Source organism: Rhizobium sp. 268 (genome assembly GCF_036571585.1).
Lineage (GTDB): Bacteria > Pseudomonadota > Alphaproteobacteria > Rhizobiales > Rhizobiaceae > Rhizobium > Rhizobium redzepovicii.
The window spans coordinates 1-113,777 of the sequence record NZ_JAPPSO010000004.1 but is presented as its reverse complement, the minus strand read 5'-3'; the positions used below and the strand labels follow the sequence as shown (position 1 = coordinate 113,777).

Here is a 113,777-nt window from a genome sequence, read left to right as displayed (position 1 = left end):
CGTGGACGACCAATCCGGTGGTTCGGGGCAGCATGTGCGTCTCAAGGGCAACTGGCGCAGCGCCTATGTGCATTTCGTGCTGCGCGACTTCGAGAAGCTGCTGCATCAGAAGGCCGGGGACCTGACGGTCGATCTCTCCGACATCACCGATATCGATACGGCTGGGATCTGGCTGCTGTGCCGGCTGAAGAAGGAAGAGGAGGCTGCCGGCCGAACCGTCCGCTTCGAAGGCACCAATCCGCATATCGATGAAATGCTGGAGATGTTTTCCGAGGAGCCGGCCAAACCGGAGCCGGAGCAGAAAGAGAAGGTCTCGCTTGCCGCGCGCGTCCTCGCGCCGATCGGCAGGATGACCTACGACATCTGGGACAATTTTGCCGCCGCCATGTATATCCTCGGTTCGGCAGTGCGCGGCGCGCAGATGAAGTTCGGCCGCGGCAGCGGCGTTTCCCCGGCCTCGATCGTCAACCAGATCGACCACATGGGTGTTCGCGCCGTTCCGATCATTCTTCTGATGTCATTTCTGATCGGGGCGATCATTGCCCAGCAGGGCGCCTTCCAACTGCGCTACTTCGGTGCTGAAGTCTTCGTCGTCGATCTCGTCGGCATCCTGCAATTGCGCGAAATCGGCGTGCTGTTGACCTCGATCATGATCGCCGGCCGTTCGGGCAGCGCGATCACCGCCGAAATCGGCTCAATGAAGATGCGCGAGGAGATCGACGCGCTGAAGGTGATGGGACTGAACCCGATCGGCGTGCTGATCTTCCCGCGGCTGGTGGCGCTGACCATCGCGCTGCCGCTTTTGACGGTGCTGGCGAATTTCGCCTCGCTCGCCGGCGCGGCCGCCGTCGCCTGGGGCTATTCCGGCATCACCTTCGCCAACTTCCTGTCGCGCCTGCACGAGGCGGTCACGCTGTCGACGGTGCTCTCCGGCATGATCAAGGCGCCGTTCATGGCGCTGGTCATCGGCATCGTCGCCGCCGTCGAAGGGCTCAAGGTCGGCGGCAGCGCGGAATCGCTCGGCCAGCATGTGACGGCTGCGGTGGTGAAGGCGATTTTCGTGGTCATCCTGATGGACGGGCTTTTTGCGATGTTCTATGCAGCGATCGACTTCTAGCATGGCGAATCGCGTGGAAAAACCGATCGATACGGAAGACAGGGACGACAAGAACGAGAGGGACATCGTGCTCTCGGCGCGCGACGTCACCGTTGCCTTCGGCTCCAAAGTGGTGCTCGACAATCTCAACCTGAATATCTATCGCGGCGAGATCCTCGGCTTCGTCGGCGCGTCGGGCACCGGCAAATCGGTGCTGATGCGCACTGTGCTCCGGCTGCTGCCGCGGCGTTCCGGCACGATCAAGATCCTCGGCCAGGATTTCGACGAACTCGATGAGCCGCAGCGCAACGCGCTCGACATGCGGCTCGGCGTGCTGTTTCAGCAGGGGGCGCTGTTCTCGTCGCTGACGGTCAAGGAAAACATCCAGGTGCCGATGCGCGAATATCTCGACCTGCCGCGCTCGCTGATGGACGAACTGGCGCATCTGAAGATCCGCATGGTCGGGCTCGCGGCCGATGCCGCCGACAAATATCCGTCCGAACTGTCCGGCGGCATGATCAAGCGCGCCGCCCTTGCCCGGGCGCTGGCACTCGATCCCGAACTCGTCTTCCTGGATGAGCCGACCTCGGGTCTCGACCCGATCGGCGCTGCCGAATTCGACGAGCTGATCGCCAACCTGCGCGATAGTCTGGGACTGACCGTGTATATGGTGACGCATGACCTCGACAGCCTATTTTCGGTCTGCGACCGTATTGCCGTGCTCGGAAAGAAACGGGTAATGGTGGAAGGCACGATCGACGACATGCTGGCCTATGACGATCCCTGGGTGCAGGCCTATTTCAAGGGTAAACGGGCACGGGCGATCGTGCCGCAGGATGATGGCGCGCGGCACGGCAGCAGCGGGAAGTGATCGGATAAATGGAAACCAAAGCCAATTACACGATTGTCGGTTTTTTCACGGTGTTGGTGATCGCGGCTGCCTTCGGCTTCGTCTACTGGATGGCCGAATATGGCCGTGGCGGCCCGATGACCGAGCTGATCGTGCGTATTCCGGGTTCGGCCAACGGCCTCAGCGTCGGCTCGCCGGTGCGCTTCAACGGCATTCAGATCGGCTCGGTGCAGACCCTGTCGATCGATGCCGACGATCCGCAATATTCACTGGCGTTCACCCAGGTGCGCACCGATGCGCCGATCTATCCGTCGACCAAGGCTGCTCTTGAAATTCAGGGCCTGACCGGGGCTGCCTATATCGAACTGTCGGGCGGCCGCAAGGGCGAGGAAAGCATCCTCCAGCATGCGATCGACAACGGCAAACGCGCCGTCATCGTCGCCGATCAGTCGAGCGTCACCAATCTACTGGCGACCGCTGACAAGATCCTCGATCGCGCCAATGACGCGGTCGGCGAACTTCAGGGATTCATCGAAGATTCACGCGCGCCCCTCACTCAGACGTTCAAGAATGCCGAGACCTTCTCGGATGCGCTTGCCAAGAATTCCGGCAATATCGACGCCTTCCTACAGAGCGTCGGCGAGCTGTCGAATACGGTGAAGGCGGTCTCCGGCCGTGTCGATTCGACGCTTCAAGCGGTGGAATCGCTGGTCAAGGCGGTCGACGCCCAGAAAATCGACAATATCGTTTCCAACGCCGAAAAGATCACTGCCAATGTCGCCGATGCCTCTGGAGATCTGAAGGGGGCGATCCAGAAGTTCGACCAGACGGCCACCACCTTCAACGATTTCGGCAAGCAGGCCCAGGCGACGCTCGACCGCGTCGACACGCTCGTCGCCCAGATCGACCCCGCCAAGGTGAAGGGCTCTGTCGACGACATCGCGCAGGCGACCAAGGATGCGCGTGCAGCCGTTGCCTCGATCCGGGATGTCGCAAACACGGTTTCGTCGCGCCAGAAAGATATCGACCAGACGATCCAGGACGTCTCGCAGCTTGCCAACAAGCTGAATTCGGCCTCGACCCGCATCGACGGCATTCTCATCAAAGTCGATGCGCTGCTCGGCACCGACAATACACAATCGATGTTCGCACAAGCGCGCGATACGCTGGAATCCTTCAAGAAGGTCGCCGACAATCTGAATGCACGCATCGGGCCGATCGCCGACAATCTGCAGAAATTCTCCAGCGGCGGCTTGCGCGACGTGCAGACTCTCGTCAACGACATGCGCGGAACCGTCAACAATCTCAACGACACGATCACCAACTTCGACCGCAATCCGCAACGCCTGATCTTCGGCGGGGACACGGTCAAGCAATATGACGGCCGGACGCGGCGTTAACTGGGAAGTCAGGGGTAGCCTAATATGGTCGCATCGCATCTCTTGTCGCGCCGTTCATGGATCAGGGGAACGGTGATCGCGCTGCCGCTGACGGCGCTGATCCTTTCGGGGTGCGGCACCGCGGCCAAGAACGATACCTATGACCTATCCGCCGCCGCTGACGGTGACGGACCCGCGGCCAAATCTCGCCAGATCCTGATCGCTTCGCCAACGGCGCTGAGTGCGATCGGCAGCGAGCAGATCGTCATCCGCGTTTCGCCTTCGGAAATTCAGTATCTCTCGCGGGCGCAATGGGGCGACAAGCTGCCGCGCATGGTGCAGTCGAAACTGGTGGAAGCCTTCGAGAACTCCGGCAAACTCGGTGGCGTCGGCATACCGGGGCAGGGACTGGCGATCGACTATCAGGTCGTCACCGATATTCGCTCCTTCGAGATCGACGCTTCCAACGGCAATCAGGCGGTGGTCGAAATCTCCGCCAAGATCCTCAACGACCGCAACGGCTCGGTGCGCGCACAAAAGGTGTTCCGCGCCATGGCGCCGGCCGGCGGCGACAATGCCGGCTTCGTCAAGGGCCTAGACCGCGCCTTCTCCACGGTTGTCTCCGAGATCGTCAACTGGACGCTGCGTTCAATCTGAGATGGCGTTTGGCGACCGCTGCGTCGACATCAAGGGTTGCCGATTCTGAAAAATATGCGGCTCCATGAAGTCGGGGCTGTCATCGTATTCAAATTCTTCACGAATTTGTGGAACGCATCATGTTATCGCTGTCAGGAGGCATGCTGCATGGTGGTCGTAAGAGTATTCGGAAAGTCGTCGTCGGAGGCGATCCAGCGCGATAACGACCGCCTGGCTGCGCTGCAGCAGCTCGATCTTCTCGACACGCCGCGGGACGAAGGTTTTGAGCGGATCGTCCGCCTGATAAAGCAAATCTTTTCCATCGACATCGGCATCGTTTCCCTGATCGATGCGCACCGGCAATGGTACAAGGCCTGTTCCGGCCTCTCCGCCGACGAAGTGTCGCTCGACGACACATTCTGCCGCTGCGTGGTGGACTGCGACGAACCCGTTATCGTGCAGGATGCGACCAAGGACGCGCGCTTTTCAAAACATTCTGCGGTGACCGGCGAAGACCATATCCGCTTTTATGCCGGCGTGCCGTTGAGAACGAAGGCCGGGCATTTGATCGGAACGGTCTGCGCGATCGACCGCCGGCCGAGATCGTTCGGCAGCAGAGATCTCGACATTCTCCAGGAACTGGCGGGGGCGGCGATGGACCGCATCGAGCTCGTACAGTCGGCCGCCACCGACAGTTTGACCGAGGCGATGACACGGCGCGCTTTCAAGCAGGAAGCCGATCAGCTGATTTCGCTCGCTTTGCGGCACCAGCATGACCTGTCCTGCATCGCCTTCGATATCGACCATTTCAAGAAGGTGAACGATACCTATGGGCATGCCGCGGGAGATGCGGTTCTCAAGGCGGTTGCCTCGATTTGCAAGGCGACCCTTCGCGCCGGCGATCTGTTCGGGCGTATCGGAGGCGAGGAATTTGCCGTCGTCCTGCCGCATGTCGACCGGGAAGGGGCTTTCGCCGTCGCCGAAAAGCTCAGAGCCGCCATCGCCGCGCAGCCCATTCGCGGTGATCACGGTTCTTTGAATGTCACGGCGAGCTTCGGAACGTCGGCGCTTTCGATCGTCAGCAAGGAGATCGAGACGCTGTTGGCTCAGGCGGATGCCGCGATGTATCAGGCCAAACATGCGGGACGAAATCGTTGCGTGTCATGGAGTTCCATCCACGCCGATCACGCAATTGGTGCGCGGCGGCGGGTGCTGAAGGCAGGTTCGATCCTGTTCAACGATCGACGCTCGACCATCGACTGCACCGTCAAATCCATCGGCTCGGAAAGCGCCGGCATTTCGGTGTCCAGTTCGGCCGGCATTCCTTCCGAGTTCATTCTTGCCATCAAGGGAGAAGGATTCGAAACGAATTGCCGGGTGATCGCCCAGGACCGGCAACACCTGGAAGTGGCTTTCAGATAGAATAGCAGCCTATTTTGTCGGCTGCGCATCCGTCATCGTCGCTCCGGGCTGGTTGCTCGGCGTTGTGGAAGCTGTCGCGCTTGATGAGGGAGACAGGGTGCTGTCCAGCAGGCCTGCCATCTTGTCGTCGCGCAGGCTCGCTGTCTTTTCACCCATGACGACGCCGACGACGCGGCGGCCGTCCTTCAGCGCCGATGTCACGACATTATAGCCCGATGCGTCGGTATAACCGGTCTTGATGCCGTCGACGCCGTCATAACGATACATGAGGTTGTTGTGGCCGCGCAGCTTCATGCCGCGGAACTGGAAGCCGCGCATAGAGAAGAGCTTGAACTCCTCGGGAAAGTCCCGCATCAGCGAAATGCCGAGAGTTGCCATATCTCGCGCCGAGGTGACCTGCTCGGGATCGGGAAGGCCCGAGGGATTCCTGAAGACCGTATTCGTCATGCCGAGCTGGCGCGCCTTGTCGGTCATCGCTTTGGCAAAAGCCTGTTCGGAGCCGCCGAGCTGTTCGGCGATCGCCACGGCAGAATCGTTGGCGGACAAGACGACGATGCTTTCGACCGCTTCGCGCAGCGTCACCTGGCGGCCGGCGCCGACGGCGAGCTTGAACGGTTCCTTGCTCTCGGCATTTTCCGACATGGTGAGCTTCTGGTCCCAGGTGAGGCGTCCCTCATGCAGGGCCTCGAAGGCGAGGTAGAGCGTCATCATCTTGGTCAGCGACGCCGGATAGTTCAGGTCGTCCTGATTGGAGGCTTCGAGAACCTGACCGGATTGCGCATCGACGACGAAGCTCGCCTGGCCGGCCTCGGCCAGGGTGAACGCGCCCAGCAGAACGGCGGAAGAGAGCGCGGTGGCAAGGAGCCGGGAGGTCGTCTTGGTCATCGATGTTACTGTCTCTGTCGTTGGAAGGTCGAGCGTTGGAAGGTCGGGTCAGCCGTTAGCTAAACGCAAGCCGATCGAGAAAGTTTGTGACCAAATGAAGGACGGGCGGCAATAAAAAAGCCCATCCACAGCTGATTCATTTTGTCTCAGCGAATTGGGGTTTTGGCAAAGGCACGGGCGGCACGTAGAAAATTCGATCATGACCATGAAGCGCGCCCCTTTCTCTCGCCATTTCAGCACCTGCCTGCAGGTCGCGAGTGTGCGCGCATTTGACGGACGAGGTCTCCGCGTCCCGCTGTGACGTTGGGCGCTCCGGGCGTCCGGCGCGCTGCTGGACGTAAAGCCCCTCACCACGTCAATCAAGGCTGCCAGGGAGACAGGCGCCGTGCTCAATCTTTATCATGTCAATTCGCTCGTCCATTGGGAGGAGCGCGAGATCCATCTGCGCGATCATATGATCGGCTTCTTCTCGCAAGAGGTCGGCCGCTTTCTCAAATCGGTCAATCCGGCCTGGGATGTCAGAAGGGTCGAGGCGCCGGCGCTGATGCCGCTGGAGATGGTTTCCAGCGCCTATTCGAACGTCGATATTTGGGTCCAAGAACAGCTTTCCGCCGGCGATACCGCGCTGGTGCTGAGACCTGAGACCACGCCGTCAACCTATGCCTATATGCAGTATATTCTCGGCAACCACTCGAAGACGCGGCTGCCGCTCTGCGTCTGGCAGGCGGGCCGGTCCTATCGCCGCGAGCAGGAGCAGGCGACCAAACACATCCGGCTGAAGGAGTTCTGGCAGCTGGAATTCCAATGCGCCTTCACGACCGACAGCGGCAACGACTATCACGCCGCCTGCCTCGAACCGGTGCGCCGCATGATCGCCTCGCTGATCCATCTACCGACGCGGATCGTGCCCTCCGACCGGCTGCTGGCCTATTCCGAGGTGACGATGGATATCGAGGTCGACAATGGCGACAAATGGATGGAGGTCTGCTCGATCTCGCGACGCACGGACTTTCCGCAACGCTATCGGTCGCAACCAAAAAAAGGACCTGCTGTCGACCATGGCGTCCTCGTGCTGGAAATCGCCATCGGTCTCGATCGGTGCGTTTACAATTGGGGCATAGCGGCCGATCGGTGAGAAAGGGAACCGGGGTCGCTGCGGCGGTCCCGGCTTTCCATGGCACATGGTGCGGTTGGTAGCGAGCTGTCGTCGTTTGCCGGCGTTGAACGTTCGGGCGTCCCGTTGCTATGAATAGGATCAGCGACAAGGACACGATTGTATATCTCCTCGGGCCTACATGCATTCATCGAACAATGGGATGAGAAGCCATGCTGATTATCTTTGGCGGCTTGCCGGGGAGCGGGAAAACGACTGTTGCCCGCGCGCTCGCGAAACGGCTGGGTGCCTTATACGTCCGGGTGGACACCATCGAGCAGGCGATCAGAGTGTCCGGTGGTGACCCTGCAAGAGACGTCGGTCCGGCAGGGTATGTCGTCGCCTATGGGGTTGCCGAGGACAATCTCACCCTCGGCCGCGTGGTGATTGCCGACTCGGTCAATCCGCTTGACATAACCCGCGACGCTTGGCTGGCGGTCGCGGCGCGGTCCGGCGTGCTCGCGGTCGAAGTGGAAGTGATCTGTTCCGACAAGATCGAGCACCGCCGTCGGGCCGAGACGCGGAAAACGGATGTGGAAGGTCTGGTGAAGCCGACGTGGCAGGAAACCGTCGAGCGAGAATATGACGATTGGGGGCGGAGGCCGATCATTGTCGATACGGCTGCGAGGGATGTGCCGGAGGTCGTCGAGGCGCTGATCGTCAAGTTGAGGACCGATCGCCTGCTTCCGATTTGATGTTGGCTGTTGCTGCCGGAGCCTTATGAAAAATCAATGTTGGCGGTGGGACGGATATCGACGATCGCCCTGCCGGCGTCGAAACCGTCGAGCGTTTCATTGTGGTGGGCGACAATCTCGGAGAAGGTAAGGGTCGCCGTATCGCCGGTGGTGTGGCCATCCGCCACCAGCGTCACGTTATAGCCAAGAGAAACGGCGCGCCTGACCGTCGTGTCGACGCAGAATTGCGACATGCAGCCGCCGATGACGAGGTGAGTGATCGAGCGTTCGTTCAGGCGTTCGGCAAGGTCGGTCTCGAAGAAAGAATCGGCGCTTTTCTTGCGCACGACGACCTCGCCTGGTTCCGGCGCAATCTCCTGGCGCAGCGCCCATCCTTCCGTGCCGACGGCCAAGCGGTGACCACTGTCGCCGTCATGTTGGATCAGCACGACCGGCGCGCCCGCATTCCGAGCTTTCTCCTGAAGCGACGCCAGCCGCGCGACGGTCTCGTCGAGTGCGGCATCAATCTCGGGCTGGCGCTCCGGCAAGGCTTTTCCGGAAAGGATCGCATTCTGCACGTCGATGATCAGAAGGGCCTGGGTCATTCGGGGCGGTTTTCCGTGGCTGGACAAAGGGGGCTCGGTACTCGCCAATGGCTGCAAGAGAGGTTTTAGTCGCACCGGCATCTTACGAGAAAAGCCGCCTGACACATGGTCAAGCGGCTTTCCCTCAACGTCAATTCAAATCGGCAAACTCAGCTGAGCCTGCCTGCGGCATGGGCAAGCATGGTGTAGACCTTGCCCGTATCTGAGGTCAGGTAGGACTGCGAGACGATCTGGTTCGGGTCGGTGCGGGCGACGTCGGCCAGCAGCTTTTCGAAATCACCGATATAGCGATCGACGGCGGTGCGGAATTCCGGTTCGCGGTCATATTTGCGCTTGATCTCGTCAAAGGTCTGCTGGCCCTTCAGCGTGTACAGGCGGCGGGTGAAGACGTCGCGCTCGCCGCGCTGATAGCGGCGCCACAGATCGACCGAGGCGTCGTGATCGATGGCGCGGGCGATATCGACAGAGAGCGAGTTCAGCGATTCGACGACATGGCGCGGATTGCGGATGTCACTGCTGCGTGCGGCCGGTGTGGCGGTTTCCGCCGAGCGAGCCGGGGCACGGGCAGGCGCCTCGTCGGCGGCCTCCTCACGTGATGCGCCGCGCAGCAGATCGCTGATCCAGCCGCCGCTTTCGGCACGAGCCGGTTCCTGGCGGCCTGGTTCCTGACGGGCAGGCGCAGGCTGCGGAGCGGCAGCAGGTGCCGGCGGGGCGATCGTTCCGCGCAGGCCCGTCGCTTCGATCGGCGCGGGCGCTGCCGGCTGTGGCGGCGGGGGCGTCACCGGCTGACTTGCGGTCGGCTGACTTGGGATCGGCTGGGCGGCACGCGGGGCCGGCTGCGTCTGGGCGAGCGTGCGGGCGACGGGCTCAGAGATCTCGAGCTGCTGGCTGGAGCGGCCGACGAGCTGGGAGATATCCTGCAGCGCCTTGATCTGCTCGGCGACGGCCCGGCGCATGGCCGAGGCGCTTTCCTTGGCTTCCTCGGGAAGGTCGAAGGCGCCGCGCTTCAGTTCGGCGCGGGTGGCGTCGAGCTCGTTGCGGATGTCGGCGGCGGAGCGGCGGATATCATCGGTGGCGCCGGAGAAGCGGCCGACGGCATCATCGATCGCTTCGCGCAATGCTTCGCGCATGTGCTGGGCGGCGCCGTCGGAGGCGCGGCCGGCTTCGCCGAGCATGCGCTCGACTTCCGACAGCGACGCCGTCAGGCCACCGCGTATGCGGTTGGAGAGGTCGCCGGAGCGACGCTCGACATTGGCGAAGGTGCCGTCGATCGTCGTATTGGCCTCGTCGCCGGCGCGGGTGATCGCCTCGCGCATCGTCTCGGCGGCTTCCTGGGCGCGTTTCTCGGTTTCGGTAAGAATGCGGCCGATATCGGCGAAGGAGGACTGCACGCCCTGGCGCAGATTGCCGGTGACCTGGCTGGAGCGCTGTTCGGCTCGCTCGAACACGGTCTCGATCATGCCGCCGAGGCCGCGCATGGTCTTCTCGATCTCGTCGGAGCGTTGAACCAGGCTGACGGAGAGCGCTTGCAGCGCGCCTTCGCGCTCTTCGAGCGTCGAGGCAAGGTTGGACTGGGCGGCGCCGAGAAGCTGCGAGGCCTGTGTCAGGACCTTGGAGTGTTCGTCGAACCGGCCGATGATGCCGCCGACCTGTGACAGCGTCTGCCCCGAAATGTCGGAGAGGCGGTCGACCTTGCCTTCGAGAAGCCGGGTCGAGGCGTTGACCATTTCGGCAGCCTTGGTGGTGGAGTCGGCAAAGCGCGTCGTGGTTTCGCCGAGACGGCTGTCGACGCTGGTCAGCTGCTCGACGGCGCGGTTCATCATCATCGCCATCGCCGCGCTGCTTTCCGACATGCGCTCGACGAGGCCGTTGACGTTGCCGACCAGGCTGTTTTCGATGGCGCTGACGGCGTTGGCGACATTCTCGGTGCGGGCGGCAACGGCGCTGGCGAGCGCTTCGTTTTCGGTACGCAGACGGTCGGCGCTGAGGTTGGCTGCTGCGGTGATGCGGGCGGCGGCCTGTTCGCCGGCATCGGTATATCGGTCGATGATCGGACGGGCAGTTTCGTCGAGGATGCGCGTCAATTCGACCGAACGGCCAGCGAGCATCGAGTTGAGGTCGCGGGTGCGCTCGTCGAGTGTCGCGCGGATCGAATTGCCGCGCGCTTCGAGCGCCCGGTCGATGCCGGAAAAGGTCGTATCGATCTCGCGGGCGCGCTCCTCGAGATTGGAGCGGATAGCGTTGCTGCGGGCTTCGAGCGCCCGATCGACATCCGCCATGGTGGCGGAAATCTCGTTGCCGGCTCCCGACAACGTTGAGCGGATGGCATCGCCGCGCGTCTCCAGAGACTGGCCGGCATCCGACAGCGCCTTGGAGATGGCATTGACCTGCGTACCGACGATGGTCTCGGCCTCGGCAACCTTGTTGACGATGGCGTTGCCGGCTTCCGAGAAGGTCTGGGCGACGGCGGCGGCCTGGCTTGCCAGCCGGCTCTGGGCTTCGGCGACGCGGGTGACGATCTGCGACGAGCGCTCATCCATGGTGCGGGTGAATTCGTCGCTTTTCGCATTGAGATCGACGGCGAATTGCTGGCCGGTCTTGCCGAGCAGCTCGGTGGTTCTCGTCGCTTCGCCTTCCATTCCCTGGGCCGCCTCGGCAACCGCGCTGCGCAGCGTCGAGGCGAGGCCGGCGGCCTTGCCTTCGATGGTGCGGTTGACGGCATCGAGGCCGACGGTCAACGCACGATCCATGGTGGACAGACGTTCCTCGATGCGTTCATTGCCGCGGTCGAGGGTTTCGCCAAGGCTGGCGGTGCGGCCGTCGATGGCGCCGGTCAGGGTTGTAGCGCGGCTGTCGAGCGTCTCGGCCAGATTGGCGGCGCGGCTGTCGATCGCCTGGGTGAGGTTTGCGGCGCTGCCTTCGAGCGTCGCGGTGATACGCCGGTTGGCGTCGTCGCTAAGCGCGCTGATACGGGAGATGCCGTCGGCAAGCACGCCGGAGAGCTGGCCGCTGGCGGCTTCGACCCTTTCGGCGACACCGCCGACGCCGTTGCTGATGCGGGTCTCGATCGCCGCTAGACCGGATTCCACCCGCGATCCGGTTTCTTCAAAACGGCCGGTCAGGCTTTCGACAGACTGATCGAGTTGGGCGGAGAAATTCTGCGTGGAGGTGGAAATCGCATTTGCCGCCTCCTGGAAGCGGCCGGCGATCTGGCCGGCGCCGGCATGCATGCGCTCTTCCAACGTCTGGGCGCTGGCATCGATAGCCTGGCGGATCGAGGCTTCACGGTCCTCCAGCGACATTTCGAGCATGCTGACGCTCGTCGCCACCGAGGTGCCGATGCTGGTCGCGTGTTCCGTCAGCGTATCGTTGATAAGCGTATGGGCCTGGTTCAGCGACAGATCGATGGCATTGGCGCGATCTTCAAGCGTCGTGCGGATGCGCTCATGGGCAGAGGTGAGCCCGCCTTCGATACGCGCCGCGGCCTCGTCGGCGAGGCCTCCGAGCCGCGCATGGGCATCGCTCAGACGACCTTCGATGCGGCCGGTCAGGCCGCCGACGAGATCCTCGAAGCGAGCGCCGCCGGCATCGAGAACGCCGGAAAGGGCGGCACTATGCTCGGAAAGCGCATTTTCGAGCCGTTGCTGATTGTCGGTGTAAGCGGCGCGGATAGCATCGGTCTTGTCGGTGAAGGCGCTGGCGACGCGCGACTCGGCGCCGGAGACGGCCTCCATGATGGCGTTGCTGCGCGCTTCGAGCACGCTGTCGAAGCGGCTCTGGTTGTCGTCGAGCGAAATGGCGAGCGCCATGGTCTTTTCGTCGAGCGTGTCGGTCAGCCTGTCGTGCGTTGCCGTTACGGCACCGATGATCGCGGCGGTGCGGTGCACCAGGGCTTCCTCGAGGCGGGCCTGGCCTTCATTCAGCGAGGAGGCGATGGCCGCAGCTTTCCGGTCGAGCACACCGTTCAGGCCGTCATGCGTGCCGGAGACCGCCTGGGTGATGGCATCGGCGCCTGAGGTCAGGGTTTCCTCGAGCCGGCTCTGGCTCTCGTTCAGCGAAATGGCAAGCGCCATTGCCCGGTCGTCGAGTGTCTCGGACAGGCGGTCGTGGGTAGTGGAGACCGCACTGAGGAAGGATTCCGAGCGGCTGTCAAGCGTGTCCTGCAGGCGGCTCTGACCTTCGTTGAGCGAGGCGGCGAGGGCTGCCGACTTTTCATCGAGCGTTTCCGAAAGCCGCTCATGCGTGCCGGACACGGCCTTGAGGAAGGCTTCGGAGCGCGCTTCGAGCGTGTCTTCGATCCGTGACTGGCTCTCATTCAGCGAGATGGCGAGCGTCATCGCCTTTTCATCCAGCGTTTCGGACAGGCGCTCATGGGTGCCGGAGACCGCATTCAAGAGGGCCGCGGAGCGGCTTTCGAGCGTCTCCTCGATGCGAGCCTGGCCTTCGCTGAGCGAGGTGGCAAAAGCTTCCACTTTGCCTTCCAGCGTTTCGGACAGACGATCATGCGTGCCGGAGACAGCGTTCAACAGAGCCGCCGAGCGGGTCTGAAGCGTCTCTTCGATGCGGGCCTGGCTCTCGTTCAAGGAGATGGCGAAGGCCGCCGCCTTTTCGTCGAGGGTCTCGGCAAGTCGGTCGCGCGTGCCGGACACGGTGTTCAGCAATGCCTCGGCACGGGTTCCAAGCGCATTGTCGATGCGGGCATGGCGCTCATCGAGCGAGGTGGTCAGGGCGGCGGCCTTGCTGTCCAGCGTTTCGGACAGGCGGTCATGGGTGCCGGAGACGGCGTTCAGCAGGGCCGTGGAGCGGGTCTCGAGCGTATCTTCAATGCGGGCCTGGTTTTCATTGAGCGAAATGGCGAGCGCCATGGCCTTTTCATCGAGTGTCTCGGAGAGGCGGTCATGCGTGCCCGATACCGCGTTCAGCAGCGCTTCCGAGCGGGTCTCGAGCGTATCCTCGATGCGGGCCTGGCTCTCGTTGAGGGAGATGGCGAGGGCCATCGCCTTTTCGTCGAGCGTCTCGGCCAGACGGTCATGGGTGCCGGAGACGGCATCGATGATGGCATCGGCGCGTGATGTCAGCGCTTCTTCGAAGCGGCCGTGATGGGTGGTAAGCGCATCGACAAGCGCACCGCCGCGCTCGGCCATGACGTTGTCGATGCGGCCGTGGGCCGTGCCGAGCGCCTCGCTGATTTCGGCAGCGCGGGCAGTCAGCATGCCGCTCAGCTCCTCGCCGCGGCCGCCGAAGGCTGCGGTGACCTGCTCGGTGCCGGCGGCAACGGCGGTGGTCAGATCGCTGGTGGTGGTGCGCAGCGTGTCGCGGAATTCGGCCGAGCGGGCCTGAAGATTGTTCTGGAGATCGGAGGTGCCGGATGCAAGCGTCAGCGCGATTTCCGAAGTGGCGCTCTGCAGCGCCGAAGTCAGTTCGCCGGTGCGGTTGGTGAGCGCCGCGGTGATTTCGTCCGCCCGGGTGCCGAGCGCGCTTTCCAGCACTTCGTGGCCGGTGGAAAGCGCAGTGGCGAGTGCCAGCGACTGGTCGGTCATCGAGGAGCTCAGCCGGTCGATGCCGGAACTTAGGATGCCGTCGATCGAATCCGAGCCGCCGGTCAGCGTCTCGTTGATGCGGGCGAGGCTCTCCATCAGCTTGGTGTCGAGCGAGCCGGTGCGCTTGTCGAAGGCGCTAGTGAATTCAGCGACCCGTTCGTCGAAGGCGGTAGACAGCTGGGCGACGGTCGTCTGGAGCCGTTCTTCGAAGAAGCCGGAGCGGACGTCGAGATCCATGACGGCGTCGTCGGCGGTGCTCTGCAGGCTCTGGCGGAAGCTCGCTCCCTTTTCATCGAGGGCGCTGTTCAGCTTCGACAGCACGTCGTCAAGCGTGCCGCCGATGGTGCGTTCACCTGAAGTGAGGCTCTCATTGATCTCGCGGGTGCGGGCGATCAGTATCTCGCTGAGCTGCTGCGTGCGCTCGTGCAGCGCGGCATTCAGTTTCTCGGTGCTGCTGTCCATGGTTGAGGCGCGCGTCTCGAATTGGCTGAGCAGTTTTTCGCCATGGTCATTGAGGTTGACGGAGAGCGCTTCGAGGCGGTTGTCGAATTCGGTGGCGAGCGCGAAACCCGATGCGTTCAGCGTCTGCAGCAGGCTATCGGTCTTGGCGGCGAGCAGGCTGCCGATCGATTGCAGGGCATTGTCCGATTTTTCCAGAATCGTCGCGGCGCGCGTATCGATCAGCGAGGCAAAGGCTTCGCCCGATGTGGAAAGCCGCACGGCGATCTCTTCGGTTGCCAGCGAGAGCTCTTCCTTCAACTGGTCATGGACGCTGCCGATCGAGGTGCGGATGCGATCGGCATGGTTGACGATCGCCTCGCGCTCCGAGCCGAGTTCGTGGACGAGGCCGCGGACGCGCAACTCGTTGTCGGCATAGGAGCGTTCAAGTGCATTAACTTCGGAATGGACAAGCGTTTCGAGTTCGGACGCACGCGCGATGGTGCGTTCGATGCCTTCATTCATGGCCGAGACCTCACGGCGCACGGCCTGGCCGACGGTCATGATGCGCTCGGAGGCGATGGTTTCCGGCTCCGCCAGTCGCAATGCGACCTCCGCCATGGAACGGGCGGCGTTGCGCATGTCCTGGGCGCGGGCGATCATGATGGCGAAAGCATAGAACATCATGACGGGGATAATGATGCCGACGAGGCCGGCGATGACGCCAGGCAGGGCGACGAGATCGGCGAGCGAACGGATCTGCCAGATCTGCGGGGCATAAAGCAGCGACATCAGGCCGAGGCCGCCCATGACCCAAAGCACTGAGAACAGCGTGGCGGTGCGCACCGCCGAGCGGCTGGAGGCGCCGTCGAAGGATTTCAGAATCGAGGCGGGCGTGTTGCGGCTGGCATCGTTGGCGGGCGTGAAAGCCGGCCCCCTGGAAGCCTGCTCGGCCCCGGCGCTGCGGCGGTTGCGGCGCTGCGCTTCTTCCTGGGCCTGCTGGTTACGCGCATTCACTGGATCAGACACATTAGCCTCCGGGGCCTCTGGCGCATCGCCGCGGCGAGACGGCACGTTATCTTTGCCGAAGTCGATCTGGAGCGCCTCGTCCAATGCCTTGAACGCCTTGTCCTCAATCGACTCGTTATATTTGTTGTTCGCCATTGGTTATGCCTCGTTACTGTCGGCCGGTCCGGCAGCGCAATCCCGGGCTTCCGCCTCGCCGGGGAACAACTTTGCCGTTCCAGCCTTCCATCCCAACGACGGACGGATAAGCATGTTATTTCAGAGTAGATAGCCGCTTTTTCAAACGGAAGGTATCAAAACACTACCATTATCCACTCGCTCGGCAAAGGCGCGTACCGTAAACCCGCTCCACCAGTATCGTAGTGACACATCTGGGCTCTTCACACAATTAATGAAGGCTTGAGATTCCAAGCTCGTTAACCCGTTGTTAACATCTTTAAATCTGCGGCACCGCTTAAAAACCAATAATTTAGCGATATTTAACGGATGTTAACCATATGGCGAGATTTCCGCCCTGCATGTGTCGGAATTTAACGCGATGGCCACCCTCCTGTCGCAGAACTGTTGCAACTGCGCACGACACGAGACGGGAGAATTGGCAATGGCAGCTCAGATGGCAGCTTTGAACATCGTATTCGAGGCGCCGGATAATGCAAAGGGACCCTGTCCCTCCAAGGTCCGGCCGATCGATCTCGTCCATCTCGCCAAGCAGACGATGGGCGACAAGTCGCTGGAAATCGAAGTCCTTCAGATGTTTGCGCGCCAGGCTCGCGCATGCCTGCAGGATATTGCGAGCGGCGAAACCATCCGCGTCGGCGCGGCCGCACACCGCCTGAAGGGCGCGGCAAGCTCGGTGGGGGCGTTCCGCGTGTCGCAGACGGCCGAAGCCGTCGAGGAAACCGGCGGTGACGCCGGGGCGACGGCAGCGCTCGGTGCCGCCGTCATCGACGCCGAGAATTTCATCCTCAAGCTCTGCCGCGGCTGAGCCTTGTTTGAGATAGTTTGAATGAGGCCCGTTGTTCCATTGCGGAACCGCGGGTCTTTTTGCGACGTCTTCCATGACGCTTTGAAGACGGCGGGCGGAGGCCCGATCTGCGAGGTTATGGCGACTTTCCCGATGTTGACTGAAGCGTCGAATTGTCGGAAGAAAATCCGCCCATCATTTGAAGACCGGAAATAGTCCTGATGCCAAAACTTACCATCGTCGCCTTCGACGGCACGCGCTTCGACCTCGATGTCGACCAAGGCTCCACCGTCATGGAGAATGCCGTGCGCAATTCGGTGCCCGGCATCGAGGCTGAATGCGGCGGCGCTTGCGCCTGCGCGACCTGTCATGTCTATGTCGATGAGGCATGGACCGAGCAAGTCGGCCAGCCGGAAGCGATGGAAGAGGATATGCTCGACTTCGCCTTCGATGTGCGCCCGACCTCGCGGCTGTCCTGTCAGATCCGCATGAAGGCTGCCTTTGACGGGCTCGTGGTGCACGTGCCGGAACGCCAGGCTTAAGCGCCGAGCTGCACACTTCGCCGGAATGGGATCCACAAAAAAGACGCCTCGCGCGCTGGTGCGAGCGAGGCGAGGCGGGCGCATTACCTACGGATGAGGGAGGAACATCCGCGGCTTCGGAACGCGCCAGGAGAACCCAGCGATGAAAGAGCAGATGCCGTAGCTGCACTTTCGAATGTGTTCATATTAACGCGTCCCGGTTGAGTCTGCCAGGATGAAAAATGACCATTCAATCACTGGGGAGGGTGCAAGTTTCGCACAAGTTTCGTTGTGCAGCTAAGGTTTTCCGCTCGCAACCAGACTGAAAAAGCCTTATTTTGCGCCGGCTCGGCCGTTGATTCGATTGTTCAACAATCTCAGCATGCGCTTCTGGAAATTGACCGCCTCGACCCGGTCGAATCGCGCCTGCTGCCGATCGTGCTCCTCTATACCGCGAGCTGATTCGCCTGAGACGAGTTCCTGCATGGCCTCGCAGCTGCGCTGCTGAGGCAAGGTGCGGATGGCGCGTTCCATGGCGCGGGCCTGATCGCGGGCGATTTCGGCATGGCGCTCCTCGTGGCGCTTGATATCGCTCGACAGGGCGTCCCAGATCATTGACAGCTCCTTGCTGGCGCCCTTGCGGCTGTTCCAGCGCGGCAGGATGATCTGGGTGTGGACCGTGACCTTGACGTTGCCGACACGGCAACGTCCGTTATCCTGGATATAGGTGGCTTCACCGCCGAAGCGGATCTTGGTGGCGCCGGGGTGGCGCGCCGAGGAGCCGCTCGAGGTCGGGCCGCGCCGGCTGAGTTCGCGGTCGAGCTCATCCGCGGTTTTGCCGCGGATGTCGAAATAGGAATAGCTTTTCGATGCGATCACTTCTGCTGCCACTGGGCTGCAGACGGAAAGAGCAATGGAAAAGGCGATAGGAAGGACCATATAACGCACTGCAAGCGGCATTCTGAACGCAACCCGTGTTGAAATCGACCGGAGCTTGGGGCATAGCCACCGCAAGCGCAATATCGGATGGCGCTTTTTTCGCGATCGATAGGATAAGTCTGGTGACAGGGTTCGAAGGCAGTTTATGGCGTGTGGGCCATGGCCGGGAGATCGAACTCGGCCGTCGTTCTCTCATCATGGCGATCATCAATGTGACGCCGGACTCCTTTTCCGACGGCGGACGCTTCGAAACCGTCGATGCTGCTGTCGAGCACGCGCTTCGCGCGGTGAGCGAGGGTGCCGGGATTGTCGACATCGGCGGGGAATCGACCCGCCCGAACGCCGCTGCCGTCAGTCCTTCCGAGGAGCAGGCGCGCGTGCTGCCGGTCATCGAGGCGCTGCGCGGGCGCACCCAGGCGCTGATCTCGATCGATACCTATCGCGCCGAAACGGCGCGGCTGGCGGTCAGTGCCGGCGCCCATATCGTCAACGATGTGTTCGGGCTGCAGAAGGAGCCCGATATCGCCGACATCGCCGCGGCGACCGGGGCCGGGCTCTGCATCATGCATACCGGCCGCGACAGGGCGAAGCTTCCGGACGTGATTGCCGACCAAGTGCATTTTCTCAAGCGGTCGCTTGAGATCGCTCAGGCCGCCGGCGTCAACAGCGACCGCATCGTGCTCGATCCGGGCTTCGGTTTTGCCAAGGAGACGGCGGAGGAGAACCTCGAACTGATGGCGCGATTTTCCGAACTTTCCCGCTTCGGACTGCCGCTGCTTGCCGGGACGTCGCGCAAGCGCTTCCTCGGCGCGGTGACGGGGCGTGAGGCGGCAGACAGGGATGCGGCGACGGCCGTCACCAGCGCCCTGCTCAGGCTTCAAGGGGCTGCTGTTTTCCGGGTGCACAATGTCGCAATCAACAGGGATGCGCTTGATATCGCCGATGCTATGCTGAATGCGCGCCAGGAATTCGAGAGGAAGCGGCCGACATGACCACCTACACGATCACGCTGCAGAACTGCGCCTTCTTTGCGCGCCACGGCGTGCACGACGAGGAGGAATTCCTCGGCCAGCGCTTCTTCGTCGATGCCGAGCTCGATGTCGTTGCCGGCGAGGCGCTGAAAAGCGATTCGATCGACGATACCGTCAATTACGGCATCGCCTTCACGGTGATCGAGGGGATCGTCACCGGCAAACGGCGTTACCTGATCGAGGCCCTGGCGCTCGATATCGCCAAGGGACTCTGCGATACATTCCCGCAGGTCCGGCGCGCAAAGATCACGGTGCGCAAGCCGAATGCGCCGGTGCCCGGCGTGCTCGATTTCGTGCAGGTGAGCGTTGAACACTTTGCCTGAGACTGCATTGCAATCGGCCACACTCGGCCTCGGCGGCAACATCGGCGATCCCGTCAAGGCGATGGCCGTCGCACTGCAGCGGCTGGACGGACGAGATGACTGCCGGGTTACGGCGGTCTCGCGGCTCTACCGCACGCCACCCTGGGGCAAGACCGACCAATCCTTCTTCTTCAACGCCTGCGCTGCCGTCGAAACCCGGCTGGAGCCGGAGACCTTGCTCGATGTCTGTCTGTCGATCGAACGGGAGATGAAACGCGAGCGTATCGAGCGCTGGGGGCCGCGCACACTCGACATCGACGTGCTGACCTATGGCGACGTCATCCAGGAGGCGCCGCGGCTGGAACTGCCGCATCCGCGCATGACCGATCGCGGTTTCGTGCTGATGCCGCTTGCCGATATCGCGCCGGACCTTATCGTCAAGGGCAGGGCGGTCAGCGACTGGCTTGAAGATGCAGAGGTAGCGGGCATCGAAGTCGCCAACAACAGCCGCGACTGGTGGCTCCAAACCTGAGGCAGAGATCCTGAAACGGAAAACGGCGGGAAACCCGCCGCTTTAGGAAAATGCGCTGTAGCTTCAGGAAAATCCGCGGTGCGATTGATCTACTGGATGGACCCGACGGCCATCTCGTCGACCTGGCGGGTCAGCGTCAGGCCGATGACCGGGATCATCTGGCTTTCGACCTTGACCGAAACAGTGACGTTCATCGTCTTGTCATCACGCACGCGGGCGATCATCGCGCCGTTCAGCTTGGCGCGGTTGATGCCGACGACGACGGTATCTTCGCTGACGGCGCCAGAGACGACGTCAAGACCCTTGCCGGCGGCGCCGTCAAGGAACTTGCCCTTGTAGGTCGAGCCCGACTGCGAGATGACGGCTGTCATCGGCTGCTTGAAGACGCCGACGCGGCAGGTGCCGTCGAGCTTGATGCCGGCGCCGCTGTCGCCCGTGGGCTCGCCGATCAGGTTGCAGGTGAATTTCGTCCCCTTGTATTTGCCGGCGACGATTTCGCCCGGGCCCTTCCATGAGCCGGCGACGGAATCGAAGAAGGCCTTGTCACGGGTTGCGGCGGTAGCTGCCGGAGCGACGTCTGCGACGGGAGACAATGCCGCGGCGGCCAGACCGCATATAATGAGAAACTTGCGCGAATACATGGATTTTCCTTGGCAAACACCACTCACGAACTGGCTGCAAGTTTTGCCTGGGAATGGTTAATCCTTCCTTTCAATCGTGCCGAAATGCGCTGGAATACAGGGGTTTCGCGCGGTCCAGATTTTAGCTTGTCGCTATTAGAGCCTTGAATCTGCTGTAATTTCGCCAACATTCCGTTAGGGATGGCAAAGTGTGCGGAATTGCTCCGACTCTCAAGGAGTGTTGCCGCGCGGCGACATGGAGGGCGTGAGGTCGCCGATGAAATCGCCGATTCCCGGCCGCTTCAGGGCATGGAAGGCGAGCGGGCGGCAGAGATCCATTGCCGCGATTCCAATGCGGGCGGTCATCAGGGCGTTGATGACGCCTTCGCCGAGCCGGGCCGAGAGCTTGGAGGCCAGCCCATGGCCGAGCACCTGCTGGACGAGGCTGTCGCCGACGGCGATCGAGCCGGTGACGGCCAGATGCGCCAGCACGTCGCGCAGCAGACGGAACATGCCGAGCGTGCCGGGACGGCCGCCGTAAAGCTCGGCCATGGCGCGGATAAGACGCACGGCCTCATAGAGGACGTAGAGCAGGTCGACCACGGCGCGCGGGCTGACGGCGGTGACGATTGAGACGCGCTTGGAGGCGTTGACGATCAGGGCACGGGCCTTGCGGTCGAGGGGCGTGAGCAATTCCCGTTCGGCGAGCGCAATCAGATGCGGGGGATCGATGACCTCGCTTTCCGTCGCCTTCAGCGTGGCGCGGCCCTTCGATGTCTCGGGATTGGCCGACAGCAGCGTGCTCAGGCGGGCGACGACGGCGCGCGCCCGTGCCGGCCGGGTTTCGACCATCGCGGCTTCCGCTTCGGCCTTGATCGCCTGGACGGCGGCAAGGCGCATCATCCCTAATGTTTCGCGGATGATGAGCGCAAGCACGGCGAGGATGCCGACCGCAAGCACGGCCAGCGCCGCATAGCCCAACCAGTCGGCACGGGTGAAGAGATCGCGGATCAGCCTATCGGTCCAGAGGCCGATGCCAAGCGACAGCAGAATGCCGAAGGCGCCGGCGGCGATCTTGCCGAAGGAGGTTCGGCGTCTCAGCGGCGTTGCCACGGGCACTGCGCTCAGATCCTTGTCGGGATTGAGGAAGGGATCGTCCTCATCCGCCGTCACGACGATGTTTTCGGAGAAGCTTTCCGGCTTGCGCCGCTGCTCTGCCTGGCGGCCGTTGTCAAGGCGCTCGGTGGCCTCGTCCTCGTAGATGAAAGCCGCGGGCGGGCGGCGTGGCGGATCGGAGGGGGGCTGGCTCATGCGAGACGATCTCCGAACAGGAACTGCATGGCGCGGTCGAGGCGGATATGCGGGACCGACAGCTTGATGCCGCCGCCGGTTTCCTCAAGCTGAGGCGGGCGGAACCTGACGACATTGACATCGGGCAGCCGCAAGCCGCTCTCGCCCGCGGCGATGCGGTCGAACAGGCTTTCTGGATCCGCCGGCAGGTCGCCGGGAAAGATCGCGGTCTTTCTCTGGCCGTCGAAACGCTCGCCGGCGATGGTTTCGCCCTCCATCGGCGTGCCGACGATGACAGGCAGGTCATGTCCGTCGCGCTTGACGGATGCCTCTCGGGTGGCGCGCACGGAGGCGAGCGCCATGACGTCGATGCCCGCACCCGCCATGCCGATGCGGTCGATGGCGCGATCGACCAGGCGGCGGGTCAGCGCGTCGAGCCGGTCGTGGCTTTCATGGTGGAGATGATCGGCCTTGGTCGCGGCGACCAGCACGCGGTCGATGCGGCGCCCGAGCAGCGAGGAGAGCAGCGAATTGGTGCCGGGGCGGAAACAGGCGAGCACATCGGTCAGCGCGCGTTCCAGATCCTGGACGGCTTCGGGGCCGCGGTTCATCGCCTGAAGCGCATCGACCAGCACGATCTGGCGGTCGAGCCGGGCGAAATGCTCGCGGAAGAAGGGTTTGACGACGACTGATTTATAGGCCTCGTAGCGCCGCTCCATCATCGTCCAGAGCGAGTTGCGCCCGGGACGGCCGTCCGCCGGCAAGGCCAGCGGTGCGAAGGTCAGCGCCGGCGAGCCGTCGAGATCGCCGGGCAGCAGCAGGCGGCCGGGCGGCAGGGTGGAGAGCGAGCGTTCGTCGGCCTTGCAGGCCTTGAGATAATCGGCAAAGGCGGTGGCGAGGCCGCGGGCGATCATCTCGTCGGCGCCGGCCTGGATATCGGCGGCATGGGTCAGCGCCAGCCATCCGCGCGACAGTTCGGAGCGGACGCCGGTTTTCGCTAGCGCGATCGTTTCCTCGCTAAAGGTGCGGTAATCCTTGCCGAGCAGCGGCAGGTCGAGCAGCCATTCGCCCGGATAGTCGACGATATCGATCGACAAACGGCCGGGCGAAAAAAGCCGGTTCCAGCCGCTGGCGCTCTGATAATCCAGTGTGATGCGCAGCTCAGAGATGGCGCGGGTCGAATCCGGCCAAATACGATCCTTCACCAGCGCGCGGATATGATCCTCGTATTGGAAGCGCGGTACGGCATCGTCGGGCTGCGGCTCCAGCCGCACCGCCGAGACGCGGCCGGACTGCACCGGCTCGAACAGCGGCAGGCGGCCGCCATGCAGAAGATTGTGTACCAGCGAGGAAATGAAGACCGTCTTGCCGGAGCGGGAGAGGCCCGTGACGCCGAGCCGCACGGTCGGATTGACGAGGCCGCTTGCCCGATCGGCGAGATTGTCGAGGGCGATGCGGGCGTCGTCGGTAAAGGATGTGAGGCGTGGCGGCAAGGCGCAATTCCGGTTGGTGACTGCCGGCAATATAGGAAGGACGTGCCGCCTGAAAAAGACGCGGCGCGAAAGCTTTCAGACAACCACGAAATCGATGAGACGCCAACCGCCGGCTGAAGCGTCGTAATCGACGACGGCAAGGCCCGCCGTCGGGAAGCCGCCGGGAAGGGCGCTTGCCATCGCCTCATGGCCGATCAGCGCCTCCAGCGCCTGCTCCATGGTTGGATTGTGGCCGACCAGCATGACGGCCGCCTCTTCCTGCGAATCGACGATTTCCAGGTAGTTATCGACCGTGGCGTTGTAGAGCGCATCGACATAACGGATGTCGAGCGTAAGGCCCATCGCCCGATGGACCGCATCGGCAGTGCCGCGGCAGCGCAGCGCCGTCGAACTGATCAGCAGATCGGGACGGTAGCCCTTGTCGGCGGCTTTGTCGGCAATGATCTCGGCATCGCCGAAGCCCTTTTCGTTGAGCGGCCGGTCGAAATCGCGCTGTCCGGGTTCGGCCCAGGCCGCCTCGGCATGACGCAGGAGATAGATGCGGTTCGGCGGAGGCAGCGGTACGGTCATGGGCAAATCCAGGATCGGGCGGGTCTTTTCAGTAGCGGTTGCGCTTGGCCGCCGTCAATCGCTGGCCATGCTGCGACGGCGCAAAACGTGGCTGACAACACGGCGTTTTGAAGGCGAAGAAGAAAACGGTAGCCGGAATAACCATGACAAAATAGATCGTTAGCCTAAAATTGTAACAGATTTAAAAATCTGTTTACCTGTCGTATTTGGCTTGAATCGCGGCTAGCGCTTGGGATATACACCCGCCCAGATGAGATGTTCTTCAGGAGAATCGCGTTGAGTGAGAAGATCGATCTTAGCAATTACGTTCCCTCGGAAGAGGAAGAGTTCATGAACGTAAACCAGCGTGCCTACTTCAGGACCAAGCTGGTTGCATGGAGAAATGATATCCTTCGAGAAGCGCGCGAAACCCTCGACCACCTGGCCGAGGAAAGCGCAAACCATCCCGACCTCGCCGACCGGGCGTCCTCGGAAACCGACCGGGCGATCGAACTTCGCGCCCGTGATCGGCAGAGAAAGCTGATTTCCAAGATCGACGCGGCACTGCAGCGCATCGAAGACGGTACTTACGGCTATTGCGAGGAAACCGGCGAACCAATCGGCCTCAAGCGTCTCGACGCCCGCCCGATCGCGACGCTGTCGATCGAGGCGCAGGAGCGCCACGAACGCCGCGAAAAAGTCTATCGCGACGAATAATGGTTTTCATGCAGAGGTGAGAGCAAGCGCCGCGATCGGATCGCGGCGCTTGTTCGTTGATCACTGCTCCGCTGCACAAATGCCTATCGCCAGAGCTTTCCACGATTGCTCTCGCTCGGCCTCCATGGAGAGGTCGATCGTCACAAGGGTGCCGTTCCTCAGGCGGTGTCGCAGGATGTCCGCCTTCTCAGGATCCGTCCGAACCATGCCTTCAGTGTGAAGGGCCTGCAGTCTCGAGCGTGAAAGCTTCAGTTCCGAGGCCAGCAGACGGTCGAGGCGGGTGCTTGTTGGGACAGGGACCGTCAGTTCGATTGCCAATGTCGTCCAATTTGCGGTTTCGTGCCGCATCTCCTTGATGATTTCAAATTCGGCAAACTCGTCCATACGCAGCGATTTGCGTCGGAGAGCATCGAGGTTGAAGGTCTCTGCCCGGATCCAGTCCGGATCGTTGGCCTGCAGCGCGTCAAGGACCGCAGGATCGATGTCGCGGACATTGCGGCGCTCGAAGATCGGCCGGTTCCATGTCCTTTCGCAGGTCAGGCATTTGTAGATCAGCCAGGCATCCAGTTTGCGGCCGTTGGCGTTCAGCCGAATCTTGCCGCTGGATTGGAAGGCTCTCATGCCTCCGCATCCGCCGCATGCGATCCAGGGCTGGGGAGCTGTCTTGGGAATAATGGTCCATCGGACCTGAAGCGTCTTGCACATATCGTCTTGGTCTTCCGTTCGGAAGTCCATCGAGATGGTGCAGGAGAAACCCTTGCGGGCGCGGTGTGGCGATGTTGTGGGCGGCTGAAGAGCTGAGACAGCGGAACTGCACATGGCACATTGGAACAATGCCAAACCGGTCTCTCGCCACCACCCGATGAACATGGTCGCATGCCGCCAGCATGTCGCTAGACGGCAGTACGGGTGAAACTGGAGTGAGACCGGTGTTTACTTAGGCAAAATGCAACCTCGGATGCGCCAACGCTCTTCACCCCGATCGATAGCAAATGATCGGCATGATGGGGAGGCCAAAGACATTCGGACACTGAAAAAGCCGCGGTATGCGGCTTTTGTGCAACTTCATGGTGAAGGAGAGGGCGCGGCAACCCGGCGTGACGCGGGGGCCTTTGCCCTCATTTGTCGCGATTGACGCTCATTTCGCCGAAGATGCGGGCGACTTCTTTCTGCAGTTCCGTATCGGCGCCGGTGATTGGGGCGAGGTCGGGATCGCGGCGCGGCAGGTTGCTCGGCTGCGGCTGCGGTATGGCTTGGCGGGGGGCCTGGTTTGCCGGCGCCGGCACGATGCGTTCGGCCGTCAGATTGTTCGACATCTCCTCTTCCAGCACCCGCTGGAAATCATGGCGGGTCGCCGCTGCCGATTGCGCAGCCGCATCGTCTTCGGCTGGGCCGGGGGCGGCGGGCGGCATGTGCTGGACAGGCGGTGCGGAGATCTCGGGTTCAATGCGCTGCTGCGGCAGCACGCGCTGACGGGCGGCATCGAGGATCTCGGCCGCACTTGCGGTATCGTGGAACACTGCGGGCGCGACCGGGGGAGCAACAGGACGCTCCGGCGGGCGCGGCTGGGGTGGGGCAGGTGGAGGAATGTCGCGTTCGGCCGACAGGGGCGCTATCACCCGGTTTGCCGGAAGAGGGCTGGTCGCCACCGGCGGTGCTGCGGCCTGCTGGGCCTGCGGTTCGGGGCGCGGGCGCGGCTCGGGCGAAACCGGTGCGGAGAAGGAAGGCTCGGCGGCCGGCTCGACGCGGGCTGCGGCAGGCGGTGAGGCCGGAGCTGCAATTGCAGCGCGGGGCGGAGAAACGGGGGACGGTTCCGGCTGCGCCGGGGGTGATACTGGACGCTGTTCGACAGGTTGTGGAAGGCCGGCGATTTCCGGCTGTTCGGCCGCTGCGGGCAGGATACGGCTTTCGATGACTATATCGCTCGGGCCGCCGATCATGATCAGATGCTCGACGTCGTCGCGGCGCACCAGCACCAGCCGGCGACGGGCATCGACAGCGGCGGCATCCAGGACCTGCAGACGCGGCTGGCGGTTGCGGCCGCCGCGCACGAAGGGCGAGGGCGCCCGGCTGCGGATCACCCAGAGCACGAGGATGAGCAGGAGAAGCGCCAGACCGACGCCACCGGCGGCAAGCAGAAAACGGCTGCCATAAGCTCCGACAACATCATCCAACATAGTCACTCACTCCATTTCATATTCGGCACATATTGACGACTTTTCCGTTCCTTAGGCAAGGGCCGCCGGTGCTGTCCAGTCACGGGAGAACGCGTTTTCGTGTTCCGCGGATTGGGCGCTCGCCGATGTTGCGCACGGTCGGCCGCGTCAGGGTTCAGGGGCAGATGGCGCTGTTGCCTGTGAATTCAAGCAGTCTTGCCGACCACCGGTGTTTTTGCCAACGCGGCAAATTGCTAAGAAGGAAAGAGTGCCTGATTCCCGCTTCGTGTTCGTGCTACGAAGCTGGAGGGACTTATGTGAGGAATACATGACGAAACCGCGTCAGGCCGACGATTATAACGCACCGCTTGTGGATCGTGGGGGGCGTTCTGGCACGGTTTTGCGCATTCTTCTGCTGGCCCTTGTGCTGATTGCAGCCGCCGGCGGCTTCGTCGTCTTCAAGAGATCGCTCGACAATGAGATCGTGCTCGGCGGTCTCGGCGTGCTTGCCATGGTCGGCATCTTCTTCCTGGTATCCTCGGTCATCGGCTTCATCGAGGTGATGCCGCAGCGTCAGTCCGACAGCCTGGCGCGCGCCTTCCTCAACAGCCATCCCGACGGCACGCTGATCACCGACGAAAAGGGCCGGATCATATATGCCAACGCCGCCTATGGTGCGCTGACCGGCGCGCGCAAGGCGACCGAGGTGCAGACGCTGGAAAGCCTGCTGTCGCGCCACCGCGAATCGAATGAGGCGCTCTATCGGCTGGTCAACGGCCTGCGCGAGGGCAAGGAAGGCCGGGAGGAATTCCGCCTGCTGCGCGCCGTCGGCCCCGGCAGCAACAGCTCAGGCGCCCATTGGTATCGGCTGAAGGCGCGGCTGCTGCAGCCGGAGGAAAACGGCGGCAAGCCGCTGCAGATCTGGCAGATTACCGATATCACCACGGAGCGGGACGACCAGGAGCGCTTCTTCAAGGAATTGCAGAACGCGATCGACTATCTCGACCATGCGCCGGCCGGTTTCTTCTCAGCCGGCAGGAAGGGCGAGATCTTCTATCTGAACGCCACGCTTGCCGAGTGGCTAGGCCTCGATCTCACCAAATTCGTGCCGGGCTCGATGACCATCGGCGACGTGGTGGCGGGCGAGGGGCTGGCGCTCATCCAGTCGGTGCAGGCCGAACCCGGCCTGAAGAAGACGGTGACGCTCGATCTCGACCTGCGCAAGACCAACGGCCAGAGCCTGCCGGTGCAGATCATCCACAGCGTCACCTCGATGCGCGACGGCGCACCCGGCGAAAGCCGGACGATCGTGCTGGGGCGTGAAAAGAGCGAGGCGGGCGGCCAGTCCGCTTCGGCCGCCGCCATGCGGTTCACCCGCTTCTTCAACAATACGCCGATGGCGATCGCCTCGGTGGACGGGGACGGGCGCATCCTGCGGACCAACGCACCGTTCCTGAAGATGTTCTCCGGCGTCGTCTCGCGCGACGATCTCGAAAAGGCGCCGCATCTCGAAACCATCGTGCAGGAAAGCGACCGGCCGCAGCTCGCCGAGGCGCTGGCAGCGGCCAAGGACCGGCAGGGCGACATTGCGCCCCTCGATACCCGCACGCCGACCGACGAAGCGCGCTATTTCCGTTTCTACGTCAACGCCGTCATCGACCAGAGCGACGAGGCGCCCGAGGAGGCGGCGATCGTCTACGCCGTCGAGGTGACCGAGCAGAAGGCGCTGGAAGCGCAGATGGCGCAGACGCAGAAGATGAATGCCGTCGGAACGCTCGCCGGCGGCATCGCGCATGATTTCAACAATGTGCTGACGGCGATCCTGCTTTCCTCCGACCATCTGCTGCTGCAGGCACGGCCGGCCGATGCGAGCTTTGCCGACCTGATGGAAATCAAGCGCAACGCCAACCGCGCCGCGGTGCTGGTGCGCCAGTTGCTCGCCTTCTCGCGCAAGCAGACGATGCGGCCCTCGGTGCTCAACCTCACCGATGTCGTCGGCGACCTGCGCATGCTGGTCGACCGGCTGCTCTCCGGCACCAATGTCAAGCTCGACGTGCAATATGGCCGCGACCTCTGGCCCGTCAAAACCGACCTTTCGCAATTCGAACAGGTGCTGATCAATCTCTGCGTCAATGCGCGCGACGCCATGCCCGAGGGTGGCACACTGACGCTGCGCACCCGAAACCTGACTGCTTCCGAGGTCTCCGCCTTCAACTATTCCTACATGCCGGCTGAGGACATGGTGCTGATCGAAGTCGCCGACAACGGCACCGGTATCGCGCCCGAAATCATGGACAAGATCTTCGAGCCCTTCTTCACCACCAAGGATGTCGGCAAGGGCACCGGGCTTGGTCTCGCCATGGTCTATGGCATCGTCAAGCAATCGGGCGGCTATATCCAGCCGGAATCCGAAGTCGGCAAGGGCACGACCTTCCGGGTCTTCCTGCCGCGCCACATCCCGGAGCCGGCGGTGGCCGCGGAAGCGGGTGCGATCGACAGCGCCGTCGCCGAGATCGGCATTCGGCCGGAGGCGCCAACGGCGCAACAGCCGGAGGACCTGACGGGATCGGCGGTCATCCTTCTCGTCGAAGACGAGGAGGCGGTGCGCCGCGGCGGCAAGCGCATGCTGGAAACGCGCGGTTATACCGTGCACGAAGCCGGCTCGGGCGTCGAGGCGCTCGCCATCTTGGAAGAGCTGGAAGGCAAGGTCGACATCGTCGTGTCCGACGTCGTCATGCCCGAGATGGACGGCCCGACGCTGCTGCGCGAGTTGCGCAAGACCTATCCCGACATGAAATTCATCTTCGTCTCGGGTTACGCCGAAGATGCCTTTGCCCGGAACCTGCCGCCGGACGCGAAATTCGGGTTTTTGCCGAAGCCGTTTTCGCTGAAGCAATTAGCTGTGGTGGTGAAGGAGACGCTGGACGGGTGAGGGCAGCCGGCATCGCCTTAGTAGACAGGGCGTGCCGCGGCCGCCCCCTCTGCCCTGCCGGGCATCTCCCCCACCTGTGGGGAGATCACAAGCGGCGGAACCTTCTCGCCACATCAACGTTTCGGCGAGCTGCGACGCCAATTGTTGGGGGAAGCCATTGCGTCTAGCCAATCTCCCCACCTGTGGGGGAGATGCCCGGTAGGGCAGAGGGGGCTGGAACGGCAGCAGCTGTCTGGCAAGGCGATTCCGGCCTGCCCCGTAGGCCTCACTCACCCAACGCCACGGCAATCTCAGCCGCCAGCCGCGCATTGTTCTCGACCAGCGCAATATTCGTCTTCAGGCTCTGGCCGTCCGTCAGATCGAAGATGGTCGAGAGCAGATAAGGCGTCACCGCCTTGCCCGTGATCTCGTCGCGCTCGGCGCTGTCGAGTGCCCGCTCAATGTAGATCTCCATCTCTTCGCGGGCGATCTCGTCGGCTTCCGGCACCGGATTGGCGATGAGCATGCCGCCGTCGATGCCGAGCTGTTCGCGCACCGTCTGGAAATTGGCGATGGCGGCCGGGCTGTTCAGCGACAGTGGGCTGCGGATGCCCGAGGCGCGTGACCAGAAGGCGGGGAATTCTTCGCTCTCATAGGTGACGACGGGAACGCCGCGGGTTTCCAGCACTTCCAGCGTCTTCGGAATGTCGAGGATCGCCTTGGCGCCGGCGCAGACGACGATGACGCCGGTGCGGGCGAGTTCCTCGAGATCGGCCGATATATCGAAGCTTTCCTCGGCGCCTCGGTGCACGCCTCCGATGCCGCCTGTGGCAAAGACGCGGATGCCGGCGCGGGCGGCGGCAATCATCGTCGCGGCCACCGTGGTGGCGCCGGTGCGGCGCTCGGCGATCGCGAAGGCGAGATCGGCGCGCGATACCTTCATCACTTCGGTCGCCTTGGCAAGCTGCTCCAGTTCGCCGGCTTCAAGGCCGATATGCAGCGTGCCATGAATGACGGCGATGGTTGCCGGCACCGCGCCCTGTTCGCGAATGATCGTCTCGACGCTGCGGGCCATCTCGATATTGCCGGGATAGGGCATGCCATGGGTGATGATGGTCGATTCTAGCGCCACCAGCGGCGCGCCGCGCTGCTTGGCGCTGGCAACCTCTTTCGAATAGGCAATCGGCAGAAGGGGCGAAATGGGCTTGGTCATGATGTTGTCCTGTCGTCGATGAGCATGATGCCGAAGCGTGTCAGCGGTTTTCGCACCTCATGCTCGACTATTTAATATAGCGGCTTCAATGCAGAATTCTGACCTCGGGAACAAGGGCAAGCGCCGCATTCAAGAGATCCGGCGTCAGATTTTCGTTGACGGCGTGCCGCGACTGCACGGTGAGCGTTGCGGCAGCCGTGCCGTGGCGAACGGCCTCTTCGAGCGGCAGACCGAGCATCAGGGCGGCAAGCGTGCCGGCCGCAAGAGAATCGCCGGCTCCGGTGACGTCGGCGACCGTGTCGGCGATCGGCGGCTGCAGCGTCACGGCGCGGCCCTTGCAAAGTGCCACGAGCTCGCGGCGGCCGCGGGTGACGACGGCGTTCCTGATGCCGATCTGGTTCAGAAGCGGCGGCCAGCCGGCAGCGTCTTCCGGCTGTTTACCGGCAAGGGCAGCGGCCTCGGCTTCATTCAGGAACAGGTAGTCGATATCCGCGATGCACTGTTTCAGCCTGACGACCTTGGCCGGCGAGATGGCAATCGCCGCGACCGGCTTCGCCAGGGAATGCGCCTTGGCAACGATCGCTGCGATCGTCTCCTCCGGCAGGTTGGCGTCGAAAAGAATGAGATCATGGGCGGCGAAAGCTTCGCGCACCCAGCGGATGGAGAGACGCCGCGGCACGAAGAATCGGTAGAGATCCATGTCGGCAAGGGCGATCACCAGATTGCCGTCCTTCTCGATGATCGCCGTATAGCTCGGGGTCTTGCGGTCGAGGAACACGAAAGGCCGGTCGTCGATGCCGGCGAAATCGGCGGCTTCGCCGACCATCTCGCCGATGGAGTCGCCGCCGCGTGGCGAAATCATCGTCACCTGAAAACCGAGCCTTGCCAGGTTGCGGGCCGCATTGAAGCCGCCGCCGCCCGGCTCCTCGAACCAGGTGCCGGGATTGCTGGCGCCCGGCGCCGTTTCGCCGGAGATCCGGCCGCGCCGGTCGATATGGGCGCCGCCGAGAACAAGAATCTTTTTCTTCACTTCAACCGCCTTCCGATGCCCGAAGCGCGAATCGAGACGGTGCTAGCAGCCGCGGCAAAGCCGGTGCATAAGGCCTAAGCCGTTGCTTTGCATCGATAAAACAAATATAGAACACAGGCTGTTTTACCTTTTTCTTTCAATCGTTTGATCGCCTATTGCGGAAATAGAACAAATGGGGTACAAACTCGACATTGCTTGGGCGGCTTCAATAACCTAAAGGTGGATCGGATGTCTCAGAATTCATTGCGGCTGGTAGAGGACAAATCGGTGGACAAAAGCAAAGCGCTTGAAGCGGCACTCTCACAGATAGAGCGGTCGTTCGGCAAGGGCTCGATCATGAAACTCGGCTCCAACGAGAATGTTGTCGAGATCGAGACGATCTCGACCGGCTCGCTTGGCCTCGATATCGCACTTGGCGTTGGTGGTCTGCCGAGGGGCCGTATCATCGAAATTTACGGGCCGGAAAGCTCGGGTAAGACGACGCTTGCGCTGCAGACCATTGCGGAAGCGCAGAAGAAGGGCGGCATTTGCGCCTTCGTTGATGCCGAACATGCGCTCGATCCCGTCTATGCCCGCAAGCTTGGCGTCGATCTGCAGAACCTTTTGATCTCGCAGCCCGATACCGGCGAGCAGGCGCTCGAAATCACCGATACGCTCGTGCGCTCTGGCGCCGTCGACGTTCTCGTCGTCGACTCGGTCGCCGCACTGACGCCGCGCGCCGAAATCGAAGGCGAGATGGGCGACAGTCTTCCCGGCTTGCAGGCGCGCCTGATGAGCCAGGCGCTGCGCAAGCTCACGGCTTCGATTTCCAAGTCGAACACCATGGTGATCTTCATCAACCAGATCCGCATGAAGATCGGCGTCATGTTCGGTTCGCCTGAGACGACAACCGGCGGCAATGCGCTGAAGTTCTACGCCTCCGTGCGCCTCGACATCCGCCGCATCGGCGCGGTCAAGGAGCGCGAAGAGGTGATCGGCAACCAGACCCGCGTCAAGGTCGTCAAGAACAAGATGGCGCCGCCCTTCAAGCAGGTCGAATTCGACATCATGTATGGCGAGGGCGTTTCCAAGACCGGCGAACTGGTCGATCTCGGCGTCAAGGCCGGCATCGTCGAGAAATCCGGTGCCTGGTTCTCCTATAACAGCCAGCGTCTCGGCCAAGGCCGCGAAAACGCCAAGACCTTCCTGCGCGACAATCCGGATCTCGCCCGTGAGATCGAGCTGTCGCTGCGCCAGAATGCCGGCCTGATCGCCGACCGCTTCCTGCAGAACGGCGGACCGGATCCCGATGATGGTGACGCTGCCGCGGAAATGTAATTTTCGCGATCGGTTTTCCGCCAGTCCCTTTGAAAATCCAAGCCGGCTGCATTCCCTGATCAGAATGCGGCCGGTTTTGTTTGTCTGCTGGACAGTGGCGGAGGTGAACGTTAAAAGCCGATGGATTTAGATTTACCTGCCTCCGGCAGCATTGAAGGGCATAGCATGAGCGGTGTGAACGATATCCGGTCGACATTCCTCGACTATTTCAAGAAGAACGGTCATGAGATCGTCTCGTCGAGCCCGCTCGTGCCGCGCAACGACCCGACGCTGATGTTCACCAATGCCGGCATGGTGCAGTTCAAGAACGTCTTCACCGGCCTGGAGAAACGCCCTTATTCCACGGCGACCACCTCGCAGAAATGCGTGCGCGCCGGCGGCAAGCATAACGACCTCGACAATGTCGGCTATACCGCCCGCCACCTGACCTTCTTCGAAATGCTCGGCAACTTTTCGTTTGGCGACTATTTCAAGGAGAATGCGATCGAGCTTGCCTGGAAGCTCGTCACCGAAGGTTTCGATCTGCCGAAACATCGCCTGCTGGTCACCGTCTATTCCGAAGACGAGGAAGCCGCGACGCTGTGGAGGAAGATCGCCGGCTTGTCCGACGACAAGATCATCCGCATCCCGACCTCCGACAATTTCTGGCAGATGGGCGATACCGGCCCCTGCGGCCCATGCTCTGAAATCTTCATAGACCAGGGCGAGAACGTCTGGGGCGGCCCTCCCGGTTCGCCGGAGGAGGATGGCGACCGGTTCCTGGAATTCTGGAACCTCGTCTTCATGCAGTTCGAGCAGATCGAACCCGGCGTGCGCAATCCGCTGCCGCGTCCGTCGATCGATACTGGCATGGGTCTAGAGCGCATGGCCTGCATCCTGCAGGGCGTCCAGAGCGTCTTCGACACCGACCTGTTCCGCACGCTGATCGGCGCCATCGAAGAGACGATGGGCGCCAAGGCTGAGGGCAGCGCCAGCCACCGCGTCATCGCCGACCATCTGCGCTCCTCGGCCTTCCTGATCGCCGACGGCGTGCTGCCGTCGAATGAAGGCCGCGGCTATGTGTTGCGCCGTATCATGCGTCGCGCCATGCGACACGCCCAGCTTCTCGGCGCCAAGGAGCCGCTGATGTACAAGCTGCTGCCGACGCTGGTGCAGGAGATGGGCCGCGCCTATCCGGAACTCGTGCGTGCCGAAGCGTTGATCTCGGAGACGCTGAAACTCGAAGAAGGCCGCTTCCGCAAGACGCTGGAGCGTGGCCTGTCGCTGCTGTCGGATGCGACCACGGATCTCGGCAAGGGCGACATGCTGGACGGCGAGACCGCCTTCAAGCTCTACGACACCTACGGCTTCCCGCTCGACCTGACGCAGGACGCTTTGCGCGCCCGTGAGATCGGCGTCGATATCTCCGGTTTTACCGATGCCATGCAGCGCCAGAAGGCCGAAGCCCGTTCGCACTGGGCCGGTTCCGGCGAGAAGGCAACCGAAACCATCTGGTTCGAGCTTAGGGAAAAGAACGGGGCAACCGAATTCCTGGGTTACGACACCGAAACCGCCGAAGGCGTGGTGCAGGCGATCGTCAAGGACGGGGCTGCTGCTGAAGAAGCCCAGGCCGGCGACAAGGTGCAGATCGTCGTGAACCAGACGCCGTTCTATGGCGAATCCGGCGGTCAGATGGGCGATACCGGCATCATTTCGTCCGACCACGGCAGAATAGAGATATCGGACACGCAGAAGAAGGGCGAAGGCCTCTTCGTGCATTCCGGCGTCGTTGTCGAAGGCGCATTCAAGAGCGGCGATGCGGTTGTTCTCACCGTCGATCACGCCCGCCGTTCGCGGCTGCGCGCCAACCACTCGGCAACACACCTGCTGCACGAGGCGCTGCGCGAAGTGCTCGGCACCCATGTTGCCCAGAAGGGTTCGCTGGTCGCGCCCGAGCGCCTGCGTTTCGACGTGTCGCATCCGAAGCCGATGTCGACCGAGGAGCTGAAGATCGTCGAGGATATGGCCAACGAGATCGTGCTGCAGAATTCTCATGTCACGACCCGGCTGATGAGCGTCGACGACGCCATCGAGGAAGGCGCCATGGCGCTCTTCGGCGAGAAGTACGGCGATGAAGTGCGGGTCGTCTCGATGGGCACAGGCGTTCATGGCGCAAAGAGCAACAAGCCTTACTCGGTCGAGCTTTGTGGCGGCACGCATGTGTCGGCCACCGGTCAGATCGGCCTGATCCGCGTTCTCGGCGAAAGTGCCGTCGGCGCCGGGGTTCGCCGCATCGAAGCGCTGACCGGTGAATCGGCGCGCGAATATCTGGCTGAGCAGGACGATCGCGTGAAGACGCTGGCTGCCTCGCTGAAGGTTCAGCCTTCGGAGGTTCTGTCGCGTGTCGAAGCGTTGATGGACGAGCGCCGCAAGCTCGAAAGGGAACTGGCCGACGCCAAGCGCAAACTTGCCATGGGCGGCGGGCAGGGCGGCTCGGCCGATGCCGTGCGCGAAGTCGCCGGCGTCAAGTTCCTCGGCAAGTCGATATCGGGCGTCGATCCCAAGGACCTCAAAGGGCTTGCCGATGACGGCAAGACCAGCATCGGCTCCGGCGTCGTGACGCTGATCGGCGTCTCCGACGACGGCAAGGCGAGTGCGGTCGTCGCCGTGACGCCGGATCTCGTGGATCGTTTCAGTGCTGTCGATCTGGTGCGCGTCGCCTCGGCCGCCCTCGGCGGCAAGGGCGGCGGCGGCCGCCCCGACATGGCCCAGGCCGGCGGCCCCGACGGCTCGAAGGCCGACGAGGCGATCGAAGCGGTGGCCGTAGCACTCGCGGGCTGAGCTGCCGGGTTACGTCGGCTCTCCTCCCTCATTCCTGTGCTTGTCACACGAATCCAGTGCGCCCAAGTCATTGGGCGCGAAAGATCTTTTTTCTTTCGGTACTGATTCATTCACGGCGCGGACGCGCCGTGAATGGAATCCTGTGACGAGCACAGGAATGAGGGACGTTGGCGTGATGCCGGTGTACCCGCCTCGTCCTTCGAGGCACCTGCTCGGCACGTCAGCAAGGATAAGGCTCTCTTGAACTTTGGCGCTCCGGAGCCGGCAAGTCCGCAGGATTTGTCAAATCGGGCTATGCTTTGTTGCATCCGATCGATTTGCAGGAGGTTTGACATGAACGGGGAAACGGCATGGGCACTTTATGAAACCCGTCTGAGACGGGTATCGGCTTATATTCACGACCACCTCGACGAGGAGCTGGATATGGCGCGCCTGGCCGAGATCGCCTGCATGTCCAGCTATCACTGGCACAGGATCTATCGGGCGATTTACGGCGAGACGCTGGCGGCCACCGTCAAGCGGCTGCGGCTGCATCGCGCGGCGGGCGAAATCGTCCGCACGGAGCTTGCCGTCCGTGAGATTGCGAAGCGATCAGGCTATCCCAATCTCCAATCCTTCAACCGCATTTTCAAGTCGGTCTACGGCATGCCGCCGGCACGCTATCGGAAAGAGGGAAGCCACACAGCCTTCCAACCCTCACCTAACGGAAAGATCAAAGCCATGTTCGACGTTACCATACGTGAGATCGCACCCACCGAACTGATCGGTGTTGCCCATGCCGGCTCCTATATGGAGATCGGCAAAGCCTTCGAAACATTGTTCGGCACGCTTTACGCGCGTGGTCTCGCCAGGCCCGACATGCGGATGATCGGTGTCTATCTCGACGATCCTGATATCGTGCCGGCCGAACAGCTGCGCTCGATCGCCTGCGTCACCGGCGTTTCCGCGGGGTCGGCCGAAGCGCCGTTCGAGCGGCGCACGATCGACGGCGGCGACTACGCCGTGCTGCGCCATAAAGGCCCCTATGCCGACATGCACAAGGCCTACCAGTGGCTCTATGCGGAGTGGCTGCCGAAATCCGGGCGGCAACTGAAGGACAGCGTCATGTTCGAGGAATATCTCAACAACCCGCGCGACGTGCCGCCGACCGAGCTGATGACGGATATCCATATGCCGCTTGCCTGAGGGCTGACATCCCGGCGCGGCGCGGCGATGACGATCAGGCGGCCTGCATCGTCTTGCCGGCCTCATCATCCAGCGCATTGGCGCGCTTATAGGGCTCACGTTCGCTGATGCGGCCGAAGTAATCGACGAAGGCCTGGCGCTTTTCGATGCTGCCGAAGCCGAGACCCCAGCCGATATGCGAGCCGACATAGACGTCGGCGGCGGTGAAGCGCTCGCCGGCGACGTAGGTCGAGCCGGAGACGGCCATTTCGAGTGTGTTCATGACGTCGCCGAAACCGCCGCAGCCGGCCATGCGGAGGCGTTCTGCTGGAATTTCGAAGCCGAGCGCCTTCATCGTCACCGCCGATTCCAGCGGGCCGGCGGCAAAGAACATCCAGCGGTAGTAGCGGGCGCGCTCTTCCTGCTTGGGGGCCAAACCTTTTTCGGGGAAGGTCTCGGCGAGATAGGCACAGATCGCTGCGCATTCAGTGACGACGGTGTTGCCATGGCGGATCGCCGGAACCTTGCCCATCGGGTTGATGCGCAGATATTCCGGCGCCTTCATGCGTTCGCCGAAGGTCAGGAGTTCGGTGCGATAGGGCTGACCGATTTCCTCCAGCATCCAGCGCGCGATGCGGCCGCGTGACATCGGGTTCGTGTAGAATACCAATTCTTCGGTCATGACATCCTCCTCCTGTTGCGTCGCTCGGAATCAATAGCGCGGGGAGGTCTTTGTGCAACCCCCGATCTTCAAAGAGCCTTGCGGTACTGGATGAAGCCTGAGCGCTCGGCGATCTTGTCGTAGAGCCGCCTCGCCGTGGCATTCGTTTCATGCGTCATCCAATAAAGCCTGCCTGCGCCGTTTTGACGGGCAAGATCGGCGACCGCATCGATCAGCGCGGCGCCGGTACCGAGCCCGCGCTGGCTGTTTTCGACATAGAGATCCTGCAGGTAGCACGTCCATTGCGGCAGCCAGCAGGAGCGGTGAAAGATGGCATGGACGATGCCGACGAGGCGGCCGTCTCCATCGAAGGCGCCGAGCGCATGCATCGGTTCGCTGGGATCGTGGAAACGGCCCCAGGTGAGATCGGTGGTTTCGGGTGGGATGACCACTTCGTAGAAGCGCTGATACGCCTCCCACAGGGTTTCCCAAGCGGCGCGGTCGGATGGTTCCAGCGGGCGTACGGTCGCCGTCATCAGCTGTTCTCCCAAAATGAAAACGGCGGGGAAATCCCCGCCGTTCCGATGCTATCCCGAAAGAGGAGGCTTACGCCATCGCCTTCTGCAGGTTCTGGTCGATCTTGTCGAGGAAGGCGGTGGTCGACAGCCACGGCTGGTCGGGGCCGATCAAGAGCGCCAGGTCCTTGGTCATGAAGCCGGATTCGACGGTATCGACGCAGACCTTTTCGAGCGTCGAAGCGAAGCGGCCAAGCTCGGCGTTGTCGTCGAGCTTGGCGCGATGGGCGAGGCCGCGGGTCCAGGCGAAGATCGAGGCGATCGAGTTCGTCGAGGTTTCCTGGCCCTTCTGGTGCTGGCGGTAATGGCGGGTAACCGTGCCGTGGGCGGCTTCGGCTTCCACCGTCTTGCCATCCGGCGTCAGCAGCACCGAGGTCATCAGGCCGAGCGAGCCGAAGCCCTGGGCAACCGTGTCAGACTGGACGTCGCCGTCATAGTTCTTGCAGGCCCAGACATAACCGCCCGACCACTTGAGCGCCGAGGCGACCATGTCGTCGATCAGACGGTGTTCATAGGTGATGCCGGCTTCCTTGAACTGATCCTTGAATTCTGTCTCGTAGACTTCCTCGAAGATGTCCTTGAAGCGGCCGTCATAGGCTTTGAGGATGGTGTTCTTGGTCGACAGGTAGACCGGCCATTTGCGCATCAGGCCGTACATCATCGAGGCGCGGGCGAATTCGCGGATCGATTCATCGAGGTTGTACATGGCCATGGCGACGCCGGCGCCCGGCGCGTTGAAGACTTCCTTCTCGATGACGGTGCCGTCTTCGCCGACGAACTTGATCGTCAGCTTGCCCTTGCCGGGGAACTTGAAGTCGGTGGCGCGGTACTGGTCGCCGAAGGCGTGGCGGCCGACGACGATCGGCTGGGTCCAGCCGGGAACCAGGCGCGGCACGTTCTTGCAGATGATCGGCTCGCGGAAGATGACGCCGCCGAGGATGTTGCGGATCGTGCCGTTCGGGCTCTTCCACATTTCCTTGAGGTTGAATTCCTTGACGCGGGCCTCATCCGGCGTGATCGTCGCGCACTTGATGCCGACGCCGTACTTCTTGATGGCATTGGCGGCGTCGACGGTCACCTGGTCGTTGGTGGCGTCGCGGTTTTCGACGGAGAGGTCGAAATAGTCGATATCGAGGTCGAGATACGGATGGATCAGCTTATCCTTGATGAGCTGCCAGATGATGCGCGTCATTTCATCGCCGTCGAGATCGGCGACGGGATTGGCGACCTTGATCTTGTTCATGTATCTGCCTCGTTCGAGCTTGAAGGGGACAAGCGTCCCGGGTGGGTGACCTGATGAGGAGCGCTATAGCACTGTGAACCGGGAACGCAAAGCTGCAACGGGTTTTACAATGCGTTTTTGCCGGCATTGCCAAGCGCTGAAATCTGGCTAGTGTCCGCGTTGATTTGCCCGCCCCGGAACATTCGATCATGAAGACAATCGCCGTTGTTATCGCAAGCCTTATCGCCTTTTCAGGCGCCGCCCACGCGGCCGATGCCACGGCTCCCGTGAAGGAGATCATGGACGCAACCAGGAGCAACTGGGCCGACAACAATAGCGACTGGACCGACATCTTCGATGCGAGCCGGCTCGACCAACTCTACAGCAAGGACTTCATCGCAAAATATCAGGCGGCCGCGCAATTTCCCGCCGGCGACGACGACGACGGCATATCGCCCTTCGATTACGATGTCATCGTCAACGGCCAGGATGCATGCCCGCTGGAGGATCTGACGATGGCGGCTGCGCCCCCGGTCAACGGGACGACCGAGGTCACGGTGCGCTTCAAGAAATCCGCCTGCGCGGACACTCCTGACGCCAAGGACTACACAACCGTTCGCTTCGAGGTGGTCGAGGAGGCTGGCCAAGCCGTCATCGATGATATCGTCACCGAGAATATCGAAACGCAGGGCCGCGATTCCCTGAAGGCGACGATGGCGCTGATTGCCAAGGGCCAATAGGCGCGCGACAGTCGCGAGCGTCGAGATTCGATCGCGGGCGATTTGCTTCGCCCGGCATGGCATTATCTGTCGATCCTTCCGCGGCATGAGGAGGCCTGCATTTGTTTTCCGGTTTTCAGGCTCGCGACTGGCTGCTTGCCAATGATCCGGCGCTTTCGCGTCTGCGCATGGCCCTGCGGGTGACGCTGACGATCGTTTTCTCCTTTTTGGTCCTTCTTGCCATCCACATGCTCATCCTGTCGTTGCCGACCGCGGCCTTTGGCCTCGGCATTGTGCTGTCGATCGAAGGCGGCGTGGCGGTGCGCGACAAGGGCAATTCCCGCCAGTTGGTGACGCGGCTCTTCGGCTGTGTGGCAAGCCTCGCCGTCGTCGGCATTGCCGCGGGGCTCGAGGATCGCCGCTTTCTCTCCGATCTCGTCTTCCTGGTGGTGATCGCGCTCGCATCGGCGGGACGGGTGTTCGGGCCGCGCGGTTTTGCCATCGGCATGTTCGCCTTCACCTCCTATTTCATGGGCGCCTATTTCCGGCCTCCGCTTGCCGAGCTGCCTGAAGTGGCGATCGGCCCTGTCGTCGCGGTGCTCGTCGGCCATCTGGTCAGGGCGGTTCTGCTGCCCGACGATTGGCGGCGCGATCTGTTGCGTTCGCTCGAAAGCGTCAGGGGTCGGATCAACCAGATCCTCTTCAAGCTCGCCGCCATCGCCGGCGGCGCCGAGATCGGCGAAGCCGACCGGCAGGAACTGCGCCAGCTGGAAGACCGGCTGAAGGAAGTGGTGCTGATGGCGGAGACCTTCATCCCGCGCCCGCCGGCCGGTGTTTTCGACGGCGCCGCCGACCCAGCCGCCGAACTGGCGATCCGGCTTTTCGACGCTCATCTTGCCGCCGAGAGCGCGATCGTGCTGAGCTTCCAGAGCCCGCCGCCTTTTGCGCTCGTCCATGCCGTTATCGAGGCGGATACGGCGGAAGTTGCAAGATTTGAAGGGATGGCCGACGCCATCAGGGATCAGCCGCAGGGAGAAACCCTGCGGGCCCTTCTCTGGCTCGGCGAGGCGCGGCAGCAGTTGACGCAGGCGATCGGCGAGGGGCAGGCCTCCGGTTTCTCCGAGATCGACGCGATCAAGGATACGGCGCAATCCCAGGCGATCGACTTTTCTTTCGCCAATCCTCTGCTGCGTTCGGCACTGCAGATCACCATCGCGTCGGCGATCGCCATGAGCTTCGGCCTGCTCTTGTCACGCGAACGCTGGTTCTGGGCGGTGCTTGCTTCCTTCCTCGTCTTTACCAACACCAATTCGCGCGGCGACACTGCGATGAGGGCGCTGTCGCGCTCGCTCGGCACCGTGTTCGGGATTGCCATCGGCCTTGTGCTGGCAACGCTGATTTCAGGCGAGCCCGATATTGCCATTCCGGTTGCCGCCGTCTGTATCTTCCTCGCCTTCTATTTCCTGCAGGTTTCCTATGCGACGATGACCTTCTTCATCTCGATCGTGCTCTGCCTGGTCTACGGCATGACGGGCGTGCTGACGCTCGATCTGTTGAAGCTGCGCATCGGCGAGACCATGATTGGGGCTGCGGCCGGAACGGCGGTCGCCTTCATCGTCTTTCCGACACGCACGCGTGGCGCGCTCGATTCCGCGCTTGCCCGCTGGTTCCAGGCGCTGCGCGACCTGCTCGGGGCGCTTAGCGAGGGTAAGAGCGGTTTCGAGCTGATGGCGCTGTCACAGAAGATCGATGCCTGCTACCGCGACGTGACGGTGGCGGCGCGGCCGCTCGGCTCGTCGTGGTCGGTGGTGACGCGGCCGGGCCAGATCCGCCAGACGCTGGCGATCTTCCTGTCCTGCACCTATTGGGCGCGTATCCTGGCAAAGAATTATCAAGCGCCGGCCGCCGACACTCTGAAAGGGCTGATTGCGGCGGATCTGGCGCTGATCGACGATGCTGCCCCGCGCGGATCCAGCTGCTTCCTGATCAAGCGCAAGGCATCGCGGACGACAGGACGACACCTGCCGCTGTCGCGCGAGGGCGCCAGGCTCGGGCTCGAAATGATCGGTTCGGCGCTGGAAAGGCTCTATCCGCAGGCCGACGTCTTGCCGTTTGCGACGGGCGAGGCTATTGCGCGCTCGAAACAAGGATAAGACCATGGCAGGCACGAACAGCGAGCGTCAACTTCTGGCCGAGGGGCCGGCCGTCATTCTGGTCGAGCCGCAGATGGGCGAGAATATCGGCATGGTGGCGCGCGCCATGGCGAATTTCGGCTTGGCAGAACTGCGCCTCGTCAATCCGCGTGACGGCTGGCCGAACGAAAAGGCGCTGGCGACCGCCTCCAAGGCCGATCATGTGATCGCGGCAACGAAGGTCTACGACACGCTGGAGCAGGCGGTCGCCGATCTCAACTTCGTCTATGCGACGACGGCACGCGAGCGCGACGGTTATAAGCCGGTGCGCTCCCCGGTCATCGCCGCCGAGATGCTGAGGGCGAAATTCCGTGCGGGCGAGGGCACCGGCATTCTCTTCGGGCGCGAGCGCTGGGGGTTGACCAATGAGGAAGTGGCGCTGGCCGACGAGATCGTCACCTTTCCCGTCAATCCGGCCTTTGCCTCGCTGAATATCGCCCAGGCCGTGCTGCTGATGTCCTATGAATGGATGAAGTCCGGCATGGAGGATATTGGCGCCGTGCCCTTCCAGGCGATCGGGCAGACACCCTCGACCAAGGAGCAGTTGTTCGGCCTGTTCGATCAGCTGGAAGAGGCGCTCGATGCGCGCGGTTATTTCCATCCTGCCGGGAAAAAGCCCAAAATGGTCGACAATCTGCGTGCAGTTCTATCCCGCCGGGCTTTCACGGAGCAGGAAATCAGCGTGTTGCGCGGCGTCATCTCATCTCTCGACCGCTTCTCGCGCAAGAGCCCGCGCGGCGGCAGGTTCCCGACACCGGCCAAGGAAACACCGCCAGATGACAGCGACGACGCGTGAGCTGAAACCTATCCTTCTCTTTGATTCCGGCATCGGCGGGCTGACCGTCTTGCGCGAGGCGCGCGTCTTGATGCCGGAGCGCGGCTTCATCTATGTCGCCGACGATGCTGGTTTTCCCTATGGCGGCTGGGAGGAACAGGCGCTGAAGGAGCGGGTTATCGGGCTCTTCGCCAAGCTGCTGGCGGATTATGACCCTGAAGTGTGCATCATCGCCTGCAATACCGCCTTCACTCTGGTCGGCGCCGACCTGCGCGCCGCCTTTCCCCAGATGACCTTTGTCGGCACCGTGCCGGCGATCAAGCCGGCGGCGGAGCGCACGCGCTCAGGTCTGGTCTCGGTGCTCGCGACGCCCGGCACGGTAAGGCGGGCCTATACGCGCGATCTCATCCAATCCTTCGCGCAGCAATGCCATGTCCGCCTCGTCGGCTCTGAGAACCTCGCGCGCATGGCCGAAGCCTATATCCGCGGCGACGCCGTCTCCGATGACGCCGTGCTTGCCGAAATCGACCAGTGTTTCGTCGAGAGGGACGGCCAGAAGACCGATATCGTCGTGCTGGCCTGCACCCATTATCCCTTCATGGCCAATCTGTTCCGGCGGATTGCCCCGTGGCCGGTCGATTGGCTCGATCCGGCCGAAGCAATCGCACGGCGCGCCCGCACGCTGGTTCCGCTGGTTGCCGATGCCGTGCATCCCGACAATTTCGACTTCGCCGTGTTTACCTCAGGCCAGCAGGATTTCGCGACGCGGCGGCTGATGCAGGGATTCGGCCTGAGGGCTTGAGGGAATTGTCCTGTGGGTTGGCAAAATCCGGCCCTGAACATCAGCAGATTCTTTGATAGACGGGGCGTTGCCGTTTCGGAAGAATGGCGTTTCGTTCATGTGAGTCTCTTCGTCGCGAGGATCGGCATTGCAAGTTGGCATCGATATGGGATTGGCGTCCGGCAGCCCGGCGACGCTCGATATCGAGGAGCTGCTGGCGACCCGTCTGCTCGTGCAGGGTAATTCCGGATCGGGGAAGTCGCATCTCTTGCGCCGTCTGCTCGAGCAATCGGCGCAATGGGTGCAGCAGGTCATCATCGATCCCGAGGGTGATTTCGTCACCCTCAGCGACAGGTTCGGCCATATCGTCGTCGACGGCGAACGCACCGAGGCGGAGTTGGCTGGTATTGCCAACCGCATTCGCCAGCATCGCGTTTCCTGCGTGCTGACGCTGGAAGGACTCGACATCGAGCAGCAGATGCGTGCCGCTGCCGCCTTCCTCAACGGCATGTTCGATGCCGACCGCGAATACTGGTATCCCGTTCTTGTCGTCGTCGATGAAGCGCAGATGTTTGCGCCGTCCGTCGGTGGCGACGTCTCGGAAGATGCGCGCAAGATGTCGCTGGGCGCGATGACCAATCTGATGTGCCGCGGCCGCAAGCGCGGGCTTGCCGGCGTCATTGCCACGCAGCGTCTCGCCAAACTCGCCAAGAACGTCGCGGCCGAGGCCTCGAACTTCCTGATGGGCCGTACCTTCCTCGATATCGACATGGCGCGCGCTGCCGACCTGCTCGGCATGGACCGGCGCCAGGCGGAGATGTTTAGAGACCTGAAGCGCGGCAATTTCGTCGCCCTCGGCCCGGCGCTGTCGCGTCGGCCGCTTCCAATCCAGATCGGCGCGGTGGAAACCTCAGCGCGCTCCTCCAGCCCGAAGCTGATGCCGCTGCCGGATGCGCCGCAGGATGTCGAGGATCTGATCTTCACGCCCGATCCGGAAGAATTCCAGCGTCCGCTCGTGCGCCGCGCGCCGCCGGCGCCGCGGCCGACCACCGATATACTGGCGGAGCTCTCACGCTCGACGCCGGCGGCGTCACCCGCATCTGTCGAGGCGAGGGCGAGCCAGATGGAGGTCTCCGCCGAGGAGCGGGAAGAGCGCCTCGCAGGCGTGCTTGCCGAAATCCTCGACGATCCCACCTCCGCCTTCCGTACCGATTCGGTACTCTACCAGGACTTTCTCGTGCGGCTGCGCATGCGCCGCGTGCCGGGACCGCCGATCGCGCTGCCGGATTTTCGACGGCGTGTGGCGATCTCCCGCTCCGGTGTCGATACCGCGACAGCGGCGACCGACGAGTGGGCGACGGCGCTGTCGCTGTCATCTGGCGTTACCGACGACCTGCAGGGTGTGTTCCTGATGCTCGCCAAGGCTGCCGCCTGCGGTGAGCCGTGCCCGTCGGACGCCCGCATCGCCCGCGCCTATGGCACCCACTCGGCGCGGCGCGCGCGGCGCCTGCTCGGTTATTTCGAGGAGCAGGGGATCGTCGTCGTCCACACGGATTTCTCCGGCAAACGCATCGTGGCATTCCCCGACATGAATTGCCAGACCGCGCCGGGCGACGCGAATGCGCCCGATACGGGTGATCAGCCGCTGGCTGCGGAATAGTGGCGCTTTCGGGCTTTGGCGCAGTTGACATTTTCATGACGGGCCTCTAAAGACCGCGCCAAGCACCGGGCAGCAATGTCCGGTGTTTCATTTGACATGTCCCGTGGATCGTTTCTGTTCGCGTAACCGGAACATCCTGTCAGATCTCGGCAGAGATCAGAGGAGGGCGTGTTTCCTTTGCGCGGTTTGGCAACAAACCGGCATAAACCTTTGAAAGGAAATACGATGAGCAAGCGCGAATCGTCCAAGTACAAAATTGACCGCCGTATGGGCGAAAACATCTGGGGCCGTCCGAAGTCCCCGGTGAACCGCCGCGAATATGGCCCGGGCCAGCACGGCCAGCGCCGCAAGGGCAAGCTTTCGGACTTCGGTGTGCAGCTGCGCGCCAAGCAGAAGCTCAAGGGCTACTACGGCGACCTGCGCGAAAAGCAGTTCCGCGCGATCTTCGCTGAAGCCGACCGCCGCAAGGGCGACACGTCTGAAAACCTGATCGGCCTGCTGGAATCGCGCCTCGACGCGATCGTCTATCGCGCCAAGTTCGTTCCGACGGTCTTTGCTGCCCGTCAGTTCGTCAACCATGGCCACGTCACCGTCAACGGCGTGCGCGTCAACATCGGTTCTTACCGCTGCAAGGCTGGCGACGTTATCGAAGTTCGCGAGAAGTCGAAGCAGCTGGTGACCGTTCTGGAAGCCGTCAGCCTCGCTGAGCGCGACGTTCCTGATTATATCGAAGTCGATCACAACAAGATGGTCGCTACTTTCGGCCGCGTCCCGACGCTCAGCGACGTTCCGTTCCCGGTCGTCATGGAACCGCATCTGGTCGTCGAATTCTATTCGCGTTAATAAGAACCAGGCGTTTTCGCTTATGGAAAAGCCGCTCTTTCGGGCGGCTTTTTTGTTATCCGGAGAGAAGCGATGGCGGATCTGCAGGCAATCCTCGATAGTATCCATACCGATATCCTGCCGCGCATCGGCGAGGGTAAGGTCGCCGACTATATTCCCGAGCTTGCCAAGGTCGATCCACGGCAGTTCGGCATGGCGATCGTCACCGTCGACGGCAAGGTCTACCGTGTCGGCGATGCGGACATTGCCTTCTCGATCCAGAGCATCTCCAAGGTCTTCATGCTGACCTTGGCGCTCGGCAAGGTCGGCGAGGGTCTTTGGAAGCGCGTCGGGCGAGAACCGTCAGGATCGGCGTTCAATTCCATCGTCCAGCTCGAGCATGAGAGCGGCATCCCGCGCAATCCCTTCATCAATGCCGGCGCGATCGCCGTCAGCGATGTCGTCATGGCCGGCCACGCGCCGCGTGAAGCGATCGGCGAATTGTTGCGCTTCGTGCGTTATCTCGCCGATGACGAATCGATCACCATCGACGACAAGGTGGCGCGTTCGGAAACGCAGACGGGATATCGGAATGTCGCGCTTGCCAACTTCATGCGCGCCTACCGCAATCTCGATCACCCGGTCGACCACGTGCTCGGCGTCTATTTTCATCAATGCGCGCTGTCGATGAGCTGCGAACAGCTGGCCCGCGCCGGGCTGTTCCTCGCAGCGCGCGGCAGCAATCCGATGACCGGCCATTCCGTCGTGTCTCCGAAGCGGGCGCGGCGCATCAATGCGCTGATGCTGACCTGCGGCCATTACGACGGCTCAGGCGATTTCGCCTATCATGTCGGCCTGCCCGGCAAGAGCGGTGTGGGCGGCGGCATCTTCGCGGTTGCGCCGGGCATTGCCTCGATCGCTGTCTGGTCGCCGGGCTTGAACAAGGTCGGCAACTCGCAGCTCGGCGCCGTAGCGCTGGAAATGCTGGCGGCGCGTACCGGCTGGTCGGTTTTCGGCGATTGACGCTGTGTTGGCCAACTCGTTTCTGCTAAGGCAGACAGACCTCGATGGGACGACGCAATGAATATCGCAGCCAATATTGCGAATGATCTGGAAAACGGCGAAGCCAACGGCCGCGTCGGCCATGCGCTGTTTGCCGATGCGCCGCACTCGGTCTCCTTCAACAAGCTGCGCAAGCGGCTGCTCAGGCAGGTGCGCCAGGCCTTCGACGATTTCGATATGCTGAAGGGACAGAAGCGCTGGCTGGTCGGCCTTTCCGGCGGCAAGGATTCCTACGGGCTGCTGGCGCTGCTGCTCGACCTGCAATGGCGCGGGCTGCTGCCGGTCGAACTCATTGCCTGCAATCTCGATCAGGGCCAGCCGAACTTTCCCAAACATGTGCTGCCGGATTATCTTACAAGCATCGGCGTGCCGCACCGCATCGAGTATCGGGATACCTATTCGATCGTGAAGGAGAAGGTGCCGGAAGGTGCGACCTATTGCTCGCTCTGTTCGCGGCTGCGGCGCGGCAATCTCTATCGCGTCGCCCGGGAAGAGGGCTGCGATGCGCTGGTGCTTGGCCACCACCGCGAGGACATTCTCGAAACCTTCTTCATGAACTTCTTCCACGGCGGACGGCTAGCCTCCATGCCGGCGAAGCTTTTGAACGATGAGGGCGACCTTATGGTGCTTCGCCCGCTTGCCTATGCTGCCGAGGACGACCTCGCTAAGTTCGCCGTTGCCATGCAGTTTCCGATCATTCCCTGCGATCTCTGCGGCTCGCAGGATGGGCTGCAGCGCAATGCAATGAAGGATATGCTTGCCGATATCGAGCGGCGCATGCCGGGGCGCAAGGACACGATGCTGCGGGCGCTTTCGCATGTGAACCCGTCGCATCTGCTCGATCCGAAACTCTTCGACTTTTCCACCCTTGGTGTCACCGATCCTTCATGAAAGTCCGGCTAAGCAGCTGGCTATTGGATGAAGCGCAGGAATTCGCATGACCATTGCAGATCAGGATATTCTCTTTCTCGGCGATTGCGTGAAGGAGGCGGCGCGCGTGGAAATCTTGCCGCGTTTCCGCAATCTCGGCACTGCCGACGTTTCGGAAAAGACCTCGGCAATCGACGTGGTGACGCAGGCGGATTTGCTCGCCGAACACAGGATTACCGCGGCGCTGAAAGAGCGCTTTCCCGCAGCCCTCGTCGTCGGCGAGGAAGCCTATGACGCCGACCGGTCCGTCGTGCCGGCCCTTGCCGATGCCGAGCTCGCCTTCGTCATCGATCCTGTGGACGGCACCTTCAATTTCGCCGCCGGACTTCCGGTCTTCGGGACGATGCTGGCGGTCACCATCAGGGGCGAGACGGTCGCCGGCATCATACATGATCCCGTCCTTGGCGATACAGTGACGGCGATCAAGGGAGCGGGCGCTTTCCTGACGCGGCAGGACGGGCAATCGAACAGACTGAGGGTGGCGGAGCCCGCCTCCTTGAGCCAGATGGTCGGCGGCATCTCTTGGGGTCATATGGATGACCCGGATCGCTCGCGCATCGCAGCCAACATGGCGAAGATCAAAATGACCTTCGCTTTCAACTGCTCGGCCTATGAATATTGGATGGTCGCCTCCGGCAAGCTGCATTTCATCGGCCATGCGAAGCTGATGCCCTGGGATCACCTGGCTGGCGTGCTCGCACATCAGGAGGCGGGTGGCCATACGGCGAAATTCGACGGCACGCCTTATCGCCCCGGTGAGACGACGGGCGGCATCATCTCCGCACCCGACAGGGAAAGCTGGCAGCTGATCCGCCGCGAGATCATCGGCATCTGATTTAGCTCCTCACTAAGAGGCCGGACCGAAAGGATTTGACATGACTGCGACTGTCGACGTGACCGTTCTTGCCGACCTGTTGCGCCGCGCGGCGAAGACGGAAATCCTGCCGCGCTTCCGCCGGCTCGGCCAGGACGAGGTGCGCGCCAAGAGCGAGGCGACCGATCTCGTCACCGAGGCCGATGAGCAGGCCGAGCGGATGATCAAGGCGGAAGCGGAGCGGCTCTGGCCGCAGGCGCTGTTCCTCGGCGAAGAATCGGTCGCAGCCGAGCCCGCATTGCTCGGCAGGCTCGCAGATGCAGATCTCGCCATCGTCGTCGACCCGGTCGACGGCACGTTCAATTTCGCCGCCGGCATCCCGGCCTTCGGCGTCATGGCCTCAGTCATTTCAGGTGGCGAGACGATTGCCGGCATCATCTACGATCCGATGGGCGATGATTGGGTGATGGCGGAAAAGGGCGCCGGCGCCTGGCTGCGGCGGCCGGATGGCGAAGCACGGCGGCTGCGCGCGGCAGAGCCTGTCGCGCTCGACCAGATGGTCGGCATGGCCTCGACAGGCTACCTGCCGCAGGAGAAGCGTGCCGAGATCCTCGGCAATCTCGCCAAGGTGCGTTTTCTCACCAACTACCGCTGTGCGGCCCATGAATACCGCACCCTTGCGGGCGGCCATGTGCATTACCTCATATACAACAAGTTGATGCCCTGGGATCATCTGGCCGGCACGCTGATCTCGCAGGAGGCCGGCGCCTATGTCGCGCGTTTCGACGGTTCTCCGTACCTGCCGCACCATCTCGATGGCGGGCTGCTGGTTGCGCCCGACAAGGCCTCATGGGAGCTGCTGCGCCGTGAGGTCGTCACGGTCTGAAGGCGTGCAACCGGCCGCAGGACGCTGATTTTGCTGAGGCAGCCTGCGACGGGGACTGCCGGCTTCGTTCGATGACGCGTATCGGTGGCTCACCCTATTCCGCGTAGAGCTTTTCCATAAGGAAATTCTCCAGGCTTTGCCCACGTTTCTCGACGGTTTGCCTGGCTATCACACGGAAACCCTTGCGTTCGAAAAACGGGCGGGCGGTTCTGCTGGCTTCCGTATAAATTCGCTTGAAGCCGAGCTTCAGAGCTTGCTCCTCCACCCTGCTTAAGAGGAGGCTTGCTATTCGGAGTCCCTGGAACTCAGGTGGACGAACATCATGTCCAGACATCCGTCGCCGGTCAGATCGGAAAAGCCCACCGGCACTCCATCGATTTCCGCGACCTAGGCTGGCCTGCTTATCCTTCGCTCCGCCCAAAGACCGCGATCTTCGACCTTTGCCCAAGCTTCGATTTGAGCAGGCGAATAGTCTTTCGACGAGACCTCCCGGATGGCGCGCAGAAAGATCTCAATCGTCGCGTCCGCGTCGCTTGGCGCGTAAGGCCTGATCAGAACCGGGTCGTTCATCGTCATGCCTTTCGCGCACTGCCTAAGATAGTTGTCACCGTCAGAAGTGGGCGGCACCCGGATCCAATTGTGGGCTATCGCCCGGGTGGGTGAAGAGCTTGCCGTTTTCAGCCCAGAGGGTGGCGGCGATCGTCACCACCCCGAACAGCGCAAAGCCGCCGAAGAGGGGCTGGACCGTGCCGTTGAACATCTGGCCGACCAGGCCGCCGAGAATGGCTCCGAATGTTGTTGAGACGAAGCCGGTGACGGCGGTGGCGGTGCCGGCGAGATTGCCCATAGGTTCAAGGCTGATGGCGGTGAAATTGGTGGCGATGACGGCAAACATCATCAGCACGATGGTGAAGATGCTGTAGGCGACGGCGAAGTCCGGTTTGGCGGCCAGCGAAATGAAGAAGCCGACAGCCGACAGCGCCGTGAAGATCAGCAAAGCGGCGTGCGAGATGCGGCGCATGCCGAATTTGCGGACGAAGAAGCCGTTGGCGAAATTGGCAACGGCGATGCCGCCGGCGGTCGCCGCAAAGGCGATCGGCAGCCAGTCGCCGAGGCCATAGACCTCGCCGAAAACCTGCTGCACCGAAATCACATAGGCGCTGATGACGCCGGTGAACATCGTGAGGCCGATCATGTAGCCGCAGGTGATGCGGTTGGTAAGCACGGTCTTGAAGCCGTCGACGACGGAACCGACCGACAGCGGCAGGCGCTCTTCCGGCGGCAGCGATTCCTTCAGCCGCAGAAGGGCCCAGACGAACAGGATGGTGGCGGTGACGCCGAGCAGGATGAAGATCCAGTGCCAGTTGGCATAAAGGATGATGAGCTGGCCGACGGAAGGGGCGACGATCGGCACGATCATGAAGACGATCATGACATAGGACATGACACGGGCCATCTCGCGGCCGCCGAAACAATCGCGGACGATGGCCATCGTGGTGATGCGCACCGCCGCACCACCCACACCCTGAACGAAACGCATGATGAGCAGCATTTCGAAGCTGCCGGTTGCTGCGGCGGCAAACATGCCGATCACGTAGCAAACCAGGCCGCCGAGCAGGATGTTGCGGCGGCCGAACGTATCCGACAGGCTGCCGAAGAATATCTGCGAAACGCCGAAGCCGAGAAAAAACACGCCGATGATCAGCTGCGCGTCATTGGTATTGGTGACGCCGAGGGAATGGCCGATATTGGGCAATGCCGGCAGCATGCTGTCGATGGCCATGGCGATGCTGGCGGTCATGATGGCGATGGTGACGACGAACTCGCCGAAACCCATGCCGATGCGACGGGAGCCCTGGTTTTCCTGGTGCGGCTTATGCGGCGGCGTCATGTGGTGAAATCCTGGATGCGGAGGAGGTCGGCCGTTCAGACGGCAGGATTCTGCTGTTGGAAGAGGCGGCCCTTTTCGGCGATCAGCACGACGATCAGCCCGATGATCGATACGATGAAATAACCGGCGACCATCGGCAGCGCAGTGCCATCGAAAGCCTGGCCGATGCCGGCGCCGATGAGGGCGCCGCCGACCGTGCTCATGAAGCCGAGGACAGAAGAGGCGGTGCCGGCGACGTGGCCGAGCGGCTCCATGGCGAGCGAGTTGAAGTTCGAGCCGATCCAGCCGAACTGGAACATGGCAATGCCGAAGAAGGAGATGAACAGAGCGAAAGGCATCGGCTCGGAACTCGCCATCTGGACGATCAGCCAGATGGTGTTGATGGTGATGAAACCGATGAGCGAGCCGTGCGACAGGCGGCGCATGCCCAGCTTGCCGACGAAGCGTGAGTTGAAAAAGGACGACAGCGACATGAAGATCGCCACGCCGGCAAAGGCGAAGGGGAAATAGACGCCGAGATCGTAGATGCCGACATAGACCTGCTGGGCCGAATTGATGAAGCCGAACAGCGCGCCGAAGATGAAGGTGCTGGCGATGGTGTAGCAAAGCGCGATGCGATTGGTCAGCACCAGCTTGAAAGCGCCGAAGATCGAGCGGGCGGTGAAGGGGCGGACATTGGTGGGATGCAGGGTTTCCGGCAGGCGAAGATAGGCCCAGACGGCGATACCAGTCGCCATGGCGGCGATGAAGAGGAAGATCAGGTGCCAGTTGCCGAAGAACATGACGATCTGGCCGGTGCCTGGTGCAATCACCGGCACGATCATGAAGACCATCATGATCAGCGACATGACTTCGGCCATCTGCCGGCCGCCATAGATGTCGCGGACAATGGAGACGGTGATGACGCGGGTTGCCGCCGAACCGACGCCCTGGACGAAGCGCAGGGCAAGCAAGCCTGCGAAGGAGGGGACGAAAACGATACTGATGGCGGAGAGAATGTAGATGACGAGACCGATCAACAGCGGCGTGCGGCGACCGAAGCGGTCAGACAGCGGGCCGTAGAACAACTGGGCGCAGCCGAAGCCGAGCAGATAGGTTGAGACAACGAACTGGCGATGATTTTCGCTCTCGACGCCGAGGCTCGCACCGATCTGCTGCAGAGCCGGCAGCATGATGTCGATCGCCAGAGAGTTGACGGCCATCAGGAAGGCAGCGAGCGCGATAAATTCTCGCTTGCCCATGGGCAAGCGGCCCGCGGACACGGCTTGTGATGAATCTGTCACAATGAAATTCCCATAAACAGGCTAAGGCGCTGCTAGCCGCAGCGCCTCGGTCTCGAGATTACAGATTTGGAAACCGGGCGGACGCCCGGTGACCGGTCAGGCGGCGCCGCGCACGGTGATGCCGTTTTCCTGGAGATGCTGCTGCAGCTCACCGGCCTGGAACATTTCCCGGACGATATCGCAGCCGCCGACAAACTCACCCTTGATGTAGAGCTGCGGGATCGTCGGCCAGTTGGAATATTCCTTGATCCCTTGGCGGATCTCCGAATCGGCGAGCACGTTGACGCCTTTGTAGTCGACACCGATATAATCGAGAATCTGCACGACCTGTCCGGAGAAACCGCACTGCGGAAACTGCGGCGTGCCCTTCATGAAGAGGACGACGTCGTTGCTCTTGATTTCGTTGTCGATGAATTCGTGAATGCCGCTCATGGGACCTGATCCTTTCAACAGGCGGGTTAAAGGCCCGCCGTTTCAATCGTTGCCTTTAGATAGCATGCGACGGCAGGAATTCCAGCCGCCCCAATCAAAAAAAGACAATTTGGTCAGACCACTCCGGCATTGTTGCCGTCGCGTTACGGTTGCCGGGTGAGATAGGCCTGAATCTGTTCGATTTCGATATCCGTGAAATAGCGGAAATCCCATTGCGAGACCTGCGTCATCACGCCGAGATCGCGTCCTCCGATACCCTTGCCGGTCCGCAGCAGCGTCTTGAAATCCGCAGCCGAATAGGATTGCGCCAAGGGCTTCAGTGCCGGAGCGAGAAAAGCTTCGGACTGCTTTGCCGTATCGAGATTGTGACAATGACTGCAGTCGGTTCTGAAGGCATATTCACCGATATCGGCCGGGCGCGTGGCGGCGGGGGTGAGGTCGGCGGGCACCAGATCGGCCTCGAAGGGAATCTTGTCGAGCGCCAGGCCTACTCGGCCGAGCGGTCCCCATTGCGTTCCTCCCGCCACGGCGTCGGGAAGTTGCTTCAGGCTGCGCAGCCAGGCGATGAGTGCTGCCATGTCGTCGTCGGTGATATTGGCGAAATTGCCAGCCGGCATGATCACGGCGCCGGTGCGGTCCTTCTTGACGCCATGGCGGATGAGGCGCACGAGTTCTGCATCACTGTACATAGGCGCCAGACGGGTCAGGTTCGGCGCGACGATGCGACCGACGCCCGGCTCGTCGAGCAGGATGTAGCCGGCATCGTGATGACAGCCGCCGCACATCAGCGTGCGGGCGCGGCGTTCGGCTTCCTCAGCGGGCAGCGTCGTCTTGACGGTAAAATCCGCGGCCGCCACCTCATAGGTCCTGGAAAGGCGCATCTCCGACAAGGCGTAAATGCCGACAACGGCAATAAGACAGATCGCAACCAGCGCCGCGAGGACGATTTCTAGAATGCGTTTCATCGGTCCGGGCCCCCAAAGACCTTGTGGAGGCAGATGCGCCGCGCTCCATCGTGACAATCCGTTTGACATCGGCACAGGCGCGCCGGCTTTTGTTGCCGCGGCATCGAGCCGGCGCGGGATATGAAAATCTGCAAGGTCGGCGCCGGCAAAGGCACCAACTGCCAGCTAGCTGCGGCGCTGGCGGCTGCGGCCGGCGGCGGTCCGGCGCTTGCTGACCTGTTTGCGGGCGGGCTTGCGTGTCGCCGCAGCCGTCTTGCGGGCGGTCGAGGCTGGTTTGCGCGCTGCAGCCGTCGTCGACGAACTGCGCGTCTTACGCTTCTTGCGCTTCGTCGTGGCGCGACCGGTGGTTTTCTTCAGGATTTCCTTCAGCACGCTGTCGACGACGCCTGATATCAATTCTTTGACTAGATCGGCCACAAAACCCCTCCGTTCGTGGTGGAAATGACATGCCTGCTATTGAATTCCGGAAGAGTTCGGTTAGCAAGACGGCTTCGAGACCAGGACTGCTTTTTTGCCGATATTTGCGGCGGAGCAATCGGATCGCAGCAACATGCCGGCCATTTGGCCGGCTGGAAGGTGGAATGAAACTCATCGAGACGCGGGTCGTCGTGCATTTCCCCGGCTTCGAGCCGCTCGATGGCGCCGCCCACAGGGCGCGCTACGAGCGTTCTGCCAAACAGAGCGCTGCCGTCTGGGGCTATTCGATCGACGTGGGTGCGTCGGCGGGAAACGATCCGCTCTGTTTCGAGGTCACGACGGGCGGTGGCGACGCGGCACCTGAGGCAGCCGGCGGCGCGGCGCCTGAGGCAGGGACCGATTCCCCTGGGTGGCAGACGAAGAGCCGGATCCACATGGTCGATCACGACGTGCTGGTAGGCCGGCTGCGCAGCGGTAATACGCTGAGCCAGATCATCGTGGGGTTCCGCAGTTGCGCCCAGATCGTGCTGGACGGCGGCATGCGCGGATATTTCCGCCACGCCTGGCGCTTCGGACTGTTCTTCCTCTTTCCGTTCCTGCTGACGGCGCTGGCGATCGCGTTAACGGCGCAGATCGCCATCATGCCCTATAGTCTCGGCTTTTCGCCCTGGCACATGCTCTGGAGCGGGCCGCTCGCGCTCTGCTTCTTCATCTTCGCCTTCCTGCCGTTTTCCGAACGCTTTCACACGCTGCATCTTTTTGCCGATTGGAAAATGGCGGTTGCGCTCGGCCGCATGGACCGGGCCGATTTCAACCGCTGGCTGGAAGATCGGGCCGCTGCCGTGCGCAAGGCGCTGGCTGAGGAGGCGGAGGAATATGTGATCTCCTCGCACAGCATGGGATCGAGCGTTGCCGCCCATGTCATCGGTATATTGCTGGAAAGGGAGCCGGAGATCTTCAAGGGCAAGCGCGTGGTGTTCGCCACCCTCGGCAGCGCCATCCTGCAATGTGCGCTGCTGTCGACGGCGACGCTGCTTCGCGCCCGCGTCGGCTTGATCGCCCGCTGTCCGGAGATTTCCTGGCTCGACGTGCAGTGCCTGACGGATTCGATCAATTTCTACAAGGTGCCGGTCGTCGCCGTTGCCGGCCATGCGGATGCACCTTCGGCAAAGATGATCCAGATTCGCGTCAAGCAGATGCTGACGCGCGAGCGCTACCGCAGGATCCGCAAGGACCAGCTGCGCGTCCACCGCCAATATGTGCTGGGCCCCGATCTCAAGGCGCCCTTCGATTTTACGCTGATGACGTCGGGTCCGATGCCCGCCTTGGTGTTTGCCAGCCCAGACGCTGAGAGGATGCCAGGCTGAGGGCTGTGGTATCAGGGTAGCGAGATGCTGGGAGACACGTCGAACCTTTTCAGAAGGTAAGAGCAGTTCTCACGTGAAGTGCTCGACTTAGGGTAGGCCCGCTGCCCTGCACTCCTCATTCCTGTGCTCGTCACAGGAATCGAGTGCGCCCAAGTCCTTAGGCGCGGAAAACTCTTTCCTTCGAAACAGGTGAGTCATTCACAGCGCCGACGCGCGGTTGCTAGATTCCTGTGACGAGCACAGGAATGAGGGAAGTTGAGACAGGGCGCGCCATTAAGTCCACACGCTTTGGTGAGTTGGAATCACCGCGCGTCGGCGAAAAAGCCCGGCAGAAAGTAAGTCTTCCTGCCGGGCCGGTTCATCGCAAACTTTCAACCGACCAACGGCAGCCGGTCAATCCGGCGCCGAGGTCTGCAGCGCCAGCGCGTGCAGGACGCCGCCCATATTGCCCTTCAGCGCCTCGTAGACCATCTGGTGTTGCTGCACGCGGCTCTTGCCGCGGAAGGCTTCGGCGACGACTTCGGCGGCGTAGTGATCGCCGTCGCCCGCCAGATCGCGGATCGTCACCTTTGCACCGGGAATCCCAGCCTTGATCATGTCTTCGATATCGCCGGGTTTCATGGCCATGATCGTTACTCCTTGCGCATCATTCCGCGGCCAGTTCGCCGCGGCCTTCCATGAAATCAGGGAACCACGATTCATGGGCTTCGCGCAATTGCTGAATCGGCAGCGAGATGAGATCGCCGACGGTAAGAGCCGTCCCTCCGACCGTTCCGAGGCGGCGGAACGGAACGCCCGCACCTTCGGCATTGGCGCAGACGAAATCGGCGACATCGGCCGGGATCGTCAGCACGTAGCGCGCCTGATCCTCACCGAAGAGCAGCGCATGCGGCGCACCCTTGCCTTCGCCGAGATCGATCGCCAGACCCTTGTCCGATGCCATGACCATTTCGGCGAGCGCGACCGCAAGGCCGCCCGAGGAAATATCGTGGCAGGCGGTCGCCTGGCCGTTGCGGATGACGGAACGGACGAAATCGCCGTTGCGGCGTTCGGCAAACAGATCCACTTCGGGGGCGGGACCTTCGCGACTGTCGAGCACATCGCGCAGATAGACCGACTGGCCGAGATGGCTGCCGTCGACGCCGATCATGATCACCTTGTCGCCGTCGTTGGCGGCGCCGATACGGGCCATCTTGCGCCAATCCGGCAGCAAGCCGACGCCTGCAATCGTCGGGGTCGGCAGGATGGCGACGCCGTTGGTCTCGTTGTAGAGCGAGACGTTGCCTGAGACGATCGGGAAATCGAGCGCCCGGCAGGCCTCGCCGATACCCTTCACCGCCTGGACGAACTGGCCCATGATCTCGGGCTTTTCGGGATTGCCGAAATTCAGATTGTCGGTGGCGGCAAGCGGCTCGGCGCCGGTTGCGGTGATGTTGCGCCAGCATTCGGCGACCGCCTGCTTGCCGCCCTCGAAAGGATCGGCTTCGACATAACGCGGCGTCACGTCGGAGGAGAAGGCGAGCGCCTTGCTCGGATGGCCGTCGACCCGCACAACGCCGGCATCGCCGCCCGGAAGCTGCAGCGAATTGCCCTGGATCAGCGTGTCATATTGCTCATAGACCCAGCGGCGGCTCGACTGGTTGGCGGAGCCGACGAGTTGCAGCAGCGCCTGGCCGTAATCCTGAGGGGCTGCGATGAGATTTGCGGGCAACGGAGCCTGCTTGCCGGATTCGCGCCAGGGACGATCATATTCCGGCGCCTGGTCGCCGAGATCCTTGATCGGCAGGTTGGCGACTTCCTCGCCCTGATGCATGACGCGGAAGCGCAGATCATCGGTCGTCTTTCCGACGACAGCGAAATCGAGGCCCCATTTCACGAAGATCGCCTTGGCTTCCTGTTCCTTCTCCGGCTGCAGCACCATGAGCATACGCTCCTGGCTTTCCGACAGCATCATCTCATAGGCGGTCATGCGCTCTTCACGCACCGGCACCTTGTCGAGTTCGAGCAAGATGCCGAGATCGCCCTTGGCGCCCATTTCGACGGCCGAGCAGGTGAGCCCGGCCGCACCCATATCCTGGATGGCGATGACGGCGCCGGTCTGCATCAGCTCGAGGCAGGCTTCGAGCAGGCACTTTTCGGTGAAGGGGTCGCCGACCTGCACGGTCGGGCGCTTTTCTTCGATCGATTCGTCGAATTCGGCCGAGGCCATCGTCGCGCCCCCGACGCCGTCGCGGCCGGTCTTGGCGCCGAGATAGACGACCGGAAGGCCGACGCCCTTGGCTTCGGACAGGAAGATGGCGTTGGATTTGGCGATGCCGGCTGCAAAGGCGTTGACAAGGATATTGCCGTTATAGCGGGCATCGAACTCGACCTCGCCGCCGACCGTCGGCACTCCAAAGGAATTGCCGTAGCCGCCGACGCCGGAGACGACACCGGAAACGAGGTGGCGGGTCTTCGGATGATCCGGGTCGCCGAAGCGCAAGGCGTTCATCGCGGCGACCGGGCGCGCGCCCATGGTGAAGACATCGCGCAGGATGCCGCCGACGCCGGTTGCAGCCCCCTGGTATGGCTCGATATAGGAGGGGTGGTTGTGGCTCTCCATCTTGAAGACGACGCAATCGCCGTCATCGATATCGACGACGCCGGCATTTTCGCCCGGGCCCTGGATGACGCGCGGCCCTTTGGTCGGCAGCGTGCGCAGCCATTTCTTCGAGGATTTATAGGAGCAGTGCTCGTTCCACATGGCCGAGAAGATGCCGAGCTCGGTGAAGGTCGGTTCGCGGCCGATCAGATCCAGAATGCGCTGATACTCGTCCGGCTTCAGGCCATGGCCCGCAATGAGTTCCGGCGTGATCGGGATGGTGTTTGGAATGGTCATGAGCGGAAAGTCCCTGGCGCGTTTTGCGCTGTCTTTAGCGTATGTAGCGGCGGCGCGCGACAGAAAAAAGCCCGCTGTCAACACAGTGAACTGACTCCCAAAGTTGGACACCCAACTTCGGCGGTCAGTTCACAGGGCGGGCAGACTGTTTTCACAAAGCGGCAATCGGTCAGAACTTGTAGCCGACCTGCAGTCCGGCGCGTGTCATGCCGTCGTTCGGGCCGTCGCAGAGATTGGCATGCGAGGAGTGGGCAATCTGAGCCATCACGTTCCAATGCGGGGTGAAACGGTAGCCGGCGCCTGCATATTCGTGAAAGAGGACGCGGCAGCCCAGTTCCGGGCCGTCATCATCGCCCTCGAGATCGCCGGTGTGGATGACGCCGCCGAAGCCGGCTTCGGCAAAGAGCTTCTCGTTGAAATTGACCGTCCAAGTGAAGCCTGTGAAGAATTGGCTGGCCTCGCCCGATGTGCCGATCGAGGTGCCGAGATGAACACGGGGGTGCAACAACTGCTGCTGCCAGCCGACTGAAGACTCGTAGCCGAAAGGATCGAAAAGAGCGGTGATCTCGGGAAAGACGCCGTCTTCCCTGGAATGGCCAGATTGCACCGAGGTCGAGAGCCCGAAACGCAGTTCGTCGAATATCTGCTCGCCGGCATTCGCCGAGCCTGCCGCCAAGGTGCCGGCTACCGCTGCCACTGATGCCTTATTCAAAAAACGCAACGCGATTCTTCCGAAGTCGACCCTCATTTGCTGTCCTTTGATTCGCGTCAGGCGGGAATAACAAAGAGGTAGCATGGAGGTTCGGTCGGTAAAGCACCGCGAATAGGCCCCGGCGGTTTTTCTAATTTATGACGTGTATTTGCAACACATCATATTTCACCATCATAGGCGGAGCCGCCGTTTTCCAGCAGCCGGCGCAGGATCATCAGGCCGGAGACCAGTTCCTGTTGCGACTTGGGCGACGAGAAGCCGATGCGAACGCGGTGATAGATTTTCTCGCCGCGCGCCGCCTTGAACTCATCCTCGTCATCGACCAGCACGCCATCGCGGTAAGCGGCATTCTTGAACGTGCCGGACATCCACGGCTCCGGCAGTTTCAGCCAGAGGAAGGGCGCGTGCGGGTGCGATTGGAAATCGAAGCCCTGCAGTTGCTCGCGGGCGAGCCCGACGCGCCGGGAGAGTTCTTCGACGCTCTGCTTGCGGATTTCGTGCGCCGTGCCGCTTTCGACGAGACGTGCGCAGGTTTCCGCCAGGATGAAGGGCAGGCCACCGGTGATCATCCTGTGCGTCACCCTGATGCGCTGGGCAAAATGCGGCGGGCAGGCGACCCAGCCGCCGCGCACGCCGGCGGCGACGGATTTCGACAGGCCGCTGACGAGGAAGGTGCGATCGGGCGCAAGCGAGGCGATGAGCGGTGTGTCATCGTCGGCCATGCCACCGTAGAGATCGTCCTCGATCAGCCAGACGCCGTGCTTCCTGGCGATTGCAGCAATTGCCGCGCGCCGTTCATAGGGCATGATCGTCACGGTGGGATTGTGGATGGTCGGCATGAGGAAGGCGAGCTTCGGATGCTGCTGCTGGCAGAGCCGCTCGAAATCCTCCGGGATCACGCCGTCTTCATCCGAATCGACCGTCAGCGTGCGGCGGCCGAGCAGGCGGGCGCTGCGGCTGACCTGCGTGTAGGTGAGGTCCTCGAAGACGATCTTGTCGCCCGGCGCCGAGACGGCGGCGATGACGGCGACCGCGGCCGCGTGGGCGCCGAGTGTCGGCACGATGTTTTCGGCTTCCGGCGTCCAGCCGCTGCGGGCAAGCCAGCGGCGGCCCGCCTCGAACCAGTTGCCCGGAAAACTCCGGGAATAGGAGGAGATTTCGGCAAGATGCTCCTCGCCGATCTCGGAAAGGATGCCCGCTATGATCTTGCCCTGGCCAAGATCGGGAGCGGCGGTGGTGTCGAAACGGATCTTGTCTGCCGGCGCATCGCGGAGGCGGGTGCTGCCGAGCGAAACCGTCAACGGGTCGGCTTGTTCGCCGGGCGGGGTCTCCGAGCGGTTCAGCACATAGGTGCCGCGCCCGACTTCGCCGGCGACCAGGCCACGCTCATGCACCAGCGCATAGGCGCGGCCGATCGTGCCGATTGTCACCCCGATATCGTAAGCGAGATTGCGCTGCGGCGGCAATTTGCTGCCGGCGGGCAGGGCCCCGCTCGAAATAGCGGATTCAATGCTGTCGGCGAGCCGGAGATAGACCGGCCCGGAGCCGCGGGAAAGATCAGGAAGCCAATTTGTCATGGTGACAATTGCCTATATTGTCACATTGTCTATGTCAAGATTAAGAGTCAATTCCAACGGATAACCGAGAGGATTCCTGGAATGTCTGCCTTGCCTGAGATCAAAATGCCGATTGTACCTATTGTCTCTTACGAGGATAGGAGACAAATCGTCGTTCCCGACGCACCTGCCGAGGCGACGACGCGCTTGGGTCGGGTCTGGGCGGCGGTGCTTCTCTGGCATCAGAAGCGGGAAGGCCGTCGGGCACTCAGAAACCTGACGGCGAGCGAGCTCAAGGATATCGGGGTGTCGCAGTCCGATGCTGCGCGCGAAGTCGGCAAGTCGTTCTTCTGGGACTGACGGTGCGGAAAGCGATTGCCGCGATCAGCTGCAGGCCTTGCTGCCGCCGGACCAGCGATTGACGTCGGCGGCGATGCGGCCGGCGACCGGCTCCGACATCATCGGACCGAAGGCCTGGACATGCGACGGGCTTCCCTCGGCCTGCACGACGAGCAGCGGTCGGCTTTCCGGGCTGCCCTTGTGGACGAGAAGGATGCGCGGGCGGCCGGAGAAGGAATTGAGCTCCGGCGCAAGCTTATAGGCGGCAAAAGCCGGATCGCCCGACTTGAACCAGCAGGCATTGGCGCCGAGCGCCACGCGCTCCATCGTCGGCAGCGCGGCGCGGTTCGGACCCGTTGGCGCCGGCGTCGACTGGCAGGCCGCGACCATGGCTGCGAGAGCGGCAAGCAGGGCGGCATTTGCGACGGAAAGGCGAGGGCGCATCGATCTTGCTCCAGATCCGGATGAGAGGATTTCAGGCGGCAATGACATCGAGCGCCGAGGCGAACAGGCCGCGGCCATCCGAGCCGCCATGGGCGGCTTCGATCAGGTTTTCGGGATGCGGCATCATGCCGAGCACGTTGCCCTTTTCGTTCATGACGGCGGCGATGTCGTTGACCGAACCGTTCGGGTTGGTGCCCTCGGCATAGCGGAACACCACCTGGCCATTGCCTTCGATTGCCGCCAGCGTCGCTTCATCGGCGAAATAATTGCCGTCGTGATGGGCGACCGGGCTGCGGATGATCTGGCCCTGCGCGTAGGCGCGGGTGAAATCCGTCTCGGCATTGACGACTTCGAGCTTGATTTCGCGGCAGACGAATTTCAGCGAGGCATTGCGCATCAGCGCGCCGGGCAGCAGGCCGGCCTCGACGAGGATCTGGAAGCCGTTGCAGACGCCGAGTACCTTCACGCCTTTTTCGGCTTTGTCGATGATCGCCTGCATGACCGGCATACGGGCGGCGATCGCGCCGCAGCGCAGGTAATCGCCATAGGAGAAACCGCCGGGGATGACTATCAGGTCGACATCGGGGATCTCGGTTTCCGTCTGCCAGATCGTCACCGGCGGCTTGCCGGAAATTTTCGTCAGGGCGGCGATCATATCTCGGTCGCGGTTGAGGCCCGGAAGTTGAACGACGGCTGATTTCATGGGGTCCCCGCGTCTGGCGAAAGATATTGATTTGGAACGCTTTCGGCGAGCCATACTCCATTGTCGGAGACAAAGAAAGAATGACCCTCTGAAAACATGCGAGCCGCATCGACACGCAGGATGAGATATTCACCCTTGCGGCGCGTTGCGACGATTTTTGCGGTTTCGATGTCCGCCGACAGATGAACGTGATGACGCTGCATCTTTTTCAAGCCTTCGCGCTCGATCGAATGCCAGTTGGCGGAAGACGTGCCGTGATAGAGAACCGCTGGCGGTTCCACCGGGGTCAATGCGAGATCGACGTCGACGCTATGACCCTGATTGGCGCGAATTCTATTGTCGGCAAGGGTGAAGCGCTTCTTCGGATTGTTTTCGACGACGGCGATAATATCGGCGCGGGAAACGTCGTATTTCGACGTCACCGCCTTTTCGAGTTCATCCAACGATACCCAGCCCTCGGCATCGAGCGTCAAACCTGCGGCCTCAGGCGCATGACGCAAAACATAGCTCATATATTTCGAGACGTCTGTCTCCAGCTTTGCCTGCGTCATGACGCCAAATCCTCAAGGTCCGCCGGACGACGGGTCGGTGATCGTCAGTCGATCGCGATCGCGTAGTTCTCGATGACCGTGTTGGCGAGGAGCTTCTCGCACATGGCTTTTAGGTCGGCTTCGGCCTTGGCCTTGTCGGTGCTTTCCAGTTCCAGGTCGAAGACCTTGCCCTGTCTGATGTGGCCGACGCCCGAGAAGCCGAGGGCGCCGAGCGCGCCTTCGATAGCCTTGCCCTGCGGATCGAGAACGCCGTTTTTCAGCGTGACGGTGACACGAGCCTTGATCACTTTGTCTTTCCTGCCTTACTTGACCAGAACCGGGCCGGTGCCACGCACAGGCTCGTTTTCATTGATGATGCCGAGACGGCGCGCAACTTCGGAATAGGCTTCGAGCAGCCCGCCGAGATCGCGGCGGAAACGATCCTTGTCCATCTTCTCGTGGGTCTCGATATCCCAGAGCCGGCAGCTGTCCGGTGAGATTTCGTCGGCGAGGATGATGCGCATCAGATCGCCTTCGAATAGGCGGCCGCATTCGATCTTGAAGTCGACGAGCTGGATGCCGACGCCGAGGAAGAGGCCGGTCATGAAGTCGTTGACGCGGATGGCAAGCGCCATGATGTCGTCGAGCTCGGCGGGATTGGCCCAGCCGAAGGCAGTGATGTGCTCTTCGGAGACCATCGGATCGTCGAGCGCGTCGGATTTGTAGTAGAATTCGATGATCGAGCGCGGCAGTACCACGCCTTCGTCGATCCCGAGACGCTTGGCGAGCGACCCGGCGGCGACGTTGCGCACGACGATCTCCAGCGGGATCATCTCCACTTCCTTGATCAGCTGCTCGCGCATGTTGAGCCGGCGGATGAAATGCGTGGGGATGCCGATCTTGTTCAGATGGCTGAAGATATATTCGGAAATGCGGTTGTTGAGGACGCCCTTGCCATCGATGACTTCGTGTTTCTTCTTGTTGAAGGCAGTGGCATCGTCCTTGAAGAACTGGATCAAAGTGCCCGGTTCCGGGCCCTCATACAGAATCTTTGCCTTGCCCTCGTAGATACGGCGGCGACGGTTCATCGTGGTCATTCTCTGTTGTTGGCGCTCTTGGGATAGCGCGAGTGGATCGATCTCGTGGCGTCCCCTTAAAGGAAAAGAGTGAGTTTCACAATCCGCCTATCCTTCCTTCCCCGGTTTCCAGATTTTACGGAATACCGCCAAGAGAATCGAATGAATTCGCAAGACGAGTCTAGCGCCTTTTCCGATACGGTGAAATGACGACGAAATGGCGGGCTGCTTGTGCAGGTCTTTATTTGGCGGATCTGCTTCGAAGCTCGCGGCGAAGCTGCGTCTGCAAGGCGCGCGCGGCGACCTGCCCGTGGCGCCAGCTGCCGGCGCGGATGAAGGAGGGGATCTGCATCGCCGGCATCGGCCGGGCGAGCGCGTAGCCCTGCAGCGTGTCGCAGTCGAGTTCTTCGAGAATGCGGATATGATCTGACGTCTCGACACCCTCGGCAATGACAAGGATGTTCAGCGAGCGGCCGATATCGATGATCGAGCCGACGAGTTTGCGCTGCTCAGCCGATTGCGGCAGCAGCCGGATCAGCTCGCGGTCGATCTTCAGCGTCTTCGGGCTCAGGCGCAGCAGGCTGACGATCGATGCATGGCCGGTGCCGAAATCGTCGATCTGAATGTCGATGCCGAGTTTGCGCAGCTTTTTCAGGTTGGCGGCGACCGCCTCATCGCAATCGTCGAGCGAGATCGATTCCAGCAATTCGAAGGCGAAGGTGCCGGGCGCAATCTTCAGGGCGCGGAGCTTCTTGCCGAGATCGGGATCGGCAAGCCGCCGGGCGGAAACGTTGACTGATATCTTCGGAACGGACAGCCCGTCCTTGATCCAGGCGCGGCGATCGGCGATGGCGCGCTCCAGGATCAGAGCGTCGATGGTCGAGACGACGTCGAGATCCTCGGCGATATCGAGGAAACGGTCTGGTGCCAGCAGCCCGTGCACCGGGTGCTGCCAGCGGGCAAGTGTTTCGACGCCGACGACATCAAGGGTGCGGGCATCGAACTGCAGCTGATAGAAGGGCACGAATTCGTTGCGCTCGAGGCCGATCAGGATCTCGTCGGCAAGGTGCTTGGCCGAGATGACGTCGCGGCGGTCGGATGCGGAGAAAAATTCGAAACGGTTGCGGCCCAGGCCCTTGGCGCGATAGAGCGCGATATCGGCATCGAGCAGCATCTGTTTGGCGTCGAGTGTCGGGCCGCTGTCGACGGCAATGCCGATGCTGGCCCCGAAACGGCAGTCGTGCCCCTCATATCTGACCGGTTTGCGCAATTCACGAATGATCCGTTCGGCAAGGCTGGCGATCTTCTTCGAGGCGGGATCGACGGTGCAGAGGATGACGAATTCGTCGCCGCCGATGCGGGCCACGAAATCGGCGGCGCGGACGGAGTTTCTGAGCACGCTTGCTGCATGCTGCAGCATGGCGTCGCCGGCCCGGTGGCCGAGCGTATCGTTGATCTGCTTGAAGCGGTCGAGATCGATATGCAGGATCGCAAGGCCCAAGCCCTTGGCCCGGCATTCAGCCGAGCGCTCGTCCAACATCTTGTCGAGATAGCGGCGGTTCGGCAGGCTGGTGAGATAATCGTGCAGCGCCAGGCGCTCGATGCTCTCCTTGGCGGCTTCGAGTTCGCGGTTATGCGCCTCGGCCTGATCCTTGGCGCGCTGCAGCTCGTTGCGGAGCGCGACCTCCTCGGTGACGTCCCAATTGGCGCCGATCAGCTTGCGGTGGCCGTTGCCGTCGACGAAGAAGGCCGAGCGGGCACGGATGACGCGCTCGGCGCCGTCGCCGCGGATGATGCGGTATTCCTGCTGAAAATCACTGCCGCTTTCGACGCTGCGATCGGACAAGCCGAGCACGCGCTCGCGATCGTCGGGATGCAGGCTTTTTGCCCAGATGTCGCTGGCGATTGGCCGCGAGGCGCCCTTCAGCCCGTAAATGGCGATGAGACGCTCGTCCCATTCGACGGTGTCATTCTCGATATCCGCCTCGAAGACGCCGATGCGGGAAATCTCCAGCGCCAGGTCGAGCCGGCGCGACAGGCGCGACAGCGTATCTTCGGCCTCCTTGCGGGCGGTAATATCCGTATCCGTGCCGACGATGCGCGTCGGCACGCCGCTCTCGTCCCATTCCACGCAGGCGCCGCGGCAGTCGATCCACATCCAGTGGCCGTCCCTGTGGCGCTCGCGATATTCGAAGATCTGGAAATCCGGATCGCCGGCATTTTGCCGGTCGATGGCATGGACGACAAAATCGCGATCATCGGGATGGACGAGGGCCAGCCAGGCATCGTAGTCGCCGGCGGCCTCCTCGTCGGGCGCCATGCCGCGCATGGTCTTCCACGTCTGCGAATAATATTTCCGGTCGAGACGATAGTTGTGATCCCAGACGCCGAGGCCGGAGCCGACGAGCGCATGGTTCCACCGGCTCTCCCGTTCCGCCAGGTCGGAATCGTCATCCGCCACGCTGCCGACGCCTGCCTCAGCCGCCGTGGAATCATCGGCCTCTGGATGGGCTTTCTTCACGGGCATTCTCGCTTATTTCATCTCGGTGCAGTTTGCTGTCATTCCATTAAGAAAGACTTAGAAAGCACTTTCTGAATTATCGAGAAGGGCCGGTTTCCTCTATCAGGCGGAGAGCCGGCTGAGGAACTGAGCGAAGACCATTGTGCCCTCGGGCCAGGGGCCGTGGCCGGAATCGGCATTGATATGTCCTGCCTCGCCGGCATCGACGAGGAAGGAGCCCCAGCTGCTGGCGATATCGTCGGCATGTTCGTAGCTGCCGAACGGATCGTTGCGGCTCGCCACCGTGATCGATGGGAAGGGCAGCGGATCGCGCGGGTAGGGGCCGAAGGTCATCAGGTGCTTCGGGCGGATATCGGGATTGGCGACATCGGGCGGGGCGACGAAGAAGGCGCCGGCCACCGGCTTGCGGAAATGCGGGATGGCGTGGATTGCCGAGGTCACGCCGAGCGAATGGGCGACGAGGATAACCGGGCGGGTCGAGGCGTTCACTTCCTCGGCAATCCGGGCGATCCAGTCCTCGCGGACTGGCTTTGTCCATTCGGCCTGTTCGACGCGCCGCGCCGTACTGAGCTTTGCCTCCCAGCGGCTCTGCCAGTGGCTCGGGCCGGAATTGGTGTAGCCGGGGATAATGAGGATATCTGCGTCTGAGGCTTTCATAGTGCCGCCGATGTGAGAAGGCGCGCCCGAGATGTCAAGAGGGGATGTGAAGGGAGAGAGCGACACGGGCGATTTGGTTTGCTATATTGCTCCAGTGCCGGTTGCGGATTTCGTGTCGGCGTTCCCGCCGATTGCGTGTCCGCAGCCGACAAGGTCTCGGCTGAGGAGGAGAAAGCCATGGCGGCATTTCATGTCATGACGGGTTCTAGCGAAAGCTTCGCACGGCCCGTTGTCAATCGCATCGGTATCGCCGACGTCTTCGACGCGCTGAAGCGCGGTTACGACGATTTCATGGAGAAACCGTCCCACTACGTGTTCCTGTGCCTGATGTACCCGATTGCCGGCGTCTTCCTGACGTTATGGACGTCGGGTGCCAACCTTTTGCCGATGGTCTTTCCGCTAATGGCAGGTTTCGTGCTGATCGGCCCGATCGCGGCGATCGGCCTCTACGAGATCAGCCGCCGGCGCGAAGCCGGCCTCGATAGCTCCTGGACGCATGCGCTCGAGGTACGCCATTCGCCGGCGCTGCCCTCGATCGTCGCAGTCGGGCTGATGCTTTGCGGCATTTTTGTCGTCTGGCTGGTGACGGCGCAGACGCTCTACAGCAATCTGCTCGGCGAAGTGTTTCCGCGCAGCATGGCGGATTTCTTCCGCCAGGTCTTCGGCACGCCCGAGGGCATGCAGCTGATCATCTGGGGCAACCTGATCGGCTTCGTCTTCGCGCTCGTCGTGCTGGCGACGACCGTCATCACCTTTCCGCTGCTGCTCGACCGCGATGTCGGCGCGGTAGCCGCCGTCGTCGCCTCGATCCGCGCGACGATCGCCAATCCGGTGCCGGTGCTGCTGTGGGGCCTGATCGTCGCTGCACTGCTCGTCATCGGCACGATCCCGGTCTTTGCCGGGCTTGCGCTTGTCATTCCCATCCTCGGCCATGCGACCTGGCATCTTTATCGCAAACTGATTGCGCGGGAGCCCGCGTAATCGAAGGTTTCCGGGGATCGCGAACTCTCGCGATCCCCGGAGGTTAAAGCTTCGCCGATTCCCGGAACCTCGGGACCTCTCGCCGCGTTATTCAGCACATGCTTGTGGGAGGATTTCGATGAAGCATCTGTTCGCCCGCTTCGCAACCAAGATATCGGAATGGGCGGGCAAACCCGTCATCTTCATCCTGGCGCTGACCGCCGTCATCATCTGGGCGGCACTCGGCCCCTTCTTCGATTATTCGGAAACCTGGCAGCTGGTCATCAACACCGGCACGACGATTATCACCTTCCTGATGGTCTTCGTGTTGCAGAACGCCCAAACGCGCGACACGCGGGCAATCCAGGCCAAGCTCAATGAAATGATCCTGACGAGCCATGCCGAGAACCGCTTCATCGGCATCGAAAATCTCGACGAGGAGGAACTGAAACACCTCGACCAGCTGGTCGCCAAGGCTGCCAAGGGCAGGGGCGAGACGGAGGCTTGCAGGACGACGGAGGCCGCGGAAGCTGTTGCGCCGAAAAAGACGGAGACGAGGAAGCGCGCTATGGCTGGCAAAGCGCCGAAGCAAAAACAACGGCCGCTTGAAAGGAGATAGAGAAATATTGGCGAGCGCAGGCGCGACAACTGCGATAACAGAATGTAATCAAACATAAAAACGGCGCCGTAAAGGCGCCGCAATATTGTCGATTTGGAGAACTCACGCTTCGCCAAACACCCGCCGGAAAATCGTGTCCACATGCTTCGTGTGGTAGCCAAGGTCGAACTTCTCGCGAATATCTTCTTCAGAAAGCGCAGCACGGACCTCCGCATCCGCCAGCAGCTCCTCCAGAAAATCCTTGCCCTGTTCCCAAACCTTCATGGCATTGCGCTGCACGAGGCGGTAGGCGTCTTCGCGGGAGGTGCCGGCTTGGGTCAGCGCCAACAGCACGCGCTGGGAGTGGACGAGGCCGCGGAATTTGTTGAGGTTCTTCTCCATGTTCTCAGGGTAGACCAGCAGCTTTTCGATGACGCCGGCGAGACGCGAGAGGGCGAAGTCGAGAGTCACGGTGGCGTCGGGGCCGATCACGCGTTCGACCGAGGAGTGGGAGATATCGCGCTCGTGCCAGAGTGCGACGTTTTCCATGGCCGGCAGGGCGTAGGAGCGGACCATGCGGGCGAGGCCGGTGAGGTTTTCAGTCAGCACCGGGTTGCGCTTGTGGGGCATGGCCGAGGAGCCCTTCTGGCCGGGGGAGAAATATTCCTCGGCTTCCAGAACCTCGGTGCGCTGCAGGTGGCGGATCTCGGTCGCCAGGCGCTCGATCGACGAGGCGACGACGCCGAGGGTGGCGAAGTACATGGCGTGGCGGTCGCGCGGGATGACCTGGGTCGAGACCGGCTCGGCTTTCAGGCCGAGCGCCTCGGCGACATGTTCCTCGACGCGCGGGTCGATATTGGCGAAGGTGCCGACGGCGCCCGAGATGGCGCAGGTCGCGACTTCCTCGCGGGCGGCGACGAGACGCTGGCGGCAACGCTCGAATTCGGCATAGGCGAGCGCCAGCTTGACGCCGAAGGTGGTGGGCTCGGCGTGGATGCCGTGCGAACGGCCGATGGTGACGGTGTCCTTATGTTCGAAGGCGCGGGTTTTGAGCGCTGCGAGCAGGCGGTCGATATCGGCGATCAGGATGTCGGTGGCGCGCACCAGCTGGACGTTGAAGCAGGTGTCGAGCACGTCTGACGAGGTCATGCCCTGGTGGACGAAGCGAGCATCCGGGCCGACGATTTCGGCAAGGTGGGTCAGGAAGGCGATGACGTCATGCTTGGTGACGGCCTCGATCTCGTCGATGCGGGCGACGTCGAAGGTGGCCGCACCGCCCTTTTCCCAGATCGTCTTTGCCGCCGATTTAGGGATGACGCCGAGCTCGGCCAGCGCGTCGCAGGCATGCGCCTCGATCTCGAACCAGATGCGGAACTTGGTTTCGGGAGACCAGATAGCGACCATTTCGGGCCGGGAATAACGCGGGATCATGGCGGCTGCCTTCACTTCAAGAGGTTTACTTCGATTTTTCTTTGCGCAAAACTGCTGCGCAGTCTTGCCTGAATTGCTTCAACGCCCCTGTAGCAAAGACGGGCGGCAATCTCAACGCATGCGTTTGGCAAGATGATAGCTGCTGACGACAAGGCAGACGAGACCGAGCGGCAGGAAGAGCCGCAGGCCGATGACCAGGAACTGGTAGACGGCGCTGATGCTGGTGAAGACGAACTGAAAAGCCCAGACGACGCTGCCGAAAGGCGCGTGCCAGCGCGAATAGAAGAGCCGGTATTCCATGGCGAAGAGGAAGGCGGTCATGGCGATCGTCGCTGCCGTCAGCGTCACGAAAAAGGCGGCAAAACGCGCTTCCGGCGGCCTGTCATAGGCAAAGAAGCGGGCAACCGGCAGGGCAAGGGGCCACGCGAACAGTCCGCCGGCGAAATACAGCGCGGCGACTTCGGCAAGCCGGCTCGTCTGCAGGCCGTTGCGCAGGTAAAGGCCGAGCATGGCGGAAGCGAGCATCTGCGCGCCCCAGAACAATGCGCCGGCAATCAGATCGGGGTAGGGCGGCCGCGCGGCTCTCAGACGATCCATTTTCGGGCGATCTGTCTTAGAGCGATCCGTGCTGGGGCGATCCGGGCTCGGGCCATCCATCCCTGGGCGATCCGGGTTCAGGGATGAACCGGAACGGCGATCCAGCGTCCGTTCCTGTCGGCGTCGAAGGCCAGGATCAAGGCGATGTGAACCTGGTCTCCGGCTTCCGGCTGATAGACCACCGCGCCGCCGATCCGGTATTCCACAGAACAGGCGCGCTCGGCCGGAATCGCCGTCGCCTGCCGTGCCGCCTGGCGGTTCGGAGCGCCTTGTTTTTCGATCATCTGCAGGCTGAAACCAAGGACCCGCTTGTCGACTGCTGCGCAATCCTTCGGCGTCGGCACCGGCATCTCACCGAGCGACAGCGTATAGGGCGATTTCGGCGGGCCATCGGTCGCGAGCGTGGTGTAGCGGATGGTCTTTGCGGGAGAACCGAGCTCAGTTGGCGGATTGAAGGCGGCGATGAGGCCCGGATTGGTGAGCAGATCGTATTTGTCCATCTGGCTGCGCGCTGCCGTCAGGTTCTGCCGCCGCGCCTTGGAAAGATTGGCGTCCTTCTCGGTCATCTCGGTGCGGAAGGGGGTGCCCTCGAGATACTGGCCGTTTTCAGTATCGATGAAATAGGTGTTGGAGTAAGGAGCGCCGCCTTCCTCCTTGATGCCGAATTCCTGAAATCCGAACACCTTGCCATCGGCGGAAAAGCCGATCGGCTGGATATTGGCGATGTCGCCGGCCAGTGACAGGCCGGGCAATGCGGCGGCAAGCATGCCGCCGATGAGTAGACGCTTCATCATGATCGTGCCCCTTCGGCTGCCTGACGCAGATCGGCGATGGTCCGGCGATAATCCTCGACCGTCGCGCCCTTGAAAATCGCCGAGCCGGCGACGAGGACGTTGCCGCCGGCGCGGGCGATTGCCGGCGCCGTTTCCACCGTGACGCCGCCGTCGACCTCGAGTTCGATCGGCCTGTCACCGATCAGCGACTTCGCCGCCGCGATCTTGGCTCCCATCGCCGGAATGAACTTCTGGCCGCCGAAGCCGGGATTGACCGACATGATGAGGATGAGGTCGACATCGTCGAGCACGTTCTCGATGGCGCTGAGCGGGGTTGCCGGATTGAGCGTCACGCCGACCTTCTTGCCGAGATTGCGGATGGTCTGCAGCGAGCGATGCAGATGCGGCCCGGCTTCGGCATGGACGGTGATGCGGTCGCAGCCGGCCTTGGCAAAGGCCTCGAGATAGTCGTCGACCGGCGAGATCATCAGGTGGCAGTCGAAGGTCGCCGAGGTATAGGAGCGTAGCGACTTGATGACATCCGGACCGAAGGAGATGTTCGGCACGAAATGCCCGTCCATCACGTCGAGATGGATCCAGTCGGCGCCCGCGGCCGTGACGTTGCGCACCTCCTCGCCGAGCCTGGCGAAATCCGCCGCGAGGATCGAGGGGGCAATGCGAATGGGCAGCGTCATCAAGTTTTACTCCCTGTGGGCCGCCATTTGAGCGCGGTGCCCGATTTCAAGACTGGCGGCCGCCGCTTATTGCGTCGGCGCGCGAGGTGGAAAAAAGCCATTGCCCCGCCATTCGAGCAGGCGGTAGGGGTTTTGGGCAAGTTCGTGCGCGGCAGTGAAAGCGATGGCGCCGACCGGCGTCTGGAATGTCGTGCCGAGGAGCGTCTCCTGCAGCGGCTTGCCCGCGGCGGCCGCAGCTTCCGCCGCCTGGCCGGCGATCAGCGCTGCCGCGAGCGACGGCAGGACATAGCCTTCCGGCTCGATGCCCTTGGCGCTGAGAGCCTCGGCTGTCGCCGCGCCTTCCGGCAGAACGGCATATTCCGGCAGGGCGACGGCGCGCACGCCGGGGTCAAGCGGCAGCGGTTGGTCGGCGGCGCGCATGGCATCGCCGCCGAGGATGGAGAGCGGAATATTTTCTGCCTTGGCGTCGCGCGCGATGACGGCGACATCGTTGCGGTCGCCGCCGATGAAAACCCGGGTGGCGCCGGCGCGCTTCAGACGGCGGACGAGGGCAATCTGCTGCTCCTGTCCCGGCCGGTAAGTATCTGTAAAGATCGGCTTCAGGCCGTTCTGTTCCAGTGCGTTGCGCACCGCTTCGGTCAGTTCGCGGCCATGGATGGTGCCGTCTTCGATCAGGGCGATCGGATCGGCGGCCCAGTCCTTCAGGATCACTTCATTGATCTTTGCCGCTTCGGCGCCGTCGGCGGGCGCCAGACGAAAGAGCGGCCAGCCGTTCTTCAGCGCATCCTCCATCAGGATGCGGGAGCGCGCCGAGATGGTCATGGCGGGAATGCCCGCGTCTTTCAGCTTCGGCAGCGCGCCTTCCAGCGTCTCGCTGCAGAGAAAGCCGACCGCGACCTGCACCTTGGCAGCGACCAGCGCATCGGCAACCGTAGCGCCGCTATTGTCCTCGCAGGTCTCATTGATGGCGACGAGGGTGTTTCCGGATTGCTGGATCCCGAAACCGGCCCCAGTGGCAATCTGGGCGCCAAGCAAGGCGAGCGCGCCGTTCTGAGGGGCGACGACGCCGATCGTCACGCCGGCCGCATGGCCTTGCGCCGCCGCTCCCAGCAGCACCAGACAGGCTGCTATGCCACGCAGGTTGATCATGAAAGGCGGAGATCCCCTAGCCATCGTCCATGCCCTTTTATCCGCAAGGCTGCGATCGTCAAAGAAAAACAAGCGTGAAGCAGTGCTTTTCACTGGTCCTATTGTAGAAAAGGTAACCGATGCTCGCCATATTGGCGCGATAGCAAGTCGAACCATGGATCAAAGCGCGTACGGGAGAAGCAGGTGTTGAACAGGCAGCATATCGACCCCGGCCTTTATCGAGACGCCATGAGCCGTTATGCCGGCCATGTGCAGCTCGTGACGACGGCGATGGGCGAGTTGCGCCGCGGCGTCACCATCACCGCCGCCTGCTCGGTCTCGGACAATCCAGCCTCGGTGCTGATCTGCCTCAACAACAACAATTCGAAGAACGAAATCTTTTTCCGAAGCGGCATCTTCGTTCTGAACACGCTCGGCGCTCATCATCAGGGCGTTGCCGACGCCTTTTCCGGACGGACGGCGCTTGCCGATAGCGAACGTTTTGCCAGCGCCCGTTTCGAGACGCTGGTCACCGGCGCGCCTGTGCTGGCCGATGCGCTGGCTGCCTTCGATTGCCGGGTGACCGACATCAAGGAAATGCCGACGCACAATGTCATCTTCGGCGAGGTCGCGGCTGTGCGCTTCAGCGAAAAGCATCCGGCGCTCATCTATATGAACCGGGATTATCACGCGCTGTGATGGCCGCCACGGCCGGGATTTCGAGGGAATAGCGAATGGACAATGCCGGCATCGAGGAAATGTTTCAAGGTCTCGGCCCGGTCACGGTCAAGCGCATGTTCGGCGGCAAGGGCATTTATCATCTCGGGCGCATCATCGCGCTCGAAGTGCGCGACGAGATGCTGCTGAAGGCCGATGAGACGAGCGCCCCGGAATTTGCCGCCGCCGGCGCCACGCAATGGAGCTACGAGGGCAAGAAGGGCAAGCCGGTAAAGATGCCCTACTGGTCGATTCCCGACGAGGCCTACGACGATCCCGATTTGATGGCGAAATGGGTGCGGCTTGCCTATGAGGCGTCGCTGAGGGCCGATCGCTGACTGGATTCGGCTGGGGCCAGGGCTGCTATCGCCGCCTTGGTGAATGCCGAGAGCGGTTCCGGCAAATCCGTGAGCGGAAACCAGCCGAAATCGGAAAGCTTGTCCGGTTCGGTCAGTTGCGGCTCGCCGTCGACGTCGCGGGCGAGATAGAGAAGTGAAATCCAGTGCTGGCGGTCGGTATCGATGATCTGTTCGGTCACGGCGATCCGCTCGATGCGGCCGATCTTGAGGCCGGTTTCTTCCTCGGCCTCGCGGCGCGCGGCTTGCTCGGCCGGCTCCATATGATCGACCTTGCCGCCGACGATATTCCAGTAGCCGGCATCCGGTGGGCGCACGCGTTTATAAAGAAGAATTTTGGCGTCGCGCAGAATGACCAAGCCAACGCCGAAGCCCGGAAAATCGAGACCGGGCTTACCCATTGGCCGTTCAGACCTTGGCGCTGCCGGCGATCAGCATGAAGGCGGGGATATCGTCGCCGAAGCCGACCGGGGTCGGGCCGTCATCATGGTCGCGATGGCGGCGGCGGTCGCGGCTGTCGTCGTTTGCCGGATAAGGCCGGCTGTTGCGCTCATTGTTTTGCGGCTTCTGCTCTGCTTTGCGCTCGTTCTTCACGATGTCGGCCTTTACTGGTGCTGCCTGGATCACTTGGACGTCATTATCCTGTATGTCGTTATCAGATTTATGACCTGCGGCGCTGCGATTGCCGCGTCCGCGACCACGATCCCTGTCGCCGCGTTCACCCTTTGCGCCACGTTCGCGGCTGTTGCGCCGCGGGCGCTCGCTGTCGGCGCTTTCTTCTGCCGGCGGCAGGGAATTCACATCGCCGCTCAGCCATTCCACTTTCTCGCCGATCAGCTTTTCGATCGCGTCGACGAATTTGCTGTCGCGCTTGGTGACGAGCGTGAAGGAGGCGCCTGAGCGGCCGGCACGGCCGGTGCGGCCGATGCGGTGGACGTAATCCTCGGAATGGATCGGCACGTCGAAATTGAAGACGTGGCTGACATCGGGAATGTCGAGGCCGCGGGCAGCGACGTCTGAGGCAACCAGCAGCTGCAGATTGCCGTCACGGAAGCTCTGCAGCGTCATCGTGCGGGAGCGCTGGTCCATGTCGCCATGTAGCGCGCCGACGGAGAAGCCGTGGCGTTCCAGCGACCGGAAGAGGTCGGCAACATCCTTCTTGCGGTTGCAGAAGATGATGGCGTTCTTGAGTTCCGTCTGGGCGCGGACGAGTTCGCGCAGAACCGCGCGCTTCTCGTAGTCCTTGCTGTGCGAGGCGACGAAGCGCTGCGTCACGGTCTTTGCGGCCGAGGCGGGCTTTGCGACTTCGATGCGTTCCGGATTCTGCAGGAACCGGTCGGCGAGCTTCTGGATCTCCGGCGGCATGGTTGCCGAGAAGAACAGCGTCTGGCGGGTGAACGGGATCATCTTGGCGATGCGCTCGATATCGGGGATGAAGCCCATGTCAAGCATGCGGTCGGCCTCGTCGATAACGAGGATCTCGACGCCGCTCATCAACAGCTTGCCGCGCTCGAAATGGTCGAGCAGGCGGCCGGGCGTGCAGATCAGCACATCGGCGCCGCGCTCGAGCTTGCGGTCCTGGTCCTCGAAGGAAACGCCGCCGATCAGAAGGGCGACGTTGAGACGGTGGTTCTTGCCGTATTTTTCGAAATTCTCGGCAACCTGGGCGGCGAGTTCGCGCGTCGGCTCGAGAATCAGCGTGCGGGGCATGCGGGCGCGGGCCCGGCCCTTTTCCAGAAGCGACAGCATCGGCAGAACGAAGGATGCCGTCTTGCCGGTGCCCGTCTGCGCGATGCCGCAAATATCGCGACGCTCGAGCGCAAACGGAATGGCTCCCGCCTGAATAGGCGTGGGTATCGTGTAGCCCGCGTCGGTAACAGCGGATAGCACTTTTTGGCTCAAGCCAAGGTCAGCGAATGTCGTCAAAGGGAAAACTGTTTCCGTTCCGGTTCGGCCGAGCTCTGAACGAGTCGGCGGGATTGCATGCCGCAATGCAGCGCGACATAGCCCCGAATGGCCGGCAAGTCAAGAAATAGAGAGGCCGCACCCCATACAGAGTGAAGCCATGGTTACCTGACGGCTGTTACTTGATATAGGTGGCGAGTTTAAGGCCCGCATTCATGAAATATACTGGATCGACCGCGTGCCCGTCCTGGCGCACTTCATAGTGCAGATGCGTTCCCGTCGAGCGGCCGGTGCTGCCGGCGAGGCCGATGACGTCACTGCGGCCGACCGTGTCGCCGACCTTGACCAGCACCTGGGACATATGGCCGTAGCGTGTCGAGATGCCGTTGCCGTGGTCGACCTCGACCATGTTGCCGTAACCGCCGGTCCAGCCGGCCGCGATGACCTTGCCCGGCGCCGACGGGCGGATCTTCTCACCCGGCGAAAAGCGGAAATCGATGCCGGAATGCAGCGCGAGGCGGCCGAGGAAAGGGTCGCGGCGATTGCCGAAGGGGCTGGTCACGTCCTTGCCGATGGCGGGATTGCGGAAGGGAAGGGATTCGGCGGTGCTGCGCACGGCCTCCAGCCGGGTCAGCGCGCCGTCGAGTGCTGCCAGTGAATTGTTGAAATCATCGTTGCTTTCAGGCTCGACATAGGGGCCGCCGACGGCATCGTCGCCCTGCCGCCCCGCAGACTCCTCAGGCACCGGAATTTTGAAGCGGGTCAGCACGTTGCCGATGGCATCGGCGGCGTTGCCGGCGTCGCTCGTCAGCTGTTCGACACGGTTGCGCTGGTCCTGTTCGACACCCTTCAGCGACAGCGTTACATTGGAGAAGATGCGGTCGGCGCGGTCGCCGACCGTTTCGGCGGAGGGCACATAGGCAAGCGTCAAATTGTCGGGCGTCGCATCGGCGGGCGCGCCGCTCGCCAGCTGTTTCTCAATCGCCTCGATGCCGCCGCCGGTCAGCGAAGCGCGCTTGTCCTTGATCTCAGGGGCAAAGGACTGAATCGGCGAAGACGGCTCGGGCAGGGCGCCGGACTTTTCCGTCAGGCCGGAGCTTTCGGCCCGGTCGAGCAGATTATCGAGCTTGCCGTGGCGCGACGTCAGCGCCATCTGCTGTTCCATCAACTTGTCGACCTTGTCCTCGACCACCTGCTGGTCGAGAAGCTGGCGGGAGGTGATGCGGTCGACCTGGGCGCGAAGAGCGGCGATGCGGTCCTCATAGTCATGCTGCATCCGGGCTTGCCGCGCCATGGTGGCGCCGATCAGGTCGTCGCGCAGCACGAGATAGGAGGTGGCCAGCAGATAGCCGATCGAGAAGACGCCGATGAAGCAGAAGGCGAGAGCGGCCATCCACGGCCGGACCGTCATGTGGCGGACCTTGTCGCCGCTTGCGAGGATCAGGATGTGCTCCTGCGCCCGCTTGCCGAATACCCGGTGCTGATGTCCGCTGTTCACGCAGGCTCTCCCGACTGATGCACTACGCCTCTTTCGGAAAATTAGACACGTTTATGGTTAACGAATGCTTTCTTTGTCGCTGTCCGTGTAGAAAATACCAGCGATTTCAGGCATGGCTGATCGATGCCAGCGAGCGGTAGAAGGACGGCGTCAGCCCGGCCTCGGCGCGCGCGAGATCGTTGAAGGGCGGTTTCAGCGGCCCGCGGAAATTGGCGCGCACCAGATCCCGAAAGGCCTTTGCCGGATCGCGCTTCTCCCGGGCGCAGAGGAAGCGGAACCATTTGGCGCCGACCGCGACATGACCTTTCTCGTCGTTGTAGATGACGTCGAGAACCGCGGCACTTTCGAGGTCGCCGGTCTGGCGCATTTTCGCCTGCAGCGACGGCGTGACGTCGAGGCCGCGGGCTTCGAGAATCAGCGGCACGACGGCGAGCCTTGCCGTCAGGTCGTTGCGCGTCGAATGGGCCGCCTGCCAGAGCCCGTCATGGGCGGGGAGATCGCCGTAATCGGCGCCGAGATCGTTGAGACGGGCGCGCACCAAGCGAAAATGCTTGGCCTCCTCGAAGGCAACCTGCATCCAGCCGTCGAAAAAGGAATTCGGCACCTGTTCGGTGGCGAATCGCGCAACGATATCTAGCGCCAGATCGACAGCATTGAGCTCGATATGGGCGATGGCATGGAGCAGAGCGATCCGGCCTTTCAGCGTATGCAGTGAGCGCTTTTCCACCTGGGTCGGCGGCGTCAGCAACGGCCGGTCGGGACGACCGGGCCTCTCCGGCATGGCCGCATCGAGCGGCGAGCGCAGCGACACCCGGCGGGCGAACCAGCGGGTGGCGCTTTCCTGCGCAAGCGCCGTCTTGCGGTCGAGATCAGCGGAGCAGATGGCATCGATGGCGCCGCCGCGCAGCGAGGTCATCGCGAGGTCGCCGGTCACGCAGCCAGATTCCGCACGGCCTCAAGCACGGTTTCGGCGTGGCCCTGCACCTTCACCTTCTGCCAGATCGTGGCGATCGTGCCGTCCTGGCGGATCAGGAAGGTGGTGCGCTCGACGCCCATGAAGTTACGGCCGTACATGCTCTTTTCCTTCCAGACACCGTAGGCCTGCAGCGTCGTCTTCTCCTCGTCCGAGGCGAGCGCTACCGAAAGACGGTGCTTCCTGACGAACTTGTCATGGCAGGCGGCCGAATCGGGCGACATGCCGATTACGGCTGCACCCGCGGCTTCGAACTCGCTTGCCAACGCGGTGAAGGCCAATGACTCGGCGGTGCAGCCTGTTGTATCGTCCTTGGGATAGAAGAACAGGACGAGCGGCCGACCCTGGAATTCGGCCAGCGAGATGCGGCCGCCGCCGTCGCGGGGAAGGTTGAAATCAGGAGCCGTGGCGCCGATGCCGGGAACCGCCATTGGGAAAACCTTTCTTTTGCCGGGTTTGTGGATGACACTTTCTCTCCCCGAATTATATAGTGGACGGAAACCCGTCCAGCATGCCGGGTTCAATTCTTCACTTAAAGGGAGAGCCCGAAGGCGCATGTCAGCCATCCGCGGCGAAAAGGTCACGTTTCGCAAGAAGGATATCGTTGCGCTGGACCGCTTGCCGTCCGCCCAGGCCGAGGATCCGATCATCGTCTCTTGCCCGCCGCCGCGTTCTCCTATGCGGCGCACGGCGAAGCTGACGGCCGGATTTCTGGGGGTGATTCTGCTTATCCTCGCCGGAATTGTCTTCACCGTCGAGAGCGGCATGTTCGACAAGCCGCTGTCGCAGCAGGCGCAGGCGGCGTTGAACGGCGTGGCCGGACCGCGCTACCGCGCCGAGGTCGGCTCCACCGTCATCCGTTTCACCTCGGATTTCCGGCTGGCGCTGGAAGCGCGCAACGTCAACATGATCGACGAGCAGAGCGGCCAGCACCTGTCGACGACGGGCTCGGTGCGGCTGGGGCTCGATCCGCTGCAGCTTTTCCGCGGCCGCATCGCCGTCACCGACATCGAAGCCGACGATATCGCGCTCGATACCGCTCTGTTGCCCTCCGGCAATCCTCTGACGCTCGACGATTTTCGCATTGACGCCATGCCGGCAGCGATGGAGAAGATCTTCTCGCAGTTCGACATGTTCGACAGTGTCGTCACGCGCGGCTCGACCAGCTCCGTGCGCATCTCCGGCATCGACATCAAGCTTGCCGACACCGCCAACGGCCCGCTGTCGCTGGTCGTCGACGATCTTGTCTTTGCCCATGCCGGCCCATCCTCACTGCAGTTGACCGGCGAAGTGGCGCTGAACGGCGAGGTGGCCGAGCTCGAGGTGCTGGCCGAAAAGGAAGCCGGCCACGTGTCGAAGGTGGTGGCGACGCTCAAGCATGCCGACCTCACGCCCTTTGCGCTGAAACGCAACGATCAGGGCGTGATCCGACAGGGGCTCAGTGCCTTTGCCGATTTGACGGTATCGGCCACCAGGGAACGCGATGGCGTGCAGCCGGCACTTGCGGCGACCGTCGACATCGATCCCGGCCAGATCTATGCCGACGGCGATCCGCAGGAACTGTCGGGCGGGCAGATCAACCTCGTTTATGATTTCGCCAAGCAGACGCTCGAAATCGCCCGGTCGAACGCCCGCTTCGGCGCGACCACGGTTCCGATCAACGGCGCGCTGATCGATCTCGACAAGCTCGACCCGCAGGCCGGCAAGGGCTTCGGCATCGATCTTCTGGTCAGCGGCGGCTCGGCAGCACCCGGCGGCTCCGGCGAGCAGCCGCTCTCCTTCGATATCCAGGCGACCGGGCGCTACCTGGTCGCCGGGCGGGAATTTCTATTTCCCAACATGACCGTCTCCAGTCCGCTCGGCGCGCTATACGGGGCACTGCACGTCAAGCTCGGGAGCAAATCGCCGGAGATCAGCTTTGCCGGCCAGTCGGCACAGCTGCAGACGACGGCGATCAAGCAGCTCTGGCCGTTCTGGATGGCGCCCAAGGTGCGCAACTGGGTGCACGGCAACCTCTTCGGCGGCAGCGTAGCCAACGCCTCCATCTCGGTCTTCATTCCCTTCGGCAGGCTGGACGAGGCAGCCGGCGGCAAGGGACTGAAGCTCGACGCCAACCAGATCCGCATCGGCTTCGACATCGCGGATGCGCGGATGAACATCGCCGGCGACATTCCGCCGGTTCGCGATATGGCGGCCCATTTCGACCTGACCGGTCCGGTTGCGACGATCGCGATCAAGAGCGGCACGTCGTTTTTCCCCTCCGGCCGGTCCGTCGGTCTCGGGCAGGGGACGTTCACCCTACCGGCCACGTACGACAAGCCGCTGATGGCCGATATCGATCTTGCGATCTCCGGGACAGCGGATGCCGTCGGCGAGCTTCTGACCTACAGGCCGATCCGGGTGCTGCAGCGCGCCGGCTTTGCGCCCGACGATCTCAAGGGGCGGATCGAGGCGAATGTGAAGGCGCATTTCGGCTTGCTCTCCTCGCAGAATCCGCCGCCGGCCGAATGGACGGCGGCGATGAAGCTCACCGATATCGATCTTGCCAAGCCGTTTTCCGGCCGCACGATCAGCAATCTCGACGGGACGCTGAACGGCAATCCGAAACAGATCACGCTGGATGCCAAGGCCCAGATCGACGGCGTCCCGGCCGATATCGATCTTGCCGAACCGGTCGAGGCCTCCGATGGCGCGAAGCGGACGCGGGTGATCACCGCGACGCTTTCCGAGGAGCAGCGCAACAAGCTGATACCCGGCCTTTCCGGCATCATCGGCGGCAGCGTCAAGATGGTGCTGACGCGGATCGACGACGACCGGCAGGATGTGCAGCTCGACCTGACCAAGTCGCAACTCGACCTGCCATGGATCGGCTGGTCGAAGGGCAGCGGTATTGCCGCGACGGCCGAATTCGAAACATCCGGCCCGGCCGACAATACCCAGATCAAGAATTTCCGGCTGAAAGGCGACGGTTTCGGCGCCAACGGTTCGATGAACATTGGCAAAGGCGGGCTGATCTCGGCCGATTTCGACAGCGTCAAACTCTCCTCGCTTGACGATTTTGCCCTGTCGGTGAAACGCAGCAAGGGCAATTTCGACGTCTCGGTCTCCGGCGACAGCGCCGATGCGCGGCCTGTCATCGCACGATTGAAATCGGGCTCGGGCGATGGCGATGATGACGGGGATGGCGGCGACACCGGCGTATCGGTGCGCGCCAGGCTGAAAAATGTCATCGGGTTCAACGACGAGAAGATCGGCAATTTCCAGGCGCAGGTGTCACTGCGCGGTGACAAGCTGCAGGCGCTGAACTTTTCGGCCGTGACCGACAGCGGCGAAGCCGTGGTCAGCCAGATGAAGGATGGCGGCGTCATCAACATCACCAGCGGCGATGCCGGCGCGGTGTCGCGTTTCGCCGATCTCTACCAGCACATGCAGGGCGGCCTGCTCAATCTGGCGATCCGGCTTTCGGCAGAGGGCGGCTGGGACGGCTCGCTCGACGTGCGCCGTTTCTCGATCGTCAACGAACAACGGCTGCGCTCGATCGTCTCGACGCCGGTTGGAAATGAGCAGCGCAGCCTCAACGAAGCCGTCAAGCGTGACATCGATACCTCTTCGCAACGCTTCCAGCGCGGCTTTGCCCGCGTCGTTTCGCGCAATGGCATGGTCGGCATCGAGAACGGCGTGCTGCGCGGCGACCAGATCGGCGCAACCTTCCAAGGCATTGTGCGCGATCGCAAGGGCAACATGGACATGACCGGCACCTTCATGCCGGCCTACGGCCTCAACCGGCTGTTTGCCGAATTGCCGCTGATCGGCGTCATCCTCGGCAACGGCAGCGATCGCGGCCTGATCGGCATCACCTTCAAACTCACCGGCAAATTCGACCAGCCGAACCTGCAGATCAATCCGCTGTCGATCATTGCGCCGGGTGTATTCCGGCAGATCTTCGAATTCCAATAGGCAGGGCCGAGACCTAAATCTCCTTGCGCCTGAGGAGATAGTCGAGGCCGCCGACGCGATACCAGCGGTAGCCGTAGGCATCGAGCCTGACGGTGTGAAAGCCTTTATCGTCTGCTTCACTGCTCGCGCCATCGGCAATGTCGATCAGCTGTCGTCCGTCTTCACCGACATCGGGATCGAAGGTTACTTCTGCCGGTTGCGCATGCAGATTGTGCAGGATCAACACGGAATTGCCGCGCCAGTCGTAGCGAAGCGCCAGCACGCCGTCGTCACCCGTGTCGACCACGGAGAAATCGCCCCATCCGATCTCCGGGGCTTCCTTGCGCATCCGGATCATCCGTTCGGTCCAGTTCAGCAGCGAATTGGGATCGCGCCGCTGTTCGGCGACGTTGACATGCTGGAACCCGTAGGGGCCGTCCTTGATAACCGGCGAGACAGGCTTTCCACTCTTGGTGAAACCGCCTTCCGGTTCCGTCGACCACTGCATCGGCGTGCGGGCACAATTGCGCTCCGGCAAGGCCAGATCGTCGCCCATGCCGATCTCGTCGCCGTAGCGGATGACAGGCGTTCCGGGCAGCGAAAACAGCAGGCTGTATGCCATCTCGATCCTGCGGCGGTCGCCGCCGAGCATCGGCGCCAGGCGACGACGAATGCCCCTGTCATAAAGCTGCATGTCCTTTTCGGGTCCGAAGGCGGCAAAGACCGCGCCGCGCTGCTTTTCCGACAGCCGACCGAGATCCAGTTCGTCGTGATTGCGCAGAAACAGACCCCATTGGGCGGTGGCCGGGCGCGGTTTCGTCGTCTCCATCGCCTTCTTCAGCGGCCGCGTATCGGCGCTGGCGAGAGCATAAAACAGCGCCTGATTGACCTGGAAATTGAACATCATCTGCATGCGGTCGCCGTCATCGCCGAAATATTCGAAATTGTCTTTCGGCAGGATGTTGGCCTCGGCGAGAATGATGGAATCGCCCAGTCGCCATTGCAGGAATTCGCGAAACTTCCTCAGCATGTCGAACTGCTCGACGGGCTTGGAAACGTCTGCGCCTTTCGTCTCGATTATGAAGGGGGCGGCATCCATCCGGAAGCCGGAGACGCCGAGCTGGATCCAGAAGCCCATGATCTTGAGGATCTCCGTCTGCACCTCGGGATTGGAGGTGTTGAGATCGGGCTGGTGGTCGTAGAAGCGGTGAAAATAATAGGCCCTGGCTTTTTCGTCATGGGTCCAGGTGGTCTTCTGGACGCCGGGGAAGACCATTCCCTGATCGGCATTCGCAGGTTTTTTGTCTGACCAGACGTACCAGTCGCGATAGCGTGAGTGCGGGTCGCTCCTGGCGTCTTGAAACCAGGGATGGTCCTTGGAGGTGTGATTGATCACCAGATCGATCAGCACGCGGATACCGCGCTGCTTGGCGCCATGGGTGAATTCGACGAAATCGCCGAGCGAACCATAGCGCGGGTCGACATTGTAATAGTCGGAAACATCATAGCCGTCGTCGCGGCCGGGCGACGTCTGGAATGGCATCAGCCAGATCGCCGTCACGCCAAGGCCGGAGAGATAGTCGAGGCGCCGCATCAGCCCCTGAAAATCACCGACGCCGTCACCGTTCGCATCCATGAAGGTCTCGACCGAGAGGCAGTAGATGACGGCGTTCTTATACCAGAGGTCGTTGATCATGCCGGAGCTCCAATCCAATCTGGTCGCAAATCCCGGCGGGCGGAAAAGGTTCCGATAAAGCGGTCTTTGTCGCACGGCTTATCCGTTGATTCCGACCTATACTGTCCAGTCGGGCAATGATGCTTTGCCTATTTTAGGTAATTCTGATGTAATGCAGCTTCCGGCTAGCAAATAATGGTCGGCGCGATGTCGGAGGATGCCATGCAGTGCGCTCGGACAGTCTCTTTCGTATCGGTCGCGGTGATCGCCGCCGCAGCTGGAGAGGTTTCGCATTCTGCAGAAAAGAGCGACAGGCTGAGGCCAACCGAGCTCATTCGTTCCGCCCATGTGCTGACGGTTCCTCTCGACGCGACGGTAACGCCGCCGACCTTCTCGATCAGCTGGTGGTCACGCGTGACGCGCGCGCCAGACGCCAATCCGCCTCCCTATGTCTTCCAGGAGGCTGAACGAATGGACGCGATTTCTCGGCCAGGCATTGAGTGAGGGTTACCCGCCTATACAGGAGTTGGACAAAGAAAGCCGGCGCGGACGCCGGCTTAAAGCATGTCTCGCAAAAGTGTGCAGCGGTTTTACGATAAAGACATGCGAAAAAACAAAGACATAAAGCGTGCAAGCGAATCTGAAAGATCGCGACACGCTTTAGATATCCATTCGAAACAGAATCCACTTAGGCGGCGCGGCGGATCAAAATGTGCTTCTTTTTACCGAGCGAGAGCTTGATGACGCCGTCGGCGGTGATTTCGTTGCTGCCGATCAGACGGCGTTCGTCGCTGATCGCCTCGTCGTTGATGCGCACCGCGCCGCCCTGGACGTGTCGGCGCGCTTCGCCGTTCGAGCCGGCAAGGCCAGCGCGGACCATCAGGGACAGCAGGCCGATGCCGCCGTCAAGTTCGGTCGCAGGGATATCGACCGACGGCAGGTTTTCCGACAGCCCGCCTTCTTCGAAGGTCTTGCGCGCCGTTTCCGCAGCCTGCTCGGCGGCCGGACGGCCGTGCAGGATGGCGGTAACTTCGGTCGCCAGGATCTTCTTGACCTCGTTCAGCTCCGAACCGCCGATCGCCGAAAGCCGTGCGATTTCATCCATCGGCAGCGTGGTGAAGAGCTTGAGGAAGCGCGGCACGTCGGCATCCTCGGTGTTGCGCCAATATTGCCAGAAGTCATAGACGGGGAGCAGGTCGGCATTCAGCCAGACCGCGCCGGATGCCGACTTGCCCATCTTGGCGCCTGATGACGTCGTCAGCAGCGGCGATGTCAGTGCGTAGAGCTGCTGTGTCCCCATGCGGTGACCGAGATCGATGCCGTTGACGATATTGCCCCACTGATCAGAACCGCCCATCTGCAGACGGCAGTCATAGCGCTTGGCAAGCTCGACGAAGTCGTAGGCCTGGAGGATCATGTAGTTGAATTCCAGGAAGGACAGCGACTGTTCGCGGTCAAGGCGCGTCTTCACGCTGTCGAAGGACAGCATGCGGTTGACGGAGAAATGACGGCCGACATCGCGCAGGAACTCGAGGTAGTTCAACGAGCGCAGCCATTCGGCATTGTTGATCATCAGCGCGGCATTGCCGGGTTTGTCGTAGTCGAGATAGTTCGAGAAGCAGTTCTTGATCGAGGCGATATTCTGCTCGATCGTTTCGATCGTCATCAGCTGGCGGGCTTCCTCCTTGAAGGAGGGGTCGCCGACCATGCCGGTGCCGCCGCCCATCAGAGAAATCGGGCGGTGGCCGGTTGCCTGCAGCCAGTGCAGCATCATGATCTGGGTGAGATGGCCGACATGGAGGCTGGATGCCGTCGGGTCGTAGCCGATATAGGCCGTCACGGTTTCCTTGGCGAACATATCGTCGAGGCCACGTTCATCGGAAACCTGATGAATGAAGCCGCGCTCTTTCAGCGTGCGGAGGAAATCGGACTTGAACTCGGACATGGCTTTCGTCTCTTGGTGTCTGCGCTTGACCCATATGGCTTCACGCAAGTTCGTTGTTGTTGATCTGTCGCGGCGCGTTTAGCACTGTTTTTATAAAAGTGCATCCGGGAATCGCATGGGAGGCAAGCCTCATGGATGTCATCAGAACCGCGATCGGCCTGATGAGCGGCACGTCGATGGATGGAATCGACGTGGCGCTGATCAGGACCGACGGCCGCGGCTTCATCGACCGCGGGCCGTTCCTGGGCGTGCCCTATGAGGCCGATTTCCGCGGGCAGCTGAAACGGGCGCTCGAACTGGCGCGACCGCTGACCGACAGGAACGGCCGCTCCGCTGAACTTCGCGACATCGAGCTTGAGTTGACCCAACGGCATGCAATTGCCGTTGCGGCATTCCTGGAGCGTTTCGAGCTTGCTGCCGATGCCGTCGATGTCCTCGGCTTCCATGGCCAGACCGTGCTTCACCGGCCCGACGAGGGGCTGACGGTCCAGATCGGCGACGGCCAAGAATTGGCGCGCCAAACCGGCATACCGGTGGTCTATGACATGCGTGCCAACGATATGGTTCATGGTGGCCAGGGCGCGCCGCTGGTGCCGGCCTATCATGCGGCACTGGCCGGAAAATTCCAGCAGGCCGGGCAGGCTGTCTGTTTCGTCAATATCGGCGGTATTTCCAACCTGACCTTCATCGGCACGGACGGGCGGATATCGGCCTTCGACAGCGGCCCGGGCAATACGCTGATCGACCAGTGGGTGGAGATGCAGACCGGCAAAACTTACGATCCCGGCGGCGAGATCGCCGGACGCGGCAAGGTCGTGGCCGCCCTGGCGGAGCGTTACCTTGATAACCCGTTCTTCCGCGGCAATGTCCGCCGCTCGCTCGATCGCGGCGATTTCGCGCCGCTTCGGGATGGCGAAGCGAGTCTCGAAGACGGCGCCCGGACGCTCGCGCATGTCGCTGCCGCCGCGATCGTCAAATCTGCCGGTTTCCTACCGGAGAGCCCGTCGATCTATATCGTCTGCGGCGGCGGGCGGCTAAACGCCACAGTGATGGCGGAGTTTTCGGCCATGGCCGAAGCACTGGGATCGCATGTGTTGACCGCCGAGCAGGCCGGCTTCGATGGCGACGCTATGGAGGCCGAGGCCTGGGGCTATCTCGCCGTCCGCTCGCTGGACGGGCTGCCGCTGACATTTCCTGGCACGACGGGCGTTACCGCCCCCGTCAGCGGCGGGATGCTCGCAAGGCCATGAGCGAGAGGGTGATGCTGAAGACGCGGCCCGGTTTCCTCAGTCCCGACCATGCGGCCGGCAAAGCCCTAACTCTTTACGGCGACTGGCCGGACATTGGATCCGCGCCCAGCCTGATTGCCATCCTCGACGCCCCTGACCTGGGCGATGAACGAGAATTTCTTGCGAAGGCCAAGGATCGGCTTCTCGATGAAATGCCAGGACAGGACCGCGACGGCGAGGGCCGAGGGCAGGCCGACGAGATAGAGCGCCAGTGCACCATATTTCGGATAGAGAAAGACCGTGGGGAAAGAGCTGATCCAGATCTGCAAGAACGGATCGTGGTAGAGATAGACCCCGTAGGAATAGTCGCCTTTCCTGAAGAAGGCGGGAATCGGAACTTCCGACAGGCCGATGAAGACTGTGATGTAAACCAGCGAGGTGATGACGATCGGCCGGTTGATCACCGACTCCACTGCCTGGCTGTCGAGGGTAACAATGGCGACGACGCAAACCAGGCAGGCGGCAGCAAATAGCCAGCGGGAATACGGAATGACGGCTTTGAACTGAAAGGCGACGATGCCCATCATGAATGCCGTTATCAGCTGCGAGCCCCGGCTCATGAACAGAAAGCGCGCGATCGGCTTGATCGAGCCCGGGAACAGATAGGGCATTTTCTGCACGATCAGGCCGAGGACGATATAGGCGGCCGTCACGGCGAGCAGCTTATAGCGGGTCTTCACGATGGCGGTGATCATCAGGAACGACATGATGATGTAGCAGAAGATTTCCCAGGGAACCGTCCAGAGCGCGCCGTTGACACGCTGGCTGGGATTGTCCTGGAAGACACCCGGCAGCTCGTAATGGATCCAGCCGACGATATTCAGGAAGTATTTGAAAAATCGCGGATCGGTAAAATAGTCGGCATGATAGACGACCGTGATGATCGGCCCGATGATCAGCGAACAAACGACGATATCGACGGCCAGTGCGGGGACGATTCGCAAGCCGCGATTGATCAGGAAGTTCCGCAGGCTCAGGCGTTGGGCACTGCCGGCGATCAGAAATCCGCTCAACGCGAAAAACATCGGAACAAGAGCATATTCGGTAAACCAGAGTACCGAGCCCCTGATGAAGGCATCATTCCTTGTCAGCAAAAAGGAATGGGTCAATACGATAGAAAAGGCGAGCCCAATTCGAAGAAAGTCGAACCCCGGACCGATACCCCTATACTTATCCAGGACTTCCCCGAACGACTTGGTCATTGCGGACCTCGCTTTAGTTAGGATCGCGAGGAACCTACCGCACTGCAATATAGATTGCAACACGGTAGGTGATCTGTTCCGGTACAATCGACCCAAGCGACCTGGATCGTGCCGAGCGGGATGGTTTCGGCGCTATGAGGTCAGCGGATCCGCTTGGCGGCCGGCTCTGGCACCAACTCGCCGTTCAGGCGGCGGTCGAGGTAGTCCTCGCATTCGCCCATCAGCGTTTCCACCTGGCCGTTGAAGAAGTGGTTGGCGTTGGAAACGGTGCGGTGGGTAATCAGAATGCCCTTCTGGGTCTTCAGCTTCTCCACAAGGCCATTGACGTCCTTTTCCGGCGCTACCTTGTCGGCCTCGCCGTTGATGATCAGGCCGGAGGAGGGGCAGGGCGCCAGGAAGGAAAAGTCGTAAGTGTTCGGCTGCGGGGCGATCGACATAAAGCCTTCGATCTCCGGCCGGCGCATCAAGAGCTGCATGCCGATCCAGGAACCGAAGGAATAACCGGCGACCCAACAGGTCTTCGAATCAGGGTGCAGGCTCTGGACCCAGTCGAGCGCCGAGGCAGCATCCGAGAGTTCGCCGGCGCCGTGGTCGAATTCGCCCTGGCTGCGGCCGATGCCCCGGAAATTGAAGCGCAACGTCGTGAACCCGCGCTTCTGGAACATGTAGAAGAGCTGGTAGACGATCTGATTATTCATCGTGCCGCCGAACTGCGGATGCGGATGCAGAATCAGGGCGATGGGCGCGCTTTTTTCCTTGGAGGGCTGGTAGCGGCCTTCAAGACGGCCGGCTGGGCCGTTGAAAATAACTTCGGGCATTGGTACTCCGGGTTTTATTTCGCGTTCGCGCTGCGTCGGACGACAACATGACTTGACTAGTGTTGTCAGCTTTTCTAAAACGCAGTTTAGAACAATTCGAAACTTGCATGGCGATCCACGCATCGTGAATGTGTCATAAGGCAAGCCCGGCGGAAATTTCAAGAAAAATGAGCCGTGGGTGCTGAAGCAAGCTTGTCAAGCGCAGGACTGAAGATCATGGCGCCGCCACGCCTTTATCTCGACTGGAATGCCACAGCGCCGCTGCACCCTGCAGCCCGCGAGGCGATCATGCGCGCCATCGACATTTTCGGCAATCCGAATTCCGTTCACGGCGAAGGCCGGGCCGCCCGCGCCGCAATCGAATGTGCACGGCGCAAAGTGGCGGCGCTGATCGGCACCGACGCTGGCAATGTGGTCTTTACCAGCGGCGCGACAGAGGCCGCCAATCTGGTGCTGACGCCGGATTTCCGCATGGGCCGCACGCCGCTTCAGCTTGGCCGCCTCTACTTCTCGGCAATCGAGCATCCGGCAGTGCGCGAAGGCGGCCGCTTTCCCAAAGAGAAGATGACCGAGATTCCGGTCACGTCAGCCGGTATCGTCGATCTCGAGGCGCTGGGCGCGCTGCTTGATGCGCATGACAAGGCCGCTGGTCTGCCGATTGTCGCCATCATGCTCGTCAACAACGAGACCGGCATCGTCCAGCCTGTGGAGGCGGCGGCAAAGATCGTCCACGCTCATGGCGGGCTGCTCGTCGTCGACGCCGTTCAGGCGGCCGGCCGTATCGGGCTCGACATCGGCAGGATCGGCGCCGATTTCATGATTGTCTCCTCGCACAAGATCGGCGGGCCGAAGGGCGCCGGCGCGCTGATTGCCCGCGGCGAGGCGCTGATGCCGCGGCCGTTGATCCAGGGTGGGGGCCAGGAGCGAGGTCATCGGTCGGGGACACAGAATTCACTGGCGCTGATAGGCTTCGGCGCGGCGGCGGAAGCCGCGGCCGACGAACTCGAGGCACGCAATGCGGCGATCGGCGCGCTGCGCGAGCGCCTGGAGGCCGGCATGCGTCAGGCAGCAACCGATGTGGTGATCCATGGCGAGGGCGGCGAACGTGTCGCCAATACGATCTTCTTTACCCTGCCGGGGCTGAAGGCCGAGACCGGGCAGATCGCCTTCGATCTCGAAGGCGTGGCGCTTTCGGCGGGCTCGGCCTGCTCATCCGGCCGGCTCGGCGAAAGCCATGTCCTGACGGCGATGGGGCGCGATGCCAAGCTCGGGGGCTTGCGCGTCTCGCTCGGCTTTTCGACGACGGAAGAGGATATCGACCGGGCGATTGCCACTTTTGCAAAGATCGCCTGCCGGCGCAGGTCGGCGGGCGAGGCGGCCTGACCGCGTCATAAACTTGCGGAAACGCAAATTTCTGCTTGCCAACCGGGCTGAAAAGTCCCTTTTGGCCTCTTACATCAAGGGCAGGAATTTGCCCGATATCAAGGGCAAGGAATTGCCCGACATCAGGGGCAAGAGTATTGCCCATGCGCTACAAGCTGCCGGACCTTGGATCCGGCGAGATTGGAGAATGAAATGGCTGCCGTGCAGGAAACGATCGACCAGGTCCGCCTGATCGATGTCGACCAGTACAAATACGGTTTCGAGACCGTCATCGAAATGGACAAGGCGCCGAAAGGCCTGTCCGAGGACATCATCCGCTTCATTTCGGCCAAGAAGCAGGAGCCGGAATGGATGCTGGAATGGCGCCTCGAGGCCTATCGCCGCTGGCTGACGCTGGAAGAGCCGACCTGGGCGCGCGTCGACTATCCGAAGATCGATTTCAACGACATCTATTATTACGCCGCGCCGAAGAGCACGCCGGGTCCGAAGTCGCTCGACGAGGTCGATCCGGAACTGTTGAAGGTCTATGAGAAGCTCGGCATCCCGCTGCGTGAGCAGGAGATCCTGGCCGGCGTCGAGAAGCCGAAGATCGCCGTCGACGCCGTTTTCGACAGCGTCTCGGTCGTGACCACCTTCAAGGCGGAGCTGAAGAAGGCCGGCGTGATCTTCATGTCGATCTCGGAAGCGATCCGCGAATATCCCGATCTCGTCCGGAAATATCTCGGCTCTGTCGTGCCGACTTCGGACAATTATTACGCGACGTTGAATTCGGCGGTCTTCACCGACGGCTCCTTCGTCTTCGTGCCGAAGGGCGTTCGCTGCCCGATGGAACTTTCCACCTACTTCCGCATCAACGAGAAGGGCACCGGCCAGTTCGAGCGCACGCTGATCATCGCGGAAGAGGGCGCCTACGTCTCCTATCTCGAAGGCTGCACGGCGCCGCAACGCGACGAAAACCAGCTGCATGCCGCGGTGGTCGAGCTCGTTGCGCTCGACGATGCCGAGATCAAATATTCCACCGTCCAGAACTGGTATCCGGGCGATAAGGAAGGCAAGGGCGGCATCTACAACTTCGTCACCAAGCGCGGCGACTGCCGCGGCGACCGGTCGAAGATCTCCTGGACGCAGGTCGAAACCGGCTCGGCGATCACCTGGAAATATCCGTCCTGCATCCTGCGCGGCGACGACAGCCGCGGCGAGTTCTATTCGATCGCCGTCTCTAACGGCCATCAGCAGATCGACAGCGGCACCAAGATGATCCATCTCGGCAAGAACACGTCGAGCCGCATCGTCTCCAAGGGCATCGCCGCCGGCGTTTCCAACAATACTTATCGCGGCCAGGTCTCGGCCCACCGCAAGGCTTCGAATGCGCGCAACTTCACCCAGTGCGACTCGCTGTTGATCGGTGACAAGTGCGGCGCCCATACCGTGCCCTACATCGAGGCGAAGAACTCGACGGCGCAGTTCGAGCACGAAGCGACGACCTCGAAGATATCCGAAGACCAGCTGTTCTACTGCCTGCAGCGCGGCATCCCCACCGAAGCGGCGATCGCGCTGATCGTCAACGGCTTCGTCAAGGAAGTGCTGCAGGAACTGCCGATGGAATTTGCCGTCGAGGCGCAGAAGCTGATCAGTATTTCGCTTGAGGGCTCAGTGGGCTGACATGAGCGAGGCGGACAAGAAGCGTATTCTTGAACGTCTGGAGAATATGCGCGGGGAGATATTGGCGAAAATTCGCCCCCGCGAGCAAAGAAACGAGACGGAAACGCCGCCGGAGCGGCCTTATGTGTTTCTCCGGCAGCGCATGGAAAAACCGGGAGAGATCATTCAGGGGATCCCGGAATTTCTCGAATGGGTTTGGCTCGTAACGGTCGCGGTTTTCCGCGTTTTCCGTTTTTTGGGGCGATAGCGCCGAGCACAACATGTCGATGTCCTTAGAAATTACGCGAGGCTCCGATGAGCTACGCAGAGAAAACGCAGGAACCAAAGATGCTTGAAATCAGAAACCTCCATGCTCGCATTGCCGAAGACGGCACCGAGATCATCCGTGGCCTGAACCTGACGGTAAAGGCCGGCGAAGTTGCCGCAATCATGGGGCCGAACGGCTCCGGCAAGTCGACGCTCTCCTATGTGCTGTCTGGCCGCAGCGATTATGAAGTCACCGAGGGCGACATTCTCTATAATGGCGAGAGCATTCTTGAGCTCGATCCGGCCGAACGCGCCGCCAAGGGCGTGTTCCTCGCCTTCCAGTATCCTGTGGAAATTCCGGGTGTCGCCACCATGCAGTTCCTGAAGGTGGCGATGAACGAGCAGCGCAAGGCGCGTGGCGAGGACGAACTGACGACGCCGGATTTCATGCGCCGGGTCAAGGATGCCGCCGGCAAACTGCAGATCAACACCGAGATGCTGAAGCGGCCGCTCAATGTCGGCTTCTCCGGCGGCGAGAAGAAGCGCGCCGAGATCCTGCAGATGGCGCTGCTGGAGCCGAAGCTCTGCGTGCTCGACGAAACCGATTCCGGCCTTGACATCGACGCGCTGAAGATCGTTGCCGACGGCGTCAATGCGTTGCGTTCGCCGGACCGCGCCGTCGTCGTCATCACCCACTACCAGCGCCTGCTCGACTATATCGTGCCGGATACCGTCCACGTGCTCTACAAGGGCCAGGTGATCAAGTCTGGCGACAAGACGCTGGCGCATGAGCTTGAGGCCAACGGCTATGCCGACATCATCGGCGCGGCGGCCTGATCTCGGGTGGAAAGGACGACGTCCATGAACATGCAGACGACGAGCCGCCTGACCGCGGCGGAAACTGCGCTGATCGAGGCCTTCAACCATCAGATCGGCGATCTGCCGGGCAATGGCGCGGTGACGGCGCTGCGCGACCGGCTTCTCGATGATCTGAAGAAGGCCGGCCTGCCGACGCGCCGCATCGAAGCCTGGCACTACACCGATCTGAAAAACCTGCTGCGCACCTTGCCGCCGCAGGTCGGTGACGCCGGCTCCGACGCGCTTGAGCTGCTTGTCGACGGCTCTACGGTGCTGGCGGTGATCCAGGGTCATGCCAACCAGAAGGCTGCCGCCGACGGTCTTGGCGTTTCGGCCTATAGCGAACATCTGCTCGACGGCTCCGCCGCGGACGGCCTCGATGCGCTCGGCAGCGACGACGCGGTCGGCCGCATCAACGGCAGCTTCGTGCGCGACGGTTATGTCATAGACGTGCCTGCCGATACCGAGCTTGACGCTCCACTCGAAATCCAGTTCGTCCATGCCGGCGGGCAGACACATACGCGTCTTCCTGTTGCCTTCGCCTCTGGCGTCAAAGCGACGGTGATCGAGCGTCATCTTGCGGTGACCGGCGATCCGGCACTCGTGTCCCACGTCAGCGACATCACTGTCGGCGAAGGTGTGGAGCTGACCTGGATCATCCTGCAACAGCACGGAGCCGAGGATACGCATCTCGGCCAGATCCGCATCGATCTCGGCGCCGACGCCAAGCTTCGCCTGTTCGTCATCAATGCCGGCGGCAAGCTGGTGCGCCAGGAGCTGCATATCAAGGTGACGGGCGAGGGCGCTGATCTGACATTGCGCGGCATCAACCTGCTCGGCGCTGACAGCCATACCGACGTGACGATGGTGCTCGGCCACGACGTGCCGCACACCGGCTCGACCGAAGTGATTCGCAACGTCGTCTTCGACCGCGCCAAGGGTGTTTTCCAGGGCATGATCCGGGTGGCACCCGATGCGCAAAAGACCGATGCCAAGATGGCCTGCAATACGCTGCTGATGTCCGACGATGCCGAATTCTCGGTCAAACCCGAGCTTGAAATCTTCGCCGACGATGTGCAGTGCGGCCATGGGGCGACGGTGACCGATATCGACGCCAATCATCTCTATTATATGATGGCGCGCGGCATTCCGGAGAACAAGGCGCGGGCTATGCTCGTCAACGCTTTCGTCGCCGAGATCGTCGAGGAACTGGAAGACGAGGCCCTGGTCGAGGCGCTGGAAGGCGTGATTTCGGCCTGGCTCGAAAAGCACGCCTGATCGGATATAGCAATGGACAAGATCTTGCCGGCCACGCCATACGATGTCGAAGCCATCCGCCGGGATTTTCCGATCCTGGCGGAGAAGGTGCACGGCAAGCCGCTGGTCTATCTCGACAACGGCGCCTCGGCGCAGAAGCCGCAGGTGGTGATCGACGCCATCTCGCATGCGTATTCGCATGAATATGCCAATGTGCATCGCGGATTGCACTATCTCTCCAATGCCGCGACCGATGCTTATGAGGCGGCGCGCGAGAAGGCACGCCGTTTTCTCAATGCGCCTTCGGTCAACGACATCGTCTTCACCAAGAATTCGACAGAGGCGATCAACACCGTCGCCTATGGCTGGGGCATGCCTGAGATCGGCGAAGGCGACGAGATCGTCCTGACGATCATGGAGCACCACTCCAACATCGTGCCCTGGCACTTCATCCGCGAGCGGCAGGGTGCCAAACTGGTCTGGGTGCCGGTGGACGATGAGGGCGCCTTTCATATCGAGGACTTTGAGAAGAGCCTGACGGAGCGCACCAAGCTCGTCGCCATCACCCATATGTCGAATGCGCTCGGCACGATCGTTCCCGTCAAAGAGGTCTGCCGCATTGCGCATGAGCGCGGCATTCCGGTCTTGATCGACGGCAGCCAGGGTGCGGTGCACCTGCCTGTGGATGTGCAGGACATCGATTGCGACTGGTATGTGATGACCGGCCACAAGCTCTACGGCCCATCTGGAATCGGCGTGCTCTACGGCAAGAAGGAGCGGCTTTCGCAGATGCGCCCGTTCCAGGGCGGCGGCGAGATGATTTTCGAAGTCGCCGAGGACGCGGTCACCTACAATGATCCGCCGCATCGCTTCGAGGCCGGCACGCCGCCGATCGTCCAGGCGATCGGGCTCGGTTATGCGCTCGACTATATGGAGAAGGTCGGCCGCGAGGCGATCGCCCGCCATGAGGCCGATCTTGCGGCTTACGCCGTCGAGCGGCTGAAGTCGGTCAATTCGCTGCGCGTCTTCGGAACGGCGCCCGACAAGGGCAGCATCTTTTCCTTCGAGCTTGCCGGCATCCATGCCCATGACGTCTCGATGGTGATCGACCGGCAGGGCATTGCGGTGCGGGCCGGCACGCATTGCGCCATGCCACTCTTGAAACGCTTCGGCGTCACCTCCACATGCCGTGCATCCTTCGGCATGTACAATACCCGCGCCGAGGTCGATGCCCTGGCCGATGCGCTTGAATATGCGCGCAAGTTCTTTGCTTGAGGAGTGTCCGTGATGAGCCTGGACGAAAGCGAACAGAAGATCGACGTGCGCGAAGGCATCGTGCATTCCAGCATTCCGACCGATGAGCTGGCGCGGCTCAGCGACGACGTCATCAGCGCGCTGAAAACCGTCTACGATCCGGAAATCCCGGCCGACATCTTCGAACTCGGTCTGATCTACAAGATCGATATCGAGGACGATAGGATGGTGAAGATCATGATGACCTTGACCGCACCTGGCTGCCCGGTTGCCGGCGAGATGCCCGGCTGGGTCGAAAATGCCGTCGGCGCCGTCGAAGGCGTGTCCGGCGTCGAGGTCGAGATGACCTTCGATCCGCCGTGGACGCCGGATCGCATGTCCGAAGAGGCGCAGGTCGCCGTCGGCTGGTACTGACATTCCGCGGTATTGATCCGTTTACCTCGGACGACTACATTTGAATCATGAAGCACCGGATCTTGACCCCGGTTGTGGAAGGAGAATGGGCCGATGGGCTTTGCAGTGATGAGCATGACGGATGGGGCCGCGGCCCGCGTCAAGGCGATCGTCGAGAATTCCGGCCCGGAGGCCAAGGGCGTTCGCGTCGGCATCAAGAAGGGCGGCTGCGCCGGGATGGAATATACCATCGACCTGGTGACCGAGCCGAATGCCAAGGACGATCTGATCGAGCGCGACGGCGCCAGGGTCTGGGTCGAACCATCGGCGGTGCTCTATCTGCTCGGCACCGAAATGGGCTTCGAGCAGACGACGCTGCGCTCCGGCTTCACCTTCACCAATCCGAACCAGACATCGGCTTGCGGCTGCGGCGAATCCGTCGAGCTGAAACCCGCCGATCTGGCAGCTCTTGCCGCACAGCGGCAGAGCGAGCCGGCGCATTCCTGACCCGGCGGGCTGTCTTTAAATTTTCCGGCCAGAGTTAAATTATCTGCGACGCAGCATCATACGGCAGCGCTCAGTCGCGCTTGATGCTCATCAGCATTTCCCACATGTCGGCACCGGTCTCGAAGACCACGGCGTTCGCCTTGTAACTCTGTTCGGCTTCGAGCAAGTCGGTCAGTTCGGTGGCTGGGTCGACATCCGACGCGGTCGGGCTGACGGTCGCCTGAACGCTGCCTGATACTACTGAAGTGATGCTGGTGTTCAGTCTGGCGTAACCTGATGTGCTGCTGTTTGCGACGTTGCTGGCGATCGCGCCGATCCGCGTCGTCTGCGCCCGCATGCCCGAAAGGGCGGTGCTCGTGATGCCCGATATGCTCATCAGCCGTTTCCCCAGAACTGGATGATCGTCTTTTATCCGCAAGGATTTAGGGAATGCTGAAGGCGTTGCCTTAGCAACGACCTACAGGATGTGCGTCCTGCCGTTCCGCTTGTTCCGGATTGGCACGGAACCAGCTTCGCTATCGCGACGCCACCCAGTCGTGCCAATCGCTTTCGTTGCCGTTGAAGACGTTGAGATCAATCTTGCCTTCGACGCCTTCGGAAAGGCCGGAGCCGGAATATTGCCAGAACAGCCACTTGCGGCCCGGATAGACCTTCGAGGGGTGGGCGGCAACCGAGCGCAGCCAGAAGGGATAGTCGAGCATCTGGCCCTTCAAATTGTCGCGGTAGAAATCCGGCGCGGTGTAGATGATCGGGCGCTGGCCGTAGTAGCGCTCCAGCTTGTCCATGAACACCTGCATCTTTTCCCGGACGCGGGCGGGGGAGATGCGCCGCTTGCAGCTCGACTCGCCGTTCCATTCGACATCGATGACGGGCGGAAGCGCGTTTGCTTCCCTCGGTACATTACGGATGAACCAATCGGCCTGTTCGCCGGCCGTCCGGCACCAGTAGAAGAAGTGATACGCGCCGTGTTTGAGGCCGGCTTCCTTGGCGCGGCGCCAGTTCTTCTTGAACATCGGATCAAGGTGATCGCCGCCGTCCGTCGCCTTGATGTAGACGAAGTTCGCGCCCTGCTTCCTCAATGTCTCCCAGTCGATTTCGCCCTGCCAGCGCGATACGTCGACGCCGTGCACGGCAAGCTTTCTCGGCGAGGTGGAACCAAAATTGATCGGCTTGGCGTCGCGGAATCGGTGGCCGTAGATCTGTCCGCGTGACGGCGATTTCCTGCCGGCATCGAGATCGGCATCCGGGTTGGCGGGCATCAGCATCGCCACCGGTCTTTCCGTCGGCATCGGCATGCCGACCGGCCTGTCGGCGGGCACGAGCGCCTCAGGTTCGGGAACCGGTCCGGTCCAGCTCAACGCTTCCTGCGGCGCGCTTGTTTGTGCCATGTCGCCGACGGCGGCGGCCGGTATCGGGCCGCTCGGCTTGGTGATTGCATTGGTTGTTTCCGCCGACGGGACAGGCGTGAGCACATCTTCGGCCCCGGAACTGGCGGCGCATCCGGACAGGACCAGGGCGGCAAGGAGGATTGCTGGCAAAGCCGATGGACGCATGAGAACCTGCACGCAAAACAAAAGGTAGACGGCAACATCCCCGCTGGAGAAAACCCGTCCATTTTCAATTGCTAACAGAGACTTGCTAAGAAAGGTTAAATTTGAACTCACTGCCTTGAAACGGGCATTGCCGAGTTCGGCCCTTGCCATACAGCGAAAGTCGACGCGCAGGCCGCCCCTCCCTACCCGCGGGAGGGGCTTGCCGATTTGCCGTTATTCTGCTGCTTCCGCGTAGCTTTCGACCGGCGGGCAGGTGCAGATCAGGTTGCGGTCGCCGTAGACGTTGTCGACGCGGTTGACCGGGGACCAGTATTTGTCGACGCGGAAGGCGCCGGGCGGGAAGCAGGCCTGTTCCCGGCTATAGGGACGATCCCATTCGCCGACGAGGTCTTCCACCGTGTGCGGGGCGTTCTTCAGCGGGTTGTTCACCTTGTCCATGCGGCCATCCTCGATGGCGCGGGCTTCCTCGCGGATCGCCAGCATAGCCTCGCAGAAGCGGTCGAGTTCGGCCTTAGTCTCGCTTTCCGTCGGCTCTATCATCAGCGTGCCGGCGACCGGCCAGCTCATGGTCGGCGCATGGAAGCCACAGTCGATCAGCCGCTTGGCGACGTCGTCGACCGTGACGCCCGAGCTGTCGACCAGCGGACGAGTGTCGATGATGCATTCATGCGCGACGCGGCCGGTTTTCGACTTGTAGAGCACGTCGTAAGCGCCCTTCAGCCGGGTGGCGATGTAGTTGGCGTTGAGGATCGCCACCTTGGTTGCCTGGGTCAGGCCTTCGCCGCCCATCATCAGGCAGTAGCTCCAGGAGATGGGCAGGATCGAGGCCGAGCCGAAGGCCGCGGCCGAAACCGCGCCGGGACGGCCGTCGGTCTCGGGATGGCCGGGCAGGTGGGGCGCCAGATGCGCCTTGACGCCGATCGGGCCCATGCCGGGGCCGCCGCCGCCATGCGGGATGCAGAAGGTCTTGTGCAGGTTGAGGTGCGACACGTCGGAGCCGATGTCACCGGGGCGGGACAGGCCGACCATGGCGTTCAGGTTGGCGCCGTCGAGATAGACCTGGCCGCCATGGGTATGCACCAGATCGCAGATTTCCTTGACGGTCTCCTCGAAGACGCCGTGGGTCGAGGGGTAGGTGATCATGCAGCAGGAGAGGTTTGCCGCATGCTCCTCAGCTTTGGCGCGGAAATCGTCGAGATCGATGTCGCCGTTCTCGCGCACCTTGACGACCACAACCTTCATGCCGACCATCTGGGCCGAGGCCGGGTTGGTGCCATGCGCCGAGGTCGGGATCAGGCAGACGTCACGATGGCCCTCGCCGTTGGCGATATGGAAGTTGCGGATCGTCAAAAGGCCGGCATATTCGCCTTGCGCGCCGGAATTCGGCTGCATGGAGAAAGCGTCGTAGCCGGTGACGGCGCAGAGCTTTTCGATCAGGTCGTCGATCATTTCGCGATAGCCGAGTGCCTGGTCTGCCGGCACGAAGGGATGGATATCGGAAAATTCAGGCCAGGTGATCGGCAGCATTTCCGCCGTCGCATTGAGCTTCATCGTGCAGGAGCCGAGCGGGATCATCGAGCGGTCGAGCGCCAGATCCCTGTCGGAGAGCCGGCGGATGTAGCGGGTCATTTCGCTTTCGGCACGGTTCATGTGGAAGATCGGATGGGTTAGGTAATCGCTTGTTCTGAGCAGGCCCTTCGGCAACCGGTAGGAAGGATCGAAATCGGCAACCTGGAAATTGCCGCCGAAGGCGCGCCAGACGGCTTCAAGAGTCGCCGGCCGCGTGCGCTCGTCAAGGCTCATGCCGATCTGGGTTTCGCCGACCTTGCGCAGATTGACCCCTTCGGCGACGGCTGCGCGCAGGATGAGGCCCTGCATGTGGCCGACATCGACGGTGATCGTGTCGAAGAAGCTTTCGGGTTCAACCTTATAGCCAAGCTTTTCCAGGCCCTTGGCCATCAGCACGGCCTTCTGGTGCACTTGCTGGGCAATCGCCTTGATGCCCTTGGGGCCATGGAAGACCGCATACATCGAAGCCATGACGGCGAGCAGCACCTGGGCGGTGCAGATGTTCGACGTCGCCTTCTCGCGGCGGATATGCTGTTCGCGGGTCTGCAGCGACAGGCGATAGGCGCGGTTGCCGCGGGCATCGACGGAAACGCCGACGAGACGGCCGGGCATGGAGCGCTTGACGGCGTCTTTGACCGCCATATAGGCCGCATGCGGGCCGCCGTAGCCGACCGGGACGCCGAAGCGCTGCGAGGATCCGACGGCGATATCGGCACCCATTTCGCCGGGTGATTTCAGCAGCGTCAGCGCCAAAATGTCGGCGGCGACGATCGCTATGGCGCCGGCCTGATGCAGGCGGGCGATCAGGCCGGTGAAATCATTGATGTGACCATGGGTGCCGGGATACTGGAAGATCGCCCCGAAAACATCGACCGGATCGAGATCGGTGAAGGGATTGCCGACGATGACGCTCCAGCCGAGCGGTTCGGCGCGCGTGCGGATGAGGGCGATGGTCTGCGGATGGCAGTCGGCATCCACAAAGAAAGCCTTGGCCTTCGACTTGGAGACGCGCTCGGCCATCGCCATGCCTTCGGCAGCAGCGGTCGCCTCGTCGAGCAGCGAGGCGTTGGCGACGTCGAGGCCCGTGAGGTCACAAACCATCGTCTGGTAGTTGAGGAGCGCTTCCAAACGGCCCTGGCTGATCTCCGGCTGGTAAGGCGTATAGGCCGTGTACCAGGCGGGGTTTTCCAGGATATTGCGCTGGATGACCGGCGGCGTGATGGTGCCGTAGTAACCCTGGCCGATCAGCGAGACCAGCACCTTGTTCTTGTTGGCGGTCTCGCGCAGCTTGTCGAGCGCCTCGCGCTCGGTCATCGGCGCGCCCCAGACGAGCGGCGCCTTCTGCCGGATGGCGGGCGGCAGCGTCGCATCGATCAAGCCGTCGAGGCTGTTGTAACCGATCACCTTCAGCATGTCGGTCATCTCGGCCGGCGAGGGGCCGATGTGACGGCGATTGGCAAAATCGTAGGGCTGATAGTCGGTGAACTGGAATTCGGTCGGCGTCGTCATTACGCGGTGAGCTCCTTGTAGGCCGCCTCGTCGAGCAGGCCGTCGGCATCCGCGGGATTGGCAAGCTTCAACTTGAAGAACCAGCCGGCGCCCTGCGGATCGGAATTGACCAGCGACGGATCGGCAACGATGGCCGGATTGACCTCGGTGATCTCGCCGTCAAGCGGACAATAGACGTCTGAGGCCGCCTTGACGGATTCGACGGTCGCGGCATTGCCGTTCTTGGAGAAGGTCGCACCGACTTCCGGCAGTTCGACGAAAACCAGGTCGCCGAGCTGATCGACGGCATAATTGGTGATGCCAACCGTCGCAACGCCGCCTTCGATCTGCAGCCACTCGTGTTCTTCGGTAAATTTCAGCATTGTTCGTCCTCTCTGGAAAAGGTTTAGCGTTTGTAGGTCGGTGTGACGAAGGGCAGGGCGCTGACGGTGATCGGCAGATATTTGCCGCGCACCTCCGCGTAGACGAGCGTGCCGGCCGCAGCATGTGAGACCGGTACGTAGCCCATGGCGACGGGGCCCTCGACGCTAGGACCGAAGCCGCCCGAGGTGACTTCACCGATTTCGAGCTTGCCCTCGGCATCGGCATAGAGCTTGGCATGGCCGCGCACCGGCGCCTTTCCCTCAGGCTTCAGGCCGACGCGGCGGCGGGCGGCGCCATTTTCGAGCTCGTAGAGAATGCGGCCAGAGCCCGGGAATCCGCCGGCGCGGGCGCCGCCCGCGCGCCGCGCCTTCTGCATTGCCCATTCCAGCGCCGCCTCGACCGGCGAGGTGGTGGTGTCGATATCGTTGCCGTAGAGGCAGAGGCCGGCTTCCAGGCGTAGCGAATCGCGGGCGCCGAGGCCGATCGCCTGGACGTCGGGATGCTCGAGCAACCGCATGGTGACATCCTCGGCCTTATCTGCCGGGACAGAGATTTCGAAACCGTCCTCGCCGCTATAGCCGGAGCGCGAGACCAGACAGGAAACGTCGTGCAGCCGGCAGTGACGCACATCCATGAATTTCATCGACGCGACATCGGCCCAGAGTTCGGCGAGAACTTCGACCGCGCGCGGTCCCTGCAGCGCGATCAGCCCGCGGTTGAGAAGGGTGATGTCGCACGTGTCGCCGATATGGGCCTGCAGATGGGCGAGATCGGCCTCCTTGCACGAGGCGTTGACGACGACGAAAAGATGGTCGTCGACATGGGTGATCATTAGATCGTCGAGGATGCAGCCGCTGTCGTCGGTGAAGAAGCCATAGCGCTGGCGGCCTTCGGCAAGACCCAGGATATCGACCGGCACCAGGCTTTCGAGCGCCAGCGCGGCGTCCTCGTAGCTGCCGGATTTCGCCTTCACGATGACCTGGCCCATGTGGGAGACATCAAAGAGACCGGCTTCGGTGCGGGTATGAAGGTGCTCCTTCATTACGCCTGCCGGATATTGCACCGGCATGTCGTAACCCGCAAACGGCACCATGCGGGCGCCGAGCTGGAGATGCAGGGCATGCAGCGGGGTTTTCTTCAGGGCAGCAATATCGTCCAAAAGACGCCTCCGGGGTTTGCGCCTTTTTGCGAAGGCGCGGGCTCAAATCTGAAGGCGCGGTTGCGCACTTCTCTCCTGAGCCCCCTCTGTCCTTGACGCCTGAGATTGTTATCCCTTCGGCGAGCGTTTCGAGAACGCTTCTCTCCAGAGTTCCGTCTGCCCCTTGCTGGTCCTTTGGCCTGAGAGTTTCCGGGGCGGTTGCTCCTTCGGCACCGGTGGTTGACAAGCACCGGATTCTCCCAACAAGGTTGGTGCAATTATCCGGCGGCTGTGGCTCTTGGCAAGCGGCAAATGTCGTCGCCGGGCAAATTTTTGTCGTCTTATTCCAATCGGGCCTTAAACTGCGGCAAATCTGCTTTTGCATTCGGGGGCGAAACCGGCTATCGCGACTTGCTGTCGAAGGGGATCTCATGCGGCCGACCGGACTGAAAGCGACGCTCTTTCTGCGCATGCTTTGCGCATTGAGCCTAGCTTTGCTCGGCCTTGCGCATCAGGCGCCGCAGGCTGTCGCGTCCGAAAGTTATGATGCGAGCGCCTATGTGCTGCCCGACGGTACCTTCGCCTCGCTCTGCATCACGGTAAAGGATGCCGACGGCAAGAGCGTCGCTTTCAAGCCGACTTGCGAAGCCTGCCGGCTGTCGGCCTCCATCGTCCTGCTGACGCCGGATGCAGGCTCCTGGCTCGAACGCAAACTCGCCTCGCTGATCAACGCGCCGACCGAGGCCTCGACCTTTACCGGGGGAAGAGCCGTCAGCCGGCCGAATTCCCGCGCGCCTCCCGTCCTCGCCTGATCTGCCTTCGCAATCCAATATGCAGCATGCCGGTCCGCCCGAGAAAAGTTTACGGCCGGTGAGGAGATATCCGATGAAGATCAGCAAGACATTTGGCAAGACATTCGCGCTTGCCGCCCTTCTTTCCGCGACCGCCATCGCCGGCGCCGAGGCGCATGTGACCTTCCTCAACAAGGAGGCGACCCAGGAAAGTACTATTCTCGCCACGCTGCAGCTGCCGCATGGCTGCGACGGCAAGGCGACCACGGAAGTGCGGATCAAGCTGCCCGAAGGTTTCGTCTTTGCCAAGCCGCAGCCGAAGGCCGGCTGGGAACTCGAGGTGATCAAGGGCGACTACCAGAAAACCTACGACAATCACGGCGAGAAGGTGAAGGCGGGCGCGGTCGAGATCCGCTGGAAGAATGGCAATCTTTCCGACGATTTCTACGACAACTTCGTCATCCAGGGTAAGGTATCGGGTGTAGAAGCCGGCACCTCGCTCGCCTTTCCGGTGACGCAGATGTGCGGCGACACGGTCGAGGCCTGGGATCAGGTGGCGAAGGAAGGCGGCGACGCCCACGGGATGAAAAGCCCGGCGCCGATGTTGAAGGTCGTTGCCGGCGAAGACCATGGTCACGGTCATGACGACATGGCAGGGATGGACATGTCCGGTATGAGCGGTATGGGTGCCGCGGCGCCGGCTGGCGAAGTGGTCAAGGCCGGCGATCTCGAAGTCTCCGGCGGTTTCGCCAAGGCAATGCTGCCCGGCCAGCCGGTCGGCGGCGGGTTCTTCACGGTGAAGAACAACGGCCAGACGGATGATCGGCTGCTTTCGGTGACATCGCCCGCAGCCGGCGAGGTTCAGATCCACGAGATGGTGACGAAGGACAATGTCATGCGGATGCGCCAGCTGAAGGACGGTATCGGCATTGCTGCCGGCCAGACGCTCAAGCTCGAGCCCGGCAACCTGCATCTGATGTTCCAGAAGGTTAAGACGCCGTTCAAGCAGGGCGAGACGGTGCCGGTGACGCTGACTTTCGAAAAGGCCGGCAAGGTCGATCTGGTGCTGCAGGTGCTGTCGGCGCAAGGCAAATAAGCGCGACCGATCGAAACGATAAAGCCCGCGGCTCTGCGCAGTCGCGGGCTTTCATCAGGGAGGCGGTTGCCTCAGACCTCTTCGTAGGATTGGAGGGCCTGCTTGAGACCTGCCTGCGGCTGGCGGTTGCCTTTGGCCATCAGGTCGAGCGCCACTTCGGTCGACTGGATGATGCTCGAGGGCTCCTCGGCCTGATCGGGGCTCTCGGCCTTCAATTGCCGGTCGGCAAGGCGCTTTGCGTCGCGCGCGGCGGTGCTCGTCGCCACACGCTGGGGAATCCTCAGCGATTCGAAGGCAACGGCAGCGGTGTTGGCCGATATGGACAGGAGCTGTGTCATGCCGTCACGGTATCGGCATGATCTTGGCGCCATCATAAGAAAATCATTGGCATTTTACCGGATGGTAAGAATTCATTCCGTCGCGATTGGAATCCCAGCGCAGTTGCGATAAATCCGGCTCATGATCCAAGCTCTTCTCGTCGCCGTCGGCGGCGCTATCGGTTCCCTTCTCAGATATTATGTCGGCCAGTGGATGCTGAGGCTCATGGGCCCGGCCTTCCCCTGGGGCACGCTTGCCGTCAATGTCGTCGGCTGCTTCGTCATCGGCGTCTTCGCCGAGCTGATCGCGCGCAGGTTCAATGCCTCGGTGGAACTGCGCCTGTTGCTGATCACCGGCTTCCTTGGCGGCTTCACCACCTTCTCGGCCTTCTCGCTGGACGCGATCTCGCTATTCGAGCGCGGTGAGGCGGTGGCTGGCGGTATCTATATCGTTGCGAGCGTCGGGCTTTCGATGGTGGCGGTCATGTCAGGCCTTGCCGTCATGCGCGCTTTGGCCTGATTTCTTTTCCGGTTTCCGTTTTGCGTGAAAATGCTCTAAAGCCTGCGGCAAGAACGCCGGCTTGGCCCGTGCTGCAATTTCCGAAAGATTTTTTATGGCTGGCATAGAACATATCAAGGTTGAAGCCGACGAAGCGGGCATGCGGCTCGATCGCTGGTTCAAAGTACATTTTCCCGGGCTCGGCTTCGGCCCGCTGCAGAAGCTCCTGCGCTCCGGCCAGGTGCGCGTCGACGGCGGCCGCGTCAAATCGGATGCGCGGGTGCAGCCCGGCCAGACGGTGCGGGTGCCGCCGCTGGATGTCGATGCGAAGAAGTCCGGGCCGATCGCCGGCAAGGATCTCAAGCATTCGTCCGATTTCGAACTCCTGTCGCGCATGGTGCTGCATGAGGACGATAAGGTGATTGTGCTCAACAAACCGCCCGGCATTGCCGTGCAGGGCGGCTCCGGCGTGGCCCGGCATATCGACCAGATGCTCGAAGCCTGGACCAGCCCGAAGGGCGAAAAGCCGCGGCTCGTTCACCGCCTCGACCGCGATACATCAGGTGTTCTCGTCATCGCCCGCACCCGCGGCGCCGCACAGAAGCTGACCGCCGCCTTCCGTGAGCGCGACACCAAGAAGACCTATTGGGCGCTGGTCAAGGGTGTGCCGCGCAAGCACGAAGACAAGATCTCCACCTGGCTCGTCAAGGAACCGACAGCCGACGGCGACCGCATGCGCATCGCCAAACACGGCGAAGACGGCGCCGATCATGCGATTTCCTTCTATCGCGTAATCGAGACGGCGGCCCAGAATCTCGCATGGCTTGAGATGGAGCCCTATACCGGCCGTACCCACCAGTTGCGCGTCCATGCCCTGCATATCGGCCATCCGATCATCGGCGATCCGAAATATTTCGACGACGATCCGAACTGGGATTTTCCGGGCGGCGTCCAGAAGAAGCTGCATCTGCACGCGCGCCATATCGACATCCCGCACCCATCCGGCGGCCGTCTGCGCGTCAGCGCGCCGCTGCCGCCGCATATGGTGCAGACCTGGAACCTGCTCGGCCTCGACCTTGCCGGCGCCGAAAGGGACAGCGAATGAAACTCGCGCTTTTCGATTGCGACGGAACGCTGGTCGACAGCGCCGGTCTGATCCACGAAACCATGCGCCGCACCTTCGAAAAGTTCGGCAAGCCGGAACCGCGATTTGAGGATACGAAAGGGATTATCGGCCTGTCGCTCGATATCGCGATCGCGCGCATGCAGGGCAGGCCGCATGTCGAGCAGCAGGATATCGAGATGACGGCGCACTACAAATCGCTGTTCTCGGTCGTGCGCCAGGATCTCGACTATAAGGAGCCGCTGTTTCCCGGCATTCGCGAGATGATCGACGCGATCAGTGGGCGCGAGGATCTGCTGATCGGTGCGGTGACCGGCAAATCCAGGCGCGGATTGAACCTCGTGATGGAGACGCACGGCTTCGACCGACATTTCACCGTTGCGCGCACCGCCGACGACTGCCCTTCCAAGCCGCATCCGGCCATGGTGACGGAATGCTGCGACGAAACCGGCATGAATGCCGCCGACACCATTGTCATCGGCGATGCGATTTACGATATGCAGATGGCAAAGGCTGCCGGCGCCAAGGCGATCGGCGTTGCCTGGGGTTATGCCAGCGTGGATGAGCTGATCGCCAACGGCGCCGATGCGATCGCTTATCATCCGAACGAGTTATTGCGCCATTTTTCCTGAGGTGAGCCCATGCGCGACCTGCTTAACGACCTTTCCGAAGGTCTGAGCCATCCCGACCCGATCCGCCGGGCGCAGATCCAGATGAAGAAGCCGCTACCGAAGCGTTTCTACGCCGACGTCGCCATTGCCGAGCATGAGGGTGGCTTTGCCATCATGCTCGACGGCAAGATGGTGCGCACGCCGGCACGGCAGGTTCTCGCCGTTCCCACGCAAGCGCTGGCGCGTCTTGTCGCCGCCGAATGGCAGGCGCAGGGTGAAGAGATCGATCCCGTGACGATGCCGGTGACGCGACTTGTCAACACCGCGCTCGATGGTGTCGACGCCAACAGGCAGGCGATCTTTGAAGATATCCTGCGCTTCTCCTCGAGCGACCTCATTTGCTACCGCGCCGATGGACCGGAACTGCTGATCGAGCGTCAGACCGAGCGCTGGGATCCCGTCGTCGACTGGGCGGCAAACGATCTCGGCGCCCGCTTCATCCTCGTCGAAGGGGTGATGCCGCGTGAGCAGCCGCGCGAGGCGACGGCCGCCTTCGCCGTCACGCTCACCAGATACGACAACCCGATGGCGCTTGCAGCCCTCCACACGATCACGACGCTGACCGGTTCGGCGATCCTGGCGCTGGCCTTGGCCGAGGGTCACTTGGCGATGGAGGAAGCCTGGTCGCTTGCCCATCTCGACGAGGACTGGACGATCGAGCACTGGGGCAGCGACGAAGAAGCCGAGGAGCGGCGGGCCAAGCGCTTTGCCGAGTTCAAGGCGGCGACCGACGTTTTTTTCGCCGTAAGCGCCTGAAACATATTGCCTTCCCAGGCATTATGACGAAATCTGCGACTCCAAAGAGGGGTGCGGGATTTGTCATGAATTGGCTGAGGTCGTGTTTTTGCCGGGCCGCACTCGTCTGTGTCGCACTTACGGCCTGCGTCAACCTCTCGGGCCCTAAGCCGGAGGCGCCGGTCTATGATGTGCGCAGCGCCGTCGTCGTCTCCGGCCCGAATATGCCGGCCGATCTGCTTTCCGGCATCAACGACCGCGTCAATGCCGCGATCAACGCCACGGTGCGCGACACCGTGCTGCCGCGGGTGGTGCTGACGATCCGCATCGTCGCCATCGAGAAGGGTCTCGGCTTCCAGAAGGACCGCAACATCGCCAAGGTCAGTATCGACGCAGCCTCCGTCGAGGACGGCTCGGTCATTGCCGTCAGCGCCTTCGACGTGACCAGCATCGCCGCCGATCCCAAGCTTGCCGACGAGATCCTGGCCGAGGACGTCGCGGCAAGGATACGCTCGGTTTTCTCACTCAGCGGGCGTGGGCACTGAAGCAGTCGCGGTCGACATGCTAGAAACAAAGGCGAGGGAGATCGCATGAAGGAAATTCTCGAAGAACTGGAACGGCGCCGCGGCGTCGCCCGCCTCGGCGGCGGCAAGGCGCGCATCGACGCCCAGCACAAACGCGGCAAGCTGACGGCGCGCGAGCGCATCGATCTCTTTCTCGACGAAGGCTCCTTCGAGGAGTTCGACATGTTCGTCGAACACCGTTCGACCGATTTCGGCATGGACAAGAGCCGGGTTGCCGGCGACGGCGTCGTCACCGGCTGGGGCACGGTCAACGGCCGCACCGTGTTCGTCTTCGCCAAGGATTTCACCGTCTTCGGTGGCTCGCTTTCGGAAGCGCATGCCGAGAAGATCATGAAGGTGCAGGACATGGCGCTGAAGAACCGCGCGCCGATCGTCGGCATCTACGATGCGGGCGGCGCCCGCATCCAGGAGGGGGTGGCGGCGCTTGGCGGTTATGCCGAAGTGTTCCAGCGCAATGTGCTCGCCTCCGGCGTCATCCCGCAGATCTCGGTGATCATGGGTCCCTGCGCCGGCGGCGACGTCTATTCGCCTGCGATGACCGATTTCATCTTCATGGTGCGCGATACCTCCTACATGTTCGTCACCGGGCCCGACGTGGTGAAAACGGTGACCAATGAGACGGTAACCGCTGAGGAGCTCGGCGGCGCGAAGGTGCATACCACCCGCTCGTCGATTGCCGACGGCGCCTATGACAATGATGTCGAGACGCTGCTGCAGGTGCGCCGGCTGATCGATTTCCTGCCGCTTTCGAACACCGCGCCGTTGCCCGAGATCGAATGTTACCAGTCGGTGACGGAGACCGACGCCTCGCTCGACACCCTGGTGCCGGCCAGCGCCAACAAGCCATACGATATCAAGGAGTTGATCCGGAAGGTGGCGGACGAGGGGGATTTCTTCGAGATCCAGGCGAGCTTCGCCGGCAATATCGTCTGCGGCTTCGGACGCGTTGAGGGCTCCTCCGTCGGTTTCGTCGCCAACCAGCCGATGGTGCTGGCCGGCGTGCTCGACAGCGATGCCTCGCGCAAGGCGGCCCGCTTCGTGCGCTTCTGCGACTGCTTCAACATTCCGATCGTCACCTTCGTCGACGTGCCGGGTTTCCTGCCGGGTACGGCGCAGGAATATGGTGGCCTCATCAAGCACGGCGCCAAGCTGCTTTTCGCCTATGCCGAGGCGACGGTGCCGAAGCTCACCGTCATCACCCGCAAGGCCTTCGGCGGCGCCTATGATGTCATGGCGTCGAAGCATCTGCGCGGTGATCTGAACTATGCCTGGCCGACGGCGCAGATCGCCGTGATGGGCGCCAAGGGCGCCGTCGAGATCATCTTCCGCAAGGATATCGCCGATCCCGAAAAGATCGCCGCCCATACGAAAATGTATGAGGACCGGTTCCTCTCGCCCTTCGTTGCCGCCGAGCGTGGTTATGTCGACGAAGTGATCATGCCGCATTCCACCCGGCGGCGGTTGGCGCGCGGGTTGAAGATGCTGCGCAACAAGGACCTCGCCAATCCCTGGAAGAAGCACGACAACATTCCACTGTGAAATCTAGCGGGCGAATAAAACTAGTACGTCAAGTGTTTAGCTGCTGTCGAAAATGTGAACGGCCGTCAGCGATCCGTGTGTTCAATCCTTGCCGGCGACAGGCTAACGCTCGGCTGGTACTATTTTAAAGGAGAGGTTTTATGTCAAGTTTCGAGCGTCTTTCTGCCTATCGCCCCTATGGGCTGGCCGCTCTCAGAATTATCACCGCGCTGCTGTTCATCGAACACGGCACGATGAAGCTTTTTGGTTTTCCGGCTTCGCAGATGTCCGGCTCGCTGCCGCCGCTGATGCTTTTCGCGGCTCTCCTCGAGCTCGTCGGCGGTATCCTCATTCTCATCGGCCTGCTGACGCGCCCCGTCGCCTTCCTGCTCGCCGGGGAAATGGCGGTTGCCTATTTCATGGCGCATGCCCCAAACAGCTTCTTCCCGGCCGTCAACCAGGGCGACGCCGCGATCTTGTTCTGCTTCGTTTTCCTCTATCTGTTCTTCTCCGGTCCTGGCGCATTTTCCGTCGATAACCGCAAGGCAGCCTGAGCCGACATAGACTGCGGGGCATTTGCGATGCCCCGCAGCATTTTCTTCGTCAGGCGGTGAGCTTGAGACCCGCGATGCCGCCGACGATCAGCATGATGCAGGCAAGGCGGGAGACACTTGCCTGATCGCCAAGCAGCCAGATGCCGAGGAGCACGGTGCCGACTGTGCCGATGCCGGTCCAGACCGCATAGGCGGTCCCGATCGGCAGGTGCTTCACCGCCAGGCCGAGCAGCACGATGCTGACCACCATGGATATGACGGTCAGCGCCGTCGGCAGCGGCCGTGTGAAGCCATCGGTATATTTAAGGCCGATCGCCCAGCCACATTCGAAAAGACCAGCGAGAAAAAGCAGAAACCAGGCCATACGACTCTCCTTGTTCAAGAGCGAGGCCGTCCCCGCGACGGTTGCATCGGTAAGATGCCGCAGTCGTCTGCGATGACGTCTATATGCGAGAGGAGACGGCGGACTTCAAGGTAGGAATCGACATGGCTGCCATACCACCCGTTTCTTGCTGGCCTGAGCGGGATTACTTGCCACCAGCCTCCGTCGAAAGGCTCTTGGCGCGGCGGCAGAGGCGGTCGAATGTTTCCAGGAAACGGGAACGATCTTTCGGGCTGAAGGCGGCGTTGTAGCCCTTGCTCTCGCCGGTTTCGCGCAAATGCGCGCCGAGATCGCGCATTGCGCTTGCCATGCCGATATTGGTCTCGTCGAAGACGCGGCCGGTGGGGCCGCTGACGAAGGCGCCGGTGGCGACACAGCGCACGGCGAGCGGCACGTCGGCGGTGACGACGACATCGCCCGGGCCGGCGCGCTCGGCAATCCAATTGTCGGCGGCGTCGAAGGCGTTGGAGACGATGACGTTATGGATCATCGGATCGCGGGAAGGGCGCAGGCCGGAATTGGCAACGAAGGTGACTTCGAGGCCGAGGCGTTCGGCCACCTTCAGGACTTCCGGCTTCACCGGGCAGGCATCGGCATCGACGTAGATCATGGCGATATCCTCATGCCGGCCGCGCCGCCTGTCTGACCATATCGATATGGGGAATGCCGTCTTCCAGATATTCCGCCGATGTCCCGACAAAGCCGAAGGCTTCGTAGAAGCGCCGCAAATGGGCCTGCGCCGACAGGGCGATGGGATTTGCCGGATAAAGCCGTTCGCAAGCAGAGATCGCTTCGCTCATCAATGCATCGCCCAGGCGCTTGCCGCGATGGGCCGGTGAGACGACGACGCGGCCGATCTTTGACGGATCATGCGGCTCGTGCGGTTTCAGGATTCTCGCCGAAGCCAGGAGTTCGCCGCTCTCCAGCAGCCTTAAATGCAGGGCATCGATATCCTTGCCGTCGAGTTCCGGATAGGCACAGTTCTGCTCGACGACGAAGACATCGACACGCATTTTCAAGAGGTCGTAGAGCTCCCTAGCGAGGAGGTCATCGACGCTCTTGAGGTCGGTCGTGTAGGCCATCGAAAGCATCAGTAGACCACCACGCCACGAATGCTTTCGCCCTTGTGCATCATCTCGAAGCCCTTGTTGATGTCGTCGAGCGGCATGGTGTGGG

At 62.1% G+C, this 113,777-nt stretch carries 107 protein-coding genes, 1 pseudogene and 1 riboswitch (1 of these 109 running past the window's edge); of the genes and pseudogenes, 53 read left to right on the top strand and 55 right to left on the bottom strand.

The annotated features are described in order from the left end of the window. From OS035_RS09240 to OS035_RS09220, 5 genes are all read left to right on the top strand, one after another. Positions 1-1,117 carry the 3' portion of an ABC transporter permease gene (locus tag OS035_RS09240; RefSeq protein WP_179867166.1) on the top strand. Its footprint begins 53 nt before the window's first position, so 1,117 of the gene's 1,170 nt are visible here — the last part of the coding sequence; its start codon lies off the left edge, out of view; the stop codon is at positions 1,115-1,117. A 1-nt stretch (position 1,118) separates the two neighbouring features. Beyond that, entirely contained in the window at positions 1,119-1,967 is an 849-nt protein-coding gene (locus OS035_RS09235) for an ABC transporter ATP-binding protein (protein ID WP_097628567.1), read from the top strand. Between the two features lie 8 nt (positions 1,968-1,975). Continuing rightward, complete coding sequence (locus OS035_RS09230; RefSeq protein WP_064838665.1) at positions 1,976-3,346, top strand: MlaD family protein; 1,371 nt, start codon at positions 1,976-1,978, stop codon at positions 3,344-3,346. Between the two features lie 24 nt (positions 3,347-3,370). Further along, the gene (locus OS035_RS09225) at positions 3,371-3,982 is read left to right on the top strand and encodes an ABC-type transport auxiliary lipoprotein family protein (protein ID WP_131711013.1); all 612 of its coding nucleotides are present in this window, start codon (positions 3,371-3,373) and stop codon (positions 3,980-3,982) included. 147 nt (positions 3,983-4,129) lie between these two features. Next, entirely contained in the window at positions 4,130-5,383 is a 1,254-nt protein-coding gene (locus OS035_RS09220) for a sensor domain-containing diguanylate cyclase (RefSeq protein WP_131711012.1), read from the top strand. Positions 5,384-5,392: 9 nt separating this feature from the next. Here the strand turns inward: OS035_RS09220 and OS035_RS09215 are convergent, their stop codons facing one another. Then, positions 5,393-6,268 carry a D-alanyl-D-alanine carboxypeptidase family protein gene (locus tag OS035_RS09215; protein WP_131711011.1) on the bottom strand — a complete coding sequence of 292 codons (876 nt, stop codon included), beginning with the start codon at positions 6,266-6,268 and terminating at the stop codon, positions 5,393-5,395. A gap of 385 nt (positions 6,269-6,653) precedes the next feature. Here OS035_RS09215 and OS035_RS09210 point away from each other — a divergent pair, with 385 nt between their 5' ends. Further along, complete coding sequence (locus tag OS035_RS09210) at positions 6,654-7,403, top strand: aminoacyl--tRNA ligase-related protein (protein ID WP_183781869.1); 750 nt, start codon at positions 6,654-6,656, stop codon at positions 7,401-7,403. A gap of 191 nt (positions 7,404-7,594) precedes the next feature. Continuing rightward, positions 7,595-8,116 carry an AAA family ATPase gene (locus OS035_RS09205; protein WP_131711009.1) on the top strand — a complete coding sequence of 174 codons (522 nt, stop codon included), beginning with the start codon at positions 7,595-7,597 and terminating at the stop codon, positions 8,114-8,116. Positions 8,117-8,139: 23 nt separating this feature from the next. On the opposite strand, the gene OS035_RS09200 is transcribed toward OS035_RS09205, so the two are convergent. Both OS035_RS09200 and OS035_RS09195 read right to left on the bottom strand, forming a co-directional pair. Next, positions 8,140-8,700, bottom strand: a complete 561-nt coding sequence (locus OS035_RS09200; RefSeq protein WP_131711008.1) for a cysteine hydrolase family protein — start codon at positions 8,698-8,700, stop codon at positions 8,140-8,142. A 149-nt stretch (positions 8,701-8,849) separates the two neighbouring features. Continuing rightward, entirely contained in the window at positions 8,850-15,842 is a 6,993-nt protein-coding gene (locus tag OS035_RS09195; RefSeq protein ID WP_131711007.1) for a hypothetical protein, read from the bottom strand. Between the two features lie 463 nt (positions 15,843-16,305). On the opposite strand from OS035_RS09195, the gene OS035_RS09190 reads away from it, so the two are divergent. Next, positions 16,306-16,689: an Hpt domain-containing protein gene (locus OS035_RS09190; RefSeq protein WP_003569019.1), complete on the top strand. Its 384-nt coding sequence runs from the start codon at positions 16,306-16,308 to the stop codon at positions 16,687-16,689. Between the two features lie 200 nt (positions 16,690-16,889). Continuing rightward, on the top strand, positions 16,890-17,210 hold the full coding sequence (locus OS035_RS09185; RefSeq protein WP_331813625.1) for a 2Fe-2S iron-sulfur cluster-binding protein: 321 nt from the start codon (positions 16,890-16,892) through the stop codon (positions 17,208-17,210). A 312-nt stretch (positions 17,211-17,522) separates the two neighbouring features. Here OS035_RS09185 and OS035_RS09180 read toward each other — a convergent pair whose 3' ends face one another. Then, complete coding sequence (locus OS035_RS09180) at positions 17,523-18,149, bottom strand: DUF922 domain-containing Zn-dependent protease (RefSeq protein ID WP_097628575.1); 627 nt, start codon at positions 18,147-18,149, stop codon at positions 17,523-17,525. A 101-nt stretch (positions 18,150-18,250) separates the two neighbouring features. Here OS035_RS09180 and folP point away from each other — a divergent pair, with 101 nt between their 5' ends. The 3 genes from folP to folK are packed head-to-tail and all read left to right on the top strand — an operon-like array spanning position 18,251 to position 19,993. After that, positions 18,251-19,120, top strand: coding sequence for a dihydropteroate synthase (folP, locus tag OS035_RS09175; RefSeq protein ID WP_097628576.1), 870 nt, complete (start codon positions 18,251-18,253; stop codon positions 19,118-19,120). Continuing rightward, entirely contained in the window at positions 19,117-19,482 is a 366-nt protein-coding gene (gene folB / locus OS035_RS09170; RefSeq protein ID WP_097628577.1) for a dihydroneopterin aldolase, read from the top strand. Before folP ends, folB begins: the two co-directional genes overlap by 4 nt. Then, entirely contained in the window at positions 19,475-19,993 is a 519-nt protein-coding gene (gene folK, locus OS035_RS09165) for a 2-amino-4-hydroxy-6-hydroxymethyldihydropteridine diphosphokinase (RefSeq protein WP_183781938.1), read from the top strand. Before folB ends, folK begins: the two co-directional genes overlap by 8 nt. Positions 19,994-20,082: 89 nt before the next feature. Here folK and OS035_RS09160 read toward each other — a convergent pair whose 3' ends face one another. The 4 genes from OS035_RS09160 to OS035_RS09145 all read right to left on the bottom strand — a co-directional run bounded on the left by OS035_RS09160 (position 20,083) and on the right by OS035_RS09145 (position 23,966). After that, on the bottom strand, positions 20,083-20,634 hold the full coding sequence (locus tag OS035_RS09160; RefSeq protein WP_003579600.1) for a hypothetical protein: 552 nt from the start codon (positions 20,632-20,634) through the stop codon (positions 20,083-20,085). A 210-nt stretch (positions 20,635-20,844) separates the two neighbouring features. Continuing rightward, the gene (locus tag OS035_RS09155; protein WP_097628580.1) at positions 20,845-21,924 is read right to left on the bottom strand and encodes a YcjF family protein; all 1,080 of its coding nucleotides are present in this window, start codon (positions 21,922-21,924) and stop codon (positions 20,845-20,847) included. Beyond that, positions 21,921-23,396, bottom strand: a complete 1,476-nt coding sequence (locus OS035_RS09150) for a YcjX family protein (protein WP_310806478.1) — start codon at positions 23,394-23,396, stop codon at positions 21,921-21,923. Before OS035_RS09150 ends, OS035_RS09155 begins: the two co-directional genes overlap by 4 nt. A 75-nt stretch (positions 23,397-23,471) precedes the next feature. Beyond that, entirely contained in the window at positions 23,472-23,966 is a 495-nt protein-coding gene (locus OS035_RS09145) for a SixA phosphatase family protein (RefSeq protein WP_097628582.1), read from the bottom strand. 276 nt (positions 23,967-24,242) lie between these two features. Here OS035_RS09145 and dksA point away from each other — a divergent pair, with 276 nt between their 5' ends. Continuing rightward, on the top strand, positions 24,243-24,662 hold the full coding sequence (gene dksA, locus OS035_RS09140; protein ID WP_003569003.1) for an RNA polymerase-binding protein DksA: 420 nt from the start codon (positions 24,243-24,245) through the stop codon (positions 24,660-24,662). A 60-nt stretch (positions 24,663-24,722) separates the two neighbouring features. Here dksA and OS035_RS09135 read toward each other — a convergent pair whose 3' ends face one another. Together OS035_RS09135 and OS035_RS09130 are read right to left on the bottom strand one after the other, a co-directional pair. Continuing rightward, positions 24,723-25,367 (bottom strand): DUF1062 domain-containing protein, encoded by a 645-nt coding sequence (locus tag OS035_RS09135; RefSeq protein ID WP_331813624.1) that lies wholly within the window; start codon positions 25,365-25,367, stop codon positions 24,723-24,725. A gap of 413 nt (positions 25,368-25,780) precedes the next feature. Continuing rightward, positions 25,781-26,839: a flagellar biosynthetic protein FliO gene (locus OS035_RS09130; protein WP_331813623.1), complete on the bottom strand. Its 1,059-nt coding sequence runs from the start codon at positions 26,837-26,839 to the stop codon at positions 25,781-25,783. Positions 26,840-27,146: 307 nt separating this feature from the next. Between OS035_RS09130 and cckA the strand changes: the two genes are divergently transcribed. Continuing rightward, positions 27,147-29,750 carry a cell cycle histidine kinase CckA gene (gene cckA, locus OS035_RS09125; RefSeq protein ID WP_097628585.1) on the top strand — a complete coding sequence of 868 codons (2,604 nt, stop codon included), beginning with the start codon at positions 27,147-27,149 and terminating at the stop codon, positions 29,748-29,750. Between the two features lie 265 nt (positions 29,751-30,015). Here the strand turns inward: cckA and OS035_RS09120 are convergent, their stop codons facing one another. Beyond that, positions 30,016-30,942 (bottom strand): pseudouridine-5'-phosphate glycosidase, encoded by a 927-nt coding sequence (locus tag OS035_RS09120; RefSeq protein ID WP_054183126.1) that lies wholly within the window; start codon positions 30,940-30,942, stop codon positions 30,016-30,018. A gap of 85 nt (positions 30,943-31,027) precedes the next feature. Next, complete coding sequence (locus OS035_RS09115; protein WP_097628586.1) at positions 31,028-31,972, bottom strand: carbohydrate kinase family protein; 945 nt, start codon at positions 31,970-31,972, stop codon at positions 31,028-31,030. Positions 31,973-32,200: 228 nt separating this feature from the next. On the opposite strand from OS035_RS09115, the gene recA reads away from it, so the two are divergent. The 3 genes from recA to OS035_RS09100 all read left to right on the top strand — a co-directional run bounded on the left by recA (position 32,201) and on the right by OS035_RS09100 (position 37,294). Continuing rightward, positions 32,201-33,289: a recombinase RecA gene (gene recA, locus OS035_RS09110; protein ID WP_003586201.1), complete on the top strand. Its 1,089-nt coding sequence runs from the start codon at positions 32,201-32,203 to the stop codon at positions 33,287-33,289. 165 nt (positions 33,290-33,454) lie between these two features. After that, a complete protein-coding gene (gene alaS / locus OS035_RS09105; RefSeq protein ID WP_097628587.1) occupies positions 33,455-36,109 on the top strand; it encodes an alanine--tRNA ligase in 2,655 nt (884 codons plus the stop codon). Between the two features lie 333 nt (positions 36,110-36,442). Further along, positions 36,443-37,294: an AraC family transcriptional regulator gene (locus tag OS035_RS09100; protein ID WP_097628588.1), complete on the top strand. Its 852-nt coding sequence runs from the start codon at positions 36,443-36,445 to the stop codon at positions 37,292-37,294. Between the two features lie 34 nt (positions 37,295-37,328). Here the strand turns inward: OS035_RS09100 and OS035_RS09095 are convergent, their stop codons facing one another. The 3 genes from OS035_RS09095 to OS035_RS09085 form a co-directional block, all read right to left on the bottom strand. After that, positions 37,329-37,955: a glutathione S-transferase family protein gene (locus OS035_RS09095; protein ID WP_097628589.1), complete on the bottom strand. Its 627-nt coding sequence runs from the start codon at positions 37,953-37,955 to the stop codon at positions 37,329-37,331. A 68-nt stretch (positions 37,956-38,023) separates the two neighbouring features. Further along, a complete protein-coding gene (locus OS035_RS09090) occupies positions 38,024-38,470 on the bottom strand; it encodes a GNAT family N-acetyltransferase (RefSeq protein ID WP_088396494.1) in 447 nt (148 codons plus the stop codon). Between the two features lie 70 nt (positions 38,471-38,540). Continuing rightward, positions 38,541-39,752, bottom strand: a complete 1,212-nt coding sequence (locus OS035_RS09085; protein WP_088396493.1) for an NADP-dependent isocitrate dehydrogenase — start codon at positions 39,750-39,752, stop codon at positions 38,541-38,543. Between the two features lie 188 nt (positions 39,753-39,940). Here OS035_RS09085 and OS035_RS09080 point away from each other — a divergent pair, with 188 nt between their 5' ends. From OS035_RS09080 to OS035_RS09035, 10 genes are all read left to right on the top strand, one after another. Continuing rightward, on the top strand, positions 39,941-40,471 hold the full coding sequence (locus tag OS035_RS09080; protein ID WP_088396492.1) for a hypothetical protein: 531 nt from the start codon (positions 39,941-39,943) through the stop codon (positions 40,469-40,471). Between the two features lie 95 nt (positions 40,472-40,566). Further along, the gene (locus tag OS035_RS09075) at positions 40,567-42,603 is read left to right on the top strand and encodes an FUSC family protein (protein ID WP_179867168.1); all 2,037 of its coding nucleotides are present in this window, start codon (positions 40,567-40,569) and stop codon (positions 42,601-42,603) included. Positions 42,604-42,607: 4 nt separating this feature from the next. Then, complete coding sequence (locus OS035_RS09070; protein ID WP_097628591.1) at positions 42,608-43,438, top strand: RNA methyltransferase; 831 nt, start codon at positions 42,608-42,610, stop codon at positions 43,436-43,438. Further along, positions 43,419-44,219 carry a glutamate racemase gene (murI, locus tag OS035_RS09065; RefSeq protein ID WP_097628592.1) on the top strand — a complete coding sequence of 267 codons (801 nt, stop codon included), beginning with the start codon at positions 43,419-43,421 and terminating at the stop codon, positions 44,217-44,219. The genes OS035_RS09070 and murI overlap by 20 nt, the downstream gene beginning before the upstream one ends. A gap of 127 nt (positions 44,220-44,346) precedes the next feature. Then, positions 44,347-45,858: an ATP-binding protein gene (locus OS035_RS09060; protein WP_097628593.1), complete on the top strand. Its 1,512-nt coding sequence runs from the start codon at positions 44,347-44,349 to the stop codon at positions 45,856-45,858. A 225-nt stretch (positions 45,859-46,083) separates the two neighbouring features. Further along, on the top strand, positions 46,084-46,701 hold the full coding sequence (rpsD, locus tag OS035_RS09055) for a 30S ribosomal protein S4 (RefSeq protein WP_004676212.1): 618 nt from the start codon (positions 46,084-46,086) through the stop codon (positions 46,699-46,701). Between the two features lie 72 nt (positions 46,702-46,773). Then, a complete protein-coding gene (locus OS035_RS09050; protein ID WP_097628594.1) occupies positions 46,774-47,703 on the top strand; it encodes a glutaminase in 930 nt (309 codons plus the stop codon). Positions 47,704-47,760: 57 nt separating this feature from the next. Beyond that, the gene (gene ttcA / locus OS035_RS09045) at positions 47,761-48,633 is read left to right on the top strand and encodes a tRNA 2-thiocytidine(32) synthetase TtcA (RefSeq protein ID WP_331813622.1); all 873 of its coding nucleotides are present in this window, start codon (positions 47,761-47,763) and stop codon (positions 48,631-48,633) included. A 46-nt stretch (positions 48,634-48,679) separates the two neighbouring features. Next, a complete protein-coding gene (locus tag OS035_RS09040; RefSeq protein WP_097628596.1) occupies positions 48,680-49,507 on the top strand; it encodes an inositol monophosphatase family protein in 828 nt (275 codons plus the stop codon). Between the two features lie 40 nt (positions 49,508-49,547). Further along, positions 49,548-50,372 carry an inositol monophosphatase family protein gene (locus tag OS035_RS09035; protein ID WP_097628597.1) on the top strand — a complete coding sequence of 275 codons (825 nt, stop codon included), beginning with the start codon at positions 49,548-49,550 and terminating at the stop codon, positions 50,370-50,372. Positions 50,373-50,466: 94 nt separating this feature from the next. On the opposite strand, the pseudogene OS035_RS09030 reads toward OS035_RS09035, so the two are convergent. The 6 genes and pseudogenes from OS035_RS09030 to OS035_RS09005 form a co-directional block, all read right to left on the bottom strand. Then, a pseudogene (locus tag OS035_RS09030) lies at positions 50,467-50,942 on the bottom strand (GNAT family N-acetyltransferase). Positions 50,943-50,982: 40 nt separating this feature from the next. Next, on the bottom strand, positions 50,983-52,263 hold the full coding sequence (locus OS035_RS09025) for a multidrug effflux MFS transporter (RefSeq protein ID WP_097628598.1): 1,281 nt from the start codon (positions 52,261-52,263) through the stop codon (positions 50,983-50,985). Between the two features lie 35 nt (positions 52,264-52,298). Next, positions 52,299-53,504: a multidrug effflux MFS transporter gene (locus tag OS035_RS09020; protein WP_331813621.1), complete on the bottom strand. Its 1,206-nt coding sequence runs from the start codon at positions 53,502-53,504 to the stop codon at positions 52,299-52,301. Positions 53,505-53,642: 138 nt separating this feature from the next. After that, positions 53,643-53,978, bottom strand: coding sequence for a Grx4 family monothiol glutaredoxin (gene grxD / locus OS035_RS09015; protein WP_003586231.1), 336 nt, complete (start codon positions 53,976-53,978; stop codon positions 53,643-53,645). Positions 53,979-54,121: 143 nt separating this feature from the next. Beyond that, positions 54,122-54,943 carry a c-type cytochrome gene (locus tag OS035_RS09010; RefSeq protein WP_097628600.1) on the bottom strand — a complete coding sequence of 274 codons (822 nt, stop codon included), beginning with the start codon at positions 54,941-54,943 and terminating at the stop codon, positions 54,122-54,124. Between the two features lie 165 nt (positions 54,944-55,108). Then, positions 55,109-55,360: a hypothetical protein gene (locus OS035_RS09005; RefSeq protein WP_097628601.1), complete on the bottom strand. Its 252-nt coding sequence runs from the start codon at positions 55,358-55,360 to the stop codon at positions 55,109-55,111. Positions 55,361-55,524: 164 nt separating this feature from the next. Here OS035_RS09005 and OS035_RS09000 point away from each other — a divergent pair, with 164 nt between their 5' ends. After that, a complete protein-coding gene (locus OS035_RS09000; protein WP_097628602.1) occupies positions 55,525-56,727 on the top strand; it encodes a hypothetical protein in 1,203 nt (400 codons plus the stop codon). Positions 56,728-57,120: 393 nt separating this feature from the next. On the opposite strand, the gene OS035_RS08995 is transcribed toward OS035_RS09000, so the two are convergent. From OS035_RS08995 to OS035_RS08980, 4 genes are all read right to left on the bottom strand, one after another. Further along, entirely contained in the window at positions 57,121-57,354 is a 234-nt protein-coding gene (locus OS035_RS08995) for a BolA/IbaG family iron-sulfur metabolism protein (protein ID WP_004676237.1), read from the bottom strand. A 19-nt stretch (positions 57,355-57,373) separates the two neighbouring features. After that, positions 57,374-59,605, bottom strand: coding sequence for a phosphoribosylformylglycinamidine synthase subunit PurL (gene purL, locus OS035_RS08990; protein ID WP_097628603.1), 2,232 nt, complete (start codon positions 59,603-59,605; stop codon positions 57,374-57,376). A gap of 169 nt (positions 59,606-59,774) precedes the next feature. Next, positions 59,775-60,353, bottom strand: coding sequence for an acyloxyacyl hydrolase (locus OS035_RS08985; RefSeq protein ID WP_183781854.1), 579 nt, complete (start codon positions 60,351-60,353; stop codon positions 59,775-59,777). A 122-nt stretch (positions 60,354-60,475) separates the two neighbouring features. Beyond that, a complete protein-coding gene (locus OS035_RS08980) occupies positions 60,476-61,894 on the bottom strand; it encodes an aminotransferase-like domain-containing protein (protein WP_097628605.1) in 1,419 nt (472 codons plus the stop codon). An 81-nt stretch (positions 61,895-61,975) separates the two neighbouring features. Here OS035_RS08980 and OS035_RS08975 point away from each other — a divergent pair, with 81 nt between their 5' ends. Then, the gene (locus OS035_RS08975) at positions 61,976-62,233 is read left to right on the top strand and encodes a DUF1127 domain-containing protein (protein ID WP_097628606.1); all 258 of its coding nucleotides are present in this window, start codon (positions 61,976-61,978) and stop codon (positions 62,231-62,233) included. A 24-nt stretch (positions 62,234-62,257) separates the two neighbouring features. Here the strand turns inward: OS035_RS08975 and OS035_RS08970 are convergent, their stop codons facing one another. The 7 genes from OS035_RS08970 to OS035_RS08940 all read right to left on the bottom strand — a co-directional run bounded on the left by OS035_RS08970 (position 62,258) and on the right by OS035_RS08940 (position 68,143). Continuing rightward, positions 62,258-62,656, bottom strand: a complete 399-nt coding sequence (locus OS035_RS08970; protein WP_097628607.1) for a hypothetical protein — start codon at positions 62,654-62,656, stop codon at positions 62,258-62,260. A 31-nt stretch (positions 62,657-62,687) separates the two neighbouring features. Then, the gene (gene purQ, locus OS035_RS08965) at positions 62,688-63,359 is read right to left on the bottom strand and encodes a phosphoribosylformylglycinamidine synthase subunit PurQ (RefSeq protein ID WP_003586242.1); all 672 of its coding nucleotides are present in this window, start codon (positions 63,357-63,359) and stop codon (positions 62,688-62,690) included. Beyond that, positions 63,356-63,910 carry an RNA 2'-phosphotransferase gene (locus OS035_RS08960; protein ID WP_097628608.1) on the bottom strand — a complete coding sequence of 185 codons (555 nt, stop codon included), beginning with the start codon at positions 63,908-63,910 and terminating at the stop codon, positions 63,356-63,358. The genes purQ and OS035_RS08960 overlap by 4 nt, the downstream gene beginning before the upstream one ends. A gap of 44 nt (positions 63,911-63,954) precedes the next feature. Then, a complete protein-coding gene (purS, locus tag OS035_RS08955; RefSeq protein ID WP_003568928.1) occupies positions 63,955-64,197 on the bottom strand; it encodes a phosphoribosylformylglycinamidine synthase subunit PurS in 243 nt (80 codons plus the stop codon). A gap of 15 nt (positions 64,198-64,212) precedes the next feature. Continuing rightward, positions 64,213-64,977, bottom strand: coding sequence for a phosphoribosylaminoimidazolesuccinocarboxamide synthase (gene purC / locus OS035_RS08950; protein WP_003568927.1), 765 nt, complete (start codon positions 64,975-64,977; stop codon positions 64,213-64,215). Between the two features lie 229 nt (positions 64,978-65,206). After that, complete coding sequence (locus tag OS035_RS08945) at positions 65,207-67,492, bottom strand: putative bifunctional diguanylate cyclase/phosphodiesterase (protein ID WP_097628609.1); 2,286 nt, start codon at positions 67,490-67,492, stop codon at positions 65,207-65,209. A 96-nt stretch (positions 67,493-67,588) separates the two neighbouring features. Continuing rightward, positions 67,589-68,143: an RBBP9/YdeN family alpha/beta hydrolase gene (locus OS035_RS08940; protein ID WP_097628610.1), complete on the bottom strand. Its 555-nt coding sequence runs from the start codon at positions 68,141-68,143 to the stop codon at positions 67,589-67,591. A 177-nt stretch (positions 68,144-68,320) separates the two neighbouring features. On the opposite strand from OS035_RS08940, the gene OS035_RS08935 reads away from it, so the two are divergent. Further along, positions 68,321-69,124: a DUF2189 domain-containing protein gene (locus OS035_RS08935; protein WP_097628611.1), complete on the top strand. Its 804-nt coding sequence runs from the start codon at positions 68,321-68,323 to the stop codon at positions 69,122-69,124. A 118-nt stretch (positions 69,125-69,242) separates the two neighbouring features. Then, complete coding sequence (locus OS035_RS08930) at positions 69,243-69,722, top strand: low affinity iron permease family protein (RefSeq protein WP_097628612.1); 480 nt, start codon at positions 69,243-69,245, stop codon at positions 69,720-69,722. Positions 69,723-69,824: 102 nt separating this feature from the next. On the opposite strand, the gene purB is transcribed toward OS035_RS08930, so the two are convergent. The 5 genes from purB to OS035_RS08905 all read right to left on the bottom strand — a co-directional run bounded on the left by purB (position 69,825) and on the right by OS035_RS08905 (position 74,346). Beyond that, complete coding sequence (gene purB / locus OS035_RS08925; RefSeq protein ID WP_331813620.1) at positions 69,825-71,132, bottom strand: adenylosuccinate lyase; 1,308 nt, start codon at positions 71,130-71,132, stop codon at positions 69,825-69,827. Positions 71,133-71,243: 111 nt separating this feature from the next. Then, complete coding sequence (locus OS035_RS08920; RefSeq protein ID WP_097628614.1) at positions 71,244-71,729, bottom strand: hypothetical protein; 486 nt, start codon at positions 71,727-71,729, stop codon at positions 71,244-71,246. A gap of 77 nt (positions 71,730-71,806) precedes the next feature. Next, entirely contained in the window at positions 71,807-72,523 is a 717-nt protein-coding gene (locus tag OS035_RS08915) for a DUF2259 domain-containing protein (protein WP_097628615.1), read from the bottom strand. Beyond that, positions 72,520-73,197: a ribulose-phosphate 3-epimerase gene (rpe, locus tag OS035_RS08910; protein WP_097628616.1), complete on the bottom strand. Its 678-nt coding sequence runs from the start codon at positions 73,195-73,197 to the stop codon at positions 72,520-72,522. Before rpe ends, OS035_RS08915 begins: the two co-directional genes overlap by 4 nt. Before the next feature lie 66 nt (positions 73,198-73,263). Continuing rightward, positions 73,264-74,346 carry an ABC transporter substrate-binding protein gene (locus OS035_RS08905; RefSeq protein ID WP_097628617.1) on the bottom strand — a complete coding sequence of 361 codons (1,083 nt, stop codon included), beginning with the start codon at positions 74,344-74,346 and terminating at the stop codon, positions 73,264-73,266. Positions 74,347-74,529: 183 nt separating this feature from the next. On the opposite strand from OS035_RS08905, the gene OS035_RS08900 reads away from it, so the two are divergent. Together OS035_RS08900 and OS035_RS08895 are read left to right on the top strand one after the other, a co-directional pair. Beyond that, positions 74,530-75,024, top strand: coding sequence for a flavin reductase (locus OS035_RS08900; RefSeq protein ID WP_097628618.1), 495 nt, complete (start codon positions 74,530-74,532; stop codon positions 75,022-75,024). 35 nt (positions 75,025-75,059) lie between these two features. Then, positions 75,060-75,380, top strand: coding sequence for a TfoX/Sxy family protein (locus OS035_RS08895; protein ID WP_097628619.1), 321 nt, complete (start codon positions 75,060-75,062; stop codon positions 75,378-75,380). On the opposite strand, the gene OS035_RS08890 is transcribed toward OS035_RS08895, so the two are convergent. The 5 genes from OS035_RS08890 to OS035_RS08870 form a co-directional block, all read right to left on the bottom strand. Beyond that, positions 75,350-75,799, bottom strand: a complete 450-nt coding sequence (locus OS035_RS08890; RefSeq protein WP_331813619.1) for an NUDIX domain-containing protein — start codon at positions 75,797-75,799, stop codon at positions 75,350-75,352. The two genes, OS035_RS08895 and OS035_RS08890, sit on opposite strands and share 31 nt — an antisense overlap. A 7-nt stretch (positions 75,800-75,806) precedes the next feature. After that, entirely contained in the window at positions 75,807-77,324 is a 1,518-nt protein-coding gene (locus tag OS035_RS08885; RefSeq protein ID WP_331813618.1) for a DEAD/DEAH box helicase, read from the bottom strand. Positions 77,325-77,481: 157 nt separating this feature from the next. Further along, entirely contained in the window at positions 77,482-78,801 is a 1,320-nt protein-coding gene (locus tag OS035_RS08880; RefSeq protein ID WP_097628622.1) for a peptidoglycan DD-metalloendopeptidase family protein, read from the bottom strand. Positions 78,802-78,907: 106 nt separating this feature from the next. Beyond that, a complete protein-coding gene (locus tag OS035_RS08875; protein WP_097628623.1) occupies positions 78,908-79,735 on the bottom strand; it encodes a ferritin-like domain-containing protein in 828 nt (275 codons plus the stop codon). Next, positions 79,732-80,205: a peroxiredoxin gene (locus OS035_RS08870; RefSeq protein WP_003586264.1), complete on the bottom strand. Its 474-nt coding sequence runs from the start codon at positions 80,203-80,205 to the stop codon at positions 79,732-79,734. Before OS035_RS08870 ends, OS035_RS08875 begins: the two co-directional genes overlap by 4 nt. 124 nt (positions 80,206-80,329) lie before the next feature. On the opposite strand from OS035_RS08870, the gene OS035_RS08865 reads away from it, so the two are divergent. Then, a complete protein-coding gene (locus OS035_RS08865; RefSeq protein ID WP_331813617.1) occupies positions 80,330-83,731 on the top strand; it encodes a YhdP family protein in 3,402 nt (1,133 codons plus the stop codon). A gap of 13 nt (positions 83,732-83,744) precedes the next feature. On the opposite strand, the gene OS035_RS08860 is transcribed toward OS035_RS08865, so the two are convergent. Further along, entirely contained in the window at positions 83,745-85,406 is a 1,662-nt protein-coding gene (locus OS035_RS08860; RefSeq protein ID WP_097628625.1) for an alpha-amylase family protein, read from the bottom strand. A gap of 201 nt (positions 85,407-85,607) precedes the next feature. On the opposite strand from OS035_RS08860, the gene OS035_RS08855 reads away from it, so the two are divergent. Beyond that, positions 85,608-85,889, top strand: a complete 282-nt coding sequence (locus OS035_RS08855) for a hypothetical protein (protein WP_183856800.1) — start codon at positions 85,608-85,610, stop codon at positions 85,887-85,889. Between the two features lie 184 nt (positions 85,890-86,073). Here the strand turns inward: OS035_RS08855 and tyrS are convergent, their stop codons facing one another. Then, complete coding sequence (gene tyrS, locus OS035_RS08850) at positions 86,074-87,330, bottom strand: tyrosine--tRNA ligase (protein WP_183781833.1); 1,257 nt, start codon at positions 87,328-87,330, stop codon at positions 86,074-86,076. Positions 87,331-87,461: 131 nt separating this feature from the next. On the opposite strand from tyrS, the gene OS035_RS08845 reads away from it, so the two are divergent. Then, on the top strand, positions 87,462-88,580 hold the full coding sequence (locus OS035_RS08845; protein ID WP_331813616.1) for an anhydro-N-acetylmuramic acid kinase: 1,119 nt from the start codon (positions 87,462-87,464) through the stop codon (positions 88,578-88,580). A gap of 65 nt (positions 88,581-88,645) precedes the next feature. On the opposite strand, the gene OS035_RS08840 is transcribed toward OS035_RS08845, so the two are convergent. Together OS035_RS08840 and OS035_RS08835 are read right to left on the bottom strand one after the other, a co-directional pair. Beyond that, entirely contained in the window at positions 88,646-89,821 is a 1,176-nt protein-coding gene (locus OS035_RS08840; RefSeq protein WP_097628628.1) for an acyltransferase family protein, read from the bottom strand. 140 nt (positions 89,822-89,961) lie between these two features. Continuing rightward, a complete protein-coding gene (locus OS035_RS08835; RefSeq protein WP_003568896.1) occupies positions 89,962-90,639 on the bottom strand; it encodes an alpha/beta hydrolase in 678 nt (225 codons plus the stop codon). A 216-nt stretch (positions 90,640-90,855) separates the two neighbouring features. Between OS035_RS08835 and OS035_RS08830 the strand changes: the two genes are divergently transcribed. From OS035_RS08830 to sufA, 8 genes are all read left to right on the top strand, one after another. Beyond that, positions 90,856-92,022: a cysteine desulfurase family protein gene (locus OS035_RS08830; RefSeq protein ID WP_331813615.1), complete on the top strand. Its 1,167-nt coding sequence runs from the start codon at positions 90,856-90,858 to the stop codon at positions 92,020-92,022. A 192-nt stretch (positions 92,023-92,214) separates the two neighbouring features. After that, entirely contained in the window at positions 92,215-93,684 is a 1,470-nt protein-coding gene (gene sufB / locus OS035_RS08825) for a Fe-S cluster assembly protein SufB (RefSeq protein ID WP_003568892.1), read from the top strand. A gap of 1 nt (position 93,685) precedes the next feature. Continuing rightward, entirely contained in the window at positions 93,686-93,931 is a 246-nt protein-coding gene (locus OS035_RS08820; RefSeq protein ID WP_003586275.1) for a hypothetical protein, read from the top strand. Positions 93,932-94,011: 80 nt separating this feature from the next. Beyond that, a complete protein-coding gene (sufC, locus tag OS035_RS08815; RefSeq protein ID WP_037073856.1) occupies positions 94,012-94,767 on the top strand; it encodes a Fe-S cluster assembly ATPase SufC in 756 nt (251 codons plus the stop codon). 24 nt (positions 94,768-94,791) lie between these two features. Beyond that, positions 94,792-96,066 (top strand): Fe-S cluster assembly protein SufD, encoded by a 1,275-nt coding sequence (sufD, locus tag OS035_RS08810; RefSeq protein ID WP_331813614.1) that lies wholly within the window; start codon positions 94,792-94,794, stop codon positions 96,064-96,066. 12 nt (positions 96,067-96,078) lie between these two features. Next, a complete protein-coding gene (locus tag OS035_RS08805) occupies positions 96,079-97,320 on the top strand; it encodes a cysteine desulfurase (RefSeq protein ID WP_331813613.1) in 1,242 nt (413 codons plus the stop codon). A 12-nt stretch (positions 97,321-97,332) separates the two neighbouring features. Further along, positions 97,333-97,713 carry an SUF system Fe-S cluster assembly protein gene (locus OS035_RS08800; RefSeq protein ID WP_097628633.1) on the top strand — a complete coding sequence of 127 codons (381 nt, stop codon included), beginning with the start codon at positions 97,333-97,335 and terminating at the stop codon, positions 97,711-97,713. A gap of 93 nt (positions 97,714-97,806) precedes the next feature. Then, a complete protein-coding gene (sufA, locus tag OS035_RS08795; protein ID WP_003586280.1) occupies positions 97,807-98,199 on the top strand; it encodes a Fe-S cluster assembly scaffold SufA in 393 nt (130 codons plus the stop codon). 70 nt (positions 98,200-98,269) lie between these two features. On the opposite strand, the gene OS035_RS08790 is transcribed toward sufA, so the two are convergent. The 5 genes from OS035_RS08790 to gcvT form a co-directional block, all read right to left on the bottom strand. Continuing rightward, the gene (locus OS035_RS08790) at positions 98,270-98,575 is read right to left on the bottom strand and encodes a flagellar basal body rod C-terminal domain-containing protein (RefSeq protein WP_097628634.1); all 306 of its coding nucleotides are present in this window, start codon (positions 98,573-98,575) and stop codon (positions 98,270-98,272) included. A gap of 139 nt (positions 98,576-98,714) precedes the next feature. Beyond that, positions 98,715-99,752 carry a glycoside hydrolase family 25 protein gene (locus OS035_RS08785; RefSeq protein ID WP_097628655.1) on the bottom strand — a complete coding sequence of 346 codons (1,038 nt, stop codon included), beginning with the start codon at positions 99,750-99,752 and terminating at the stop codon, positions 98,715-98,717. A 213-nt stretch (positions 99,753-99,965) separates the two neighbouring features. Then, complete coding sequence (gcvP, locus tag OS035_RS08780; protein WP_331813612.1) at positions 99,966-102,830, bottom strand: aminomethyl-transferring glycine dehydrogenase; 2,865 nt, start codon at positions 102,828-102,830, stop codon at positions 99,966-99,968. Then, positions 102,830-103,192, bottom strand: a complete 363-nt coding sequence (gene gcvH / locus OS035_RS08775; RefSeq protein ID WP_097628636.1) for a glycine cleavage system protein GcvH — start codon at positions 103,190-103,192, stop codon at positions 102,830-102,832. The genes gcvP and gcvH overlap by 1 nt, the downstream gene beginning before the upstream one ends. 23 nt (positions 103,193-103,215) lie before the next feature. Continuing rightward, positions 103,216-104,352 (bottom strand): glycine cleavage system aminomethyltransferase GcvT, encoded by a 1,137-nt coding sequence (gcvT, locus tag OS035_RS08770; RefSeq protein WP_097628637.1) that lies wholly within the window; start codon positions 104,350-104,352, stop codon positions 103,216-103,218. Positions 104,353-104,509: 157 nt separating this feature from the next. Further along, positions 104,510-104,604, bottom strand: a riboswitch (glycine riboswitch). A gap of 158 nt (positions 104,605-104,762) precedes the next feature. Between gcvT and OS035_RS08765 the strand changes: the two genes are divergently transcribed. Together OS035_RS08765 and OS035_RS08760 are read left to right on the top strand one after the other, a co-directional pair. Next, positions 104,763-105,143 carry a hypothetical protein gene (locus OS035_RS08765; protein ID WP_097628638.1) on the top strand — a complete coding sequence of 127 codons (381 nt, stop codon included), beginning with the start codon at positions 104,763-104,765 and terminating at the stop codon, positions 105,141-105,143. Positions 105,144-105,216: 73 nt separating this feature from the next. Further along, positions 105,217-106,218: a DUF1775 domain-containing protein gene (locus OS035_RS08760; protein WP_331813611.1), complete on the top strand. Its 1,002-nt coding sequence runs from the start codon at positions 105,217-105,219 to the stop codon at positions 106,216-106,218. Between the two features lie 71 nt (positions 106,219-106,289). On the opposite strand, the gene OS035_RS08755 is transcribed toward OS035_RS08760, so the two are convergent. Further along, the gene (locus OS035_RS08755) at positions 106,290-106,556 is read right to left on the bottom strand and encodes a hypothetical protein (RefSeq protein ID WP_097628640.1); all 267 of its coding nucleotides are present in this window, start codon (positions 106,554-106,556) and stop codon (positions 106,290-106,292) included. Between the two features lie 121 nt (positions 106,557-106,677). On the opposite strand from OS035_RS08755, the gene crcB reads away from it, so the two are divergent. The 7 genes from crcB (at position 106,678) to OS035_RS08720 (ending at position 112,219) form a co-directional block, all read left to right on the top strand. Then, positions 106,678-107,055, top strand: a complete 378-nt coding sequence (gene crcB, locus OS035_RS08750) for a fluoride efflux transporter CrcB (RefSeq protein WP_097628641.1) — start codon at positions 106,678-106,680, stop codon at positions 107,053-107,055. A 94-nt stretch (positions 107,056-107,149) separates the two neighbouring features. After that, entirely contained in the window at positions 107,150-108,139 is a 990-nt protein-coding gene (locus OS035_RS08745) for an RluA family pseudouridine synthase (RefSeq protein WP_003586294.1), read from the top strand. Beyond that, positions 108,136-108,789 carry an HAD-IA family hydrolase gene (locus tag OS035_RS08740; RefSeq protein ID WP_097628642.1) on the top strand — a complete coding sequence of 218 codons (654 nt, stop codon included), beginning with the start codon at positions 108,136-108,138 and terminating at the stop codon, positions 108,787-108,789. Before OS035_RS08745 ends, OS035_RS08740 begins: the two co-directional genes overlap by 4 nt. 9 nt (positions 108,790-108,798) lie before the next feature. After that, the gene (locus OS035_RS08735) at positions 108,799-109,584 is read left to right on the top strand and encodes an ATP12 family chaperone protein (protein ID WP_097628643.1); all 786 of its coding nucleotides are present in this window, start codon (positions 108,799-108,801) and stop codon (positions 109,582-109,584) included. 65 nt (positions 109,585-109,649) lie between these two features. Continuing rightward, positions 109,650-110,108 (top strand): hypothetical protein, encoded by a 459-nt coding sequence (locus OS035_RS08730; protein WP_097628644.1) that lies wholly within the window; start codon positions 109,650-109,652, stop codon positions 110,106-110,108. A gap of 45 nt (positions 110,109-110,153) precedes the next feature. Continuing rightward, positions 110,154-111,686 carry an acyl-CoA carboxylase subunit beta gene (locus OS035_RS08725; protein WP_097628645.1) on the top strand — a complete coding sequence of 511 codons (1,533 nt, stop codon included), beginning with the start codon at positions 110,154-110,156 and terminating at the stop codon, positions 111,684-111,686. Between the two features lie 140 nt (positions 111,687-111,826). After that, positions 111,827-112,219: a DoxX family protein gene (locus OS035_RS08720; protein ID WP_097628646.1), complete on the top strand. Its 393-nt coding sequence runs from the start codon at positions 111,827-111,829 to the stop codon at positions 112,217-112,219. Positions 112,220-112,268: 49 nt separating this feature from the next. Here OS035_RS08720 and sugE read toward each other — a convergent pair whose 3' ends face one another. From sugE to OS035_RS08705, 3 genes are all read right to left on the bottom strand, one after another. Beyond that, on the bottom strand, positions 112,269-112,583 hold the full coding sequence (gene sugE, locus OS035_RS08715; RefSeq protein ID WP_097628647.1) for a quaternary ammonium compound efflux SMR transporter SugE: 315 nt from the start codon (positions 112,581-112,583) through the stop codon (positions 112,269-112,271). Positions 112,584-112,746: 163 nt separating this feature from the next. After that, entirely contained in the window at positions 112,747-113,211 is a 465-nt protein-coding gene (locus OS035_RS08710; RefSeq protein ID WP_097628648.1) for a YaiI/YqxD family protein, read from the bottom strand. 10 nt (positions 113,212-113,221) lie between these two features. After that, positions 113,222-113,692: a GNAT family N-acetyltransferase gene (locus OS035_RS08705; protein WP_097628649.1), complete on the bottom strand. Its 471-nt coding sequence runs from the start codon at positions 113,690-113,692 to the stop codon at positions 113,222-113,224. Between the last annotated feature and the right edge of the window lie 85 nt (positions 113,693-113,777).

Excerpts from the sequence above, each read along its gene's own strand:
- OS035_RS09235 (WP_097628567.1), top strand. The coding sequence starts at position 1,119 with ATGGCGAATCGCGTGGAAAAACCGATCGATACGGAAGACAGGGACGAC.
- OS035_RS09230 (WP_064838665.1), top strand. The coding sequence starts at position 1,976 with ATGGAAACCAAAGCCAATTACACGATTGTCGGTTTTTTCACGGTGTTG.
- OS035_RS09225 (WP_131711013.1), top strand. The coding sequence starts at position 3,371 with ATGGTCGCATCGCATCTCTTGTCGCGCCGTTCATGGATCAGGGGAACG.
- OS035_RS09220 (WP_131711012.1), top strand. The coding sequence starts at position 4,130 with ATGGTGGTCGTAAGAGTATTCGGAAAGTCGTCGTCGGAGGCGATCCAG.
- OS035_RS09215 (WP_131711011.1), bottom strand. The coding sequence starts at position 6,268 with ATGACCAAGACGACCTCCCGGCTCCTTGCCACCGCGCTCTCTTCCGCC.
- OS035_RS09205 (WP_131711009.1), top strand. The coding sequence starts at position 7,595 with ATGCTGATTATCTTTGGCGGCTTGCCGGGGAGCGGGAAAACGACTGTT.
- OS035_RS09200 (WP_131711008.1), bottom strand. The coding sequence starts at position 8,700 with ATGACCCAGGCCCTTCTGATCATCGACGTGCAGAATGCGATCCTTTCC.
- OS035_RS09195 (WP_131711007.1), bottom strand. The coding sequence starts at position 15,842 with ATGGCGAACAACAAATATAACGAGTCGATTGAGGACAAGGCGTTCAAG.
- OS035_RS09190 (WP_003569019.1), top strand. The coding sequence starts at position 16,306 with ATGGCAGCTCAGATGGCAGCTTTGAACATCGTATTCGAGGCGCCGGAT.
- OS035_RS09185 (WP_331813625.1), top strand. The coding sequence starts at position 16,890 with ATGCCAAAACTTACCATCGTCGCCTTCGACGGCACGCGCTTCGACCTC.
- OS035_RS09180 (WP_097628575.1), bottom strand. The coding sequence starts at position 18,149 with ATGCCGCTTGCAGTGCGTTATATGGTCCTTCCTATCGCCTTTTCCATT.
- folB (WP_097628577.1), top strand. The coding sequence starts at position 19,117 with ATGACCACCTACACGATCACGCTGCAGAACTGCGCCTTCTTTGCGCGC.
- OS035_RS09160 (WP_003579600.1), bottom strand. The coding sequence starts at position 20,634 with ATGTATTCGCGCAAGTTTCTCATTATATGCGGTCTGGCCGCCGCGGCA.
- OS035_RS09155 (WP_097628580.1), bottom strand. The coding sequence starts at position 21,924 with ATGAGCCAGCCCCCCTCCGATCCGCCACGCCGCCCGCCCGCGGCTTTC.
- OS035_RS09145 (WP_097628582.1), bottom strand. The coding sequence starts at position 23,966 with ATGACCGTACCGCTGCCTCCGCCGAACCGCATCTATCTCCTGCGTCAT.
- OS035_RS09135 (WP_331813624.1), bottom strand. The coding sequence starts at position 25,367 with ATGTGCAAGACGCTTCAGGTCCGATGGACCATTATTCCCAAGACAGCT.
- OS035_RS09130 (WP_331813623.1), bottom strand. The coding sequence starts at position 26,839 with ATGTTGGATGATGTTGTCGGAGCTTATGGCAGCCGTTTTCTGCTTGCC.
- cckA (WP_097628585.1), top strand. The coding sequence starts at position 27,147 with ATGACGAAACCGCGTCAGGCCGACGATTATAACGCACCGCTTGTGGAT.
- OS035_RS09120 (WP_054183126.1), bottom strand. The coding sequence starts at position 30,942 with ATGACCAAGCCCATTTCGCCCCTTCTGCCGATTGCCTATTCGAAAGAG.
- recA (WP_003586201.1), top strand. The coding sequence starts at position 32,201 with ATGTCTCAGAATTCATTGCGGCTGGTAGAGGACAAATCGGTGGACAAA.
- alaS (WP_097628587.1), top strand. The coding sequence starts at position 33,455 with ATGAGCGGTGTGAACGATATCCGGTCGACATTCCTCGACTATTTCAAG.
- OS035_RS09100 (WP_097628588.1), top strand. The coding sequence starts at position 36,443 with ATGAACGGGGAAACGGCATGGGCACTTTATGAAACCCGTCTGAGACGG.
- OS035_RS09095 (WP_097628589.1), bottom strand. The coding sequence starts at position 37,955 with ATGACCGAAGAATTGGTATTCTACACGAACCCGATGTCACGCGGCCGC.
- OS035_RS09090 (WP_088396494.1), bottom strand. The coding sequence starts at position 38,470 with ATGACGGCGACCGTACGCCCGCTGGAACCATCCGACCGCGCCGCTTGG.
- OS035_RS09085 (WP_088396493.1), bottom strand. The coding sequence starts at position 39,752 with ATGAACAAGATCAAGGTCGCCAATCCCGTCGCCGATCTCGACGGCGAT.
- OS035_RS09080 (WP_088396492.1), top strand. The coding sequence starts at position 39,941 with ATGAAGACAATCGCCGTTGTTATCGCAAGCCTTATCGCCTTTTCAGGC.
- OS035_RS09070 (WP_097628591.1), top strand. The coding sequence starts at position 42,608 with ATGGCAGGCACGAACAGCGAGCGTCAACTTCTGGCCGAGGGGCCGGCC.
- murI (WP_097628592.1), top strand. The coding sequence starts at position 43,419 with ATGACAGCGACGACGCGTGAGCTGAAACCTATCCTTCTCTTTGATTCC.
- rpsD (WP_004676212.1), top strand. The coding sequence starts at position 46,084 with ATGAGCAAGCGCGAATCGTCCAAGTACAAAATTGACCGCCGTATGGGC.
- OS035_RS09050 (WP_097628594.1), top strand. The coding sequence starts at position 46,774 with ATGGCGGATCTGCAGGCAATCCTCGATAGTATCCATACCGATATCCTG.
- ttcA (WP_331813622.1), top strand. The coding sequence starts at position 47,761 with ATGAATATCGCAGCCAATATTGCGAATGATCTGGAAAACGGCGAAGCC.
- OS035_RS09040 (WP_097628596.1), top strand. The coding sequence starts at position 48,680 with ATGACCATTGCAGATCAGGATATTCTCTTTCTCGGCGATTGCGTGAAG.
- OS035_RS09035 (WP_097628597.1), top strand. The coding sequence starts at position 49,548 with ATGACTGCGACTGTCGACGTGACCGTTCTTGCCGACCTGTTGCGCCGC.
- OS035_RS09025 (WP_097628598.1), bottom strand. The coding sequence starts at position 52,263 with ATGACGCCGCCGCATAAGCCGCACCAGGAAAACCAGGGCTCCCGTCGC.
- OS035_RS09020 (WP_331813621.1), bottom strand. The coding sequence starts at position 53,504 with ATGGGCAAGCGAGAATTTATCGCGCTCGCTGCCTTCCTGATGGCCGTC.
- grxD (WP_003586231.1), bottom strand. The coding sequence starts at position 53,978 with ATGAGCGGCATTCACGAATTCATCGACAACGAAATCAAGAGCAACGAC.
- OS035_RS09010 (WP_097628600.1), bottom strand. The coding sequence starts at position 54,943 with ATGAAACGCATTCTAGAAATCGTCCTCGCGGCGCTGGTTGCGATCTGT.
- OS035_RS09000 (WP_097628602.1), top strand. The coding sequence starts at position 55,525 with ATGAAACTCATCGAGACGCGGGTCGTCGTGCATTTCCCCGGCTTCGAG.
- OS035_RS08995 (WP_004676237.1), bottom strand. The coding sequence starts at position 57,354 with ATGGCCATGAAACCCGGCGATATCGAAGACATGATCAAGGCTGGGATT.
- purL (WP_097628603.1), bottom strand. The coding sequence starts at position 59,605 with ATGACCATTCCAAACACCATCCCGATCACGCCGGAACTCATTGCGGGC.
- OS035_RS08985 (WP_183781854.1), bottom strand. The coding sequence starts at position 60,353 with ATGAGGGTCGACTTCGGAAGAATCGCGTTGCGTTTTTTGAATAAGGCA.
- OS035_RS08980 (WP_097628605.1), bottom strand. The coding sequence starts at position 61,894 with ATGACAAATTGGCTTCCTGATCTTTCCCGCGGCTCCGGGCCGGTCTAT.
- OS035_RS08975 (WP_097628606.1), top strand. The coding sequence starts at position 61,976 with ATGTCTGCCTTGCCTGAGATCAAAATGCCGATTGTACCTATTGTCTCT.
- OS035_RS08970 (WP_097628607.1), bottom strand. The coding sequence starts at position 62,656 with ATGCGCCCTCGCCTTTCCGTCGCAAATGCCGCCCTGCTTGCCGCTCTC.
- purQ (WP_003586242.1), bottom strand. The coding sequence starts at position 63,359 with ATGAAATCAGCCGTCGTTCAACTTCCGGGCCTCAACCGCGACCGAGAT.
- OS035_RS08960 (WP_097628608.1), bottom strand. The coding sequence starts at position 63,910 with ATGACGCAGGCAAAGCTGGAGACAGACGTCTCGAAATATATGAGCTAT.
- purC (WP_003568927.1), bottom strand. The coding sequence starts at position 64,977 with ATGAACCGTCGCCGCCGTATCTACGAGGGCAAGGCAAAGATTCTGTAT.
- OS035_RS08945 (WP_097628609.1), bottom strand. The coding sequence starts at position 67,492 with ATGCCCGTGAAGAAAGCCCATCCAGAGGCCGATGATTCCACGGCGGCT.
- OS035_RS08940 (WP_097628610.1), bottom strand. The coding sequence starts at position 68,143 with ATGAAAGCCTCAGACGCAGATATCCTCATTATCCCCGGCTACACCAAT.
- OS035_RS08935 (WP_097628611.1), top strand. The coding sequence starts at position 68,321 with ATGGCGGCATTTCATGTCATGACGGGTTCTAGCGAAAGCTTCGCACGG.
- OS035_RS08930 (WP_097628612.1), top strand. The coding sequence starts at position 69,243 with ATGAAGCATCTGTTCGCCCGCTTCGCAACCAAGATATCGGAATGGGCG.
- purB (WP_331813620.1), bottom strand. The coding sequence starts at position 71,132 with ATGATCCCGCGTTATTCCCGGCCCGAAATGGTCGCTATCTGGTCTCCC.
- OS035_RS08920 (WP_097628614.1), bottom strand. The coding sequence starts at position 71,729 with ATGGATCGTCTGAGAGCCGCGCGGCCGCCCTACCCCGATCTGATTGCC.
- OS035_RS08915 (WP_097628615.1), bottom strand. The coding sequence starts at position 72,523 with ATGATGAAGCGTCTACTCATCGGCGGCATGCTTGCCGCCGCATTGCCC.
- rpe (WP_097628616.1), bottom strand. The coding sequence starts at position 73,197 with ATGACGCTGCCCATTCGCATTGCCCCCTCGATCCTCGCGGCGGATTTC.
- OS035_RS08905 (WP_097628617.1), bottom strand. The coding sequence starts at position 74,346 with ATGATCAACCTGCGTGGCATAGCAGCCTGTCTGGTGCTGCTGGGAGCG.
- OS035_RS08895 (WP_097628619.1), top strand. The coding sequence starts at position 75,060 with ATGGACAATGCCGGCATCGAGGAAATGTTTCAAGGTCTCGGCCCGGTC.
- OS035_RS08890 (WP_331813619.1), bottom strand. The coding sequence starts at position 75,799 with ATGGGTAAGCCCGGTCTCGATTTTCCGGGCTTCGGCGTTGGCTTGGTC.
- OS035_RS08870 (WP_003586264.1), bottom strand. The coding sequence starts at position 80,205 with ATGGCGGTTCCCGGCATCGGCGCCACGGCTCCTGATTTCAACCTTCCC.
- OS035_RS08865 (WP_331813617.1), top strand. The coding sequence starts at position 80,330 with ATGTCAGCCATCCGCGGCGAAAAGGTCACGTTTCGCAAGAAGGATATC.
- OS035_RS08860 (WP_097628625.1), bottom strand. The coding sequence starts at position 85,406 with ATGATCAACGACCTCTGGTATAAGAACGCCGTCATCTACTGCCTCTCG.
- OS035_RS08855 (WP_183856800.1), top strand. The coding sequence starts at position 85,608 with ATGCAGTGCGCTCGGACAGTCTCTTTCGTATCGGTCGCGGTGATCGCC.
- tyrS (WP_183781833.1), bottom strand. The coding sequence starts at position 87,330 with ATGTCCGAGTTCAAGTCCGATTTCCTCCGCACGCTGAAAGAGCGCGGC.
- OS035_RS08845 (WP_331813616.1), top strand. The coding sequence starts at position 87,462 with ATGGATGTCATCAGAACCGCGATCGGCCTGATGAGCGGCACGTCGATG.
- OS035_RS08840 (WP_097628628.1), bottom strand. The coding sequence starts at position 89,821 with ATGACCAAGTCGTTCGGGGAAGTCCTGGATAAGTATAGGGGTATCGGT.
- OS035_RS08835 (WP_003568896.1), bottom strand. The coding sequence starts at position 90,639 with ATGCCCGAAGTTATTTTCAACGGCCCAGCCGGCCGTCTTGAAGGCCGC.
- OS035_RS08830 (WP_331813615.1), top strand. The coding sequence starts at position 90,856 with ATGGCGCCGCCACGCCTTTATCTCGACTGGAATGCCACAGCGCCGCTG.
- sufB (WP_003568892.1), top strand. The coding sequence starts at position 92,215 with ATGGCTGCCGTGCAGGAAACGATCGACCAGGTCCGCCTGATCGATGTC.
- OS035_RS08820 (WP_003586275.1), top strand. The coding sequence starts at position 93,686 with ATGAGCGAGGCGGACAAGAAGCGTATTCTTGAACGTCTGGAGAATATG.
- sufC (WP_037073856.1), top strand. The coding sequence starts at position 94,012 with ATGCTTGAAATCAGAAACCTCCATGCTCGCATTGCCGAAGACGGCACC.
- sufD (WP_331813614.1), top strand. The coding sequence starts at position 94,792 with ATGAACATGCAGACGACGAGCCGCCTGACCGCGGCGGAAACTGCGCTG.
- OS035_RS08805 (WP_331813613.1), top strand. The coding sequence starts at position 96,079 with ATGGACAAGATCTTGCCGGCCACGCCATACGATGTCGAAGCCATCCGC.
- OS035_RS08800 (WP_097628633.1), top strand. The coding sequence starts at position 97,333 with ATGAGCCTGGACGAAAGCGAACAGAAGATCGACGTGCGCGAAGGCATC.
- sufA (WP_003586280.1), top strand. The coding sequence starts at position 97,807 with ATGGGCTTTGCAGTGATGAGCATGACGGATGGGGCCGCGGCCCGCGTC.
- OS035_RS08790 (WP_097628634.1), bottom strand. The coding sequence starts at position 98,575 with ATGAGCATATCGGGCATCACGAGCACCGCCCTTTCGGGCATGCGGGCG.
- OS035_RS08785 (WP_097628655.1), bottom strand. The coding sequence starts at position 99,752 with ATGCGTCCATCGGCTTTGCCAGCAATCCTCCTTGCCGCCCTGGTCCTG.
- gcvP (WP_331813612.1), bottom strand. The coding sequence starts at position 102,830 with ATGACGACGCCGACCGAATTCCAGTTCACCGACTATCAGCCCTACGAT.
- gcvH (WP_097628636.1), bottom strand. The coding sequence starts at position 103,192 with ATGCTGAAATTTACCGAAGAACACGAGTGGCTGCAGATCGAAGGCGGC.
- OS035_RS08765 (WP_097628638.1), top strand. The coding sequence starts at position 104,763 with ATGCGGCCGACCGGACTGAAAGCGACGCTCTTTCTGCGCATGCTTTGC.
- OS035_RS08760 (WP_331813611.1), top strand. The coding sequence starts at position 105,217 with ATGAAGATCAGCAAGACATTTGGCAAGACATTCGCGCTTGCCGCCCTT.
- OS035_RS08755 (WP_097628640.1), bottom strand. The coding sequence starts at position 106,556 with ATGACACAGCTCCTGTCCATATCGGCCAACACCGCTGCCGTTGCCTTC.
- crcB (WP_097628641.1), top strand. The coding sequence starts at position 106,678 with ATGATCCAAGCTCTTCTCGTCGCCGTCGGCGGCGCTATCGGTTCCCTT.
- OS035_RS08745 (WP_003586294.1), top strand. The coding sequence starts at position 107,150 with ATGGCTGGCATAGAACATATCAAGGTTGAAGCCGACGAAGCGGGCATG.
- OS035_RS08740 (WP_097628642.1), top strand. The coding sequence starts at position 108,136 with ATGAAACTCGCGCTTTTCGATTGCGACGGAACGCTGGTCGACAGCGCC.
- OS035_RS08735 (WP_097628643.1), top strand. The coding sequence starts at position 108,799 with ATGCGCGACCTGCTTAACGACCTTTCCGAAGGTCTGAGCCATCCCGAC.
- OS035_RS08730 (WP_097628644.1), top strand. The coding sequence starts at position 109,650 with ATGAATTGGCTGAGGTCGTGTTTTTGCCGGGCCGCACTCGTCTGTGTC.
- OS035_RS08725 (WP_097628645.1), top strand. The coding sequence starts at position 110,154 with ATGAAGGAAATTCTCGAAGAACTGGAACGGCGCCGCGGCGTCGCCCGC.
- OS035_RS08720 (WP_097628646.1), top strand. The coding sequence starts at position 111,827 with ATGTCAAGTTTCGAGCGTCTTTCTGCCTATCGCCCCTATGGGCTGGCC.
- sugE (WP_097628647.1), bottom strand. The coding sequence starts at position 112,583 with ATGGCCTGGTTTCTGCTTTTTCTCGCTGGTCTTTTCGAATGTGGCTGG.
- OS035_RS08710 (WP_097628648.1), bottom strand. The coding sequence starts at position 113,211 with ATGATCTACGTCGATGCCGATGCCTGCCCGGTGAAGCCGGAAGTCCTG.
- OS035_RS08705 (WP_097628649.1), bottom strand. The coding sequence starts at position 113,692 with ATGCTTTCGATGGCCTACACGACCGACCTCAAGAGCGTCGATGACCTC.